101 protein-coding genes and 1 tRNA gene (2 of these 102 only partly in view) are annotated in these 115,343 nt (G+C 40.9%); 61 read left to right on the forward strand and 41 right to left on the reverse strand.

Annotation, left to right across the window (positions count from 1 at the left end; translation table 11 throughout):
- From PP181_RS06925 to PP181_RS06935, 3 genes are all read right to left on the reverse strand, one after another.
- Positions 1–1,479 carry the beginning of a DUF5107 domain-containing protein gene (locus tag PP181_RS06925; RefSeq protein ID WP_272636500.1) on the reverse strand. Its footprint begins 1,830 nt before the window's first position, so only the first 1,479 of its 3,309 coding nucleotides appear in the window; the start codon lies at positions 1,477–1,479; its stop codon lies beyond the left edge, outside the window.
- Between the two features lie 180 nt (positions 1,480–1,659).
- On the reverse strand, positions 1,660–3,060 hold the full coding sequence (locus PP181_RS06930) for a sugar porter family MFS transporter (RefSeq protein ID WP_272636501.1): 1,401 nt from the start codon (positions 3,058–3,060) through the stop codon (positions 1,660–1,662).
- A gap of 29 nt (positions 3,061–3,089) precedes the next feature.
- Positions 3,090–4,682, reverse strand: coding sequence for a sulfatase (locus tag PP181_RS06935; RefSeq protein ID WP_272636502.1), 1,593 nt, complete (start codon positions 4,680–4,682; stop codon positions 3,090–3,092).
- Between the two features lie 338 nt (positions 4,683–5,020).
- On the opposite strand from PP181_RS06935, the gene PP181_RS06940 reads away from it, so the two are divergent.
- The 8 genes from PP181_RS06940 to PP181_RS06975 all read left to right on the forward strand — a co-directional run bounded on the left by PP181_RS06940 (position 5,021) and on the right by PP181_RS06975 (position 21,318).
- Positions 5,021–5,905, forward strand: a complete 885-nt coding sequence (locus tag PP181_RS06940) for an AraC family transcriptional regulator (protein WP_272636504.1) — start codon at positions 5,021–5,023, stop codon at positions 5,903–5,905.
- A 256-nt stretch (positions 5,906–6,161) separates the two neighbouring features.
- Positions 6,162–9,251, forward strand: coding sequence for a SusC/RagA family TonB-linked outer membrane protein (locus PP181_RS06945; RefSeq protein ID WP_272636506.1), 3,090 nt, complete (start codon positions 6,162–6,164; stop codon positions 9,249–9,251).
- A 15-nt stretch (positions 9,252–9,266) separates the two neighbouring features.
- On the forward strand, positions 9,267–10,853 hold the full coding sequence (locus tag PP181_RS06950) for a RagB/SusD family nutrient uptake outer membrane protein (protein WP_272636507.1): 1,587 nt from the start codon (positions 9,267–9,269) through the stop codon (positions 10,851–10,853).
- A gap of 97 nt (positions 10,854–10,950) precedes the next feature.
- A complete protein-coding gene (locus PP181_RS06955; protein WP_272636508.1) occupies positions 10,951–14,502 on the forward strand; it encodes a VCBS repeat-containing protein in 3,552 nt (1,183 codons plus the stop codon).
- 209 nt (positions 14,503–14,711) lie between these two features.
- The gene (locus tag PP181_RS06960; RefSeq protein WP_272636510.1) at positions 14,712–17,453 is read left to right on the forward strand and encodes a PSD1 and planctomycete cytochrome C domain-containing protein; all 2,742 of its coding nucleotides are present in this window, start codon (positions 14,712–14,714) and stop codon (positions 17,451–17,453) included.
- A gap of 21 nt (positions 17,454–17,474) precedes the next feature.
- Positions 17,475–18,992 (forward strand): DUF1501 domain-containing protein, encoded by a 1,518-nt coding sequence (locus tag PP181_RS06965; RefSeq protein ID WP_272636511.1) that lies wholly within the window; start codon positions 17,475–17,477, stop codon positions 18,990–18,992.
- A 34-nt stretch (positions 18,993–19,026) separates the two neighbouring features.
- Positions 19,027–19,917 carry a sugar phosphate isomerase/epimerase family protein gene (locus PP181_RS06970; RefSeq protein WP_272636512.1) on the forward strand — a complete coding sequence of 297 codons (891 nt, stop codon included), beginning with the start codon at positions 19,027–19,029 and terminating at the stop codon, positions 19,915–19,917.
- Positions 19,918–19,923: 6 nt separating this feature from the next.
- Positions 19,924–21,318, forward strand: coding sequence for a c-type cytochrome domain-containing protein (locus tag PP181_RS06975; protein WP_272636513.1), 1,395 nt, complete (start codon positions 19,924–19,926; stop codon positions 21,316–21,318).
- A gap of 120 nt (positions 21,319–21,438) precedes the next feature.
- Here the strand turns inward: PP181_RS06975 and PP181_RS06980 are convergent, their stop codons facing one another.
- Positions 21,439–21,729, reverse strand: coding sequence for a hypothetical protein (locus tag PP181_RS06980; protein ID WP_272636515.1), 291 nt, complete (start codon positions 21,727–21,729; stop codon positions 21,439–21,441).
- 706 nt (positions 21,730–22,435) lie between these two features.
- Between PP181_RS06980 and PP181_RS06985 the strand changes: the two genes are divergently transcribed.
- The 5 genes from PP181_RS06985 to PP181_RS07005 all read left to right on the forward strand — a co-directional run bounded on the left by PP181_RS06985 (position 22,436) and on the right by PP181_RS07005 (position 26,869).
- Positions 22,436–22,816 (forward strand): hypothetical protein, encoded by a 381-nt coding sequence (locus PP181_RS06985; protein WP_272636516.1) that lies wholly within the window; start codon positions 22,436–22,438, stop codon positions 22,814–22,816.
- A 444-nt stretch (positions 22,817–23,260) separates the two neighbouring features.
- Positions 23,261–23,608, forward strand: a complete 348-nt coding sequence (locus tag PP181_RS06990) for a plasmid mobilization protein (protein ID WP_272636518.1) — start codon at positions 23,261–23,263, stop codon at positions 23,606–23,608.
- Positions 23,598–24,647 carry a relaxase/mobilization nuclease domain-containing protein gene (locus PP181_RS06995; RefSeq protein WP_272636519.1) on the forward strand — a complete coding sequence of 350 codons (1,050 nt, stop codon included), beginning with the start codon at positions 23,598–23,600 and terminating at the stop codon, positions 24,645–24,647. The genes PP181_RS06990 and PP181_RS06995 overlap by 11 nt, the downstream gene beginning before the upstream one ends.
- A 28-nt stretch (positions 24,648–24,675) precedes the next feature.
- Positions 24,676–24,942 (forward strand): hypothetical protein, encoded by a 267-nt coding sequence (locus PP181_RS07000; protein WP_272636520.1) that lies wholly within the window; start codon positions 24,676–24,678, stop codon positions 24,940–24,942.
- 322 nt (positions 24,943–25,264) lie between these two features.
- On the forward strand, positions 25,265–26,869 hold the full coding sequence (locus PP181_RS07005) for a recombinase family protein (protein WP_272636522.1): 1,605 nt from the start codon (positions 25,265–25,267) through the stop codon (positions 26,867–26,869).
- Here PP181_RS07005 and PP181_RS07010 read toward each other — a convergent pair.
- Positions 26,835–26,908: transfer RNA gene (locus PP181_RS07010), tRNA-Arg, on the reverse strand. The genes PP181_RS07005 and PP181_RS07010 overlap by 35 nt on opposite strands.
- 79 nt (positions 26,909–26,987) lie before the next feature.
- Between PP181_RS07010 and PP181_RS07015 the strand changes: the two genes are divergently transcribed.
- A complete protein-coding gene (locus PP181_RS07015) occupies positions 26,988–27,500 on the forward strand; it encodes an adenine phosphoribosyltransferase (RefSeq protein ID WP_154916854.1) in 513 nt (170 codons plus the stop codon).
- On the opposite strand, the gene PP181_RS07020 is transcribed toward PP181_RS07015, so the two are convergent.
- Positions 27,497–27,649, reverse strand: coding sequence for an SsrA-binding protein (locus PP181_RS07020; protein ID WP_154916853.1), 153 nt, complete (start codon positions 27,647–27,649; stop codon positions 27,497–27,499). The genes PP181_RS07015 and PP181_RS07020 overlap by 4 nt on opposite strands.
- Before the next feature lie 792 nt (positions 27,650–28,441).
- On the opposite strand from PP181_RS07020, the gene PP181_RS07025 reads away from it, so the two are divergent.
- From PP181_RS07025 to PP181_RS07035, 3 genes are read left to right on the forward strand one after another with little or no spacing between them, the layout of a single operon-like run.
- A complete protein-coding gene (locus PP181_RS07025; RefSeq protein ID WP_272636523.1) occupies positions 28,442–29,380 on the forward strand; it encodes a calcium/sodium antiporter in 939 nt (312 codons plus the stop codon).
- Between the two features lie 4 nt (positions 29,381–29,384).
- On the forward strand, positions 29,385–30,974 hold the full coding sequence (locus tag PP181_RS07030) for a carboxypeptidase-like regulatory domain-containing protein (protein ID WP_272636525.1): 1,590 nt from the start codon (positions 29,385–29,387) through the stop codon (positions 30,972–30,974).
- A 5-nt stretch (positions 30,975–30,979) separates the two neighbouring features.
- Entirely contained in the window at positions 30,980–32,599 is a 1,620-nt protein-coding gene (locus tag PP181_RS07035) for a carboxypeptidase-like regulatory domain-containing protein (RefSeq protein WP_272636526.1), read from the forward strand.
- Between the two features lie 53 nt (positions 32,600–32,652).
- On the opposite strand, the gene PP181_RS07040 is transcribed toward PP181_RS07035, so the two are convergent.
- Positions 32,653–33,669 (reverse strand): glutamine synthetase beta-grasp domain-containing protein, encoded by a 1,017-nt coding sequence (locus tag PP181_RS07040; protein ID WP_099545290.1) that lies wholly within the window; start codon positions 33,667–33,669, stop codon positions 32,653–32,655.
- Between the two features lie 191 nt (positions 33,670–33,860).
- Here PP181_RS07040 and PP181_RS07045 point away from each other — a divergent pair, with 191 nt between their 5' ends.
- The 6 genes from PP181_RS07045 (at position 33,861) to pyrF (ending at position 41,079) form a co-directional block, all read left to right on the forward strand.
- Positions 33,861–36,047 carry a glutamine synthetase III family protein gene (locus PP181_RS07045; RefSeq protein ID WP_272636528.1) on the forward strand — a complete coding sequence of 729 codons (2,187 nt, stop codon included), beginning with the start codon at positions 33,861–33,863 and terminating at the stop codon, positions 36,045–36,047.
- 94 nt (positions 36,048–36,141) lie between these two features.
- The gene (locus tag PP181_RS07050) at positions 36,142–37,320 is read left to right on the forward strand and encodes an AIR synthase related protein (protein ID WP_272636530.1); all 1,179 of its coding nucleotides are present in this window, start codon (positions 36,142–36,144) and stop codon (positions 37,318–37,320) included.
- Between the two features lie 48 nt (positions 37,321–37,368).
- The gene (locus tag PP181_RS07055; RefSeq protein WP_138257500.1) at positions 37,369–37,812 is read left to right on the forward strand and encodes a QcrA and Rieske domain-containing protein; all 444 of its coding nucleotides are present in this window, start codon (positions 37,369–37,371) and stop codon (positions 37,810–37,812) included.
- Between the two features lie 169 nt (positions 37,813–37,981).
- Positions 37,982–38,980, forward strand: coding sequence for an FAD:protein FMN transferase (locus PP181_RS07060; protein WP_272636532.1), 999 nt, complete (start codon positions 37,982–37,984; stop codon positions 38,978–38,980).
- A gap of 148 nt (positions 38,981–39,128) precedes the next feature.
- On the forward strand, positions 39,129–40,205 hold the full coding sequence (gene prfA / locus PP181_RS07065) for a peptide chain release factor 1 (protein ID WP_272636533.1): 1,077 nt from the start codon (positions 39,129–39,131) through the stop codon (positions 40,203–40,205).
- A gap of 46 nt (positions 40,206–40,251) precedes the next feature.
- Positions 40,252–41,079, forward strand: a complete 828-nt coding sequence (gene pyrF / locus PP181_RS07070) for an orotidine-5'-phosphate decarboxylase (RefSeq protein WP_272636535.1) — start codon at positions 40,252–40,254, stop codon at positions 41,077–41,079.
- Here the strand turns inward: pyrF and PP181_RS07075 are convergent.
- Entirely contained in the window at positions 41,076–41,270 is a 195-nt protein-coding gene (locus PP181_RS07075) for a hypothetical protein (RefSeq protein ID WP_138257503.1), read from the reverse strand. The two genes, pyrF and PP181_RS07075, sit on opposite strands and share 4 nt — an antisense overlap.
- Positions 41,271–41,498: 228 nt before the next feature.
- Here PP181_RS07075 and PP181_RS07080 point away from each other — a divergent pair, with 228 nt between their 5' ends.
- Positions 41,499–42,359 carry an alpha/beta hydrolase gene (locus PP181_RS07080; protein WP_272636536.1) on the forward strand — a complete coding sequence of 287 codons (861 nt, stop codon included), beginning with the start codon at positions 41,499–41,501 and terminating at the stop codon, positions 42,357–42,359.
- A gap of 468 nt (positions 42,360–42,827) precedes the next feature.
- Here the strand turns inward: PP181_RS07080 and PP181_RS07085 are convergent, their stop codons facing one another.
- The 8 genes from PP181_RS07085 to PP181_RS07120 form a co-directional block, all read right to left on the reverse strand.
- Positions 42,828–43,502, reverse strand: coding sequence for a DUF4197 domain-containing protein (locus PP181_RS07085; protein ID WP_430905204.1), 675 nt, complete (start codon positions 43,500–43,502; stop codon positions 42,828–42,830).
- A 476-nt stretch (positions 43,503–43,978) separates the two neighbouring features.
- On the reverse strand, positions 43,979–44,812 hold the full coding sequence (locus PP181_RS07090) for a hypothetical protein (RefSeq protein ID WP_272636538.1): 834 nt from the start codon (positions 44,810–44,812) through the stop codon (positions 43,979–43,981).
- 18 nt (positions 44,813–44,830) lie between these two features.
- Positions 44,831–46,138 carry a serine hydrolase domain-containing protein gene (locus tag PP181_RS07095; protein ID WP_272636539.1) on the reverse strand — a complete coding sequence of 436 codons (1,308 nt, stop codon included), beginning with the start codon at positions 46,136–46,138 and terminating at the stop codon, positions 44,831–44,833.
- A 58-nt stretch (positions 46,139–46,196) separates the two neighbouring features.
- On the reverse strand, positions 46,197–46,994 hold the full coding sequence (locus PP181_RS07100) for a helix-turn-helix transcriptional regulator (protein WP_272636540.1): 798 nt from the start codon (positions 46,992–46,994) through the stop codon (positions 46,197–46,199).
- A gap of 5 nt (positions 46,995–46,999) precedes the next feature.
- Positions 47,000–48,394, reverse strand: a complete 1,395-nt coding sequence (locus PP181_RS07105; RefSeq protein ID WP_272636542.1) for a S41 family peptidase — start codon at positions 48,392–48,394, stop codon at positions 47,000–47,002.
- Positions 48,395–48,451: 57 nt separating this feature from the next.
- Positions 48,452–49,582, reverse strand: a complete 1,131-nt coding sequence (locus PP181_RS07110) for a helix-turn-helix domain-containing protein (protein WP_272636544.1) — start codon at positions 49,580–49,582, stop codon at positions 48,452–48,454.
- An 802-nt stretch (positions 49,583–50,384) separates the two neighbouring features.
- Positions 50,385–51,230, reverse strand: coding sequence for a formyltetrahydrofolate deformylase (gene purU, locus PP181_RS07115; RefSeq protein ID WP_272636545.1), 846 nt, complete (start codon positions 51,228–51,230; stop codon positions 50,385–50,387).
- A gap of 101 nt (positions 51,231–51,331) precedes the next feature.
- Positions 51,332–51,721 (reverse strand): hypothetical protein, encoded by a 390-nt coding sequence (locus tag PP181_RS07120; RefSeq protein WP_154916842.1) that lies wholly within the window; start codon positions 51,719–51,721, stop codon positions 51,332–51,334.
- Between the two features lie 121 nt (positions 51,722–51,842).
- Here PP181_RS07120 and PP181_RS07125 point away from each other — a divergent pair, with 121 nt between their 5' ends.
- From PP181_RS07125 to PP181_RS07135, 3 genes are all read left to right on the forward strand, one after another.
- On the forward strand, positions 51,843–52,301 hold the full coding sequence (locus tag PP181_RS07125; RefSeq protein ID WP_272636546.1) for an Lrp/AsnC family transcriptional regulator: 459 nt from the start codon (positions 51,843–51,845) through the stop codon (positions 52,299–52,301).
- Between the two features lie 172 nt (positions 52,302–52,473).
- Complete coding sequence (locus PP181_RS07130) at positions 52,474–53,871, forward strand: alpha/beta hydrolase (RefSeq protein ID WP_272636547.1); 1,398 nt, start codon at positions 52,474–52,476, stop codon at positions 53,869–53,871.
- Between the two features lie 188 nt (positions 53,872–54,059).
- Positions 54,060–54,713: a DUF1684 domain-containing protein gene (locus tag PP181_RS07135; RefSeq protein ID WP_272636548.1), complete on the forward strand. Its 654-nt coding sequence runs from the start codon at positions 54,060–54,062 to the stop codon at positions 54,711–54,713.
- A 64-nt stretch (positions 54,714–54,777) separates the two neighbouring features.
- On the opposite strand, the gene PP181_RS07140 is transcribed toward PP181_RS07135, so the two are convergent.
- The 5 genes from PP181_RS07140 to PP181_RS07160 form a co-directional block, all read right to left on the reverse strand.
- A complete protein-coding gene (locus PP181_RS07140; RefSeq protein ID WP_272636550.1) occupies positions 54,778–55,824 on the reverse strand; it encodes an outer membrane beta-barrel protein in 1,047 nt (348 codons plus the stop codon).
- Between the two features lie 115 nt (positions 55,825–55,939).
- Positions 55,940–57,178, reverse strand: a complete 1,239-nt coding sequence (locus tag PP181_RS07145) for an ammonium transporter (RefSeq protein ID WP_138257512.1) — start codon at positions 57,176–57,178, stop codon at positions 55,940–55,942.
- A 27-nt stretch (positions 57,179–57,205) separates the two neighbouring features.
- Positions 57,206–57,544, reverse strand: coding sequence for a P-II family nitrogen regulator (locus PP181_RS07150; RefSeq protein ID WP_125220969.1), 339 nt, complete (start codon positions 57,542–57,544; stop codon positions 57,206–57,208).
- Positions 57,545–57,836: 292 nt separating this feature from the next.
- Positions 57,837–58,208, reverse strand: a complete 372-nt coding sequence (gene crcB / locus PP181_RS07155; protein ID WP_138257513.1) for a fluoride efflux transporter CrcB — start codon at positions 58,206–58,208, stop codon at positions 57,837–57,839.
- A gap of 224 nt (positions 58,209–58,432) precedes the next feature.
- Positions 58,433–58,612, reverse strand: coding sequence for a hypothetical protein (locus PP181_RS07160; protein WP_154916837.1), 180 nt, complete (start codon positions 58,610–58,612; stop codon positions 58,433–58,435).
- Positions 58,613–59,187: 575 nt separating this feature from the next.
- Between PP181_RS07160 and PP181_RS07170 the strand changes: the two genes are divergently transcribed.
- Positions 59,188–59,574 (forward strand): nucleoside triphosphate pyrophosphohydrolase family protein, encoded by a 387-nt coding sequence (locus tag PP181_RS07170; RefSeq protein WP_154916835.1) that lies wholly within the window; start codon positions 59,188–59,190, stop codon positions 59,572–59,574.
- A 25-nt stretch (positions 59,575–59,599) separates the two neighbouring features.
- Here the strand turns inward: PP181_RS07170 and PP181_RS07175 are convergent, their stop codons facing one another.
- A complete protein-coding gene (locus PP181_RS07175; protein WP_272636553.1) occupies positions 59,600–60,676 on the reverse strand; it encodes a branched-chain amino acid aminotransferase in 1,077 nt (358 codons plus the stop codon).
- Between the two features lie 108 nt (positions 60,677–60,784).
- Between PP181_RS07175 and PP181_RS07180 the strand changes: the two genes are divergently transcribed.
- The 10 genes from PP181_RS07180 to PP181_RS07225 all read left to right on the forward strand — a co-directional run bounded on the left by PP181_RS07180 (position 60,785) and on the right by PP181_RS07225 (position 70,664).
- Positions 60,785–61,267, forward strand: a complete 483-nt coding sequence (locus tag PP181_RS07180) for a DUF4920 domain-containing protein (protein WP_154916833.1) — start codon at positions 60,785–60,787, stop codon at positions 61,265–61,267.
- 2 nt (positions 61,268–61,269) lie between these two features.
- On the forward strand, positions 61,270–61,932 hold the full coding sequence (gene mnmD / locus PP181_RS07185; protein ID WP_272636554.1) for a tRNA (5-methylaminomethyl-2-thiouridine)(34)-methyltransferase MnmD: 663 nt from the start codon (positions 61,270–61,272) through the stop codon (positions 61,930–61,932).
- A gap of 103 nt (positions 61,933–62,035) precedes the next feature.
- Positions 62,036–62,998 (forward strand): TIGR01777 family oxidoreductase, encoded by a 963-nt coding sequence (locus PP181_RS07190; RefSeq protein ID WP_272636556.1) that lies wholly within the window; start codon positions 62,036–62,038, stop codon positions 62,996–62,998.
- Between the two features lie 139 nt (positions 62,999–63,137).
- Positions 63,138–63,710: a nucleotide exchange factor GrpE gene (locus tag PP181_RS07195; RefSeq protein WP_272636557.1), complete on the forward strand. Its 573-nt coding sequence runs from the start codon at positions 63,138–63,140 to the stop codon at positions 63,708–63,710.
- A 9-nt stretch (positions 63,711–63,719) separates the two neighbouring features.
- The gene (gene dnaJ / locus PP181_RS07200) at positions 63,720–64,838 is read left to right on the forward strand and encodes a molecular chaperone DnaJ (protein ID WP_272636559.1); all 1,119 of its coding nucleotides are present in this window, start codon (positions 63,720–63,722) and stop codon (positions 64,836–64,838) included.
- Between the two features lie 587 nt (positions 64,839–65,425).
- The gene (locus PP181_RS07205; RefSeq protein ID WP_154916828.1) at positions 65,426–66,358 is read left to right on the forward strand and encodes an ABC transporter ATP-binding protein; all 933 of its coding nucleotides are present in this window, start codon (positions 65,426–65,428) and stop codon (positions 66,356–66,358) included.
- Positions 66,351–67,688, forward strand: a complete 1,338-nt coding sequence (locus PP181_RS07210; RefSeq protein ID WP_272636562.1) for an ABC transporter permease — start codon at positions 66,351–66,353, stop codon at positions 67,686–67,688. Before PP181_RS07205 ends, PP181_RS07210 begins: the two co-directional genes overlap by 8 nt.
- 2 nt (positions 67,689–67,690) lie before the next feature.
- Positions 67,691–68,617, forward strand: a complete 927-nt coding sequence (locus PP181_RS07215; protein WP_272636563.1) for a mechanosensitive ion channel family protein — start codon at positions 67,691–67,693, stop codon at positions 68,615–68,617.
- A complete protein-coding gene (locus tag PP181_RS07220; RefSeq protein WP_272636565.1) occupies positions 68,614–69,489 on the forward strand; it encodes a DUF6268 family outer membrane beta-barrel protein in 876 nt (291 codons plus the stop codon). Before PP181_RS07215 ends, PP181_RS07220 begins: the two co-directional genes overlap by 4 nt.
- Positions 69,490–69,500: 11 nt before the next feature.
- A complete protein-coding gene (locus tag PP181_RS07225) occupies positions 69,501–70,664 on the forward strand; it encodes a sigma-54-dependent transcriptional regulator (RefSeq protein WP_154916824.1) in 1,164 nt (387 codons plus the stop codon).
- A gap of 160 nt (positions 70,665–70,824) precedes the next feature.
- On the opposite strand, the gene PP181_RS07230 is transcribed toward PP181_RS07225, so the two are convergent.
- Positions 70,825–71,523 (reverse strand): hypothetical protein, encoded by a 699-nt coding sequence (locus tag PP181_RS07230; RefSeq protein WP_154916823.1) that lies wholly within the window; start codon positions 71,521–71,523, stop codon positions 70,825–70,827.
- A 194-nt stretch (positions 71,524–71,717) separates the two neighbouring features.
- Here PP181_RS07230 and PP181_RS07235 point away from each other — a divergent pair, with 194 nt between their 5' ends.
- From PP181_RS07235 to PP181_RS07245, 3 genes are all read left to right on the forward strand, one after another.
- Positions 71,718–72,605, forward strand: coding sequence for a PPK2 family polyphosphate kinase (locus PP181_RS07235; protein ID WP_272636568.1), 888 nt, complete (start codon positions 71,718–71,720; stop codon positions 72,603–72,605).
- Positions 72,571–73,974, forward strand: coding sequence for a M28 family peptidase (locus PP181_RS07240; protein ID WP_272636570.1), 1,404 nt, complete (start codon positions 72,571–72,573; stop codon positions 73,972–73,974). The genes PP181_RS07235 and PP181_RS07240 overlap by 35 nt, the downstream gene beginning before the upstream one ends.
- Before the next feature lie 75 nt (positions 73,975–74,049).
- The gene (locus PP181_RS07245) at positions 74,050–74,982 is read left to right on the forward strand and encodes a peptidylprolyl isomerase (protein WP_154916820.1); all 933 of its coding nucleotides are present in this window, start codon (positions 74,050–74,052) and stop codon (positions 74,980–74,982) included.
- 461 nt (positions 74,983–75,443) lie between these two features.
- Here PP181_RS07245 and PP181_RS07250 read toward each other — a convergent pair whose 3' ends face one another.
- Complete coding sequence (locus PP181_RS07250) at positions 75,444–75,638, reverse strand: cold-shock protein (protein ID WP_138257532.1); 195 nt, start codon at positions 75,636–75,638, stop codon at positions 75,444–75,446.
- Positions 75,639–75,765: 127 nt separating this feature from the next.
- Positions 75,766–76,404, reverse strand: coding sequence for a peroxiredoxin (locus PP181_RS07255; protein WP_272636571.1), 639 nt, complete (start codon positions 76,402–76,404; stop codon positions 75,766–75,768).
- Positions 76,405–76,619: 215 nt separating this feature from the next.
- Between PP181_RS07255 and PP181_RS07260 the strand changes: the two genes are divergently transcribed.
- The gene (locus tag PP181_RS07260; protein WP_154916818.1) at positions 76,620–77,156 is read left to right on the forward strand and encodes a YfiT family bacillithiol transferase; all 537 of its coding nucleotides are present in this window, start codon (positions 76,620–76,622) and stop codon (positions 77,154–77,156) included.
- A gap of 1 nt (position 77,157) precedes the next feature.
- Here the strand turns inward: PP181_RS07260 and PP181_RS07265 are convergent, their stop codons facing one another.
- Both PP181_RS07265 and PP181_RS07270 read right to left on the reverse strand, forming a co-directional pair.
- A complete protein-coding gene (locus PP181_RS07265; protein WP_272636574.1) occupies positions 77,158–77,691 on the reverse strand; it encodes a GNAT family N-acetyltransferase in 534 nt (177 codons plus the stop codon).
- Between the two features lie 31 nt (positions 77,692–77,722).
- Positions 77,723–78,283: a thioredoxin family protein gene (locus tag PP181_RS07270; RefSeq protein ID WP_272636575.1), complete on the reverse strand. Its 561-nt coding sequence runs from the start codon at positions 78,281–78,283 to the stop codon at positions 77,723–77,725.
- A gap of 87 nt (positions 78,284–78,370) precedes the next feature.
- On the opposite strand from PP181_RS07270, the gene PP181_RS07275 reads away from it, so the two are divergent.
- From PP181_RS07275 to PP181_RS07285, 3 genes are all read left to right on the forward strand, one after another.
- Positions 78,371–78,673 (forward strand): phosphoribosylpyrophosphate synthetase, encoded by a 303-nt coding sequence (locus PP181_RS07275; RefSeq protein WP_272636577.1) that lies wholly within the window; start codon positions 78,371–78,373, stop codon positions 78,671–78,673.
- A 93-nt stretch (positions 78,674–78,766) separates the two neighbouring features.
- Positions 78,767–79,702, forward strand: coding sequence for a bile acid:sodium symporter family protein (locus PP181_RS07280; protein WP_272636578.1), 936 nt, complete (start codon positions 78,767–78,769; stop codon positions 79,700–79,702).
- The gene (locus tag PP181_RS07285) at positions 79,683–80,726 is read left to right on the forward strand and encodes a lysophospholipid acyltransferase family protein (protein WP_272636579.1); all 1,044 of its coding nucleotides are present in this window, start codon (positions 79,683–79,685) and stop codon (positions 80,724–80,726) included. Before PP181_RS07280 ends, PP181_RS07285 begins: the two co-directional genes overlap by 20 nt.
- A 72-nt stretch (positions 80,727–80,798) precedes the next feature.
- Here PP181_RS07285 and PP181_RS07290 read toward each other — a convergent pair whose 3' ends face one another.
- Positions 80,799–81,176 (reverse strand): PUR family DNA/RNA-binding protein, encoded by a 378-nt coding sequence (locus tag PP181_RS07290; protein WP_138257539.1) that lies wholly within the window; start codon positions 81,174–81,176, stop codon positions 80,799–80,801.
- Positions 81,177–81,243: 67 nt separating this feature from the next.
- Complete coding sequence (locus tag PP181_RS07295; protein WP_272636581.1) at positions 81,244–82,995, reverse strand: ABC transporter ATP-binding protein; 1,752 nt, start codon at positions 82,993–82,995, stop codon at positions 81,244–81,246.
- A gap of 243 nt (positions 82,996–83,238) precedes the next feature.
- Here PP181_RS07295 and nusB point away from each other — a divergent pair, with 243 nt between their 5' ends.
- From nusB to PP181_RS07315, 4 genes are all read left to right on the forward strand, one after another.
- Entirely contained in the window at positions 83,239–84,189 is a 951-nt protein-coding gene (gene nusB / locus PP181_RS07300; RefSeq protein ID WP_272636582.1) for a transcription antitermination factor NusB, read from the forward strand.
- Positions 84,190–84,232: 43 nt separating this feature from the next.
- Positions 84,233–84,703 carry a DUF1573 domain-containing protein gene (locus tag PP181_RS07305; RefSeq protein WP_138257542.1) on the forward strand — a complete coding sequence of 157 codons (471 nt, stop codon included), beginning with the start codon at positions 84,233–84,235 and terminating at the stop codon, positions 84,701–84,703.
- A 29-nt stretch (positions 84,704–84,732) separates the two neighbouring features.
- A complete protein-coding gene (yajC, locus tag PP181_RS07310) occupies positions 84,733–85,020 on the forward strand; it encodes a preprotein translocase subunit YajC (RefSeq protein WP_138257543.1) in 288 nt (95 codons plus the stop codon).
- 93 nt (positions 85,021–85,113) lie between these two features.
- On the forward strand, positions 85,114–86,463 hold the full coding sequence (locus PP181_RS07315) for a Gfo/Idh/MocA family protein (protein ID WP_272636583.1): 1,350 nt from the start codon (positions 85,114–85,116) through the stop codon (positions 86,461–86,463).
- A gap of 18 nt (positions 86,464–86,481) precedes the next feature.
- On the opposite strand, the gene PP181_RS07320 is transcribed toward PP181_RS07315, so the two are convergent.
- Complete coding sequence (locus PP181_RS07320) at positions 86,482–87,081, reverse strand: YdeI/OmpD-associated family protein (protein ID WP_272636584.1); 600 nt, start codon at positions 87,079–87,081, stop codon at positions 86,482–86,484.
- Between the two features lie 4 nt (positions 87,082–87,085).
- Positions 87,086–88,312 carry a peptidase T gene (pepT, locus tag PP181_RS07325; RefSeq protein ID WP_272636585.1) on the reverse strand — a complete coding sequence of 409 codons (1,227 nt, stop codon included), beginning with the start codon at positions 88,310–88,312 and terminating at the stop codon, positions 87,086–87,088.
- 69 nt (positions 88,313–88,381) lie between these two features.
- Between pepT and PP181_RS07330 the strand changes: the two genes are divergently transcribed.
- Both PP181_RS07330 and PP181_RS07335 read left to right on the forward strand, forming a co-directional pair.
- Positions 88,382–88,828 (forward strand): hypothetical protein, encoded by a 447-nt coding sequence (locus PP181_RS07330; protein ID WP_272636586.1) that lies wholly within the window; start codon positions 88,382–88,384, stop codon positions 88,826–88,828.
- A 77-nt stretch (positions 88,829–88,905) separates the two neighbouring features.
- Positions 88,906–89,946: a quinone-dependent dihydroorotate dehydrogenase gene (locus PP181_RS07335; protein WP_272636587.1), complete on the forward strand. Its 1,041-nt coding sequence runs from the start codon at positions 88,906–88,908 to the stop codon at positions 89,944–89,946.
- 6 nt (positions 89,947–89,952) lie between these two features.
- On the opposite strand, the gene PP181_RS07340 is transcribed toward PP181_RS07335, so the two are convergent.
- Complete coding sequence (locus tag PP181_RS07340; protein WP_154916806.1) at positions 89,953–90,375, reverse strand: Dabb family protein; 423 nt, start codon at positions 90,373–90,375, stop codon at positions 89,953–89,955.
- Positions 90,376–90,712: 337 nt separating this feature from the next.
- On the opposite strand from PP181_RS07340, the gene PP181_RS07345 reads away from it, so the two are divergent.
- Positions 90,713–91,333, forward strand: coding sequence for a LysE family translocator (locus PP181_RS07345; RefSeq protein WP_272636588.1), 621 nt, complete (start codon positions 90,713–90,715; stop codon positions 91,331–91,333).
- 53 nt (positions 91,334–91,386) lie between these two features.
- A complete protein-coding gene (locus PP181_RS07350) occupies positions 91,387–92,256 on the forward strand; it encodes a hydroxymethylglutaryl-CoA lyase (RefSeq protein ID WP_272636589.1) in 870 nt (289 codons plus the stop codon).
- A 28-nt stretch (positions 92,257–92,284) separates the two neighbouring features.
- Here the strand turns inward: PP181_RS07350 and PP181_RS07355 are convergent, their stop codons facing one another.
- The 5 genes from PP181_RS07355 to PP181_RS07375 all read right to left on the reverse strand — a co-directional run bounded on the left by PP181_RS07355 (position 92,285) and on the right by PP181_RS07375 (position 99,840).
- Entirely contained in the window at positions 92,285–94,507 is a 2,223-nt protein-coding gene (locus tag PP181_RS07355) for a TonB-dependent receptor family protein (RefSeq protein WP_272636590.1), read from the reverse strand.
- A gap of 201 nt (positions 94,508–94,708) precedes the next feature.
- Positions 94,709–96,907 carry a PepSY domain-containing protein gene (locus tag PP181_RS07360; RefSeq protein ID WP_272636591.1) on the reverse strand — a complete coding sequence of 733 codons (2,199 nt, stop codon included), beginning with the start codon at positions 96,905–96,907 and terminating at the stop codon, positions 94,709–94,711.
- A 9-nt stretch (positions 96,908–96,916) separates the two neighbouring features.
- Positions 96,917–97,402 carry a DUF2271 domain-containing protein gene (locus tag PP181_RS07365; protein ID WP_272636592.1) on the reverse strand — a complete coding sequence of 162 codons (486 nt, stop codon included), beginning with the start codon at positions 97,400–97,402 and terminating at the stop codon, positions 96,917–96,919.
- An 8-nt stretch (positions 97,403–97,410) separates the two neighbouring features.
- The gene (locus tag PP181_RS07370; protein WP_272636593.1) at positions 97,411–98,901 is read right to left on the reverse strand and encodes an ankyrin repeat domain-containing protein; all 1,491 of its coding nucleotides are present in this window, start codon (positions 98,899–98,901) and stop codon (positions 97,411–97,413) included.
- Between the two features lie 3 nt (positions 98,902–98,904).
- Positions 98,905–99,840, reverse strand: a complete 936-nt coding sequence (locus PP181_RS07375; RefSeq protein ID WP_154916799.1) for a DUF6607 family protein — start codon at positions 99,838–99,840, stop codon at positions 98,905–98,907.
- 99 nt (positions 99,841–99,939) lie between these two features.
- Between PP181_RS07375 and PP181_RS07380 the strand changes: the two genes are divergently transcribed.
- The 4 genes from PP181_RS07380 to PP181_RS07395 all read left to right on the forward strand — a co-directional run bounded on the left by PP181_RS07380 (position 99,940) and on the right by PP181_RS07395 (position 106,402).
- On the forward strand, positions 99,940–102,036 hold the full coding sequence (locus PP181_RS07380; RefSeq protein ID WP_272636594.1) for a TonB-dependent receptor plug domain-containing protein: 2,097 nt from the start codon (positions 99,940–99,942) through the stop codon (positions 102,034–102,036).
- A 12-nt stretch (positions 102,037–102,048) separates the two neighbouring features.
- Positions 102,049–102,924: an IPT/TIG domain-containing protein gene (locus PP181_RS07385; protein ID WP_246160784.1), complete on the forward strand. Its 876-nt coding sequence runs from the start codon at positions 102,049–102,051 to the stop codon at positions 102,922–102,924.
- A gap of 229 nt (positions 102,925–103,153) precedes the next feature.
- On the forward strand, positions 103,154–104,626 hold the full coding sequence (gene guaB / locus PP181_RS07390) for an IMP dehydrogenase (protein ID WP_154916797.1): 1,473 nt from the start codon (positions 103,154–103,156) through the stop codon (positions 104,624–104,626).
- Positions 104,627–104,722: 96 nt separating this feature from the next.
- A complete protein-coding gene (locus tag PP181_RS07395; RefSeq protein ID WP_154916796.1) occupies positions 104,723–106,402 on the forward strand; it encodes a BACON domain-containing protein in 1,680 nt (559 codons plus the stop codon).
- A 24-nt stretch (positions 106,403–106,426) separates the two neighbouring features.
- Here the strand turns inward: PP181_RS07395 and PP181_RS07400 are convergent, their stop codons facing one another.
- Positions 106,427–108,991, reverse strand: coding sequence for a M1 family metallopeptidase (locus tag PP181_RS07400; protein WP_272636595.1), 2,565 nt, complete (start codon positions 108,989–108,991; stop codon positions 106,427–106,429).
- A 112-nt stretch (positions 108,992–109,103) separates the two neighbouring features.
- Here PP181_RS07400 and PP181_RS07405 point away from each other — a divergent pair, with 112 nt between their 5' ends.
- Positions 109,104–110,240 (forward strand): DUF819 family protein, encoded by a 1,137-nt coding sequence (locus tag PP181_RS07405; RefSeq protein WP_154916794.1) that lies wholly within the window; start codon positions 109,104–109,106, stop codon positions 110,238–110,240.
- Positions 110,241–110,244: 4 nt separating this feature from the next.
- On the opposite strand, the gene PP181_RS07410 is transcribed toward PP181_RS07405, so the two are convergent.
- On the reverse strand, positions 110,245–110,778 hold the full coding sequence (locus PP181_RS07410; RefSeq protein ID WP_138257562.1) for a thioredoxin family protein: 534 nt from the start codon (positions 110,776–110,778) through the stop codon (positions 110,245–110,247).
- A 56-nt stretch (positions 110,779–110,834) separates the two neighbouring features.
- Positions 110,835–112,073 (reverse strand): diaminopimelate decarboxylase, encoded by a 1,239-nt coding sequence (gene lysA, locus PP181_RS07415; protein WP_272636596.1) that lies wholly within the window; start codon positions 112,071–112,073, stop codon positions 110,835–110,837.
- Positions 112,074–112,293: 220 nt separating this feature from the next.
- Here lysA and PP181_RS07420 point away from each other — a divergent pair, with 220 nt between their 5' ends.
- The 3 genes from PP181_RS07420 (at position 112,294) to PP181_RS07430 (ending at position 114,988) form a co-directional block, all read left to right on the forward strand.
- Complete coding sequence (locus tag PP181_RS07420) at positions 112,294–112,932, forward strand: LON peptidase substrate-binding domain-containing protein (RefSeq protein WP_272636597.1); 639 nt, start codon at positions 112,294–112,296, stop codon at positions 112,930–112,932.
- Between the two features lie 110 nt (positions 112,933–113,042).
- Positions 113,043–114,236: an ADP-forming succinate--CoA ligase subunit beta gene (gene sucC, locus PP181_RS07425; protein ID WP_272636598.1), complete on the forward strand. Its 1,194-nt coding sequence runs from the start codon at positions 113,043–113,045 to the stop codon at positions 114,234–114,236.
- 416 nt (positions 114,237–114,652) lie between these two features.
- Positions 114,653–114,988, forward strand: coding sequence for a hypothetical protein (locus PP181_RS07430; protein WP_138257566.1), 336 nt, complete (start codon positions 114,653–114,655; stop codon positions 114,986–114,988).
- Between the two features lie 37 nt (positions 114,989–115,025).
- Here PP181_RS07430 and PP181_RS07435 read toward each other — a convergent pair whose 3' ends face one another.
- Positions 115,026–115,343 carry the 3' portion of a DUF1456 family protein gene (locus tag PP181_RS07435; RefSeq protein ID WP_272636599.1) on the reverse strand. 45 nt of this gene lie beyond the right edge of the window, so 318 of the gene's 363 nt are visible here — the last part of the coding sequence; its start codon lies beyond the right edge, outside the window; the stop codon is at positions 115,026–115,028.

Genomic DNA, 115,343 nt, shown 5'->3' on the forward strand with positions numbered 1-115,343 from the left:
CATTGGAGACCTGCGTAAGGCCTCTTCGTAATAATCCAAAGGACTGAAGGTGGCATGCCTGTATTGTTCCAAATGTAATCCCCTTAAATACAAGCCTTCGATAGTATCAATATCTTTGGGGGCTTCTGCCGCTCTTGCGGGTTCGGGAATTTTATCGGATACATCCTTATCCGGTTCCCATGCCACTAACACTTTGCCTTCACTATCATTAACCGAAATATGTAAATTATCATAGTTGATTCCTGCAATATCAATCAACTTTTCATACCCAACTTCAGGCGATAGGTCCATTACCTCTTCGTGCAACACCTTACTGTTAGCGCTAAAAGTAATGACACAATTATCGTAAGTAGAAGTTACATATACCTTAACCTGGGCTTTTCCGTCTACTATTTCCAGGTTTACCAAAGCTTCTTTCGTCGCATTTTTTACGACCCCAACATTATAGTAGGGCATAAAATACTGTTTGAAACTCTTTTCCTCATACGGATGCATCCAAGAGAAATCTGGTTGGTTATCGGTATACACCCCACACATTAATTCAATATAAGGACCATTTTCATCAGTCAGGTTTCTGTCCCAAGCCCTGCCAAAATCTCCATTGCCCCAAGTCCACTGCTTTTTCCCGGGGGAAACATTATGATCAGCAACATGTAGCAAGCCTCCTTTGGAATCGTTTTCGTAACCTCCTACAAAATCGTATTTAGAGGTGATTGCCATATAACTTGTAGGTACCGGAATATTCTTATATCTGGAAATATCCGTTCCTGGCGAGTAATCTACTTTGTAGTATTCACCTTTTGCAATTGGAAATTCAGAAACATCACGTTTTCCATGGTCAAAAACCGCATTAACGTCTGGTGGAAAAACCGACTGATAGTGGTCGTTCACCGCAACGGCCGGATTTGCCCACCATAAAAAGGTTTGGGGATGTGGCGTTCTATTGTAAAGCTGCGCTTTAATTTCTAGATAAGCTTTATCTGGATACAGTGTGAAACCGGCCATGCCTTTTGTACGGAACATTCGCTCGACCTCGCTTACCCAAACGGTAACGCTTCCATCCTGGTTTTCTTCAATATAGAAATCCGTTGGTTCGTATGTGCTGGGTCGATGGTGCTGGGGCCAATTGAATTCAATACCTCCAGAGATCCATGGACCCGTAAGACCAACCAAAGCGGGTTTAATGACTTGGTTGTAATAGACAAAATGGCGCTCACGAATCTTATCATAGGCCATTTGTATCCTACCGCCCAAGGCTGGTAAGATCATCAATTTTATATAATCATTTTCTAAGAAGATGGCATCCCACTCCTTATCCACTTTTTGATCACTAATCTTTTCGATGACAGGGTGCGGATATACCACGCCGCTACTGGCCTGATATACGCGCTTTTCTAAAAAAACGGGGTATTTTTCCGGTTTTCCCACTTCGTATGTTGGTATTCTAACTTTCTCCGGCCAAGCCTTTACTATTTCCATAGTGGTTTAAATTGGTATTCTTACTATTTTGATTTTATGCCAAACTGCTGTAATCGTGTCATAAGAGTAGGTTGATCCCATATTCATTTGTGCTTTGAACTTTTTTTTCTAGGTCAAAAATCTGGTTCCATCCTAAAGAAAATAAAATACAGGTGGTTTGATATTTCGTGATCATTCGCATCAGTTGTCCTTGATAAATTCCATTTCTATTTCTTCCAAGGATTTCCCCTTGGTTTCAGGTAGTTTATTCCTTATGAACATGAATCCGGCGATACAAATTAGCCCATACACCCAAAAGGTGCCGGAAGCTCCAAGGGCTTCGTTGAGAACCGGGAAGGTGAAGGTCAAAACAAAGGAGGCTATCCAAAGTGAAAATGTTGCTATCGACATGGCAATACCCCTGATCCTATTAGGAAAAATTTCAGATAAAACCACCCAAGTGATCGGCGCCAATGACATTGCATAAATGGCTATCCCAGTAATGACGAGAACTAGTACTGGCCAACCTGTGAACTGAAAAAAGTATGCGCCACCCAATACAAGATAGACCACGCCCAACCCAAGGGATCCCAACAGCATGAGTTTTCTGCGTCCCCAACTATCTACGGTTCGCATGGCTACAAGGGTGAAAAGCAAGTTTACGCTACCTGTAATGACAATATTGAAAAGCATATCCCCCACGCTGTAACCGGCCGCCCTAAAAATTTCTTCGGCATAATTGAAAATTATGTTGATGCCGCACCATTGTTGAAAGATCGCCAATACGATCCCCATGATGAGAACGGGCCTTACCTTTGGGCTCTTTAGTTGTGATAGGTCCAATTTTGAAGAACTGTCTTCCTTCAAGGTCAGTTTGATGCTGCTCAACGCTTGTTCAGCATAGGACGCGCCACCAATTTTTCCCAGAACTTTTTTTGCAGTTTCCGTTTCATTGATTTTTACTAAGAATCGTGGACTTTTGGGCACCATGAACATGAGTCCAAAAAAAAGAATGGCGGGTAGGAGTTCTGCCCAGAACATCCAACGCCAGCCAGTCTGGCCGTTCCAAGAAGTCAGAATCTGGTCTGGGGCAAATCCATCAGGAATGGTATCGGCAATAAGAAAATTTGCTATTTGCGCGGCCAAAATACCGATTACCAGGGTAAGTTGGTTGATGGCTACAAATTGGCCCCGATACTTTGCTGGTGAAATTTCTGAAATGTACATAGGCGATAATGTAGAAGCCAAGCCAATGCCCAGGCCACCAATAAGCCTATAAGCGATGAACGGGGAAAAGCTATCCACATAACCAGTGCCAAATGCTGAAACTGTAAATAGTGCCGCAGCAAAAATCAAGGGTAATTTTCTACCTAGTCTATCGGCAACGAACCCAGAAATGACCGCTCCAAAAATACAACCTATCAAGGCACTGCTCATGGCCCAACCCTGTAAGGTGGGATTCGTACTAATCCCAAAATACAGCTCATAAAATGGTTTTGCACCGCCAATGACCACCCAATCATAGCCAAACAAAAAACCACCCATGGCAGAGACCAGGGCCAAAAAAAGTAGATACAGAAAATTGAATTTTGTGCTGGTCATTTTTTAATGAAAATCTGCTACCATTCATATTAGTCTTTGGTCACCTTACTGCCCCACCAGTCTTCGTTAGGTAAAAAATCCATTGAGAGAAATTCCATCCGTTGCTGTTCCAATTGGGGCAAGAGAATATCAATTCGATCTTGGTACTGTTTTTTCGCCAATTCAGCATCAAACAGACTGTCTTTCACTGGTAGGTTGGCATTTACCCTTTTTAGGTAGGATTGCAAAAGAGTATCCAGTCTGTTGACCACAGCTTTATTGATTGCACTTACATCGTTCCTTTCAGCAGTATCCGCTTCGAGGTCGTAAAGTTCTTTCTTCCCACTTTCATAATAATGAATCAATTTCCATTTGCCTTCCCTTACAATCGATGAAGGCTCCCCTCCTTGGTTGCCATAGTGGGGGTAATGCCAGAATAAGGGTCGTTCATCCAATGTTTTACCTTCCATTAAAGGTTTTAGGCTGGCTCCGTCAACATGTTGGTGTGGTTTTAAGGGTATGCCGGCAAAATCTAGGATTGTTGGATAAAAATCGGCACCCGTCACCGGATAGTCGATGATAACACCCTTTTTCAGACCTGGGACTTTGACAAAATAGGGTTCGCGAATACCGCCCTCCCATTGGTATCCTTTGCCACCCCTCATAGGGAGATTGGTAGTTGAAAAGGCATCTCCTGATGCTACCCCGCCATTGTCCGAAGTAAAAATAATTATAGTATTGTCATCTAGACCCAATTCTTGTAATTTGTTGAGCACAACACCTACTGCATCGTCCATTTGTTCAACTAGACCTGCATAAATAGGATTGTCTTGAACGGTTCTTATGGGCAATACTCGCTCCATTGTAAATCCTTTTTCCTCAATTCCTAGGGTTTCAGCCTTATTGCGATAATGACTCCACTTTTTCTGTGTTGTCTGTATGGGCCCATGAACGGCATAAAAGGAAAGGTAAGCCAAAAATGAGCTGTCCTTATTTTTTTCAATGAAATTGGCAGTTTCCTTTGCCAAGCGCATTGATAAGTTCTCTCCAGCTTCGTGGTTTTCCAAATTTGGATTGTCCCAAGGTGAGAAGTAGCCTCCCTTAGGGCTTCCAACATCCCAGCCACCCTTATTGATCTCAAATCCATGGTCTTCTGGCCAAGAGCCTTTCTCGCCCAAATGCCATTTACCAGCAAAGAAAGTTTTGTAACCATATGCCAATAATGCCTCTGCCAAAGTTGTATCATTTTTTGGCAAATCATGTTTATATGCCGCGGGCAATAATTTGTCGTTTCTGTTGTTGGTTCTCCAATCCTCTCCTGATTTTGCCCCAATCCAATCAGTAATGCCATGTGTTGCCGCAAATTGGCCTAACATGATACTTGCCCTAGATGGGCTACACACCCTACTGTTCGCATATCCTTGGGAAAAATAAGTGCCCTCTTTCGCAATTTTGTCGATGTTTGGTGTTTCATAGTAGTTGCTGCCTGTAAAGCTAAGGTCATGTATCCCAAAATCATCTGCTAATATGAAGACAATATTGGGTCTTTTATCAAGGTTCTTCTTTGCTTCGTCCTTACAGCCCAATAAGGCTGTAAGGCAAAGCAAACCAACAAACAACGTTTTTAATTTTCTAAGGATCATTTCTACTCTTTTAAATCATTATTATGAAAATACCCGGATTAGGCTTAGATAAAGTAGATACATTTAGTTTTCTTCAATAACCTTCGGATTTTTTCCTTTACCACTTTTTGACAGATGGTGTTTGTTCATTCTGTAATTACTTGTTTTGGGTAATTTTATCCATAGTCCACTTATCCAACCAAATGAATCATTTGAAAAGAATGAGAATTTTCATTTCATTACGATATTTTCCTTATAGAGTCAAAAATTTAATTATTTAGATACTTTATAGGTTTAATTTTGATTATTCAATATTATGAAGTTGATAGAATATAGATATGGACTTATGAATAAAAACAATGGATAATTCTACTGTTAAAGATGGCTTTTTAGGACAAAAAATGATTGTCTTGCCAGGTACGATAAAATTGGAGCTCTCAAAAAACCTTGTCTGTAAGTCTTTTTTTATTACTGATATTGGATTTTACCCAAATGCTTTAAATCACTATAGAGCAAGGAAAAAGGGTGTAAAGGAGTATATTTTTATTTACTGTGTTGAAGGAAAAGGGCGGATGAAAATTCAGGGTAAAAAGGTTGAGGTCATGCCTAATTCTTACCATCTTATACCAAGGGACACACCACATGAGTATGAGTCCGATCCAAAATCACCCTGGAGCATATATTGGATGCACTTTGGAGGGTCCTCAACTGATTGGTTGTACAAACGCTACACGGAATTTAATTCAGATAATGGGGTAGTGGCATTTGATAGTCAAAGAATTGATCTTTTCAACGAAATATATCAAATGTATGAAAGTGAGTACACCATACCCAAGTTGGAGCTTGCTAATATTACAGGATTTAAATTTATAAGTTCATTTATTTATGGAGGTCAGAGTTTTAATATTGATAACCAAGGTAAGACGAACATGGTAAATTCAGTAATAGAATTTTTAATGAACAATTTGGATCAAACATTTAAGTCTGAAGAAATCGCAGATCACTTTAATTGCTCCCCTTCGTATCTTTTTAACTTGTTCAAAAGGCGAACAGGTTACTCCTTAATACATTTCTTCAACTTGAAAAAGATGCAAAAGGCCTGTGAATACCTAAAATATACTGATTTGAGTATAAAGGAAATTAGCTATAAAACAGGGATTCAAGACCCCCTGTACTTTTCAAGGGCCTTTAAGAAGTATTTTGGTATTTCCCCAAAAGACTACAGGAACGAACAAAAAGAATAATTATAGGAAAAACTGAAAAACCCAAGTTAATGGGGAGTTGTTGTTGATTTTGTTTTTTTTGACCCAAAAGATTGACAAAACAAAATTAATGACTACTTAAATTATAAAATTCTTGGTATTTAAAGAAAAATCCATGTTTTAGTAAGAATTGTCCATTTATAGAAGTAGGGGAACTTCATAATATTGTTTGTTGCAGTTTAACTTATAATTATGTTATACTGAAGAAATCAATATGAAAACCAAATTAATCTACTCTATGAAGTTAAAATCATTAACAAGTTATCAAAAAACATGGAGCGTCTTTGTAGCGTTCTTTATCGGTGGAATTTCCCTAATGGCACAGACCACCGTTAGTGGAACGGTTACAGATGGAGAAACCGGCTCTCCACTTCCCGGCGCAAATGTTGTTGCGGGAACACAGGGTGTTATTACTGATTTTGATGGTAACTATCAGATAACCGTACCAGAAGATATCAATAGCCTTGAGTTTTCTTCTTTGGGCTTTGCTACAACATCAGTTGAAATTAATGGTAGGTCCACTATAAATGTAGTGCTGGATCCACAAAGTGAGGCGCTTGACGAGGTTGTTATTGTAGGATATGGTACTGTCAAGAAAAGTGACCTCACCGGCTCTGTTTCCTCCATTGATGGAGATTCTTTCAAAGAATTGCCGGTAACATCGGTAGACCAGGCCATACAGGCAAGGGCACCAGGTGTTCAGGTTACACAAACATCTTCGGCACCGGGTGGTGGTGTGTCGGTGAGAATACGTGGTTCAAACTCTATAAATAGTGGTAGTGAACCGTTATATGTGGTCGATGGTTTTCCAATTTACCCGGATAACGGTGCATACAGTGCTGGAGGAAATAGACAACCAACGAACATCTTGGCATCTATTAACCCTAACGATATCCAATCGATAGAGGTTTTGAAGGATGCCTCTGCAACATCTATCTATGGGTCTAGAGGTTCTAATGGGGTCGTTCTTATTACTACTAAAAGAGGTAAGGCGGGAAAGGCTAAAATTAGTTATGAAGGTTCCTATTCCACTCAAACCATTACGAATCCCATAGAAGTCTTGAATGGATCGGAATTTGCCACCTATCTTAATACTTTGGAGACTAGCCAAGGAGGTGCCCCAATTTATTCACAAGACGAGATCAATGCTTTTGGGAGAGGGACCAACTGGTTGGATGAAGTGACTAGAGTAGGATCGATTCAAAATCATCAATTGACTTTTTCCGGAGGTAACGAAAATAACAGATATGCAGTTACAGGAAATTACCATGATAATGCAGGGATCATTAAAATGACTGATTTTAAGAGATATGGAATACGCTTGAACTTGGATAATTCTGCATTGGATAATTTTTTAAACGTTAGTTCCAGTTGGTCTTATAACAGGACGGTATCCAATAATGCTCCAACCGATAGAGGTGGACCAGGAGGGATTATTATTACGGCTTTGGGATTAGACCCAACAGTTCCTGTTTTTAACGAGGATGGAACCTACGCGTTGGCCTCCTATGATGGAAGATTCTCGATAAATCCATTACAGGAACTTGAGTTTGCCACCGATCAGGATATAACGAATAGGGTTTTGGGGAATACCACATTCACCTTTAACATTACGGAGCATTTAAAGGCCAAAACAAGTATTGGTGCAGATATCCTCAATGTAAACAGGACAAGTTTTTTTCCTTCTGTAAATACAAGACTAGGTAGGGATAATGCAGGAGAGTTAACACTTGCAAATAGAAATTCAGGAAACATTTTAAATGAAAATTTATTGACCTATAACAACCAATTTGGCAAACACTTTGTTGATGCAGTGGTGGGTTATACATACCAGAAAGAGGTAAATAAATTTTTTAGTAGCACAACAAGGGGAATAACCGCAGCTTCCGTAGATCAAGCAACTTTACAAGGTGGACCTGATATTTTGACCCCTTTCTCAAATAGAAGGGAATGGTTGTTGGAATCCCTATTGGGAAGGGTAAACTATACATACGATAGTAGATACCTCGCAACGGTTACGTTTAGAAGGGATGGTTCATCCAGGTTTGGGACACAGAACAAATGGGCCAACTTCCCATCGGTTGCCTTAGGTTGGAACATCTCGAACGAAAATTTTTATAAGAACAGTGGGGTATCCGAAGTAATGAACAATCTTAAATTAAGAGGGAGCTTGGGTCTAACCGGAAACTCAGAAATACCCGTTTATAATTCTTTGGCCAATTTGAACGAGTTTAACTATGTTTTCGGTGATGGCCTGGTACTTGGTCTTGCAGACGGTAGATTGAGTAATTCCGATTTGAAATGGGAGTCAACTACCATGAGAAACGTTGGTCTGGATGCCTCGTTTTTTAACAATAGATTAAACCTTACCTTGGATTATTTCAACAACCAAACGGAAGATTTGTTGCTGTTCGTATCCATACCTAGTAGTCTTGGATTCCAGTCAATATTAAAAAATTCGGGTTCTCTTGAGAACCGTGGTTTTGAAATAGGTTTGGATGGCTATGTTATAAATGGAGAGGATTTTAAATGGAATGTGGCAGGAAATCTTTCCATTCTTCGCAATGAACTTACTGATTTGGGCAGTAGTACACCTTTTTTCTCTAGTACAACTAGTGGACATCTTGGAATCGACGGTAGTTGGGTGGAGGCCGGCAATCCCATTGGTGTTTGGAGAGGATTTGATTATATTGGAATATTCCAATCCGAAGAGGAAATTGCAAATAATCCCTCAAGATCTGGTGACAAGCCCGGATATCCACGTTATAGGGACGTAAATGGGGATGGGTCCATTACCCCTGATGATTATGTCATTATAGGTGATCCCAACCCGGATTTCACATGGGGTTTAAATTCAACGTTTACCTATAAAAGCTTTGATATGGGAATCTTTTTAAGAGGGGTCCAAGGATTTGAGATAAGAAATTTACAGGCTTCGGAATTGGGTGATGGGGTTCAAAAGATAAATCAGATAAAAACCATACTTTCAGATTCATGGACACCAACAAATACGGATGCTTCAAGACCCGTGATTGACGGTAATAGGGATTTCGCCAATTCTTACAGGGATTCTGATTATTTCATAGAGGATGGTTCCTTCATTAGACTGCAAAATGTTTCACTTGGATATACGCTTCCCAATTTTAATGATTTCATTAGCAAGGCTAGGATCTATGTGAGCGGACAAAATTTATTTACCATCACGGATTATTCGGGATTTGACCCTGAGGTTAACAATCGTGGGCAAAACAACTTGAACCGTGGAGATGATTACGATGCATACCCAAGGGCAAGAACATTGACCGTGGGCGTAAACTTGGAATTTTAACAATAAAAATTAATTATGAAAAAGCAAAAGAGAATTTTAATCAAGTTACTTCCGATACTTTTCATGGTTTTCGGATTGGTAGGATGTACAGATCTGGAAGAAAACCCTGATTTTACGACTCAGGAAAATTTCTTTGCCACTGCAGAACAGTTGGAATTGGGAGTGAATGCGGTATACGATGGGATTGGATATGGCAGGGACTGGTTCAATCATTATTATGATAGGTTCGTGTTTGAATGTCTCGTTGGATATCAAGTGGGTTGGGAAAAGGGTCCGCTGAACTTTCAGAACGGAAATGTTTCTCCAGACGACGAGTACATTGAGACCTATTGGAGAATTTCCTATGAAAATATAAATAGGGCAAATGCTATCATTCAAAAAGCGGATGAACTTAAAGAAAATGGCGTACCCAACGGTGCCTTAGTGGATAGGGTAAAGGCGGAAGCACAATTTTTAAGAGCCTTTTACTATTATAATTTAGTACGTTATTTCGATAATATACCCGTAACGACCACGAAAACGGAAAGCGACCAGGACTTACCTTCCAATGAGAATGGAAAGAGACTGGCTTTGGATTTAATTCAAGCGGATTTATCCGCAGCCATGAACATTCTACCTGAATCATACGATTCCAGCAATGTTGGTAGGGCTTCCTCTTGGGCGGCACAGGCGTTATTGATAAAGGCATATTTACAGGACGAAAAATGGACAGAGGCATACGCAATGGCAGATAGTTTTGTAAACAATAGCGGAATGGTACTGTTTGAAGACTTTGCGGACACCTTCTCGGTAGAAAGGGAAAATTCAGGGCCCCGAATTTTTGAAGCACAAGTTTCCGCTTCTGCCAATGCTGGGGAAAATCAGAATTATCACCAGCACTTTATTCCGGGAGATTTGCCAAACGATCTTGGTGGTGTAGGATGGCATTGGTTGAATTCTACTCAGAAATTTCGAGAGAAGTATGATCCGGCAGATAAGCGAATTGCGGGTACCTTTATTGATGAGTACCCAACCACTAGGGTTGGTCCAAATGCTGCTGGGGAAAGGCCCGTAGTTAAATGGAGTCCAAATGCTTCTTATAATCTTAGCCGTTTTGGGGGAATGGTATCTGCAGATGCTGATCCAGATAATCCTGATGAACTTATTTTTTCAAACGGTTGGTCTGCAAAATATACCCAATTGGGTATCTCCAATGCGAATTTGACTGAAAAAAATATAGTTTATTTACGATTGGCCGATGTTCTACTGGCACATTCAGAAGCAGCTAATGAAAGTGGTTCCGGTGACCCTTACTTTGGTGTTAACGAAGTAAGGCGAAGAGCCGGCTTGTCGCCACTGTCGGGCTTGAGCAAAGAACAGTTAAGGGATGCCATTGTAGAAGAAAGGGTGTTGGAGTTCGCCATGGAATGTGAAATATATCCAGAACTTAAAAGGAAAAGCACCTTTGGCGGAAGCCCGGACTATTTGGGGCAATATATTCAGGATTTTATAGATACCTATGGTGTAGATAGGACGCTGTCCCCTAAGGATTATGTGCTGCCAATACCGTTGAATGAAGTTTTGGGTAATCCCAATGTAACCCAGAATCCCCAATACGAATAAGGTTTGTTGAGTTAGTTTTATTTTCAAGTATGAAAACCTGTCCTTGGAGACGGGTTTTCATTTTTTAAATTGCATTGATTTATTATTAGGGGAGACCATGAAAGGAAAATACCCATACGGAAAAGTAGTTATGTATTGCATATTGTCTTTAATATCGGGCTGCGGTAGAACTACTGATACGGAAGAGTTAAAAAATACAGATTCTCTTTTTAAAATGGTTTCATCGGAAGTTTCCAACGTTTATTTTAACAATAAAATAGAGGAAAACGATCGGTTTAATATGGTAGACTTCTTTTATGTGTACAATGGAGGCGGGGTTGCCATAGGCGATTTAAACAACGATGGTTTGTCAGAACTTTATTTTACGGGCAATATGGTGTCCGATGCCCTCTATCTTAATCAAGGAGGACTTCGTTTCAAAAACGTTACCAGTGCCTTGGGTACTATGACTGAAGGTTGGTCTACCGGAGTGTCCATGGTTGACATTAACCATGACGGGCTTCTTGATATCTATGTTTGCAGATCCGGAAATTATAAGAAGGAAATGCGTAAAAACCTATTGTATATTAATCAAGGGAATCTAGTTTTTAAGGAACAGGCAGCACAATATAATCTTGATGATGATAGCTTTTCCACCCAGGCCGCCTTTTTTGATTACGATAGGGACGGGGATCTTGATATGTATCTTTTGAACCATACCAATGACATGCGAAACCCCAATAATATTGTGGCCTTGGTCAAGGATGGCAGTGGGCTTGCAAATGACCGGTTGTACAGGAACGATGAGGATCAGGGAGAGGGAATTAAATTTACCGATGTAACAACGCAGGCAGGTATTACTTTTGACGGTTTTGGTCTGGGCATAGGAATTGCAGATATCAATAGGGATGGCTGGGAAGATATATTTGTGACCAACGACTTTTTGGCCAACGACTATATTTATATCAATCAGCAAGATGGTACATTTAAGGAAATGTCCTCTACCTATTTGGGTCATGTTAGCCACTTCAGCATGGGCAACGATGTTGCCGATTTCAACAATGACGGACTTGTAGACCTTGTGACCGTTGACATGAGGCCCAGTTCCAATTATGGGGAGAAAAAGATGTCGGGAGCCCTTAATTTTGATTTGTTTGAAAAGTCCATGGAATATGGATATCTGCCCCAATATATGAGGAATACGCTCCAAGTGAATATGGGCGCAGGCAACGGCAATAGTTTTTCTGAAATAGGACAACTAGTTGGAATGGATGCCACAGATTGGAGCTGGGGTCCATTATTTGCGGATTTTGACAATGATGGATTTAAGGATCTATTTATTTCCAATGGGTATTTAAGGGACATTACTGATTTGGATTTTATCAATTATACCAGTTCACTTACGGATAACATAGCTCCAGACAGTCTTGATGTTGTATTGAAAAAAATGGCCCGTGAAATGCCTTCGATTAAGGTGCCAAACGTAATGCTGAAAAATACTGGAGATAAGGGGTTTATTAATACAACCCATGAATGGGGCCTTGAAATTCCATCCCTGTCCAATGGTGCCGCTTATGGCGATTTGGACAACGATGGCGATTTGGACCTTGTTATCAACAATATTAATGAAGAGGCAGCCATTTATGAGAACCGATCAAATGCTTTAACAAAAAATAACTTTCTACAAATTGAGCTGAATTTTGACAGTCTTAACACTTTAGGAATAGGAACCGAAGTTAAATTGTATCAGGGCGATAAACATCAGTTGTACAGACAATCCCCAACCAGAGGCTATCAATCATCTATGGATCACACCCTTCACGTTGGCCTTGGAAGAAGCAATAAAGTGGATAGTTTGTTGATAACATGGCCAAATGGAATAACAAAAAAGCTGATAGGGCCAAAAATTAATTCCACCGTAAGATTGGACCCAAGTGATGGGGTAGAGACCTCAATTTCAGGTTTTAGTGCCAATGAACAACTTTTTAAGGATGTATCTCCACGTTTGGGTGATAAAGCAAAGCATGGTGACGCCCTATATTATGATTTTAATCGCGAGTATCTATTGCCTCATAAACTCTCTGAACAGGGACCGGGTATCGCCGTTGGCGACGTAAACGGTGATGGATTTGAGGATTTTTTCATGGGTGGAGGTTATAACTATTCCGGTATGCTCTTTTATGGTTCGATATCTGGGGATTTTCAAATGCAGGAATTAGTTTCTAATGAAGAAGAAAAATACAACGAAGATACCGGAGTGCTGCTGTTTGATTTTGATACGGATGGGGATTTGGACCTCTACATTGCAAGTGGCAGTAATGAGTTTTATGAAAACTCCCAGTATTATCAAGACCGACTGTATATAAATGATGGCAAAGGCAATTTCCAATTGACGCAAGGGGTTCTGCCCCCTTTGAGAACGAGCAATTCTTGTGTAAGAGCTGCCGATTTTGACAACGACGGCGACTTGGACCTATTCGTTGGGGGCCGTTTAACACCTTTAAAATACCCCATACCATGCAATAGTTATTTATTGGAAAATATGGACGGTAAATTCATTGACGTGACCAATAAAAAAGCAACTTCCTTAAGAAAACAAGGAATGGTTAAGGATGCGCTTTGGACGGATTTTGATACGGACGGTGATCTTGATTTAATTGTGGTTGGGGAATTCATGGCCATTGAATTTTATGAAAATATAGAGGGGGGCTTACGGAGTGTATCGGACAAAACGGGACTGACCCATACGTCAGGTCTATGGAATAGTATTAAAGGAGGTGATTTTGACAATGATGGTGACGTGGACTATGTTTTAGGTAATCTCGGGTTAAACTCTCGTTACAAAGCATCAAAGGAAGAGCCTTTGGCCATATACGCCTTGGATTTGGATAAAAATGGTAGTATCGACCCGATTATGTCATTTTACAGGGATGGTAAGGAGTATCCGGTGCATACAAGGGACGATTTGTTAAAGCAGGTCCCAGCATTGAAAAAGAAGTTCCCGGATTATAAGAGCTATGCCAAGGCATCTATTGACGATGTGCTGACCCAGCAGGATAAAAGTAGTGCATATACATTAAGGGCGTTTAATTTGGCTTCTTCACTTCTGATAAATCTTGGGAATGGAAAATTCCAGTTAAAGGAATTACCCATAGAGGCGCAAATAGCACCCATATATGGGATGGCTATTGCCGATTATGATTTTGATGGAAATCTGGATATGGTACTTTCTGGCAATGACTATGGGACCGAAGTTTCCCTTGGTAGGTATGATGCCCTTAAAGGCGTTTTTTTAAAGGGTTTGGGGAATTCTGATTTTTCGGTCTTACCGCACGATAAAACAGGATTATGGATTGATGGGAATACTAGGGGTTTCGCATCTATCAACGCGAATGGAACACTTACGGAATTAATCGGTGTTAATAATGGCAATATGCGCTCCTTTCAGTTAATAGATAGGAAAGATAACGAGAACCTTTTAAAGATACCTTCAAAAGCATTGTATGCCAAAATATTTTTGGAAAATGGGAAGTCAAGAATTGTTGAGTTCTATCATGGTTCAGGTTACCTGTCCCAAACTACAAGGGATATCTTGTTGACTGGAAAAGAAACAAGAATCGTTGTTTATGGTTCGGGTGATATAATACTATTTGAAAAGTACTTTAAATAATTCAAATCCAATTGTGGGTCCATACTGAACTCCCAGGCACCACAAGTTTGTTTATTATGGTTTGGATATATGGCAAAGGAGTATCATCCATACATGCAGTTGATTTATCCATATTTTTTTTTGAATATTTTGGTAATATTATCCTTGGATATTGAAACAACTTTAAACGACAATTTTAGTGTCTTTTAGTAAATTAATCGGATTAAGACATGCATAATCAAAGTATATACAATAAAGGTGTAAGGGCGTTATTTTTGTGCATCCTTAGTGGTCTTTTGTATTCCTGTAATACTGCTTCCAATCAGGTTGATTTCAGCACGCAGATAAAACCCATCTTGAACACCAAGTGTATCACCTGTCATGGTGGGGTCAAGAAAAGTGGGGGTTTTAGCCTACTTTTTGAGGAAGAGGCCTTTGCCGCTACGGAATCCGGGAAACCTGCTATAATCCCCGGGGATGCCTCCGGCAGTGAATTTATCAAACGGTTGAAGGAAGATGATCCGGAACTTAGGATGCCCTATGAGAAACCAAGACTGACGGACGAGGAAATCGAACTACTTTCAAAATGGATAGACCAAGGTGCCAAATGGGGGGAGCACTGGGCGTACTCCTTACCAAAGGAAGTGGCTGTACCGCCAATTATGCAAAAAGCGGGTATGGTCGATGAAGGCGTGGACGGTTTTTTACAAAACGAGATCGACAACTTTGTGTTCGCCCGGTTGGAAAATGAAGGTATTTCACCAAATGTCCCTGCCGACGAACATGTCCTGATAAGAAGACTGGCCTTTGACATTACGGGCCTGCCACCATCGGAAAAACTATATACCGATTTTACCGATGGTAAACTCAGCTACGAAAATGTGGTGGACACTTTGTTGTCCCAAAAGACCTTTGGCGAAAAATGGGCCAGTTGGTGGCTGGACCTGGCCAGATATGCGGATACAAAGGGCTATGAAAAGGACAATGGAAGAACCATGTGGCGCTACAGGGATTGGGTCATAGACGCCTTCAACAAAGACATGCCCTATGATCAGTTTACCATTGAGCAGTTGGCAGGCGACCTATTGCCAGATCCTTCCGTGGACCAATTGATCGCCACGGCGTTTCACAGGAACACTATGAACAATGATGAGGGCGGTACGGACGACGAGGAGTTTCGAGTGGCCGCGGTAATGGACCGTGTGAACACTACCTATTCCGTTTGGCAAAGTACTACGATGGAGTGCGTACAATGTCACTCCCATCCCTATGACCCCTTCAAATTTGAGGAATATTATAAAAGTCTCGCCTTTTTTAACAATACACGGGACGAGGATACCCCGGACGAAAGTCCCAACATCCGCTTTTTTGATGAAGCACAATTAAGAAGCAGGGAGGAGGTCCTTTCTTGGATACAAGAGTACGGCAACCAACGAACGGCCCAAAAGTATGCCGACTTTCTACTTTTTAAGGAACCTAAATATTTGGCGCACAATGCCAAGAACTTTGTGAACGGGGAGCTTGCGGACACCAAATATCTCGCCCTTTGGAAAGATGGTTCCTGCGAATTGAAGAATATCCACACCAACGGGGCGTCCTTTATGTATATGGAATACAGTGCCCCGTTGAACGGTACTGTAATGACCGTACGGCAGAACGATGCCCAGGGCCAAATATTGGCCAGGTTCAAAATCGATAAAACGGAGGGTAGGTCTATCCGAAGGATAGCTTTCAAACCAATCGAAGGGCCGGTCGATCTATACATCGAGGCAACGAACGATAACATAAAGGAGCAGGTTTCCACCAGCTTCATAACCTGGTTCGCCTTTTTGGAAGATATACCTGGATCGAACAAGCCCGGTCATGATCAGGTGAACGAAACCTTTTTGGATTTGTTGAATGCCAAAACCGATAAACTGCCCATTATGGTTGAGAATAACGAACAAATGGCGAGGGCGACGCAAATCTTTGAGCGGGGCAGCTGGATGACCTTGGGCGATACGGTGCGACCGGGTACACCCAAATCCTTGAACCCGTTTTCAAAGGAATGGCCTGAGAACCGATTAGGGATGTCCAAATGGTTGGTCAGCAAGGAGAATCCCTTGACCGCCAGAACATTGGTAAACAGGGTATGGCATCAGATTTTTGGAAGGGGGATCGTTGCTTCCTTGGAGGACATGGGAACACAGTCGGACCCTCCTAGTCATCCGGCATTGCTGGATTGGCTGTCCTTACGTTTTATGAACGAACAGGAGTGGCAGATCAAATCGCTCGTCAAGGAAATCGTAATGTCCGGTACGTACAGACAGAGTTCCGTTGCGACACCGGAACGCTATCTGGAAGATCCCCATAACGAATTGTATGCCCGTGGCCCCAGGATACGCTTATCGGCAGAACAGATACGGGACCAGGCATTGGCGGTATCGGGCCTGTTGAGCGATAAGATGTACGGCCCAGGGGTCATGCCCCCACAACCCGACGGTGTCTGGCAGTCCGTTTATAGCAATGAAAGTTGGGTGGAAAGCAAAGGGGAGGACAGGTACAGAAGGGCCATTTATACCTATCTGAAAAGGACCAGCCCATATCCTTCCTTCATAACCTTTGATGCTGGAAGCAGGGAAGTATGCACAATTAGACGTACCGTGACCAATACGCCCCTTCAGGCTTTGGTCACCCTGAACGATCCGGTGTATTTGGAGACGGCCTATGAATTTGCCAAAATCATGGATAAGGAAAATGTGGAAGAAGGAATTGCATGGGGGTTTGAAAAGGCAACCTTCTCAAAAATCGACGAGGAAAAACTGTTGGTTTTAAAGGATTTATATGACAATGCCTTGAATGATTTTGAATCGGGAATGGAAACGGAAGTAAATTTTTTGGGTCTGAGCGAAAGACCCTCAAACAGAATAGCGGCCTTGACCGTAGTGGCCAATGCCATCATGAACTTGGACGAATTTTTGACCAAGGCATAATTAAAACACATTAGAAAGAATATGAAGCCCAACATCGATAGACTTATAGCGGAAAAGATTCAGAGGGAACTGGAGGTCAAGACAAGACGCCATTTCATCAAAAAATGCGCTACCGGTATGGGCGGTCTCGCCCTTGGTTCCATTTTTATGGGATGCGATCCCTTGGGCCTTACAAAAAAAGCATCGGGCGCAGTCTCCGGTTTCACCGAACGTGACCTGAATCCCTTGGCCACGTTGCCACCACCTTTCTCGCCCCGTGTGAAGAACGTTATTTATTTGCACATGGCCGGTGCCCCTTCCCAATTGGAGATGTTCGATTACAAACCGGAACTGGCCAAATTGAACAATCAAGAATGTCCCCAATCGCTTTTGGAGGGCAAGAAATTTGCATTCATCCGCGGTACCCCAAAATTATTGGGCCCACAGGCAACCTTTAAGCAGGAGGGCGAATCCGGGAATTGGGTGTCGGACAACTTGCCCCATTTTAAGAAGGTAGTTGACGAGGTCGCTTTCTTGAAGGCCGTACATACGGACCAGTTCAATCACGGTCCGGCGCAATTGTTCATGCATACCGGTAGTCCAAGGTTGGGTAGGCCCAGTATCGGTTCATGGGTCACCTATGGGCTTGGTTCGGAAAACCAGAACCTTCCGGGTTTTGTGGTGCTTACTTCGGGCGGAAAAGCACCAAGTGCCGGAAAAAGTGTTTGGGGAAGCGGCTTTTTGCCATCGGTATACCAAGGGGTGCAATGTCGGTCCAAAGGGGACCCGGTACTATATATAGAAGATCCTGATGGAATCACGCGTGACCTAAAAAAGAAGACCCTTCAGGCCATCAACGAGATCAATAAAAAGGAATACGCCAAATATGCCGACCCTGAAATTTTGGCCCGTATCAACCAATATGAAATGGCCTATAGGATGCAGATTGCCGTTCCGGAGGTCATGAACATAAACGACGAACCCCAGTATATCAAGGAAATGTACGGGGTGGAACCTGGTAAGGAATCCTTTGCGAACAATTGCCTTTTGGCCAGAAAACTAGTGGAAGACGGTGTACGCTTTGTACAGTTGTTCGATTGGGGTTGGGACGCCCATGGCACGGACCCAAGTACCGCCGTGGATTTGGGACTGAAGAACAAATGCAGGGAAATAGACAGGCCGATGAGCGCCTTGTTGTTGGACCTGAAACAACGAGGTTTGTTGGAGGACACCTTGGTCGTTTGGGGCGGTGAATTTGGGAGGACGCCGATGCAGGAAAATAGGGAAGGAAAGACGATGGGCTTTAAGGGCAGGGACCATCATGGCGACGCCTTTACCATGTGGATGGCAGGTGGCGGAATCAAAAAAGGGGCGTCGCACGGGCAGACCGATGCAATTGGATTCTCAGGTGTGGACGGCAGGGTATCGGTGCACGATGTGCATGCCACTATTTTGCACCTATTGGGCTTCGACCACGAACAATTTACATTTGATTTTCAGGGAAGGCCCTTCCGGTTAACGGATGTGGAGGGCGAGGTAATCCATCAAATCCTGGCCTAATAATGAAAATTTCGGAATCAATAAATCAGACTTTATGAACGCTTCATGTTACAGGGCCATCATTTTTGCGATAGTATTGCTGCTTAGTATGGACGTAATGGCCCAAGTTGAAAAAAAGGTACTTTTCTTCCAGACCGATTGGGGCCGGACCGATACCATGGATGCATTCTGTGAAAGAACAAAAGCGGCAGGTTATGACGGAATCGAGGTTTGGCTGCCCACTACGGAAAAGGAACAAAAGGAGCTTATGGAAGCACTCAGTATACATGGGCTGCTGGTAGGTTTCCTGAACGGAACCAATAAGTCCCTGCCATTTGAAGAAAGCCTAAAGGCATATGAAAATCATCTTGAAAAATTGGTCGCTTTGTCCCCTATGTACATCAATTGCCATACTGGGAGCGACTTTTTTTCATTTGAACAGAACAAGGCCTTTATTGAGTTAGCGAATAAAATTTCCAAGAAGCACGATATTCCAATTTACCATGAAACCCACCGGGGTCGATTCAGTTTTAACCTGCCCGATACCCAAAAATATCTTTCCCAAATCCTTGAACTAAAATTGAACCTGGATATCAGCCACTGGATGGTCGTACATGAGTCGTTGTTGGAAAACAACGGGGAGGATTTAAAGGAGGTGATATCACGTTCAGGTCACCTGCACGCTAGGGTGGGCCATGCCGAAGGACCGCAGGTCAACGACCCCAGGGCACCCGAATGGAAATTGGCCGTGGAAAGACATTTGGATATTTGGGAGCAAGTAATCCGTAATCATTGGGAAACGCACGATTCGTTTACGCTTACAACGGAGTTTGGGCCTCCAAACTATATGCCCACCTTGCCTTATACAAAAATACCTGTGTCCGATCAATGGCAGGCGAATTTATATATGATGGAAATAATCAAGGAGCGATTGGGGCTTCGGTAGATAAGAATGGATATATTAAAACAACTTCTAGGAAGGCTACATCCGCTCATAGTACACCTGCCAATCGGTTTCATCATTCTTGGCCTACTTCTTCAAGTCTATGACCGTAAACGTAAGCAATTGGGAAAAGTCATTGCCACCATCTATTTATGGGCCGGTTTTGCCGCTGTGATAGCCTGCCTTAGCGGGTATTTACAATATCAGGGCGAAGGCTTTTCGTATGAATCGGTTGCATGGCACCTCTGGTCCGGTATCGTAACTGCTCTGTTCTGTTTTATCATGTGGCTACGACTTGGGGAAATTTCGTTGGTCAAGCGTTTGTTAAACATCCCTACGGCCGCATTCTCCGGACTTATTTTTATCCTGATTTCCTTTACCGGACATCAGGGCGGTAACATAACCCATGGCGAGGATTATTTGGTAGAACCATTGCCCAATTCCCTAAAAGCTGCCCTTGGGTACGAAGTTTTAGAGGAAAAGGAAATTGTACTATCCGAAGAGGATTGGCAAAATGCCGTACTCTATACCGATGTTGTACAACCCATTTTGAACAACAATTGCGTGAGTTGCCATAACCCCAAAAAGGCAAAGGGCGATCTGCTTTTGAATACGCGGGAGGGCATTGAGACAAGTGGCGAAAATGCCCCTGTAGTAATGGCCAACCAACCAGAACGCAGCGATCTTTACCATAGGATGCAACTGCCAAAGGAAGACGATAAGCATATGCCCCCAGATGGAAAAAGACAACCGACGAAGGAAGAGGTGGCTTTGATCGGCGCTTGGATAGAACATGGCATGTCATTTGACGGGACCATTGGGGAAATAGGTTTGGAAAAATCCTTATTTGCATCATTTTTTCCCAAAATGATGGAAACGGATTATCCCGATAAGGAGATAATTGCCGCAGCAAAGGATAGTATCGCAAAGGTCAAAGAAATGGGACTTCATGTAGAGCCTATAAGTGAAACTACCAATTATTTGAAAGTGTCAGCGTTGAACTTACCAACCTTTGGCGATTCCCATTTTGAATTTCTTTCGCCCATTAAGGAGCAGATCGCAATTCTGGATTTGGGGGGCACCCAAATTTCGGATGCCATTTTCAAAAATCTTTTCGCTCTCCCTAACCTTACGGTTTTGAAAATGGACAATACTTCGATAACAGGAGATCAAATAGGGCTTTTGGCTTCCTTGCAACACCTTAAAAGCCTAAATATATCCAACACAAGCTTTAAGGAAGAACATTTGTCCGAACTGGGAAATTTCGGGCAATTGAAAAAAGTGTTTTTGTTCAATACCGTGGCGGACAAAACCGGCACGCATACCCTTGGTGAAGGAAAGATTATTTTGGAGTATGGCAATTATACCTTGCCACCTATAGCTTCGGATAGTATAGTTTATTAATAATGTTTAGACTGATTTGTTCAGTCTGAATGTGAAGGTGGGATTCATTTAGTTTAAAATCCTTTTTAAAGATTTCTTTATACTATTTTGTATTATTTAAATCTCAACCAATGTCTCACCTTACTTGAAACCTTCCCTAATTTCCATGATATGCGAAGAGATGTCGCATTTATTCCTGCCCAGACCATATAGCTCTATGTTATTATCGGATAGATTGTCCTCTAAAAGGTTTTTTCGTTTTTTTACCAGTCCCGGCTCAAAGCTAATTTGCATGTGTCGGGGCATATGACGATAGAAAGTTCCGAAAACGCTTGATTGTCTTTTGCCCTTTCCATAACATTTGATGAAATATTTGTACAAATGACCATTCATCTCTACCTTAAGGGCCTTCTTGATTAAATTTTTCAACATCGGGGCAAAGGCCCAGTTAAACTGGAAAATGTATTGGCATGACATGCACTGGTCAAGTAGCTTTTTCTCGAATTTTGTTTATTCATCTTTTTCGGTAGACCAGTCTGAATAAAATTTATGCTTAAATCTATTTCAAACAGAGCTCGGTTTACAGCCTCCAAACAAATGATTAATTTTCTTCATTGATTGATTTAGAATCATATTGTTTACACCTTTGGGAAGTTGGTAAGTTGCCCCTCCCAAGGTCGAGGGCAATCACCAACCTCCTCGGTTGGTATGCAAGAGCTTGTTTTTCGGGCTTTAGAGCCCTTTAAGCCAAGCACTTGCGAGTTGCATTTTTATTTCAAAGAGAATACCATCATATGCTCATATGCTCATATGACCATATGAACATTGCTATATATGATTATTTGAATTTGGTATTGATTATAGCGATATATGATTGAATAGTGCTATCACAATAGCTATATGGCAATAGTCATATTCGACGGCCGCTCTTCCTTTAGGTTCCAGAAAACGATAGCTTTAAAAGATTTGATTTCGTTTTTTTCCTCTCCCTTCCCACAAATGTCGTAGCACCATTTTTCATCTAAGGCCCAAAGCAGGGCTTTGGGTCTTTGTGGTCAGGGGAAGAAAGAGACGTTTGATAACTACCTTCGATTATTCTGGATATCGAAAATAAATGTTCTTAACTTTAAGTCAAAAAATGGACGAGAACCTCTTTTTGACACGGAGAGTAATGGACTTCCGACGGGCCTTTCCCCAGCTGATTGCCCAGTGGGAGCGGCAAATAGGAAACGGTAACCTTCATCCCGACCTTCATTTTTGTTTGGTCCTGCTGGATGATTTTCCATGGCTGAGCGCGTATTTACGTTCGTTGGATTATCGCATCGATTTTGCCCTGAACGCCTTTATCGTCCATTCCGATTTACGGAAAGATTTTGTCGATGCGGCGGGATATGACCGGTCCCTTGCCTTGGAATGGGCCAACCATGAACTTCGATTAATGTATGCGGCCCTGGACCATTCCGACACCGTAAAGCAAAATCCGAAGGCCAAGGTGTATTTTGATATTTGTGCAACCTAGCCCGGGTATTGGCCAACCATGAAATAAAGTTGATACAGAGATTCCCAATCGATTCGGGAGGTGATTGCAGAAAACTATAAAGTGAAGGTTTATCGCGGTGTATTTAATGGCTTATACTTAGATGATTTTCCAGGTATTATGGCAATATATTGGTTTGGTTATCAAATGATTCTATCCCCAATCTTTTCGAGTCGAAAATTCCAAAAGCATATATAGCCTACAGATGCTTCCCATTCCCGGGAAATCCCTTTACGAATTTTTTCTTAGCAATCTGCATTTGGTGTACATGATTTCGTGTACAGCACTCCCATTTTTATTTTCCGATCATCGATAGTTTAGCCAAAAATGAATCGGAGGTCACGAAGCAAGTTGTGTTTTTGCTAACAAAAACCCTACGCACTTCGTTTGAAGGTTGCCTTGTGATGCTCACAAAAAATATAAAAAATGGGAAGGCCAAAAAAGGAACTGACGTCGTTGAAACTGATACAGGTCAACATCAGGATGACCGTTGACGACTATATCAAGGTTTCCGATAATGCCAGGACCATTGGGCTATCGATTGCCGAATATATCCGAAGAAAGGCCACTCAAAAGTCCCTTCCAAAGAAAAAGGTAAGTCCAACCGACCGAAGGCTTTTTGTTGAACTGAGCAGGGTAGGCAACAACCTGAACCAGTTGGCCAAGTACGTAAACTCCGGTATCCGCGATCCGTACAACATTCATAAACAGTTGGAGGAAGTTAAAGCACTATTGCAATTCCTTAAATCAAATATTACGGGCAATGATAGGTAAGATAACCATAGGGAAGGATTTTTACGGTGTCTTGGCCTACAATGAAAAGAAGGTGGACGAAGGGGTGGGGTATATCATCGATTCCAATATCGAACATTCCACGCCGGTCAATATGACCCAGGAATTCAATCTGGTCAGGGAACTGCGCCCGGGACTAGGAAATGCGGTACTCCATGTTTCCCTGAACCTGCCGCATTCGGACAGTTTGAGCGATAAGGACTTTGCTTCCATTGGGAATGACTATCTAGGGAAAATGGGTTTTGACAACAACCAGTTCATTATGTACCGGCACACGGACACGCAACATGAACACATCCATATCATTGCCAACAGGGTAAGGTATTCCGGCAGACTAACAAGCGATAGCAACATCAAAAGAAGAAGCCGTGAGATACTCAACGAACTGGAAAGGAAATACGGGCTTACCCAAATCTCAGGTAACAAGAGCGCTAAAAAACCACTTACCCAAAATGAAATAGAGAAGACCCTAAGAACGGGAGATTTACCTTTAAAACTTGTCCTTCAGGACAAAATCGGTTCGGCGGTTTCAAGTGCGAAGGATACCACGGAATTTATCAAATTACTTGAACGGCAACATATATCCCCAAGATTCAATGTAAGCAAGACCACGGGAAGGGTCTCGGGCATATCGTTCAGGTATCGGGGAGTGGTGTATAAGGGCAGTACGCTAGGTAAAAAATTCTCATGGAACAGTATAACCAAACACATCGATTATGAGCAAGACAGAGACCGTAGAACTGTACTATCGGCTAATGAAAAAGAACGAGGAACTCATCCTACTGGTGAAAGAGACCATGGAACGTCAATCGGGCCTAAACCAAGAAATAATGGAAGTACAGAAGGCACTGAAAATACTGCTGAACAATCAAAAGATTATCTGGAACAAATTAAGGGAACTGGAGTAGTCGAACCTTTGGTACAAGCTACGGATTGGAACCCATTCAGATTGGAACTTCTAGACGGTAACAACAGGAAAAAGTCCAAAAGAAAGAAGAAAAGAGGGGGCCTAGGTCTATAGGATAAACCATAAAACTGAAAACATGAAAATGAAAGATAAGCTACATTTTGCTGGATTGTCCTTAGCCGAAATCCAAGTCTTGGAAATGATACGTAACAAAAGGTTCCTGTCCATCAAACTAATCATTAAAAACGGGGAAGTTGATGTTATCGAGGGATTGGAGAGGATACATACGGGAGAACGCATCATAGACCTTTTAAAGCAACATGATTTTCAAAATCTGGAAATCAAACAAAGTAATGGTAGGATTGTCTGCGTGAACAGAGTTTTTAGAAAAAAGGTAGGTCGTTCTTAAAGACTAAGGGTTGTTGACCAATGATTGATAAGTATGGGATAAAATAGTGTTCCCGCAAGGGATTCACAAGATTAAAAAAGGTAAATTAAAGCCTGCTTTTACAAATACGGAAGTAACCTTCAAGACACAGGAGCTGCCGAGATGTATAGGTAATGTCAAATTCAGTATTTGGACCAAAGCGGAAAAAAGGAACATGCAATAGTACATGGCTCAAAACTTTTAACGGTTTTGAGGAATATTCGGAGGAAGAAGCGGAAAGAATTTTGGAACAGCTCGGGGAACTCGCCAACATAGTTTGCCGCCATGTACAAAAAACGGGCATATGAATTTAGAGGTATTCGGTCAATTCGCGAAAAAGGAAAAGGGAAGGGTCATTGGAAAGAACCAAACGGCCGTGATATACACCCGCGTGTCCAGTAAGGAGCAATTCGACAACAATGCCAGTCTCACTACCCAATTGAAATATTGCCAGGAATACGCACTCAGAAAGGAATTGGAGGTATTGGAATATTTTGGGGGAACCTACGAATCCGCCAAGAGCGATGAGCGTAGGGAATTCCAAAGGATGCTCAATTACGTCAAAAGAAGAAAGAACATCGGTTATATCATTGTCTATTCCTACGACAGGTTCTCAAGAACGGGGGCGAACGGTGCCTATATCAGCGAGCAGCTGAAAAAGCAAGGGGTCGCCGTAATATCGGCCACACAGGAAATCGATGTGACCACAAGTGCGGGCAATTTCCAGGAAAACCTGTACCATATGTTCTCCCACTTTGACAACCAAGTGCGAAGGGACAAATCCATTACCGGAATGCGGGAAAAGTTACGAAGGGGCCATTGGACCGGAGCCTACCCGTTTGGATACACCAATACGAATCCCGGTAAAGGAAAGACCCCAAATTTCGTGATCACGGGGGAAGGAAAGCTTTTAAAACAGGCCTTTTTATGGAAGGCCAACCAAAATATGTCCCATGTCGAGATTGCAAAACGCCTGAAGGAAAAGGGCTTGGATATTCATGCAAAAAAATTGACCGACCTTTTTAGGAACCCTTTCTACTGCGGACTTATTGTCAATAGCCTGATTCCGGGAGAGGTAGTCCCGGGAAAACACGAGGCCCTGATTTCGAAAGAGGTTTTTTTGAAGATACACAATCTGTTACATACTGGGGATACGCCCAAAAAATATTCATATGATGACGAAAACCTACCTCTGAAACAGTTCGTCAGGTCTTCGGTTTGCGGCACACCATACACCGGTTTTATAGTGCGGAAAAAGGGTCTTTACTATTACAAGAACCGACGAAAAGGAAGTAGGGAGAACAGGAGCGCCAAAAAGCTACATCAGGAGTTCCTGAACGTTCTGGGTGAATATACGATTGCGGATAAAAAGTACATCGAACCCCTGACCGAAATCATTCACGATACCCTGCTGGACAAAAACCAGGAAGCTTTGGAAGACCAAAAAAGGTTGTCCAAAGAACTGGATCAGGTAAAGGAGCGAATAGGTACATTGGAAAGAAGGTTCGTTCTGTTGAACGAGATTACCAAGTCCCAATATGATCTTTTCATGCCCGAACTGAAGGCCGAAAAAAGGGAACTAGAAATGAAATTGGAGAACAGCGGTATAAATAGTTCAAACCTCAAAAAGTCGGTAAAACTGGCACTTGGTTATGCCTGTAACCTTCCTAAATTGTGGGAGTCAGGTGATTTGGAAACCAAAAGGGCCTTACAATATATGGTCTTCCCGGATGGGATTGGGTATGACTTCAAAAACAAGGCAGTTCAAACTATTAGGGTCAATGAGATTTTCGGAGCAATCTCCTCATTTTCAAGAGATTCAAGGGAAATAAAAAACGGGAATTTCCACTCGTTTAGTGAAAAATCCCGTTTAGTGACCTCGACAGGATTCAAACCTGTAACCTTCTGAGCCGTAATCAGATGCGCTATTCAGTTGCGCCACGAGGCCATATTTCACTTTTCCCTAAAGCGGGGTGCAAATATATTTCTTTTTACATTTACCACAAAATTAAGACCCTTTATAATATATGGATTTCAAAAGTTATATAAGAGATGTGCCAGATTTCCCAAAACCAGGAATCATCTTTAAAGATATAACTCCCTTATTACAGAGTCATTGGGCTTTAAGTAGTGCTGCTGATAGTCTTATTAAGGACTTGAAAAAGGAGGATATAGACAAAGTTGTTGGTATGGAAAGTAGGGGGTTTATTTTTGGACCTATGCTAGCGGAGCGATTGGAATCCGGATTTGTACCTATTAGGAAACCGGGGAAATTACCTTATAAAACCTTGAGCGAATCATATAATTTGGAGTATGGTACAGATACCTTGGAGATTCATGTGGACGGTATAACCAAAGGGGATAGGGTTTTAATTCATGATGACGTTTTGGCGACAGGTGGAACCGCTTTGGCAACTACCAAATTGGTCGAAAAATTGGGAGGTATCATCGTACAATGTAATTTTTTGATTGAACTCTCTTTTCTAAACGGAAGGGAAAAAATCAAACCTTTTAAGGTAAAATCCTTGATAACCTACTAATCCAAAGCGCGGGTAGTAACATAGTATCTCCAACCAATAACGGCCAGTTGGAATTTACTGGCTTTGGATAAATCCAATTGTTTTTCTGAATATGAGGGCAATATAGCCTTATTCATCTTTGCCAAAAATTTAAAAAAACTTTTTTTCAAAACAATGGTTTTATCAAAAATACAAAAATTGGTTACATTCTAATTTGACCTTCATTTATATTGTGTTAGTAATTACTATCCTTTCTCAAAATCTATGTTATACTCCATTTATGTAAAATTATAACCGGGCCCGGCATTTTAATTGGTTTCTACAGATTTTCTCAAAGATTGTGGATGAAAATACTTATTATGATGAATAGTATGAGCTTAAATAAATTAATCATTTTTAAAAGTTTTAGGTTATACCATTGTTGATTATAATCGATTATTCGAATAATATATAATGGAGTTTCGCTTCCATCCAAGTAATTTTAGTTAAATCGATATATTTGAATACAAGTATGTAAGTGAAATAATGTGATATGTTGTAATATTTGGAATCAATCCTACATTGATGTGATAAAATGTAATAACTAAGGGTCTTTTATCTTACATTTTATAATTTTTACAGGGATTAAATGGGAGGTTTCCAAAAGTTGTAGGGGCATTTCATAAAAATTTCTTCGGTTTTCTCCGATTTCATTTTTTTTACAAATGAAGAATGGCTTAATTGAGAAGAAACTTTTCTTTTTTAGGAAGGTTTGTTAAGGTGCAAGCAAATCATTAAAAGTTCGATTTGCTATGCTTATCTCAAATGCCCGATGTTCGTAGTGATTTTCATTCACTAACTACCATTTATGGTATTTTCATGCAATGGGAATTTATCTCCTCCATTTTATCTCCGATCGGGTATTAAAAACTATTGCCTTGAAATCTTGTGGCTTCAATTATATTTGTGTGTAAACGTGTTATATGCAAAATGTACTTTTTGTTTTAATAGGACTTGTGTTGTTGATTGCCGGCGGGAGTTGGTTGTTGAAGTCGGCCGTCGCCATTTCGTTGCGGTTGAGCATACCCAAAATTGTCATAGGCATGACCGTGGTGTCCTTTGCTACATCGGCGCCTGAGCTTATCGTAAGTATAAAGGCGGCCTTGGATGGCTTTCCGGACTTGGCCCTGGGAAACGTGGTGGGATCAAATATCGCCAATCTCGGTTTGGTGTTGGCGGTGACGGTCATTTTGGGAAGTATAGATGTGCGAAAAAGTTTTTATACGACGGACTGGCCTGTAATGATGCTTGCTTCAGTACTGTTTTTCGGCTTTATCTATTTTGATGGCAACTTGAGCAGGGTAGAAGGAATAATTATGGTCTCTTTTCTATTCTTTTTTCTGGTATACCTCCTTCGTTTCCAAAAAACGGCCGTTGTGGATGAAATGCCCGAAGACGATATACCCTTGCCTTTATATAAAACCGTGCTGTTTCTGGGTCTGGGCGGTGTTGCGCTTTGGGGAGGGTCCGAGTTGCTCATAAAGGGTGCCGTTGGACTAGCATCTTCTTTTGGGGTAAGTGACAGGGTCATTGGTATTACTGTTGTCTCCGTAGGGACGAGTATTCCGGAGTTGGCGGCCTCCGTCATCGCGGTATTGAAAAAGGAAAAGGCCATTTCCGTGGGTAATTTGATAGGTTCCAATATTTTTAATCTATTGGCGGTTTTGGGTATCACGGCGATAGTCTCGCCTATTTATGTGGTGGATACCGGTCTTTTGGAGAACGATATCTTTTGGATGCTGGGAATATCCTTCGTTATACTTCCGTTGGTGTTTTTTCCAAAAGGACTGCGATTGGGATGGCGGGATGGTTTAATCCTTTTAGGAATTTACGTATCTTTTGTGTACGTAACGATAACCTGATTCTATGCATTGCAACCGATGGCCCATCCTTTTCTTTCTTCTTATGGCCTCGGTCTGTTGGGCCCAGGAAGCGGGTTTTGTCAGGGGCACGGTTTTGGATGGAGAAACCAAGGAACCGGTGGTTTTTGCCACCGTTCGTATTTTGGGAAAGGCCAAAGGGGTCATTACGAACATGGATGGTAGTTTTCGTTTGCCTTTGGAATTTAGGGAGGCTGGGGAGTCCATTGCGATTACTTCCATGGGCTATACTAAAAAAGAGTATGGATTGCAGCAATTGTCACCCAGTGACATCAACATTATTTATTTGGAAGCTGGGGTATTGGAACTTTCAGAAGCTGTAGTCAAAGCAAAGGGAAAGCGTTTCAGAAACCTAAATGCCAAACAAATCGTTCAAAAGGCCATTGATGCCATACCCAACAATTATCCTGCTACTTCCTTTTCATTAGTAGGATATTACCGTGACTACCAGTATAAAGATAGTACCTATCTAAATTTAAATGAAGGCATTTTCGAGGTCTTCGACCAAGGTTTCGATCAATTAGATGATTCAAATACAGAATCCTTGATATACCAATGGTCCACAAATACCGACTTTCCCCAAGATTCATCGGCAAGACAATCATATAATTACAAGTCTTTGAGCAAGGTAATAGAAAAGGCTCGCTTGGATGCCCATGGAGGAAACGAATTTAGAATCCTTAGGATTCATGACGCAATTCGTAATTTCAACGTGGGGTCCTATGATTTCATAGGAACGATGAAAACCGATTTCACGAAAAACCATTACTTTCTAAGAGGGGCCGATACTACCAAGGACGGTAACGAACTGTACACCATAAAATTCCGGATTTTTTTCCCCAATTACAGGGCAAACGGTACGATTTATATTTCAAAATTCGATTTTGCCATCCATAGATTGGAATACACCATGTACGATGAAAAAAAGAAGGGTGATGATAAAAAGCGCAACAAGCATGGCCATTTCCAAAAACCCATATTTGATATTACTACGGAGTATAATAGTCAAGATGGCAATATGTACTTAAACTATATTTCTTTCCATAATACCTTTATTTTGAATGTGCCGCCCGTGTTTCGGGTGGACGATTATGCTGTTGATTTTGATGAGCAATGCTTTACGGTAGAATATAATACTCGGCCCCTAGAGGAATTAGCTATGGATCTGAAAAATTACGATGTTGAATTTAAAAACAGAAGAGTAAAAATCAGAACTATCAAAAGACTTAAGAATAAAATCTATTTGATTCCTGCACTTATTGATGAGAAAAAATATGAGATATTCGGTGAAATTTTAGATGCAGTAAAAAAGGAAAAGGACCTGAATGAACTTGTGAGCATAAAGGTCTCCAATGTGAGAGATACCTTGGGTAATCTCGTGAATAAATGGACGGCTCCAGAATATGAGCAATACCGTGAGTTTTTTGTCCAAGAGGTAAAACCGGATAACAGGGCCCCTTTTGATGGTTTATTTATGGACAAAGCCGTGCCTTTGTTTGGGGAACAGCCCATGGATGAACCAGCAAATGGTGAGTACTATTGGATGAATACGCCGCTAAAGAAATCTATAAATTAATTGCTATGATACGAACATACAAATTGGTTTTATTGGTCTTTTCTCTGCTTTATGGAATCACCAATGCCGTTGGCCAAGATGTGGGTTATATTATAGGACAGTTGGTAGATACTGAAAAAAATGAGGCCATCCCTTTTGCTACGATTAGAATCAGGGATAAAGCCGTGGGTGTCATTAGCAATGTTGATGGTACTTTTAAAGTACCCCTTGAATTTAAGGAGATTGGTGAGGTTCTTGAGATATCCTGTCTTGGTTACCAAACCCTCCTTGTTGAGCTAAGTACTTTAATGGAAAATGAGGTAAACATTGTTCCACTCAAGCCCAGTGCCTTTGAGCTTCAGGAAGCGGTGGTGTCAGCGGAGATAAAAAAGTTGAGTGCAAAACAGATTGTAAAAATTGCGATAAATAGTATTTCCCAAAACTATCCACAAAATGCTTTTGGTCTTGTGGGGTATTACCGCGATTATCAGGTTAAGGACAAAAACTATATAAATCTTAGCGAAGCACTCATTAAGGTCAATGACAAGGGTTTTGACGTTCACGATAACTTTGGAAATAGTTATCAGTTGTTGTCTTTTGGCCTAAATACAGATTTTGTAGTAGATTCCTTTGCCAAACAGCCTTACGATTATGAAAGACAAAATAAAATTGTACCAAGTGCCAAAATGGTCAACGATGGTGGCAATGAATTCATAACCTTGAGCATTCATGACGCCATAAGGAATTACGGTTTAGAGTCATTCTCCTTCATAAATGATTTACGGACAGACTTTGTGGAAAGCCACAATTTCAGGCTGCAGCGAACTACCAATTATAAATCACAACAGATTTATGAGATAATATTTAGTTTTAGGAATAATGATTATAGGGCAGAGGGCACCATCCATATAAATAAAGATGATTATGCCATACACAAGCTCAACTACTATCTATACAAACGAAAAAAACCTGGGGATAGGAGTAGCGCCGTGAACGCCGATGAGCGTTTCTCAGATGGTTTCAACAAGATGAACGGGGAACTTTTGTATCATATCCAATCAGAATATGCCCGTGGCCAGGCCAATAAAATGTTCCTGAGCTATATTTCTTTCTATAATAAAGTTTTGGTGCAAAGGCCGGCGGAATTCAAATCCAAATTCGTTATAAATTTAGAAGATAAGTCCTTTAAGATTCAAGTAAATAAAGTACCGGCAGAGTTGGATAAAATAAGAACACGGGATTTTAAAGTTAGTTATAGGAAAGATGCTGTACCGATTAAGGAATTCTGGTTTCAGGAAGACGAGCGCACTTTTATTGTTTGTCCCCATGTTGGTTACGAGCGGGCAGAACAGTTGTTTAAAGGATTGTTTTTGGAAAGGGATAATTTGCAGGTCGCTGATGTAAAATATAGTTATAGGGATATTAAGGACAGCTTGGGCAATAAACTCGACGAGCGAAAATGGGAATACATTCACCAGTATAGGGAGTTCTTTGTGCAGGAAGCCACTCTGGGCCATCAGTTGATTTCTGAAAATGAAGAAATGGCAAAAAATTTGCCTTTGGATAGTCCAAAACAACCCGTCTTAAGAGATTACTTGGAAGGGAACTACTGGATGAACACGCCGCTTCCCACCATCCAAAACTAAAAAAGCCTCGAAAAATTCGAGGCCTTTCTTATCAACAATTAATTTTTACTTTTTTAAACTTTCGCAGACTTCACGGTCTTAACGATTCTTCCTGCAATTTTGTATGGGTCACCGTTTGAAGCCGGACGTCTGTCTTCCAACCATCCTTTCCAACCACTTTCCACGGTTGCAATAGGAATACGGATCGAAGCCCCACGGTCAGAGATTCCATAACTGAAATCGTTGATGGAAGCAGTTTCATGCTTACCGGTCAAACGCTGGTCGTTGAACTCGCCATACACCTCGATATGCTCCTTAACCACAGGTCTAAAGGCCTCACATATTTTCTCGTACACTTCTTTTGAACCGGCAGTTCTCAATGTAGTATTGGAGAAGTTGGCGTGCATACCAGAACCGTTCCAGTCCATGTCCTTGCCCAATGGTTTTGGGTGGTATTCAATGTAATATCCGTAGGATTCGGTAAGACGGTCTAATAAATATCGGGCAACCCAAAGCTCGTCACCTGCTTTTTTGGCTCCCTTGGCAAACAATTGGAATTCCCATTGTCCACACGCAACCTCTTGGTTGATACCTTCAAAGTTGATACCGGCCGCGATACAAAGATCGGCATGCTCCTCAACAATATCCCTTCCATGTGTGTTCTTTCCACCTACGGAGCAATAGTATAGACCTTGGGGTGCGGGATAACCACCTATTGGAAAGCCCAATGGTAGTTGTGTGTGGGTGTCCATAATAAAATATTCCTGCTCAAAACCAAACCAGAAGTCGTTATCATCATCATCTATAGTGGCCCTACCGTTTGACTCATGAGGGGTACCGTCAGCATTTAGAACTTCCGTCATTACCAACCAACCATCTTTTCTTGCCGGGTCCGGAAACAAGGCTACGGGTTTTAACAAACAATCCGAAGATCCTCCTTCTGCCTGTCTCGTGGAACTACCATCAAAGGACCACATTGGACAGTCTTCCAATTTTCCGCCAAATTTGTTGACCACCTTGGTCTTGCTTCTCATGTTTTGAGTTGGGTAGTATCCATCCAACCAAATGTATTCTAATTTAATCTTGCTCATAATTATTGGTAGTTATATTACAATTTAAAAAGACGACCAAAAATATGTTTTTTTCAGGTATCTAGGTATTTTTTGGGGGTTAAATCTCCAAGATTTCAATAAATAATATGATACCCCTAATTTTTATCGGGTATTTTGTCAAATAAATATTTTTTGCACTTAAATTTGTCGAATTAATAATTTACTATAACATGTCCATACCCAGATTTGAAGCCATTGTCCAGAGCCTAAAAAGAGAGGCCATTACCGTAGAGGAAAAAGGAAGACGTTCCGATATTTTTGGTTTGAGTGTTTTCAATGAGGCCAAAATGCTTCAATATTTGACCAAGGATGCCTATGAGAGCTTGAAGGATGCCATTGTTACGGGTTCCAAAATTGACCGTAAGATTGCAGACCAGGTTGCAGAGGCCATTAAAGGTTGGGCTATTACCATGGGTGCTACCCATTATACCCATTGGTTTCAGCCTTTGACCGGGGCAACAGCTGAAAAACACGATGCATTTTTCGATCTAACGTTGGACGGTAGGGCCTTGGAGAAGTTCGGTGGCGGACAATTGGTGCAACAGGAGCCCGATGCGTCCAGCTTTCCAAGTGGTGGTATACGCAATACTTTTGAAGCAAGGGGATATACAGCATGGGACCCTACATCTCCTGCATTCATATACGGAACTACGCTATGTATACCCACCATTTTTGTTTCTTATACTGGCGAGGCCTTGGATAATAAAGCGCCCTTGTTAAGGGCATTGAGCGCTGTAGATGAAGCGGCGACCAACGTGGCAAAATATTTTGATAAAAACGTCACAAAAGTGAACGCTACCTTAGGATGGGAGCAGGAGTACTTTTTAATTGATAAGGCATTGGCACATTCTAGGCCGGACATAATCATTACCGGCCGAACCCTAATGGGAGTATCGGCGGCCAAGGGCCAACAGTTGGACGATCACTATTTTGGGGTGATTCCACGTAGGGTGCTGGGTTTTATGAGCGATCTGGAAAAAGAGTGCACCAAATTAGGGATTCCTGTGAAGACCAGGCACAACGAAGTTGCCCCAAACCAGTTTGAATTGGCCCCTGTTTTTGAGGAGGCCAATTTGGCCGTGGACCATAACCTATTGCTGATGGATGTTATGGATAAAATTGCGGACAGACATCATTTGAAAGTATTGTTCCATGAAAAGCCTTTTGCAGGTGTAAATGGTTCCGGAAAGCACAACAACTGGTCTTTGGCCACGGATACGGGCGTGAATTTGTTGAGTCCGGGTTCCACGCCCATGAAGAACCTACAGTTTCTTACCTTTTTTGTGAATACCATAAAGGCGGTGGATACCTATGAGGAAGTCTTGAGGTCTTCCATTGCATCGGCGAGCAACGACCATCGTTTGGGTGCCAACGAGGCCCCGCCGGCTATTTTTTCAATTTTTATCGGGAAACAATTGAGCAACGTTCTGGACGAACTGGAAGGGGTTTCCCAAGGAAAACTATCTCCGGAGGAGAAAACGGAACTTAAACTGAATGTTGTTGGCAAGATTCCTGAAATTCTTTTGGACAATACGGACCGTAACCGTACCTCGCCATTTGCTTTTACCGGGAACAAGTTTGAAATGAGGGGTGTGGGTTCCAAAACGAACTGCGCCAAGCCAATGACGGTTTTGAACACCATAGTGGCCAAACAGCTCAAGGATTTTAAAAAGGAGGTGGATATTCTTTTGGAGAAGAAGGGGCTTAAAAAGGACGAGGCCATCTTCAATGTATTGCGCGAGTATATCAAGACATGTAAAAGAATTCGCTTTGATGGTGATGGATACAGCAAGGATTGGGAGAACGAGGCAAAAAAGCGAAAATTAAGCAACAATAAAAATACGCCGGATGCCCTCCGTGTACTTGCCTCCAAGAGTACGGTTGATTTGTTCAAGTCGATGAAGGTCATGAGCGAAGTGGAACTAGGGGCAAGAATGGAGGTGGAACTGGAGACCTATGTGATGCACCTTCAGATCGAGGGACATGTGTACAGGGATATGGTATACAATTCGGTGATACCATCGGCCATCGCCTATCAGAATAAATTGATTACCAATGTATCCGGATTAAAGGAAATCTATGGCGCTGCCCACAAGGCATTTACGGAAGCCCAGCTTTCCATGATCGAAGAAATAGGGCAACACATTTCCGCTTTGAAAAAGGCAACGGATACTTTGACCGATACTCAGAATAAGGCCGATAAAATAAAGGATACCGCGAAAATGGCGGAGGCGTACTGCAATGATGTAAAACCCTATTTTGATAGCATCCGAAGCCATGCCGATCAATTGGAAAAGTTGATCGAGGACCAACTATGGCCACTGACCAAGTATAGCGAGCTATTGTTTATTAAATAATCCTGAAGCTACGGGTTCAAAAAGGCGGATATGAAATTTTATGGAGGTTGATTTTAAATTCAATTCCCCTATTTTTGCCACAAATAAAATCAAGATGTCCTCATCCCACAGTGAAAGATACAACCAGCGCGGGGTCTCCGCTTCCAAGGAAGACGTTCATAATGCCATTAAAAACATCGATAAGGGCCTGTTTCCAAAGGCCTTTTGCAAAATTGTACCCGACTATCTGACCGGCGATGAAGACTACTGTTTGGTAATGCATGCGGACGGTGCGGGAACAAAGTCTTCCTTGGCCTATATGTATTGGAAGGAGACCGGGGATATTTCCGTCTGGAAGGGTATTGCGCAGGATGCGCTCATCATGAACATTGATGATTTAATATGTGTTGGTGCTACGGACAATATCATGCTTTCTTCCACAATTGGAAGGAACAAGAATAAGATTCCCGGTGAGGTCATATCGGCCATCATTAACGGCTCCGAAGAACTGATTCGCGAATTGGAAGCTTTTGGTATCACCATCAAATCAACCGGCGGTGAAACAGCGGATGTTGGTGATCTGGTGCGGACCATCATAGTGGATTCCACTGTAACTGCTAGATTAAAAAGGGACCATGTCATTGACAATGCCAATATTCAGGAAGGGGATGTAATCGTTGGTTTGGCATCCTTTGGTCAGGCTACGTATGAAAAGGAATACAACGGGGGTATGGGCAGCAATGGACTGACTTCGGCAAGGCACGATGTTTTTGCCAAATACCTTTCCGAAAAATATCCGGAAAGTTATGATAACGAAGTTCCCGAATCTTTGGTGTACTCAGGAAAGGCAAAACTCACTGACAGTGTTGAAGGGTCCCCATTGGATGCAGGGAAATTGGTTTTGTCACCTACAAGAACCTATGCGCCCATCGTGAAGAAAATTTTGTCCAGGTATGGTAAAAAGGAGATTCACGGAATGGTCCATTGCAGTGGCGGTGCCCAAACAAAAATCCTTCATTTTATAGATAATCTACACATTATCAAGGACAATCTTTTTGATATTCCGCCTTTGTTCAAATTGATTCAGGAGCAGTCCGGCACGGATTGGAAGGAAATGTATCAGGTGTTCAATTGTGGGCACCGTTTGGAAATATATACCGATGAAACAACGGCGAATGACCTGATTTCCATTGCCCAAAGTTTTAATGTGGATGCCCAAATCGTCGGAAGGGTAGCCGCATCTCAGACCAAGAAATTGACCATAAAAAGTCAATTTGGAATCTTCGAGTATTAAGGCATACGAATAGCCCGATACGATCGTTTGTATTATAAATATCAGGCTATGCAAAGAAAGGAGTTTTTAAAAAGTTTGGGTGCCGGAGCGGCATTCGCCATAACGTTTCCCTGCTTGGGGAGCTGTTCCAAGGATAACGGCGAAAACGGAAATATCGTTGAAGAGCCTACCAACGTGGATTTTACCATCGATTTAGACGCTCCCGAAGCTGCCAATCTAGCTACCAATGGAGGGTTTATCCTCAAGAATTTGGTGGTCATTGCCAGAAATTTACAGGGCGAACTGGTCGCTGCAAGTCAGGTGTGTAGCCATGAAGGGTATGATGAGGTACGGTTTATCAACCAAAACGGCGGAATATTCTATTGTGACGTTCATGGATCTCAATTTGCCCAGGATGGCAGTAATTTAAATGCAGGAAACGGTAGGGCCACAAGACCCCTAAAGGTTTATCAAACATCACTTGATGGTACTATTTTAAGGGTATTCGAGTAATACACTGTTTGTCCCAATTCTTACAGCCATTGAATTCAGCTCCCCCAATACTGCCAATAGTAGTAAAGTTCCCCTACAATCGTTTTTCAAACGAAAGCCGAGTAACAAAAATTTGTCCGAATTTTTGGAAAATCACCGCGCAATTTAGTCGAACTAAACACGCGAAAAAATGAGGTTCCAAGTAATCATTCTATCCTTTTTCGTTTTTTGCTCCTTGTATGGCCAGGAAAAGAAATTTATTACGGTGAAACAGACCGTGACTTTAATGGGAGGCCCTTTCGAGATTACGGTAGTTTCCACGAATGAGGATTTAGGTTATATTAATATACAGGAGGCAATTGGTGAAATAGCACGTATAGAGAAGCTCATCTCTTCGTGGGACGAGAACTCGGAAACACATGCAATCAATAAAAATGCAGGTATCAAACCAGTAAAAGTGAGCTTAGAGCTCTTTAAGCTGATAGAACGTTGCAAACAAATCTCCGATATAACAGATGGTGCTTTTGACATTTCCTTTGCCGCTTTGGACAATCTTTGGGATTTTCAAGGGCCAATGTCGGCTAAGCCAACGCATATAGAAATAAGTAAAGGGCTTTCAAAGGTCAATTATAGGGACATTAGTCTTGATGAAAATAATTTAACAGTGTTCCTTACAAAGCCAGGCATGAAGATTTCGTTTGGGGCCATTGGAAAGGGATATGCCGTTGACAGGGCAAAGGACTTGCTGGTATCAAAAAAGGTTATCGCAGGGATGATAAATGCCTCTGGAGATCTTACAACATGGGGCACTAAGGCCAGTGGGGAAAAATGGATGTTAGGGGTTGCAAATCCCAATAATAGGACCAAGGTATTTTCGTGGCTGCCCATTGTGGAATCTTCCGTGGCTACCTCCGGAAACAAGGAGAGATACGTACTAATAAATAATGAAAAATATAAGGATATCCTAGATCCAAGAACCGGTTACCCTATTAGTGACCAAATACAAAGTGTTTCAATTTTTTCCAAAAATGCTGAACTTTGCGATGCCCTGGCCACAGCCATTATGGTTATGGGCACCAATGCTGGACTTGCCTTAGTAAACCAATTAGGGGATACAGAGGTAATCATTGTAGACTCAGAAAACAAAATGCATAAAAGTACTGGATTGATTCTCAATCAAATTCCGTGAATTGCAGTTTTCGAAAAACGCATTTTAAGACACTTTTTTCTTCTTTAAAACTATGTAATGGTCAGATTTTAATACTTGGGCCGATGTGTAATTCCTCCAATGCGGTACATAAAATTATTGTAATTTCGCAGTACAAGTGTAGTTGATAATGATAGACAAACTAAATATTGTAAAACAGCGTTTTGACGAGGTTTCGGACCTGATTATTCAGCCCGATATAATTGCAGACCAAGACCGGTACGTAAAACTTACAAAAGAATACAAAGATCTTAAGCAGCTAATGGCCAAAAGAGATCAGTATATGGAATTTACCAATAATATTTCCGAAGCGGAGGAAATCATCGCCGATGGTTCCGATGAAGAAATGCTGGAAATGGCAAAGATGCAATTGGAAGAGGCCAAAAGCAGTCTTCCTGCACTTGAGGACGAAATTAAGCTCATGTTGATACCCAAAGATCCTGAGGATGCCAAAGATGTTGTGATGGAAATTAGGGCGGGAACAGGTGGCGACGAAGCCAGTATTTTTGCCGGTGACCTCTTTAGAATGTATACAAAATATTGCGAAAATAAGGGTTGGAAAACGAATGTCATCGATTTGAGCGAAGGGACCAGCGGAGGCTATAAGGAAATCCAATTTGAGATAACCGGTGAGGATGTCTACGGAACCTTAAAGTTTGAAGCAGGCGTCCACCGGGTGCAAAGGGTGCCGCAAACAGAAACCCAAGGTAGGGTACATACCAGTGCCGCAACCGTAATGGTTTTGCCGGAGGCTGAGGATTTTGATGTGCAAATAGACCCTAAGGACGTACGAATAGATTATTTCTGTTCTTCGGGACCTGGAGGACAGTCCGTAAATACGACCTATTCCGCAGTACGGCTGACGCATATTCCAACGGGACTGGTGGCGCAATGTCAAGATCAAAAATCGCAACACAAGAATAAGGACAAAGCTTTTAGGGTTTTGCGTTCTAGATTATACGATCTGGAATTGGCCAAAAAACAGGAAGAGGATGCCGCTAAAAGAAATTCCCAGGTAAGTAGTGGAGACCGGTCAGCTAAGATACGGACCTATAATTATCCACAAGGGAGGGTTACAGACCATAGGATAGGTCTTACCTTATATGATTTATCCAATATCATAGATGGGGATATCCAGCGGATAATTGATGAATTGAGTCTTGTTGAAAATACCGAGAAACTGAAAGTGGCATCGGAGATTTTTTAAATATCGGGGTATTTTGGCCCTATTTATTGAAAAGTAGTTTGATTTTATGACCACCCAAGATTTGGTACAACAAATCCGTATGAAAAAGACCTTTCTGTGTATTGGACTTGATACGGACCTAGAGAAAATCCCGCCCCATTTATTGCAGGAAGAAGACCCCATTTTTGAATTCAACAAGGCCATTATTGATGCTACGAATCATCTATGCGTGGCCTACAAGCCTAATATTGCATTTTATGAAGCTTATGGTATAAAAGGATGGAAGTCCTTGCAGCGAACCATTGATTATTTGAACGAGCGGTATCCGGAGCAGTTTACCATAGCAGATGCAAAACGAGGGGACATTGGAAATACTTCGGCAAGATATGCAAATGCTTTTTTTGAGGATTTAAATTTCGACTCCATTACGATTGCCCCGTACATGGGCAAAGATTCCGTGGAGCCTTTTTTAAGTTTTGAAAATAAGCACACTATATTACTGGCATTGACCTCCAATGTTGGGGCCTTCGATTTTCAAACAAAAAAAATAAATGGCATTGAGCTTTACAAGGAAGTGCTAAAAACTTCCAAGACATACAAAGGAGCCCATAATTTGATGTATGTGGTTGGGGCGACCAAGTCGGAATATTTGACGGAAATCCGTGAAATAATCCCCAATAACTTTTTGTTGGTCCCAGGGGTAGGTGCCCAGGGGGGAAGTCTTGAGGAGGTCTGTGAACATGGAATCACTCCAGACATTGGACTATTGGTCAACTCCTCCAGGGGAATCATATATGCTTCCACAGGAACCGATTTTGCCAAAGCCGCCGCAAATAAGGCAAGTGATTTACAAGTTCAAATGCAAAAAGAATTGGAGTCCAGAAACTTACTTTAAATAAGATTCTCCAGGGACTTTTGGATTTTTTCGGCCCTCAATTCAAAAAATTCGCTCAACTTGGTATTGGAATATCTCATTTTAGAGGCTTTCTCAATGAAGTTTTGGTATTGATATTCCAACAATGTAATAACGTTTGGTTTTGCCGCGATCGGGGTTACAGTTCCCACTTTACAATATTGCTTTTCCATAGTAGTAAATTTGTTCTTTCAAATATACGCGCACAATCGTCATTTGGATGTTACCTCTCTATGTGAAACAACTAATAATTGGGTAATTTGTCTTTTTTTTAACATTGACCATGTTAAAAATTCAAAAAATCCTAGAGTTTTAGCGTTAATTGTAAGATTGAAAGGTTTCAATTACGAAAGAATAATTACATTGTGGGTCTTTTCCTAAAACTGGATAAAACTAACCAATTGTTACATTACAAATCATACAGGAACGCCAGCTCATTGCCTTGGGTAACCTTCATAGATGGAGCAGGAGGGATCTTCCAGGTATGGGACAAACAACTTCCCGAATTTAAACTTCATTATAACGTATTAATAATCGAATTAAAGGAAAAGAATGGCCTTTCCCATTCCTTGGATGAATTGGATTTAGATGCCATATCCAATGGCATTCTTCGCGTATTGGAGGATAACAATATTGCCAAATCCCATTTCATTGGCCTTTCCCTTGGTACTGTATTTGTCAACTATTTTTCTTGGAAATATCCTAAAAGTGTGGATTCCATGATATTGGCGGGGGCCATTACCAAGATAAATAGACGACTTCGTTTTTTATTCAAGGTAAGGAGTGCGCTCAAGTCCGTATTTTCTTCAACTGCCCAATTTGGGATTTTCTCTTATTATCTTTTGCCAAACAGGAACCATAGGGAAACTAGATTATTTATAATACAACAGACCACGGCATGGAAGGAAGAAGAGTTTTTGAAATGGTCAGAATTTACACGGAAGCTAAACCCAGTGTTGAATTATCTATATTCCGATAAAACGGAAATACCCTCCTTATTTATTATGGGCGAAGAGGATAAGGTTTTCCTTCCTTCGGTAAAAAGAATAGCATCCAACAAATCCGATGCCTTGCTCTTTATCATTCAGGACTGTGGGCATATTGTAAATATGGAACAGGCGATGCTTTTTAATAGAATGGTCATTGGGTATTTGACCGGGTTGGAGCAGACCTCTCAAAATGGGAAGCTAGGTATAGAAGGCAGAATTGGCTTAATGCCTACAACGAAGGAAACCGTTGAAAAACAATCGCATTTATTATAAAGGTATTAAGTCTATAAAATCATCATAGGTCTTAATTTCTAGGTCATTGTACTAAATGGAGTGGTTTATATTTTTCAAATTGGCTAAAAAATTCCAGAATTGCCCTTCCTCCGCATCATCTATACACTCTCTTAAGAAAGCCCACAGGGTTTCCCGTTCGAGCGGCACTGTCCTATTCTCGCTTCTTAGCCCCGCTATGAAGCTCAAAAAAGCCTTTATCTAGGCAGATGTTTTCGATACCCGCCAACGTACCACAAGTAGGCAGGTTCGCTTGTATCCAAAAAATTAAACCATTTTAAATTAAAAAACCGGTGCTCCCACCGGTTTTTAACTAACTAACTCAAAAAATACTAACTCAAAAATTTGAAAAAATAAGAATTATCTATAGCGGTGAAAACACCTATAATAAACTGATTTATAAAAATTTAACGTAGAATAGTTTGATTTATTGTTTCCGCCGTAAAAAAATTAATCCTGCAAGGCGAAAACCCTGCGGAGTAAATCGGTAGTTCTTGAAGCCACATTGGTTCTTATTTCCTTCTCTTCCAAAGCAATCATGGTAAAAACCCCATCCAACGCTTCTTGGGTGACATAATCCGTCAAATCGGGATTTACATCATTTGTCAAGGGAATAGCGTTGTACCTGTTTATAAGATTGCTCCAAATCTGGTCCGCGCCTACTTTTTGAAAAGAAGATTGGATGACCGGGTTGAACTTATCATACAGGGCTGTTCTAGTCCGCTGCGTCAAGTAGGTTGTGGCGGCATTGTCATCGCTCAACAAGATGGTTTTGGCATCGTTAATTGTTATGCCTTTTACGGCATCTACGAAAATGGGAGTGGCCTCGGAAACAGCGTCTTCGGCCGCCCGGTTCAATACCCTGAGTCCTTCATCGGCCAAGTTTCCCAGGCCAATATCCCGCAGTGTTTTGTCCACTTTATGGAGCTCTTCCGGCAATAAAATCTTGACCAGCTCATTTTTAAAAAATCCGTCCGTCTTGGTTAGTTTGCTTACTTGTTCCGAAATTCCTTTTTCAAGTGCGGCTTTAAGACCATTTGCAATCTCAGCGTTCCCCAGTGTGGTGCCGGAAGGCAATTGATTTACCACTTGTTGCAATTCATTGCAGGAAACCGTGATGAACAACAAGGCAATTATTCCAATTTTCTTATTAATAATCAGTATTTAATGTGATTTAAAATGTTTACGAGAAAATAACGGTTTTATTGTTGAAGGCAGGTGTTATGTACTATAATATTTATGTTTATAGTATTTTAGCTAAGAAGAATTTGGGTATTAGTTCAAACAATTATAAAAAACTGACAAAAGAGTTAAATTGGATAAACCTATTGTAATCTCATACTTAGTACATGTAGCTAAATTACTTAAAAATTAATCTTTTTAAGGTTTAATACTTTTAACCAGTACGGTTTTAAGCTAAGCTTACAAAAGCATCGGACTTAAAATAATTTTTCCATTAAAATCAGTCCGATAATTTTGTCAACGTAAGTTTTTTCGTCAATCAAATAATCAATTTTTTCACAAGTCAAATCAGTCTTTTTTTGACTGCAACTTAAAAGACCAATTATGGCGATTAATACTATTTTTTTTTCGATTTGTCTTTATTTTTGCCAATGTTCAGACAACTCGAGATGTGTTCGACTGCCATCAATATTTGTATAATTGAGTTTTACAAAGCCATAGTTTGCGTTGAAATATGTGGTAAGGTGAGTTGTACCTAAACTACTTTCGGCTGTTGATTCTATTACCAAACACACTAATTCTCCAAAATTGGTTTGAAGTTTTACTTTATTTGTGATTTCATAATGATAATTGTTTTCAATATTTCCTTCCCAGATTTTCCAGCGGTGGTCTGCCCATTGGCTGCCAATTTTAAGTTTCCAATTCCATTGGGTTCCAATCTCATAAGGTGCTTTGATATAAGGAAATGGGTTTAGTTCTAAGATACTAAAGTAGTGTTCTCGTGGAGGGTGAACCCAAATATTTGCTTCATTTTCGATTACACCAGACATCGTAAACGGAATACCAGGAATTAATTTATAGGCAATTGCGGTTTGATTATAATCGGGAATAAACTGCGCCATTGGATTGCCGTTCATGACTTGAATAATCAAAGACTTCACCACTAGTGAATCTTCAGCTTCTGAACTTACAAATTCCCAGCCTTCTCTATTATCATCAATTTTAAAATATTTTTTTTCCCCAGTGGTCGTAAGATGTTCAAAATCATATTTAAATGAAATACCCACTTTATAAATCATGTTGTTTTTGTTGTACTTATTTATATCAACTTGCGTTGAATCAAATTTTTCAACTAAAATGCCATCATCATCAGAGACTAAATCATAATCTATTTTTGATTTATCTACTTTAGAGTTACAACTTATGATTGTATACGCTGCTAGAACTACTGCCATTGATTTCAAAAACTTCATGTATTGTATTTAGATATGTTATCTATTTTCGGATGTCACATTTGCTCCTCTCCATTGCACCCCCTGAAAGTCAATCAACATATCAAAAGTGCCTTTTTCATTTTCAACAAATTCAATCGATTCTTTTTTGGTTGGGTCTGAGAAAAAAACTGTTTTTGTCTCAGGTACAATGACCCCATTATTTTTTCCCTTTTGGTACACATAAAGACTGTCATTCTCGAACTTGATGTCAAGTAAAATATGTCCCGCATCAACTAAATCGTAAGTGCCTTGGTACTTTTTCAAAATTTTAGCTGATAACTCTATCGATTTTCGATTGACGGCTTCTGGCATAACCACTTCTTTCTCTTCTAAAATAAGTCTGGTGTCTATTATGATTTGCTCAAAGGGAATTTGGTCATAGTTACTTAAGAAAATCATGGTGTAATCTTTGTTGTAATTACGTTCTACATAAGCACGCTTTCCACGTGTGCCACCCGCATGTGCGATTATGCCCTCGTGTATTAAATCCTGATAAATAGTATTGTCTAAACTTGACAAAAGTTTATCTAAATCCTCAGCCGTTGAAAATAAATTTCCCATTTTCATTTCATCCTCAGGATAAGTACATTCACAGACGATTTCATCGTTTTTATCAAAATGCCCATAGGCGTACTGATGTTTTCTGTCTTTTCCATCATAAAAATTACTACCGGAATTTGACATTCCTAAGGGCTTAAAAAAATGTTGATAGATGTAAGCCTCAAAACTGGCATCGGTAACTTTGCCTATGATAAAGTATAATAATTGAAAGCCAACATTGGAGTAAAGTTCCTGTTCTCCGGGCTCAAATTCTAAATTGGATTTCGAAGCTAAAGCAATGACTTCGTCTGGATTTAATTCGATGTAAGGCTTTTCTGAATCTTCAAAAGAGCGTGGCAAACCAGAAGTGTTGTTAATCAGGTGATTGATGGAAATTTTATTGGCATTGGGGAAATCCGGTAAAAACCGACTCAACTTATCTTCTTTGGATAATTGGTCTTCAGCCTCTAGTTGAATGACACTAAGTTTAGCAAATAATTTGGCAATGGACCTTAAATCGAATTGACTGTTTTCATCTACAAAAAGCGTTGAAGATATATCAGATTGCATGTTGTAGGCTTTCTTTAAGACAATATCATCTCCTTTTTTGAGTAAGACCACACCATTAAAATTTCCTAAGTCTGTCAGTTTTGTAAAATAGATATCTGCAGTATTTTCACAATATGTTGATGAGACTTTAGGATCTCCCTGTCCGAAGACCGCCATAAAACTGAAAGAGATTAATAGAATTGGTATTATTTTCATTTTATTTTTTTCAACAAAACAAAAAGTTATAGATATCAATTAATTGTAAAAATGGAAACTAGTGGTGTCTAAGTATAAATTCAGGTAAATTTTCAAAGTAATAACTCGGAGTAATACCACATACTTTTTTAAAATCATTAATAAAATGGGCCTGGTCAAAATAGCCGTATTCATAAGCAAGTTCTGTAAGGCTTTGTTCTTCAGATTTAGACTTTTGTTTCACCAGTGACAATATTTTAACTGACGTAATAAATGTCTTTAAACTGCACATGACTTCTTCTTTAAAAATCTTATTGATGTACTGTCTAGTTTTTTTAAAATGAGTACTGATGTCATTTACCTTAACTATTCCATTATTGTTGTAGATAAATTCACAAATCGATTTTACAGTTTCCACTTTTGGTGATAACGCTACATCTAAGTTTGTAAAATATCTGTTTACCGCTTTCAGGGAATTTTCAATTTTATCTTTTTGCTCTATTTCATTTAAGACAGGGTTCAATTCTGAAAAACGGTCTTCCAAATTCACAATGCCACTTTGCTTTAGATGACCAAAAAAGAAATTATTCATCCAAGGCTGAAATTTGATGGTAAAAAAGTTCAGTTCGTCTTTATATTTCAAAACATAAGGAGGTGTCAAGCCTAAAATTGTAAATAAATGACATTCAATATTATCGACGGTTTGCTTATCACCATAAATCAATTTAGCTTTAGCCTGTTTGTAATAAATAATATCATGGCAACAATCATCTACGATAGGGATAAGCTTAGTTTCGCCAAAAGCATAGAATGAAGACAAGTAATATTCCCTGATAACGTCTTTTAAATTTAAGTGTGGTTTAAATGAGGCTATCATTAGTTTTAAATTCTATTCAATAATTTCTCTAAAATCTCGTCTTTATCATCCAATAAATGGTCTTTGATTTCAATTTCCGGCATAAGACCTTTCCCAGTGTCTATACCATTTACCCGTTCTATTTTACCTTTAGAAACCTCAACTTTAATACCTGTTTTAGGTAAATTATAACTGTAAATCGATGCATATAAATTCGGGAATTCTGCAGTTTCTTCTCCAACAACTGTTCCCCAACCATAATCTTTTATTTGTGAAGCCGTGACTGTAGACTGGGAATAGGATTGTCGATTCACTAACACATAAACCTTGCCCTTAAATCGTTTTGAACTTGGTTGTGGTCTATAGTTGTCAAATTCATAATCATAGATTTCTCCATCTTTATGGCTTAAAACAGACTGCCAATAAGCTTGAATCGTATCTTGATGTTTACGGGTATGATCTTTTAAAGCTTTACTGGTTTTTAACTGAAAGCGTGATGCCCACTTAAATGGCTTATCAGCAATATACGACACCAAATAGTCACCAAAAGCATCGTCACCACCGGAATGGTTCCTTAAGTCTACTATTAGATTTTCGGAATTCTTGTTCTTTATTTCAATAAACGAAGAATCTATAAAGTGTTTAAAAAGTTCTAAATCTCCACCAAAATCGCCAGGCCGTATATATGCAGTTGCCTTTTTTAAAAAGGATAAATGCCGGTCGTGTTTTAAGATATCGTCTCGCTTCATTTCAAAATCTTCAATAGTGTTAATTGGTTTGAGGGTATATTTTAGACGTTGGCCATCGACTAAAATTTCTACTTCATAGCTTTGTTGTTCTCCATAAGCCAACCAATAAAAACGAGGTAAACTCAAATTTTCTAATTGCGCGTGTTTAAAATACAAACGTTCAGCAGAAATTTGAGGATAGACCTTTTCAAACACCTTTTTAATATGTTTACCATTTATACTCAACAGTTCTGAACCTGTCGTAATATTTGTATTAGAGGACCAATTTTTTCTTACCAGAGCATTACCATCTTCAATAGCAACTTCAAGTGGAAACAAGGTTCCACCATTTTGAGCATAGGTAATATATTCAGGAATCGGAAAAGGGACTCGGGTATGCCCGTTATTTACAGCTGATACTACCTGCTGAAATATTTTTTTTGCATCCAAAGAGGTAAAACTGTCTTTTTTGATGTTTTGTCTGACTTTATGATAATTCCTATTAAATGCCTCATTTGTGGTATAAGCGTATAAATTGAAATGAGTTTCTTTTAGAGATTTTTTTAAATAAGCCAGGTCTGATAAAATCTGTGCTTTTGAAAACTGCTGAGCTAATACTGATTGACTGATGGTCAAAACAACCAAAACCAGATTTTTTCTATAACACACCTTTCGTATAAAATAAAAACTCATTTCCAATAATTTTTGGCAAATATACAGCTCAATAGGCCTTGAATCGACCGACTGCTTCTATCTGGACGTATTTTTTATAGACTTAAGGTATTGACTAGGTGTGAGTTGTGTTATTTTCTTAAAGACATGGTTAAAAGTGGACTTGGAATTAAATCCGCACTCGTAGGCGTGACCTAAAAGCGAGTATTGATGACGTTCAGAGGATTTCAGTCGGTGTTTAAAGTCTTCAATCCGGTATGAATTTATCAAATCATAAAAGTTTTGTTGGCAGTTCTGGTTAATTTTAGCAGATAGTTCTTTGGGTTTCATGTCTAATAATTCAGCCAGCATAGAAAGGTTTAATTCAGGATCGAGATAGGGTTTTTTTGTTTTCATTAAAGTTTTTAACCTGGTTAAAAACGCTTCATCCTTATCAATATGCTTATGTTTTGTCTCTTTCGTTTCTGGTTTTAGTAGAACCACTTCCCTTTCTTTTTGAATATAACCTCTAAATCCTAACCAACAGGTAATGATAGAAAGCAAAACAAAATTTGGAAGAAAGTAGTATTCTCTGTACAACTTGTCAAAAACAAAGCGGTCTATCTCCGTCAAAATTTGCCAGTATATAAAGAAACCCGCAAAAATTATAATTGGCGTTTGTAACCACTTATGAGAAAGGTTTTCAATTTTGGAGTAATATGCTTTGAGCTGGTCTTTGTATTTTAACAAGATGCTAAATGAAATAAAACTATACATCAAAATAGAAATCAATCCTAACCATTGCTCCGTGAGGTACACATAAGAGTACAAGGGCATTTCCTGTTCATATAAGCCATCTGCACCAATTCTGTAAATTGATGTTCGGAAAAAAATAAATTCCAGAACTAACGGGACAAAATGAATAAAATGTTTTTTCTGAAATTTGAACTTCGGCTGAGTAATGCATTTGGTATAGAAATATAAACACGGGCCAATGCCAAAAAGCATTTCCATTTGAATGTACCTGAAAACATGAAGCAAATCATAATCTTTCAGTACGTTTACAACAACTATATTTAAGGGAATTAACGCATAAAAAAGGACCAGTATAGCTAAAAATATGTTGGCTAAACGTCTTGGTTTTTTAGACAATATGAGTGCACTAAAGAGCATCGCCTGAAGGCTAAATACTGCAATGATGGTAAATAAAACTGGACTAGATGAAATCAACTCTTGTATATTTTCGGAATAAAATATACAAATATATTATCAGGGTGAATTAAGTCTAATTTTTTCAAACCATAGAATAGAATGAGGCCTATCATATGTGAATCTATTTGTGTTATTTCTGTTCATTATTATTACCTGAGGTTAACAATCCCTAAAATATACCCTTAAAAATTCAATAATAAAGTGATTGGTGCAGCAAGTCACTTAATTCTATACCAATGAACATAATTATAATTTTATGGGAACTCATGGTCATGGCATCATATGACCTTAGCTATATAGCTATATTCAATTCATTAATGCAATAATACCCTGACGTTGTATTGGGATCTAGCCATTCTTATTTATCCTTTCGCTTTTTTCTGATTAGTGTAATTTTGATAGAAGTCGACAAATTATATAGACGCGTGTTTATGTCTGTTTTTGATTAGTGTAAGAAGTCTTTTTGCAATTTCCTCTGTGTTACCTTAGTATACTTTTTGTACTTCAGTCATTAGTGCCGTAATGGAGTTGTTTAATTGCTTCTCGAGGGAATGCTATTTATTAGAATCCCACCGAGTTTTTTACTGTAATCCTGGACTCTGAATAGTGAACATCGGTTTGGGATGTTTTATTTTCCGCCTGATTAAGTGCGCCCCGCTTTTCCTTTAAAATAAGAAGGGTAGCAATTGAAGTTCATTTGAGAATAAGTTCGAAATTAGTCCGAAACTATTTTCAAAATAAACAAAAATAAGACTATGTAAAAAATTAGATACTTGAAAAACAGCAAGTTATCCCCCGTAGTTCCTACAAAGAAGGTATTTTACGAGAAAATAACGGTTTTATTGCTGTACACCATCGTTTTTCTTAGCACATGCAGTTTAACGGCCCTGGATAGCACAATTTTTTCCAAATCCCGCCCTTTGCTAATAAAGTCCGATATGGAATGCATATGCGAAACCGGGGCAACGTCCTGCTCTATAATGGGACCCGCATCAAGTTCTTCGGTCACGTAATGGCTGGTTGCCCCAATTATTTTCACGCCCCTTTCAAAGGCCGCATGGTACGGCTTGGCACCGGCAAAAGCCGGCAAAAAGGAGTGATGTATATTTATAATTTTATCCGGATACAAATTGATCAATTTCGGGCTAACAATTTGCATATATCTGGCCAATACAATAAAGTCCACTTGATATTTTCTGAGCAGTTCAACTTGTTTATTTTCTGATGCATCCCGGTTTTCTTTGCTTAAGGGCACATGATAGTAGGGTATATCAAATTGGTCCGCTACATACTTTAAATCGGGATGATTGCTAAGGATGAAAGGGATTTCCACCGGAAGTTCCCCGGAGTGAAACCTACTCAAAAGGTCATAGAGACAGTGATTGTACTTGGATACAAAAAGAGCCATTTTGGGCTTTTTGCTATCGGTATGGAGACTCCATTGCATTTTATACCTATGGGCTAACTGGCTCTCGAGGTTTTTTTGGAGTACGGCCAAATCTACCGTCTCAAAATCACTCTCCAATCGCATGAAAAAAACATTTGCCGTTTTATCCACATGTTGATCCAAATAAACGATATTCCCCTTGTGAGCATGAATAAATCCGGTAACCGAGCTAATGATTCCCTTTTGGTCTGGGCAATTGATTAAAATAATGATTTTCAAAACAAAAGATTTAAAAATCAAAAATACGCCATTCAACTAAAGCAAAACTACCAAAAGCAAGTTTCGTTTATACGGTATGTAGATCGATTATGTGATTTTCCCTATCTATGGGATACCTTCCACTTCCTGTAATATTTTCGAAAGCTCTTAAGTTCGGAGCGAAGAAGGTTGATATATTCCGTTTCCTTGACCCCATCCTTTTCCAATCCCAAACAATAGGAATTGATGTTTCTGATCATAATGTTAATAAAGGAAAGATTTTGCAAGCGTTCAGAGGTTGATCTTGAAGATTCCACCAAGGCAATTTTTTGAGGGATTAAAATGGCATCCGTGAGAATGGAATTTGCAATAATATCCCTAAGGCTGTTGCTTTCATACAGCCTCAAAAGGTCTTTGTTGAAGGATACGTAGGAGGCAATTTCCCTGCTCATTCTGCAGAGCTCCAAGGCCTTTCTGTAAACCGGAATGTTTTTAAGATTTTTATGGGACATTTCAAGTACATTAAACTTAAACTATTATAAAATTACTACAGGTATATCTTTTGCCTCTTTTGTATTTAAAGCAAATTTTTTATATTACTTTATATTCGAAATTATATTTGTTAAAAAATTTATGGACATAAAGATTGATAAACTTAATTGGAAAATTCTGGAAAAGCTACAGGCAAATGCTAGGGAATCCTTTGCGAATATTGGCAGATCTATAGGTTTAACGGCACCCGCGGTTGGGGAGCGCGTCAAAAAAATGGAAGATTTGGGGATTATCACAGGGTATCATGCCAAGGTTTCCCATTCCCATACGGGCCATCAATTGAAAGCTATTATTACGTTAAGGGCCTTTATGGGCAAACTAAAGCCTTTTTTGGCAATTGTGGACTCCTTTGACGAAGTAGTCAACTGTTATAGAATTACGGGAAATGAAAATATTGTCATGGAGGTTGTTCTAAAGGACCAGTTTCATTTGGAAAAATTTATTGATAAATTGATACAATATGGTGAAACACGAACGAATATTGTTCTTTCCCAAGTAATATCGAATGCTCCTATGAATCCTGTCAGGAAATTGGAATAAGTAGATCGTATATCAAGTTAAAAAACATTAGAAGCACATTTTAAACATTAAATTTTGGCTAGATTTTTGTTGTAGATTTAAATATGAAATGAGCCATAGCAAGTCTTGATACCCACTAAGATAGTTTTTGGTGAATTGCATCTGACCTATAAACAACAATAGAAATAAACAGATGAAAAAAATACTACCTCTAATTTTATTGGTACTACCATTGACCATTTTTTCGCAGGAAGTTAAAATCGCCAAAGGAACCATCAACGATAGTTTAACTATTAAGGGAGAACCCAACGAATACTTTTCCCTGTACCTGCCTACAAATTTTAGCATGACACGTGCATGGCCCGTTCTCTTTCTTTTTGATATGAAAGGTGAAACTAGGAATACAATGGCCATGTTTACAAATGCAGCTGAAAGGGAAGGTTACATTCTTGCGGGTTCCAACAATTTAAAGGATTCCCTGAGTCTCTCCCAAAATGTGTTAATCGCGAACCGAATGATCAACACCATATATGAAATGCTTCCGGTCCATAAAGAGCGAATATATGTAGGAGGTATAGGGGATGGAGGTAGGTTTGCCACATTGATGCCAACGTTTATTAAAGATATTAAGGGCGTTCTTTCATGTGGGGCCGCAATTGCGAATACGGAGGTTCTTACTCGCAAAAATACTTTTTACTTTATTGGTATTGCTGGCAGATCTGACTATAATTATAGGGAACTATTGGAAAGTAAAGTGATATTGGACAACCTTAAATTTCCCAATTTATTGCTATTTTTTGAAGGAGAACACCAATGGGCTCCTATTGATGAAAGTGCCTTTGCACTTAGGTCATTTACCTTATCAGAAATGGCAAAAGGGACTATACCCAGAAACGATAGTTTGATTAACGATTATTTTGAAAGTTCCTTAATTAGGGCGAATGAACTTCTTTCAAATGATAAGCCCCTTTTGGCGGAAAACGTATTGGATAACGCCATACAGGTCTATAATCCTTTTGGGGATTTGGACTCTCTAAAAACATCCAAAAAGGTACTTAGAAGGAGTAAAACCTATAGAAGCAAAAAGCGTAACCAAGGGAATTTCTTTTTAAAGGAAACACTCACCAAGGAAGATTATGGCTATTATTTGGAGGAGGATGTTTTGACCTACAATTATAATAATTTGGGTTGGTGGAACTTTCAAATGTCGGAATTGGATAAAATGGATAAAAGCGGTAACGAATTTGAGAGACGTATGGCAAGTAGGCTTCGCGGCTTTTTAAATGCATTGATTTCGGATAACATCAACATCATAGCCACGGATAAACAAGTTGATTTGGAGGCACTGAACTTTCTCTACCAGCTAAAAACCATTACAGAACCAAAGAATCCTGAAAATTATCTAAAGGTCATTTCCTATAGTGCACTCGTTGAGGACTACGGTACAGGACTTTTTTATTTGGAGGAACTATTGAAAACCGGTTATGACAACAATGAGGAACTATACGGACTCGAGAATACCGCCCTCTTTAGAATTAGTCCTGAATTCAATGCCGTTGTCGCCAAATATTTAAAGGATGCCCGTTACTGACCTGTTGAAAAAAACTAAGAAATATTGGGATGAAGATGGGTATTATGCCGAACCGTTTAGTTTTCATTCTATAGGATTTCCGCTTCGGCTTTTAAACATTGAAGTTGTCCTGTAGTTCTTACCCCTTAAATCCATGCATGGTATAGTACGTTAAAAATCATGTGGTATTTTTGTATAAAAATAGAACGATGTATCGATTCACAGTTTTTAGTCTTTTGGCCATTTTTGTTGTGGTAGGATGCAAGGAAGCAAAGAAATATCACGATGAGAAGCCAAATTTGGTCGCTAAGGCGCCTACGGATAAGATTGCCGATATCTTGGCCCACCAACTAAAGTTGAATGAAGAATTCAGAGATCCTGAGGAGTCGCCGTTACCTGATAGGTTCCGAAAAGATTTCAATGGACTTGATTTTTTCGCACCGGATACCAATTATGTAATCGAGGCCGATTTTATTAGGATAACGGATGCCGTTCCCTTTTTGATGCCTACCACCACAGATAGAAAATCGGAGGAAGTGGTATACGGGAAAGTTAGGTTTATCCTCGATGGAAGAAATTTTGAATTGGAGGTCTACCAGAATCCAGAACTTATTAAAGAGAAAGGCTACGAAGATTACCTTTTTCTACCCTTTACGGATCTAACCAATGGGGAGGAGACGTATGGTGGGGGGCGTTACATGGATTTGAGGATTCCAAACGGAAATAGGATAACGATCGACTTTAATAAAGCCTATAATCCCTATTGTGTTTACAATAAAAAATATTCCTGTCCTTTGGTTCCTGCGGTAAATCATTTGGATACAAGAATATTGGCGGGTGTTAAAGATTTTGATAAAAAATAAAACCCGGTGTATTCACCGGGTTTCTCAACTTAAACAAAAATCAATTAGTCCTTAATTTTTTGGCTTAGAATGAGTAGATAGCTGCAATGGCAAAAGAGGATAAGCTGTTAGTTGTACCTCCATTGCTATCGAAGAAAGGTTCGTTATCCTTACCAAAACTATCCAAACGAATTTCTGGTTTAATTATTAAATTTTCTTTGCTATAACTTCCGGTTAAGGTAAGGGCTGTAACAGGAACATCATCAAAACCTTCTTGGGTATATGCAAAATATTCACCTCGTAAGCCTATGGCAAAACTATCCGAGGTAGTAAGTTGTGGATAAATAGCGGCTCCATAGAACCCGCTATTTGTTTGTGAATTGTCATTATATGCAGCATTGATTCCAAAGAAAAAGTTATCGGAAAGATCAAAACCTCCGGTATAGTCAATTTCAAAACCAAGACCTCCAGCTACATCACTACCACCATCGTAATAAAGATTTATATACTGACCATAAATACCTAATTGACCTCCTACGGCATAAACACCTGAAGCACTTATATCATTGGTATCCCAAGGATTGGTAATGGCAAGCATTAAACTTACATCATCCGAAAAGGCGAAATCAGCCTTAGCACCAAGGTGTGAAAAGGGACCGTTTGAGAACAAGTATGACACACTATAATTGAAGTTTGCCGCAGGAGCAATAACTTCATAACCTACCCAAGTATTGAAACGACCAATGGTTAAGGTAGTTTTATCAGAAACATTCCAATAAGCATAAGCTTGGTTTATGATTCCATTTAAAACATCATTATTGAAAGTGGCCTCTGTACCTCTAGGTCCAAAAACCAAGTCCACGACGACACCTGTTTTTCCCATGTCATAGGTCCCAATTAAATTGGCCATTCCCAAAGCAAATCCAGTTTGGTTCGCAAAAGATGTTGGTGTAGCGGTGGTTGCATCACCACCATCTTTAAAAGTAGTTCTGTAATATGCATCAATAGAACCGCTCAAAGTGAATTTTGAACCACTTTCCTCTTCCTGTGCCGTTAAGGTAACTGCTGAAAACAGCGCCAATGTTGACAAAAAGATATTTTTTACGAATTTTGTATTTATAATCTGTTTCATATGTTTAAATTTTCAATCCCTCTGGGATTATTTTTTAAGTGATTACTTGTAAATAAATGTGAAAAGGTTATGTAACGGAGCGTTTGGCAGAACGCTCCGTTTTTAGTTCAAATTATTAGTGTTGGTTCATTCTAAAGTCGGCATAAGCATCCATTCCATGCTCATGGATATCCAGACCTTCCAATTCTTCATCCCTTGAAACCCTAAGGCCAAGTGTAGTTTTAAGCACTCCAAGAATGATACCTGCAGATACTACACAGAAGGCTCCTATGATCAATACGCCATATAATTGTGTCAATAACTGATCGATTCCTGCCTTGCTTCCAAAAATACCCACGGCCAAGGTTCCCCAAATACCACAGATCAAGTGTACTGCAATAGCGCCAACGGGGTCATCCAATTTTAATTTATCGATCAGGGCAACACCAAAAACGATTAGGATTCCGGCAAGTACCCCAATGATTACGGCCTCGTTGGGCGACATTAAATCGGCACCGGCCGTAATGCCTACCAAACCGCCTAGAATACCATTAAGGAACATGGTAAGGTCCAAGTTTTTGTAGAGGATGGTTGAAGTAATCATGGCGCCAAAACCACCGGCAGCGGCAGCCAAACTTGTGGTTACCAAAACCAAGGAAGTCAATTCAGGGTCTGCTGAAAGTACGGATCCACCGTTGAAACCAAACCATCCTAACCAAAGGATCAATACACCCGCTGTTGCCATTGGTATGTTGTGACCTGGAATTGCGTTCGGTTTGCCATCCTTGCCAAATTTTCCTATTCGTGCACCCAATAGGGTAACCGCTACCAAGGCTGCCCATCCACCTACGGAATGGACCAAAGTAGATCCTGCAAAGTCATAGAATCCCCAGGAATCCAAGAATCCGCCACCCCATTTCCAAGCACCTACGATGGGGTAAACCAAACCTACATAAACAATCGTAAAAATCATGAAGGAACCAATTTTGATACGTTCGGCAACGGCTCCGGATACGATTGTAGCAGCTGTGGCAGCAAACATGCCTTGAAAAAGAAAATCCGTCCACCAAGTGTAACCACCATCCGCATAATCAGGGGTCATACCACCTTCCGGGGCGGCAATTCCAAATCCTGCGAATTTTAGGAATCCTGCATCCCCATCCTCAAAACCGGGATACATTAAATTAAAACCAAAGGCATAATACAAGAGCAACCCTCCGGTGATGATAAATATGTTTTTGAATAAAATATTGATTGTGTTTTTTTGTCTGGTTAGACCTATTTCCAAAAAGGCAAAACCTGTATGCATGAAGAACACCAATGCGGTGGCCAACATCATCCATACGTTATTCGCTGTAAATAATCCTGCGTCCATTTTTTTAAGTTTTAGTTAGTTGTTTTTTTAGTTGATACCCGCTTGACCGCTTTCCTTTGTCCTGATTCTGTAGGCTTCGATGACATCGGAGACAAAGATTTTACCATCCCCAACATTGCCTGAGTAAGCTGTTTCCAATATAGTGTTCACTGTTTTTTGCGCAAATTCATCGGATACTACAATGGTTAGATATCTCCTTTGTATATCTGTGGTGCTATAGGAAATACCACGATATACATGCCCTTGTTTTTCATTACCAACTCCCGTTACATCCCAGTAACTAAAGAAATTGACCTCAATTTGATGTAAAGCCTCTTTGACTTCATCAAACTTGGATTTTCTGATAATTGCCTCGATTTTTTTCATTGTACTGATTGTTTTAGATGGACCAAATGTATGTTAAAATTATTAACACCCTATATTTTGAAGGGGTAATGGTCCTATTTTTATGTTTATAATAAATAACCCCCCTAAAAATTATAGGTATATATATTTGCGAGGTGATATTTTGTCAATTTGCCCGTCAAAATTTGCTGTGGATAGGTGTAAATTGAAAATAATGCAGAAAATCAGCTCTTTTTGACTTGAATTGTTTGAAAAACAATTAAAATGTCAAAAAAATGTTGAGATTTTAGAATAATTGGGGATACCGTTACAATTATAACAGTTTGCAGACATAAAGGCCTGCCGCTACGGCTAGTATACCTATTAGTATGCTCAAGGCTAGATAGGCCGACATATAAAAAATGGAATGTTCCTTTAACAGTATATGGCTTTCGAGGGCAAAGGTGGAAAATGTTGTAAAGCCACCACAAAAGCCGGTCGCCAATAATAACATATGACTTTCGGAAAGGAAATTGTTCTTTACGGATATGCCAATCAGTATACCTATTATAAAGCAACCGAGAATATTCACTAAAAAGGTCCCTAGGTAAAAATTGGGATAATATACATTTAAGGATTTGGAAATTATATAGCGAAGAAAGCTACCAAAACCACCGCCTAGAAATATCAGTAAAAACTGTTTCATGCAGTTAAAAATAATGCAAAAGTTGGAAAATAAAGCATTTTCTTGCCTGATGTGCTTGAATTACCAAGACGAATCCCTACATGAAAATCAAAGTAATACGGTTTGGTTCAAATGACCTATCAGTATTGCCTGACTTTGTTAAAGAAAGGGTGATTCGACAATGAAAATCTTGATTGGAGTCAAAAATATGAATGTTTCATTGTTCATACCTACAAAAAATAAAACTAAACCGCTTTTTTGTAGTTGGAAGTAATTAGGTCAATTGGATAGATTACGGATTGGTTGTCTTCTGAAACCATTCTTGTAGGTCTTTTCGACTTTTTACTTGCATTTTGCAAGCTGGCTATGACCATGGCCACATTGAGTCCTATAAGTACCACCAAAATTGTAAAGAATGTCATCATAATGTTTGCCCCTTATAGATGAATAACGCAAAATTACGTTATTTGGTATATAAAACGTGAAAATCAGGGCTTTTGTTGTCAAAACGTTAATTTTTGTGGTGTACGTAAAATTTACGTTAATTCTTAAGTAAATACTTAATACAGAAAAGTATAATTATGAATATTATAAAGAATATTCCCACCCATTTTACACCTTTGTAATTTTTTTGATGCAGTTTTAGGTCCTTCTTGTACATCAGTATGATAATTATAAAGAATGTAACTGCAAAAAGAGCTGCAAATACAATTTGTCCCGTGCTAAACATAATTTCTATTTTTAGGCAAAACTAAAGTAAAACTCAAGAACTCTGATCAGTGGCCATTAAACTTGGTGAAAATGTTTTCGGGTGATAAACCCAATAAATGGAAAACCTTTGAATTTGATAAATTTGGGCAGATTCTCCTAAAATAAAATATCGACCGATGGAACATCCGTGACCGTTTTCTGGAACACATCGGAATAGTTACAAGGATCTTCCATGCCAGTACTGATAAAAGCCGAAGTTTGATGGTTGAAAAACAATTAAAATAAACACATGAAAAGTAAGATCAACGCCGTACAATTGTTCCATGAGTCTTTTGGACTGGGTGTCTCTCAAGAAATGCGTGCCAATTTGGGCCAAACAAAAAACCAACTCCGTTTCAACTTAATGGACGAGGAGAATAAGGAATATTTGGAAGCCGCCACAAACAATGACCTTGTCGAGGTGGCCGATGCCCTTGGGGACATGCTGTATATTCTTTGCGGAACCATTTTGGAACATGGAATGCAGCACAAGATTGAGGAGGTATTTAACGAAATCCAGCGCAGTAACATGAGCAAGCTGGGGGAGGACGGTAAACCTATTTACCGGGAAGACGGTAAGGTGCTAAAAGGTCCCAACTATTTTAAACCGGACATCGCCTCAATTCTGGACAAATAAAAAAGGGCTTTTGAGCCCTTTTTTGTTAGATGTTGACTTTGTAGCGCCATCCATATTTGTCTTCGGATTTATTGTACTGTATGTCCGTAATCAATTTTTTCAATTTGGTGGCATAACTGTTTTCCAGTTCCGGAAGGTCATAATCCGTTCCTTTGTAGCCAAAGGCGGCAATGGGTGAAATTACGGCGGCCGTACCCGCCCCGAACATTTCCTTCAAGGAGCCGTCCTTGGCGGCATTGACCACTTCGGTAACGGTAATTTTCCGTACTTCGGTGGGAATATTGTTATCCTTAGCAATTTCCAAAATACTTTTTCTGGTGATGCCGTCCAAGATTCTATCGCTCGTTGGCCCCGTTATCAAGGTGTCGTTAATGCGAACAAAAATGTTCATGGCTCCGGCCTCCTCAATAAACTCGTGTTCCGTATCGTCCGTCCAAATAACCTGATTGTACCCTTTTTCAATGGCCAATTGGGTAGGGTAGAACTGTCCCGCGTAATTTCCTCCGGCCTTGGCAAATCCCACGCCACCATTGGCGGAACGTGAATAGGTCTGTTCTATCAATACCTTAACTTTTCCGGAAAAGTACGATCCCGAGGGAGCGCAGGCAATGATGAATTTATATTCATCCGCAGGAGAGGCATGAAACCCGTTACCCGATGCGAACATAAATGGCCTTATATAAAGGGACGAACCTTCCTGGGTTGGAATGAAGTCGCTATCCAGCTGTAACAAAGTGGTCAGGCCTTCCATGAAAATATCTTCGGGCAATTCTGGTATGGCAAGCCGTTTCGCCGAAATGTTAAGCCGTTTTTGGTTCTCCAAGGGTCTAAAAAGAAATATATCGCCCTTGTCATCCTTATAGGCTTTCATACCTTCAAAAATTGCCTGTCCATAGTGGAACACCTTTGCCGAGGGGTCCAATGCAATGGATTGATAGGGCATGATTTTAGGTGCCTGCCAAGCTCCGTTCCTGTAATCACATACCAACATATGATCCGTGTATACGGACCCGAACTTTAAATTGTCAAAATCGACTTGGTCTATTTTAGAGATCTTTGCCTTCTCAATACTAATAGTTACGTTTTTAGTTTCTACGCTCATTCCAAAATATGCTTTAGTAGGTTAAAATTAATCAAATATCCGCATGGCAACTTCTTTTTTAGCCTAAAAATGAGCAGTTTTGCAGCAGGATATTAATTTTTAAACATTATGAAAGGTTTTAACATTTTGCTTGTGTTTTTATTGATGGGTTTTTGCGTCTTTGCTCAGGAAAAAACATCAAAATCAGATAAGGCGAACGTTTTTGGGGCGTGGGTCGATGAAACGAACGTGGGAACCTCCAATGAAATGATGTCGCTTTATAACGGGTTAAGTGCCAATGATACGCTGACTACCAAGTTTGTGGGGAAGGTAAAGGAAGTGTGCCAGGCAAAGGGTTGTTGGATGAAGGTTGAGCTTTCCAATGGGAACGAGGCCATGGTACGATTTAAGGATTATGGTTTTTTTGTGCCAAGGCATATCGCCGGAAAGAATGTTGTAGTCGATGGACTTGCGTTTGTAGAAGAAATGAGCGTGGAAGACCAAAAACACTATGCAAAGGATGCCGGTGCCAACGAAGAGGAACTCTCCAAGATTACTACGCCCAAAAAAACCTATGGATTTGAGGCCAGTGGTGTACTTATCAAAAACTAGTATTGGAAAGGGAAATTGTTGTAACGGGCGATGGTTCAAAGACCATCCAAATAAAGGATTGGAACGAACAGTATCATTCCAAGCATGGGGCCATACAGGAGGCGTATCATGTCTTTATAAAGAACGGTCTGGAATTATTTGAAAACCAAGGGCTTTCAATTTTGGAAATAGGCTTCGGGACGGGACTCAATGCTTTTATCACGCTCCTTGAAGCTCCCAATAGAGAACTAAGGGTGCGTTATACGGGAGTGGAGGCCTATCCTGTTTTGAAAACCGAAATCGGTCAATTGAATTATGTAGAGGAGCTGGCGGCAATGGAAAACAGGGAGGAATTTGAAAAATTGCACAGTTGTACTTGGGAAGAGAACACTTTTATAACGCCTAATTTTTCGCTGCTGAAATCCCAAAAGGATTTTAAGGAAATCCAAAATTCCGCAGAATTCGATTTGATCTATTTTGATGCCTTTGGGGCTCGGGTTCAACCAGAACTTTGGACAGTGGAAATTTTTCAAAAAATGTTCAGAGCCCTTAAAAATAAGGGTGTACTAGTAACCTATGCTGCAAAAGGCAGCGTTAGACGAGCCATGCAGGAAGTAGGTTTTCAGGTGGAGCGTCTTCCAGGACCTCCGGGAAAAAGGGAAATGCTTAGGGCGAGAAAGTTGTGATTAGGAGAGGTCGTACAGTTAATTTGTCTTAAAAACCAACCTTCTTTGTTAAATCGAAATTAAAGCGACCATCGGCCTTTGGGGAAAACAATATCTTTGAAATATGAAGGTATTAATAACAGGAGCGACAGGATTGGTTGGAACGGAATTGGTATCTCAATGTCATGCCAAAGGTTATGATGTACACTACTTGACCACAAGCAAGGACAAAATGGAATCTGCTTCCAACCTGAAAGGTTTTTATTGGAATCCCGGCAACGGTGAAATCGATATTCGATGTTTTAACGGCGTATCGGCCATCATTAATTTGGCCGGTGCGAGCATTTCTAAAAGATGGACTCCTAGTTACAAAAAAATAATTCTCAACAGCCGGATAGATTCCCTTGCCACGCTGTACAAGGCACTCGAAAAACTTCCGGATCATAGCATATCCGCGTTGATAACGGCTTCTGCCATAGGTATTTATCCAAATTCACTCTCCAATTATTATGAGGAAAGCGAGCCTCTAGTAGACGATAGTTTTCTTGGGGAAGTCGTAGCTGCCTGGGAAGAAAAGGCCAATGAATTTAAAAATCTAGGCTTGCTGGTTTCTAAGGTCAGGATAGGTTTGGTGTTGTCAGTTAAAGGGGGCGCCTTGCCCCAAATGGCGAAACCGGTCAAATATTATGTGGGTGCTGCCTTTGGTACCGGACAACAATGGCAATCTTGGATTCACCTATCGGACTTGGGAAGAATTTTTCTCTTTGTCATGGAAACTGAATTGGAAGGAACTTTTAATGGGGTATCACCAAATCCGGTTACGAACACTCGATTGGTAAAGGAGATTGCCCAAGTTTTGAATCGGCCTTTGTTTTTACCCAACATACCTGAATTTGTGATGAAGGCCATGCTTGGCGAGATGAGTTATATTCTTTTTGCGAGTCAACGGGTGAGTAGTAAAAAAATAGAGGAAGAAGGGTTTATTTTCGAATATCAGAATATATGTTCCGCATTGGAAAATATCAATGGGGAAAAGGAGTCCAACTCCAAGATATCCAATGATATATCCAAAGAATATGCGTCATAAACGGCATACTGCAACCATACATAAAATTCAAATCCGCTTTTGGCGGATTTTTTTATAAAGTTTGGTGACATTTTGACATTTTTAAAGATTTGGCAGTACTTTTGCCGACTCAAATCCAGAGATTAAACAAGAATTGAACATGAGCAAGAAAAATAAGACCGAACATATAGAAGACGATCAGCCCCAAGAGCAAGTGCTGGAGCAAGAAATGGAAAATAAGGAGGTTCAGTCAGAGGAAGTATCCGAAGAGACAGTGGAAATGACCGAAGAAGATCGTCTAAAAGATGAACTGGGAAAGGAAAAGGACAAGTTTTTGAGGCTTTTTGCTGAATTCGAGAATTATAAGAGAAGAACTTCAAAAGAACGAATGGAGCTCTTTAAAACGGCAGGACAGGAAGTAATCGTTTCACTTTTGCCTGTGATGGATGATTTTGACAGGGCCTTGAAGGAGCTTTCAAAATCTGAAGATACGGAAATGTTCAAGGGCGTGGAACTTATAAAGGTAAAGTTCAGGGAAACCTTGAAATCCAAAGGTCTGCAGGAAGTTGAAGTTGCCGTGGGCGATACTTTTGATGCAGAAATTCATGAGGCCATTACCCAAATACCGGCACCTGAAGAGGCCATGAAGGGAAAAATCATCGATGTTATTGAAAAAGGCTTTAAGCTGGGCGATAGAATTATACGGCATCCAAAAGTTGTTGTTGGAAACTAATTGAATAGTATGAAGGAAGATTATTATGATATACTTGGTGTGAGCAAAAGTGCCTCCGCTGCTGAAATTAAAAAGGCGTACCGGAAAAAGGCACTGCAATACCATCCTGATAAAAATCCTGGGGATGCCAAGGCGGAGGAAATGTTCAAGAAGTCGGCCGAAGCCTATGAGGTATTGAGCGACCCCAATAAAAAGGCTAAATACGACCAATTTGGTCACGCGGCCTTTGAAGGCGGTGGCTTTGGAGGTGGCGGTATGAACATGGACGACATCTTCAGCCAATTTGGGGATATTTTTGGCAGTGCCTTTGGTGGTGGCGGCTTTAGCGGCTTTAGCGGTTTTGGTGGTGGTGGCCAGCGAAGGGTGAAAGGCAGCAACCTACGTATACGGGTTAAGCTTACCTTGGAGGAAGTAGCAAATGGTGTAGAGAAGAAAGTCAAGGTCAGAAGAAAGGTACAAGCTGAAGGCGTCACCTATAAAACATGTTCAACCTGTAATGGTCGCGGACAGGTCACAAAAATCCAAAATACCATATTGGGAAGGATGCAGACGGCCGCTACCTGCAGTACCTGTGGTGGAAGTGGACAGATTTTGGATGGAAAACTAGGAGATGCGGATGCACAGGGATTGAAAATATCTGAAGAGACCGTATCCATTAATATTCCGGCCGGTGTGGAAGAAGGAATGCAATTAAAGGTTCCGGGGAAAGGAAATGACGCACCAGGAAACGGTATTCCCGGGGATTTGTTAGTGGCCATAGAAACACAGGAGCACGAGACCTTGAAGCGCGAAGGCGATAATCTGCATTACGACCTTTACATTAGTATAGTCGATGCCATTTTGGGTACTTCCAAGGAAATAGATGCCGTTGGCGGTAAAGTACGGATTAAATTGGAACCTGGAATACAGTCCGGAAAAATCCTAAGATTGCGTGGAAAGGGTATCTCCAGTCTTAACGGTTATGGTAGTGGGGACCTTTTGGTACACGTGAACGTTTGGACCCCAAAAGAATTGAATAAGGAGCAGCGGGAGTTCTTTGAACGTATGCAGGGCAATGAGAACTTTGAACCGAAACCAGAGAAATCGGACAAGTCGTTCTTTGAAAAAGTCAAGGATATGTTCTCTTAATCGTCAAAATATTTGCTGTTTAAATAAAAAACGTATGCTTGAAACAATATTGGGAGACCAATATTAATTTTCTTTTTCATAGCAATTTTTTTCCCATCCTTGATTCTATTGAGGGTGGGTTTTGTTTTTAGGGCTATTTGAAGTGCTGGTTACAGAAAATTTTCAGAAATACAAGTAGGGGAAAATGACTGGACATAGTCTAGAGAACAATTGTGAGATATAGACTAATGGTCATTGTGCAAGCCATCCAAAAAGATAAAATCAATGAATATTTTTTAAAAGGAAAACATGATTTGGCATGGAAGAACATTTGATTTTTTAACCCGGAATATGCAATAGGAAATCGTCGTGAAGGTAAAAAGCGCAATAAAATAAAGTGGTCTGGAAATTTTGGCATAGCACCGCTATGGTGAAATTGAAAATAAAGCGTAGTGTTTTATTTTGAAGTGATTTTTAGCTGTAACAGCTTTTCTAAGGTATAATCTGGGTTTAATAGATATAAACAATGCAGCCCCAATACTAGTATTAAAAATCCATCATTTGGTACCACATGAAAACAATTCAATATCTTTGAACAAATTGCTTGCATGAATCATATTTTGGTCGCAAATAAGGTCTCCAAAAGGTATGGCGACCATACTGCTTTGCAAAATGTTTCCATAGAAATTCCCAAAAACAGTATTTATGGCCTGCTGGGTCCCAATGGGGCAGGCAAGACTACCTTGATACGCATTATCAATCAGATAACCTATCCAGACCAGGGTGAGGTATTATTTGAGGGAGAACCATTAAGAAGCGAACATATTGCCCAAATAGGATATTTGCCGGAGGAGCGTGGGCTCTATAAGAGCATGAAAGTAGGGGAGCAGGCGCTGTATTTGGCCCAGCTAAAAGGGTTGTCCAAAAACGACGCAAAACAGCGGTTAAAATATTGGTTTGACAGGCTGGATATTGGCAACTGGTGGAACAAGAAAATCCAGGAACTTTCCAAAGGAATGGCACAAAAGATACAGTTTATAGTAACCGTACTCCATGAGCCCAAACTATTGATTTTTGATGAACCCTTTAGCGGATTCGACCCCATAAACGCCAATATTATAAAGGACGAAATCCTTCAGTTGAAGGAAAACGGGACATCGATTATTTTTTCCACCCATAGAATGGAATCCGTTGAGGAACTATGTGAACATATTGCGCTGATCCATAGATCAGAGAAAATTTTGGACGGTAAATTATCCGATATCAAACAGGCGTTCAAAAAGAATATTTTCAAAGTGGCAGTCGATACAAATGCTCCATATGGATTATTGGACCAATTGAAAAATAGTTTTACCATATTGGATTCGGCTACCTCGCAAGGGCAACTGGATTTTTCGGTACAACTGGTAAACGGAACCTCCAATGAGTTGTTGAATTTTTTAGGAACACAGGGTACCATAAAAAGTTTCACGGAAACGATTCCGTCCGCTAACGAGATATTCATTAGAACCGTAGCAAAACAAGGTGTTATAGATGAGTAAGCTTTCATTGATAATAAAAAGGGAATACTTCGCAAAGGTTAGGAACAAGTCCTTTGTGATCATGACGTTCCTGAGCCCTTTTTTAATGGTGGGAATGATTGTACTTATCGCATATCTTACAAAGCTCAATGACAACGAAAAAAGAATAATCGCGGTACTGAACGAAAGCGATTTTTTTGCCAATGAGTTTATAACCTCGGAAAGTACATCCTTTGTAAAGTTTAGGGATATCACTTTGCAGGAGGCAAAGGACTCCACCTTGAACATGGGGTATTATGGATTGGTGTATCTGCCTAATGAATCCGACCTGGAAAAAGTGAGCCAGCGTTCGTTTTTTTACAGTAAGGATGCACCTAGCACCAACACCCTAGAGCGATTGGAGCGTATTTTCAAGGAGCGCCTCAAACAGGAAAGACTAAGGGAATTTGGTATTTCGGCCAGTGAATATGCGGAAATGGACAGTACGTATGAACTGAACATCTCAACCTTTGATGGGGAACACAACCTAAAGGGGATCAACGAGATAAAGGCTATAATAGGTGGGGGTTTTGGTTATTTGATTATGATGTTCATTATAATCTACGGTGGCTTTGTTATGCGCAGTGTCATAGAGGAGAAGACGAGTCGGATTATTGAGGTTATCATTTCTTCGGTAAAACCATTTCAGTTGATGCTCGGCAAAATTATTGGGACCTCTTTGGCGGGTATAACACAATTTGGTATTTGGATTGTATCAGGGGGTGTTTTGTTGATAGTGTCCATGGCCATATTTAATATTGACCCGGCCGATCTTTCCAGTGGCGGGTCTGGACCTGGAATGGGCGCTGCCCAAAATCCCATCATGGCCTCCGCAGATTCTGATATGATATTATACGCCCAAGAGATTATGGACATACCCTGGGTTCTTTTGGTCTTCTTTTTTCTGATTTATTTTATTTTGGGTTATTTGATCTATAGTTCCATTTATGCGGCCATAGGAGCCGCGGTGGACAATGAAACCGATACCCAACAGTTTATTTTTCCAATAATCCTGCCTTTGATGTTGGCTATTTATGTCGGCTTCTTTTCGGTTTTTAGTAATCCTCATGGACCCATTGCCGTTGGTTTTTCGTTATTTCCGCTGACTTCGCCCATAGTCATGTTAATGCGGCTGCCGGGAGGCATCGGGGAAGGAGGGGTTCCCATTTGGCAGTTGGTATCGTCCATTTTGATATTAATATTTACCTTTATTGGTATCGTTTGGCTGGCCGCCAAAATATACAGGGTAGGAATCCTTATGTACGGAAAAAAGCCCAGTTATAAAGAATTGCTTAAATGGCTTAAATATTGATAATGGCCCAAGAGGAAAAAGAAAAAATTAAGGAGATTATTGAAGAGGATATCTGGGGTTCCATAAAGGAATTTCTGGACCTTGGGTTTCATTATACCTCCGGGGATAAATCAATTCACGTTACTGTTGGTCTACTGCTATTGTTGACAGTAGCATTTTTGGTTACCAGTTTTGTATTGCAATGGGTCCGTAAGTTTTTCACCAGAAAAATGGAGACCGATGATAAGCTGAAGTTTATCAGTATTTTCAAATTTATAAAGTATGTCGTTTATATCGTGGTGATATTGTTTACCATGAGCGCCGCAGGAATAGACATTACCATACTTATAACAGCCTCTGCAGCCTTGTTTGTTGGTTTGGGACTTGCTTTGCAAGAACTCTTTCAGGATATCATTGGGGGAATTTTTATTATTGTGGATAAATCGCTTAGGGTAGGTGATATTATAGAGGTGGATGGAAAAGTAGGTAAGGTTTTTGAGATAAAACTGCGAACCACTAGGGCCATTACAAGGGACGATAAAATCATCATCATTCCCAACCACCATTTTATTAGTGATATCGTTTTCAACTATACCCAAAACCACAAGACGACAAGGGAAAGTGTAAAAGTTGGCGTTGCCTACGGTAGCGATGTCCAATTGGTCACTAGTATTTTGGAGGGCCTGGTAAAGGAGCAAAGAGGTGTACTTAAAAGTCCAAAACCCTTCGTTATTTTTGAGGATTTTGGGGATTCAGCCTTGCTTTTTTCCCTTAACTTTTTCATCAGCGATAGTTTTTCAGATCCACGGACAAAAAGTGAATTGCGCTACAAAATAGATGCGGCATTTAGAAAGAATAACGTGACCATACCCTTTCCTCAAAGGGATGTACATATTTTTCAGCAAACCCCTTTTCAACATAGTAATGTCCAACCAGATAGTAAGGAATGATGGGCAAAAATAAGTGGGCCCTATTTTTAGGAATCATGGTACATTTGACATTTTGGAGTCAGACACCAGATGTATTTCGGGCGGAGTATATGCTAATGCCGGAGAACAGCGGCGGTGTGGAGACGGCCAGGGTCAAATTATTGGCGAACGTTCCAATTCCGGTACGAAATAAAAAGGATTTTATCGTTTTGGGAAGCGAGTACAATCGGTATAATTTTGAAGTGCCGGACACCCTATTTCCAAATGCCGGGGACTTAAGAAAACTACATGTCTTTGATTTGAATTTCGCCTATGTCTACAAAGTATCGGAAGAATGGCGCATGGTTGGTGTGGTCACCCCCAGGTGGTCCTCCAATTTTGTGGAAGAGCTGCAGGAGGACGATTTCAACATAAACTATACGGTAGGGGCCTATCAGGATAAAAAAAATATAGAAAAACCGTTCCGTTTGGTTTTGGGGGTTTCCTATAATTCCAACTCGCCAGTGCAGATACCTTTGCCTGTATTATATTATGAGAAACGTTTTCACCCCAGTTGGTCCTATGTTTTGGGAGTGCCAAAAACGGGTATGAAATATTTTACGCCCAAGGGCCATTTTTTTCAGACAGAACTGTTCGTTGATGGCTATTATGTGAATATCCAGAACAATATTCTGTTATCAAATAATATTTTGTCTACGGACGTTTCCTATACAGCACTATTATTGACATTGGGTTACCAGTATAAGATAACCAAGGATATGTCCGTTTACTTGGTTGGAGGGTATTCACTTTTTCAAAATGGAGCCCTTAGGGATAGCGATAGAAAGGATATTTTTACGCTGAACGATGATGCCGGATTGTATTTTAGGACCGGATTTAGAATAGGAATTTAAAAATTAGTAGTATGTCAAGGATTTTAGTGATTGAAGATGAAGCGGCCATTAGAAGGGTATTGGTAAAAATACTCTCCGAAGAAAGTGATAGTTATATGGTAGAGGAGGCCGAAGACGGTTTAAAAGGATTGGAAACCATTAAAAACAATGACTACGACCTAGTACTTTGCGACATTAAGATGCCAAAAATGGACGGTGTTGAAGTCCTGGAGGCCGCCCGAAAAATAAAACCAGAAATTCCATTTATAATGATTTCCGGTCATGGGGATTTGGATACGGCCGTGAATACGATGCGCCTAGGGGCCTTCGATTATATTTCAAAACCCCCCGATTTAAACAGATTGTTGACCACCGTTAGAAATGCCTTGGATAGAAAGGATTTGGTTGCCGAAAATAAGATTCTAAAGAAAAAAGTCAGCAAAAACTATGAGATGGTAGGGGAGAGCCAAGAGATTTCCGCTATTAAGGAAATAATAGAAAAAGTGGCCCCGACCGATGCACGCGTGCTTATTACCGGCTCCAATGGAACGGGCAAGGAACTTGTGGCACACTGGCTACACGAAAAAAGTAGCAGGAGCAAGGCGCCGTTTATTGAGGTGAACTGTGCCGCTATCCCATCTGAATTGATAGAGAGCGAACTTTTTGGCCATGTTAAAGGGGCATTTACCTCTGCCGTAAAGGATCGGGCGGGGAAATTCGAGGCTGCGAACAAAGGAACCATATTTCTTGATGAAATTGGGGACATGAGCCTTTCCGCACAGGCAAAGGTTCTTAGGGTCTTGCAGGAAAATAAGATTTCTAGGGTAGGAACGGATAAGGATATCAAAGTGGACGTAAGGGTCCTGGCGGCCACCAACAAAAATCTACAAAAGGAAATTGAGGAAGGAAAGTTTCGGGAGGACCTTTACCACAGGCTAGCGGTTATTTTAATCAAAGTGCCTAGCCTAAATGATAGAAGGGAGGATATTCCCTTGTTGATTGAGCATTTTTCTCAAAAAATTACGGACGAGCAAGGTATGTCGCCCAAGACTTTTTCCAAAAAAGCCATCGAACTTCTAAAGGCCTATGATTGGACCGGAAATATCCGTGAACTACGGAACGTTGTAGAAAGGCTAATTATTCTGGGGGGTGCCGAAGTTTCGGAAGAAGATGTGAAACTTTTTGCCAGTAAATAATCCAACTAGTTCGAATCACGGATTACGCTACTTTTTGTGTTCGGTTTTTTAGTGTTTGGAGCTCCTATATTGCCAATATTAAGTATCTTATTGGGTTGTTTTCACATAAATTTAGGTTTCACAGCAGTGCGAAATCCAAGTTTTTAGGTAATGGAAGGTTTTACCTTCCATAGCAATCGCGAAGCTTCTCCAAAGCATTTACAGTAATTTCCTTAGTTCTAAGGTAATAGTACTTTTTACCTTCGGTCAGGTTTTCCATCAATAACTGGTTTTCACATTGCTCGATGATGTTTTGCGCAAAACTACTGGCCTCCTTGCAGTTGACCGTTTCCACTACAGTATTAATCGATTTTCGGTATTTTTCCAGGGACTGGTCAATTTCCTTATAAATAGGACTAATGGACTGTTCCGTATCTGCATTGATCTGGTTGTCCTGAGAATTTTGGGATTGTGTCTTTGCCAAGGTTTCCCGCTTTTGTTCTATATGGTACTCATGTTCTGAAAGGGCATTCAATCCTTTCATGATGCTCTCTAAAGACACTAATAGTAGATCCTTGGCTTTGAACAGTTCTTCTTGTTTTGTTGCCAGTTTTAGGTTTTCAACACCTTTCGCCAAATCTTTTTGGGCGTGTTCGCAACCACAGTTGGATAGTTTTTTATCGGTTTTTTGAATGGCACTTATGGCCTTATAAACATGGTACTTTACAAGATTTATATCTGAGATTTCCAATGCCTTTTCCGTTTGCGTTTTGGCAAATTCGATATTGGCTCCGGCATACTCACATTCCCTAAGATTACCAAAGGAATTAAAGGAAATAAAGCATACTACAAGTATGAGGATTGTGTAGGTTTTGTTCATTCGATTAAGTTTGGTCGTAAAATTTGGGACTTTTACAAAGTTAAAGGTACATCGGGAGGCTGTCAAAAGCATTATTTTTTCGATAGGAGAGCTAAGTTGTTCGTTCAATAGTCCATTGGTTCAGTTTTTAGGTAGAACAGGCATTTTTTTTAAAACCGATTCCCACTTCACCGATTAATATTCTATATTTCGGCATGGATTATATAAATACTGAAAAATACAGGGTACATGAAAGTATCCAAATTTCAAAAGTTCCCAGTTTTGAGGACTTTGGAAAAACCGATAAGCAATTAAAAAAAGATCTTAGTAAGGTCAGGAGGGAATTGGGCGAATTTCAGGACATCCTTTATGCCCATAACAAATATAGTGTCCTTATTTGTCTTCAAGGAATGGACACCGCTGGAAAGGATAGTTTGGTAAGGGAAGTGTTCAAGGATTTCAATGTAAGGGGCGTACAGGTACATAGTTTTAAGGTTCCCACAGAATTGGAGTTGGATCATAATTATTTATGGCGACATTATTTGGTATTGCCGGCCAAAGGAAAATTCGGGGTATTCAATAGGACACATTATGAAAATGTACTTGTTACCAGGGTCCATCCGGAATATATACTCAATGAACGTATTCCTGGTATCCACAATGTTGATGATATCGACCAAAAGTTTTGGGACAAAAGGTTTGAGCAGATTAATAATTTTGAACGCCATCTACACGAAAACGGCACAATCATCTTCAAGTTCTTTTTACACCTCTCCAAAGAGGAACAGCGTCAGCGATTGTTGCGAAGATTGGCACTTAGAGAGAAACATTGGAAGTTTTCCCCGGGGGACCTTAAGGAACGTAAATTATGGGACAAGTACCAATTTTGTTACGAAGAGGCCATAAACAATACCACTAAAGAGCACGCACCTTGGTATACGATACCTGCGGACAGCAAAAAGGCCGCTAGGGTGATCGTAGCCAGTATTTTGCTGGAAAGGTTAAAAAAATACAAAGATATCAAGGAGCCCACACTGGAAGCTGAAATAATGGCTAATTTAGACGATTATGAAAACCAACTTCGCAGTGAAAGGAACAATTAAGTTAGGTGTTCTTTGCCTATTTTTTGTACAGATTGGATGGTCACAAAATTCGGACCAACAACAATTAAAAAACATCTACGATGCCGCTTTGACCAAGGGGAAATCCTACGATTGGCTGAATTATCTTTCCAATCAAATCGGTGGGCGGCTGTCCGGTTCCATCCAGGCCCAACAGGCTGTCAATTATACAAAGCAAGAACTGGATTCAATGGGATTGGACAGGGTTTGGTTACAGCCTGTCATGGTGCCAAAATGGGTGCGGGGAATACCGGAGTTCGCCTATTTTGAAACGTCTCCGGGGGTTACAACGAACGTTCCCCTTACCGCACTGGGCGGATCGGTGGCAACTCCGCCAAGTGGCGTTAAGTCGGAAATTGTTGAAGTAAAGGGCCTTGAAGAATTGGCGGTTTTGGGAGCGTCTAAGATCAAAGGCAAGATTGTTTTTTATAATCGTCCCATGGATCCCACATTGATAAACACCTTCGCAGCGTATTCCGGGTGTGTGGACCAACGCTATGCGGGCGCCTTGGAAGCAGCTAAATATGGGGCAATAGGTATTATAGTCAGATCCATGAACCTTAGATTGGATGATTACCCTCATACAGGCTCCATGAGCTATGGCGATTTGCCTGAGGACAAAAGAATACCAGCGGCCGCCATTAGTACGAATGCGGCCGAATTGTTGAGCGCCACGTTACAATTGGACCCCAAGACCAAATTTTTCTTCAAACAGAACTGTAAACTGTTCCCAGATGTGGAGTCCTACAATGTCATAGGTGAAATAAAAGGAAGCACCCATCCGGATGAAATTATTGTGGTAGGGGGACATTTGGATTCTTGGGATTTGGGCGACGGTTCGCACGACGACGGCGCCGGTTGCGTACAAAGCATGGAAGTTCTTCAGCTATTTAAGCAGATAGGGTATAAACCAAAACGGACAATCCGTGTCGTGCTGTTCATGAACGAGGAAAATGGCCTACGTGGAGGAAACGAATATGCAAAGGTAGCGATGGAAAAGAACGAAAATCACATTTTTGGTTTGGAGAGCGATGCCGGAGGATTTACCCCAAGGGGCTTTTCCTTTGATGGTCCCGACTCCAGTTTTGAAAAAATCATGGGCTGGAAGGACCTCTTTGAGCCCTATTTGGTCCATTTGTTTGAAAAGGGCGGAAGCGGGGCGGATATTGGCCCCTTGAAAAATGAACGAATAACACTTGCAGGCCTTAGACCCGATTCCCAACGATATTTCGATTACCACCACGCGGAAAACGATACGTTTGAACAAGTCAACAAACGGGAACTGGAGCTTGGTGCCGCCACCATGGCAAGTTTGGTTTATCTCGTTGATACCCATGGTCTCAATCCCTAATGGAAAGTTGGATTAGGGACCTAGGCTCCAATATATACTTTTAACTACCTTTGCACCTCATTAAAAACTAGTAAAATGGAAGACGGATTATACGCAAAATTCAATACCACAAAAGGTGAAATATTGGTAAAGTTGACCTATGACAAAACACCAGGTACCGTAGGGAATTTTGTAGCCTTGGCCGAAGGTAAGAAGAAAAACAAGGTGAAAGATTTGGGCGAACCTTACTATGATGGTTTAAAATTCCATAGGGTAATCCCAGATTTTATGATTCAGGGTGGGTGCCCTTTGGGAACCGGAACCGGTGATGCCGGATATAAGTTCGATGACGAGTTCCATCCAGAATTGAAACATAGTGGCCCAGGAGTACTTTCCATGGCCAATGCCGGACCCGGCACCAATGGCAGCCAATTCTTTATAACACATGTTCCAACGCCGTGGTTGGATGGCAAACATACCGTTTTTGGTTATGTTGCCAGTGGACAGGAAGTAGTGGATGCCATTTCACAAGGGGATACCATGGATTCCGTGGAGATTGTAAGAGTAGGAGAAAAGGCAAAGGCATGGAATGCCGTGGAGGCATTTGAAAAATTTGAAACTACAAAAGTGGAGCGTCTGGCAGCTGCAAAAGCCGCCCAAAAGGCTGCATTGGACAAAATTGCCGCTGGCTTTGATGAAACCGACTCCGGTTTGAGGTACAAGTTGATACAAAATGGAGACGGGCCAAAGGCTGAAAAAGGGAAGAAGGTATCCGTACATTATGAAGGGGCTTTGGTAGACGGGCAAGTGTTCGATTCATCGTACAAGAGAAATTCGCCCATAGATTTTCAATTGGGAGTAGGTCAGGTAATCCCAGGTTGGGATGAAGGTATCGGCTTACTGCGTGTTGGTGACAAGGCTCGTTTTGTTATACCATCGGACTTGGCCTATGGAAGTGCCGGTGCAGGGGGGGTCATACCTCCGGATGCAACCTTGATTTTTGATGTGGAGTTGATGAAGGTCGGATAAATTAAAAATCGGACTAAAAACAAAAAACACCTCGGAACCTCCGGGGTGTTCTTATTTTGTCCTTAGATAATTTGATATCAGCAAAATAGCATTGATCAATATTAAAAGAAATATTATTGCCAGAAATGTTTTCATTTAAAATTAGGGGTCAAAAGTTCAACAAATAGTATTCATTATCAATTGAATAACAATTTGCGATTTCAAAACCCTACGTAAAAATCAGGGAATTTTAATTTTTTTTCCTTCGCAGGCTAGTTGCCAACATGGCAATATTTACAAAAATCAAAACGAGAAGAACTCCAAGAAAAGTATTCATAGGTCAGTTTTTAAAGTGGGGAAACTGAGATGCTTTATCTATAGACTCAAAAATGTAGAATGGTTGCGTGTTTATATCAAAAAAAAATAAAAGCCCGAACAAATGGTTCGGGCTTTTTAGAACTATAAAAAAGATAATTTGTAACCTAGTCAATAACTTTCACATTAACGGCATTCAATCCTTTTTTACCTTGTTGTAGTTCAAATTCTACAACATCACCTTCACGAACTTCATCGATTAAGCCAGAAATGTGTACAAAATGATCTGTGTTTGAACCATCTTCAGTGATGAAACCATAACCTTTGGAATCGTTGAAGAATTTTACTGTTCCTTTACTCATAATAGAAAAATTAATTTAATTAAAGCGCGAAGATAGCGTTTAATTATTTATCAGATAGCTTTTTACCAAGTTATCTTATCATTATCTTTTTTTAACTTCTAAGTCAAGGTCACATAATTTAGGATAATTATGTCGTTGGGTCTGGAGTCATCCTTAGGTAGGGTTTGATTTCTTCCACCCCTTTGGCGAACATTCCTTTGGCCTCTTCGGTAGGAATTGCCGGACTCACCACCACGTCATTCCCATGTTCCCAATTGGCAGGTGTTGCTACTTTATGGTAGGCTGTAAGTTGTAAAGAGTCGATGACTCGCAACAATTCATAAAAATTTCTTCCCGTTGATGCCGGATAGGTCAAGGTAAGTTTAACGGTCTTGTCCGGAGCTATAATAAATACGGACCGTACTGTAAGATTATTGTCGGCATTAGGGTGTATCATATCATAGAGTGTTGAAACTTTTTTGTCCTCGTCCGCTATAATCGGAAAATTGACCGTTGTATTTTGAACCTCATTGATATCCTTTATCCACTCGTTATGGGAAGCGGCCCCATCCACACTTAACGCTAGCATTTTTACGTTGCGTTTATCGAACTCAGGTTTAAAATTTGCTGCAGTACCCAATTCAGTGGTACATACAGGTGTAAAATCTGCAGGATGTGAAAAAAGGATTCCCCAACTATCCCCTAAATAGTCATAAAGGTTTATAGTTCCCATGGAACTATCTGCTGTAAAATCAGGTGCTTTGTCACCTAAACGTATTGCTGCCATTTTATATCATTTTTAATTACTCTATAAAATTACTAGATTAATAATGGTTGAGTAGGGATTTATGGTTAAAACTCTATTAAATTTTTGTTGTACGAGATAGATGGAAAATTTACTGCCTCCTTTTACAAAGAAGGCGTGGGAAGGGCGTTCAAATCAGAACTACATTTTTTGAGAATTTTTATTTGGTCTGCGTTTATGTTTTCTACATTTATGTCATGGAAAACTTAGAAGAACTGCGCTATCCCATAGGACATTTTACTTGTCCTGAAACCATTTCCAAGGAACTTAGGGATTCTTGGATCAAGGAACTGGAAATTCTACCCCAAAAGCTCCGGGCCTTGGTGATTCCCTTACATGAGGAGCAGTTGGATACGTCCTATAGGCCCCAAGGGTGGACAGTAAGACAATTGGTCCATCATATCGCCGATAGCCATCACCATAGCTACACCCGATTTAAATGGGCGCTATCCGAAGACGCACCTTTAATAAAGGCCTACGAAGAAAAATCCTGGAGCAATCTGTTCGATGCCAAAACAGCTCCGGTATCACTTTCCCTGAGCTATTTGGACGCCTTGCACGCCAAACTGGTTTATCTCTTAAAAGGATTGGATGAAGCCCAATACGAGAGTTTTTACCTTCATCCTGATGGCAACGTAAAAGTCACCGTTGCCCAGAATATCGGAAAGTATGCCTGGCATGGAAACCATCATTTAGCCCATATCCAGAATTTGATAGTTAGAAAGGGATGGTAATTTAGATACCTTTCATTAAAACGTACATGGGTTTTTCCTCTTCAATCACATTCTCAAAGGGTACTTGGCTATTGGAGACAATGGTGAAATTATTGGCAAGGTAAAACGAAAGTGCTGGGCCTTTTTGCATGGATTCCAGGAATATGGCTTTTTTAGAAAGTTTTTTGGCGATTCCAACGATAAATTGAATGCATTTAGCGCCTATACCTTTGCCCGAATACTCCTTAAGAATATAGATTTTATCCAAATAAAGCGCATCGGATTCTATATAGGTCATCATTTTTTTATCAAAGGTAATTTTTAAAATACCTACATAAGTGTCTTCCAACTGAATCAGGTATAATTGGGTATTCGTATCCAATTCCTCTTTGTCCAACACCTGTTTGGTGAAACTATATTGAATATAGGTCGATGTGTCCCCGTTTGGCCATAAATGTCGGTAATGTTGGTTATAGGCCCGCGTACCTATTTGTATATACGTTTGGTAGAGATTAGGGACCAGCTCAACAAACTTTAGGCTATCTGTTATGTGCATACGAATTTAAATGAAACACAAAATTGGACAATCAGTTCACCTTCCATTTAATGTTACATCCAATACTGGGTTTTTGAAGTTCGTCCACTTTGGTTCCGTTAATGACAGCATCCATAGCATTGGATAAGTCTTTTCCAGTAAGAGGAACGCCATTCTCTGGCCTGGAATCGTCCAATTGTCCTCTATATACCAGTGATAAATCCTGGTCGAACAAATAAAAGTCGGGTGTACAGGCAGCGTCAAAGGATTTGGCGACATCTTGGGTTTCATCGTACAAATAGGGAAAAGGATAGCCTTCTTCCTTGGCCTTTACCGTCATAAGTTCCGGCGCATCCTGCGGATAATTTTTTATATCATTACTTGAAATGGCGATAAACCCAATTCCTTTTCTTTGATAGTCTTTGGCAAGCTCTGTTATTTTTGGATTTACATGGATTACAAAGGGACAATGGTTACAGATGAACATGATTACGGTTCCTTTTTCACCTTTCAGTTGTTCAAGACTTTTCGTTTCTCCCGATACGGTATCCAAAAGACTAAATTCAGGGGCTTTTGTGCCTAATTCCAACATATTACTTGGTGTTCTGGCCATGACAAACTTTTTTTCAAAGTTATAAAATCTTAAAATGTTGCGAATGGCATAATCTATTGGTAACTTATAGAAACTTAAAATCAGCACATGGAAAAATCATATATATCACTATCAGAAGCCATAAATGACTTAAAAAAGGAGGGGTATACGGAGGACTTTAATCTTTGCGATGCCGGTATAGAGAATAAGGCAAAAAAGAGAATCCACACGGCTGTGGACCTCAATGTTGTCAAATACTATAGATTTGAGGGTGAGACCAATCCAGACGATAGCACCATTCTTTATGTTATAGAAACCAGCAACGGAGGAAAAGGACTCTTGGTAGATGCCTATGGCGTTTATGCGGGAAATGTTTCTAGGGAAATGATAGAAAAGCTCAGGATTCAATAGATATATCCTTAAAAAGGGAAATCTAGCTTTTTAACGCTATTTTAGTATATTGCTGTCTTGTCCGCTAAGCGGATTGATTTTAATCTTTATTACTTGACAGAAGCTACCCTGGATAGTGTCCAAATAAATTTCGATAATGAGGCCCTTTGGCTCATGAACATTGTGTTGGCCTTGGTGATGTTTGGGATTGCCCTTGAAATATCGTTAAAGGACTTTAGACAATTATGGGTGAATCCCAAGCCTGTATTCGTAGGGGTTGCAAGTCAGTTCCTTCTTTTGCCAATAATTACGTTTTTATTGGTTTTCCTTTTAAAACCGTACCCAAGTGTGGCTTTGGGCATGTTTATGGTCGCGGCTTGCCCAGGAGGTAATATTTCCAACTACATTACCCATTTGGGAGGCGGTAATACGGCATTATCGGTTTGTCTTACGGCCATCGCTACGCTATTGGCCATAATCATGACACCTCTCAATTTGGAATTTTGGGGTTCTTTATATGGACCTACTTCTTCCATACTCAATTCCGTGGCGATAGCACCTTTTGAAATGGTCAAACTGGTGGCCTTGTTATTGGGTATTCCCTTACTCCTTGGTATGGGTCTGAATCATTGGAAACCGCTCCTTGCGTTACGAATGGCCAAATTTTTTAAGGTATTTTCCCTTGTGTTCTTTATTTTTTTGGTCTTCTTGGCCTTGTTCAATAATATTGATGTCTTTTTAGAGTATGTTCTTTACATTTTTTGGCTTGTGCTGCTCCACAATTTACTGGCTTTTATGGGAGGATATGGCATTGCGAAGGCCTTTAATTTGGACACTCAAAATACAAGGTCTATTACTATCGAAACCGGAATTCAGAATTCAGGGCTTGGATTACTGTTGATATTCACTTTTTTTGAAGGTTTGGGCGGGATGGCTATTTTAGCGGCTTTTTGGGGAATTTGGCATATGGTTTCCGGTTTGCTCCTGGCCACTTTCTGGAACATGAGACCCATAAAAGATAAAAACTTGCATGAAGAACCTTCTTTATAATTTGGTAAAGGTCTATATAAAAACCGGCCTTCATTCATATCATAAAAAAATAGTAGTTTTTGGTCTTGAAAATGTACCCTTGGACAAACCGGTCATGTTTCTGCCCAATCATCAAAGTGCCCTTATGGATGTTTTGTTGATTGCGGTGGACTGTAATCGGAAACCCTATTTTTTGACTCGTGCGGATGTATTTGGAAAGCCCTTGTTGAATAAAATATTCAAGTTCTTTCAAATGATTCCTGTGTACCGAATCCGTGACGGCAGGAGTTCCCTGAGTAAAAACAATGAAGTCTTTGACAAATGTTCCCAAATTTTGGGGCAGGGAAAGGCACTGGTAATGTTCCCGGAAGCAAACCATAACCTTAAAAGAAGGGTTCGGCCCCTGAGCAAGGGATTTACAAGAATTGTTTTTAGGGCCTTACAACAGCATCCGGAAATCGATTTGCAGATTGTTCCCGTGGGTCTGAATTATTTGGATGCGACCGGTTTTCCGGATTCCGTAGCGGTTTATTATGGAACGTCCATTAGCGCCAGGTCATTATTCGAAGAAGCGGATATCCAGAGATCCGAAAAAAGGACAAAATCCGCCGTTTCAAATGCCCTAAAAAAACTTACCACACATATTGCATCCGAAGAGGATTATGATACGATTCTGGAATATTTGGCAAGCAAAAAAATATCCTTTTTGAGGCCCAGGAAGGTCAATCAAGAAGTTTCAAAATTTGAATTAACAGTAATACCAAGCGGTCAAACTTCAATTTCGAAACAAAGGCTCAATATCTTCAAGGTGCTAATTGCCCTTATTAATTTCCCTATGTGGCTTTTATGGAAATTCATTGTAAAACCTAAGGTATGGGAGGCCGAGTTTACCGGTACTTTGCGTTACGCAACGGCGCAAGTGGGCTTTACGGTCTATTTCCTAGTTTTATTTTTGGTTATTTCCTTTTTGGTGAATGTAAAACTTGGTCTTTTGATCGTAGGAGGAATTTTTTTACTGAACAGGATACTGGTTAAGTTCGCTTAAATGTTTTTGGAAAACGACCTAAAATAAATACGACCCTTAACAAGGGTCGTATTTATTTTTCTGAAGAAGTGTTTAAATGTCGTCAAAACTTACATCCGTAAAACTGCCACTTGAACTTGAATCGTTGGCAGTACTTGTTTCCTCGTCCTCCTTCTTAAAATCCTTTTGATGTCTTTCAGAGATAACCTCCTGTCCCTTTTCATCGATGATAAAATCCATCATTTCCTCGACATTTTCCTTAAAGGCTTCAAAATCTTCTTTGTACAGGTAAATCTTGTGTTTCTTGTAGTGGAAGGAACCATCGTCATGTGTAAATTTCTTACTTTCCGTAATCGTTAGATAATAGTCGCCGGCTTTCGTGCTTCGTACATCAAAAAAGTACGTTCTTCTACCTGCTCTTAAAACTTTAGAGTGAATTTCCTCTTGATCCATTAAATCTCTTTCGCTCATTTCCTAATTATATTCTATGGTTAGTCTACCAAAAATGGAAAAAAAATAGTTATTCGGCAACAAAATTTTAGTTTTCTTTATTCGATAGCTGGTTCTTATAAAGCTCTTGGTAATAGCCATGTACCGCGTTTAATTCGTCATGCGTTCCTTCTTGAACCAGCCTGCCATCATCCAAGACCAAGATTTTATCGGCGTTCTTTGCAGATGAAACCCTGTGACTTACAATTAGGGTAGTCTTTTCCTTGGAAACTTTTTTCAGGTTGGTGAGGATTTCTTCCTCCGTTTCAGTATCCACGGCCGAAAGGCAATCATCGAACAAATAAATCTTTGGGTTTTTCAATAGGGCCCTTGCTATGGAAACCCGTTGCTTTTGGCCACCGCTCAAAGTGATTCCCCGTTCCCCCAAAACTGTATCATATTTTTTGGAAAACCCCATGATGTTCTCATGTACGACCGCCTCCTTTGCAATGGAAATGATTTCCTCGTCCGTTGCGTCCACTCTTCCGAATTTGATGTTGTTCTTGATGCTATCGGAAAACAAAAAGGCATCTTGGGGAACGGCACCGATCGCCTGTCTTAAACTGGTAGTGTCATAGACTTGAATAGGCTTCCCGTCTATTTGTATTTCCCCGGATGAGACATCGTATAATCGGGCTACCAAATCCAAAATTGTAGATTTTCCGGAGCCTGTTTTACCTAAAATTGCAATGGTTTCTCCTGGATTTATAGTAAAAGATACTTGCTTCAAGGCATTGATTTCGGTATCCTCGTACGTAAAACTGACATCCTTGAACTCTATTTTGCCTGCAACATTTTTGAGTTCCAGACTTCCATTTTTCAATTCGGATTTTTGGTTCAAAAACTCGTTGATTCTTTTCTGACTGGCTTCGGCAGTTTGCACAATGGATGTAAGCCATCCCACGATGGCCACTGGCCACGTAAGCATATTGACGTAAAGAATGAATTCAGCAATAAGTCCTACACCAATTTTCCCGTTCAAATACTGTACACCACCTATATATATAACAAGAATATTGCTTATGCCAATTAGCAGAATCATTAGCGGAAAGAACCATGCGTTGACACGTGCCAAGCTCATACTTTTGTCCTTGCCCTCGTTAGCCAGGACCTTTAATTCTTGATTGGTCTGTGGCTCCAAGGTATAGGCCTTTATGACGGAAACCCCTGAAAACGTCTCTTGGGTAAATGTGGAGAGGCTGGATAGATATTGCTGAACAATGGTGCTCCTTTTGTGAATTACCTTACTGATTTTATAAATAAGTACGGACAATATGGGTAGCGGTAGTAGTGTGTAGGCCGCCAGGGTAGGTGCCTTAATGAACATGAGTGGTACCAGGCATACGAACAGCGTTAGCGTCTGAATACCATACATGATAGCGGGTCCTGCATACATGCGAACCTGATTTACATCTTCGCTGATACGGTTCATCAAATCACCGGTCCTGTTCTTTTTATAAAAGTTGAGGCTTAGCTTTTGGTAATGGTCAAAAATCTCATTTTTAAGGTCAAATTCTATATAGCGGGATACGTTGATGATGGTTTGCCGCATTAAAAATGTGAAAAAACCAGACAACAAAGCTGCACCCACAATTATTAAAATATACTCCAAAAGCAAGGAGGTGGCCTCCGTTTTGGGAAGTTCAGCGTCCAAAAACTGCTCTACCACGGTAATTATCTTGTTCACATAGGATGGCATCACCAATTGAAATACCCTTGCGATGATGGTTATAAGAATCCCCACGAAGAGTTTAAGCCAGTATTTTTTAAAGTATTTGTTGAGGTGCCTAAGTTCCTTCATGAAGTGTTTGGGTCGTAGTTTTAAGTTTTCAAAGATAGGTTTTTTGACCACGATTCAACTGTTATATAATTCCTAAGTTGGGCTAGTATTTAATTAAAGGGCATCCCAATTGACAGAATCTAGGTATTGCATTGGAATTTAGGAAAAGGAAAGTTGTAAAATTAGCTTCAAATGGTTTGGTTGCGACTTAAATAGATCCGTACTTTTGCCCAGAAATTATTCATCAATACAAAAGTTCTTTACATGCTTACAAGAAGGCATATTAGAGTAAAAGTGATGCAGTGTATTTACGCCCTTATCCAATCCAAGGATGATTCACTTCAAAAACAGGAGAAATTTTTAGCGGTAAGCATAGAGAATACCTACACACTTTATCTGCTTTGGCTAAGTCTTTTAATCGAGATTCAACAAAAAGCTTCGGAACAATTGAACCTCTCCTCAAAAAAGTATCTTTCCGATGAAACAGATAATAAGTTTCCCAACAAGTCAAAGTTCGTAAACAACGGATTGCTGCTTCAGATCAAGGATAACGCCTTGGTCAAAGAGGAGCTTTCCAACAGGAAATTGGACAATTGGTACTTGAACGAGGAATATGTTAGGCTTATTTATAAATCCATCATTGAGAGCGAAATCTATAAGGAATACATGGCAAAACCGAATGGAAGCTATGAACAGGACAAAGACTTTATAATTTCCTTATTCAAGGAGGTGGTCGCACCCAACGACAAGATTTACGATTATTTTGAGGACAATAAACTAACTTGGGTTGACGATTTGCCCATTGTAAATACCTTCTTGGTGAAACAATTTAAAAAGGTAAAACCTAACCAAAACCCTAAATTCTTTCTTCCCAAACTGTTAAAGGATCAGGAGGATATGGACTTTGCCAATAAATTGCTGAAAAAAACGTTGTTGAAAAACGAGGTGTTGGAAAAGGAAATCGAGGGCAAGACCCCAAACTGGGATAAAGACCGTATTGCAGATGTCGATTCGATATTATTGAAGATGGCCATTTGCGAACTGCTCAATTTTCCTTCCATACCGGAGCGTGTCACCATAAATGAATATTTGGAAATAGCGAAGGAATATTCCACTCCAAAAAGTAGCATTTTCATCAATGGTATTTTGGACAAGCTTGTTAAGGAATATAAAAAGGAAGGAAAGCTTAATAAAATGGGCCGTGGCCTGTTATAAAAAAATATTTTCTAATTTTGTTTCAATCTAAAAAAAATCAATAATGAAAAAAGTAGTTTTTGCCGCAGGCGTAGTTGCAATGTTCGCATTCACTTCATGTAAGGAAAATGCTTCCAGTAAAATTAAATCCGATAATGTGGCCGAAGCCGCTGTTAGGGACGAGGCCGCCAAGGCAGTTCCGGTGATGACTTTTGAAAAGGCCGAACATGATTTTGGTACCATTGAACAAGGAACGCCTCAGGAGACTTCCTTTAAATTCACCAATACAGGTAACGCCCCCCTAATCATTACTGATGCAAAGAGTAGCTGCGGCTGTACAGTGCCAAACCCACCAAAAGATCCAATTGCACCGGGAGAGTCCAGTGAATTGGTCGTCAAGTTCAACGGATCAGGACAAAACCAAGTAACAAAAACCATTACGGTTACTGCAAATACTGAAAAAGGTTCTGAACTTTTAAGGATAAAGGCTTTTGTGAATCCAAAAGGGGCCGCTCCGCTTGGACCAGTAAAATAAATTGGATTACATAAATTAAGAATATTTATATGGGTGATATTGGACAGTTTCTTCCAATGATTTTGATTTTTGTGGTAGCTTATTTTTTCATGATAAGACCACAAATGAAGAGACAAAAGGACGAGAAGAAATTTGCTGCGGAGTTAAAACGTGGAGATAGGGTAATTACAAAGAGCGGATTGCACGGTAAGGTCGTTGAATTGAACGATAAGGATTTTTCCTGCATTTTGGAAACAATGGCCGGAAAGCTTAAATTCGACAGGTCTGCCATTTCTATGGAAATGAGCAAAAAGCTAAATGCTCCCGAAAAGAAATAACCTTACCTCATGAATAAATTGAAAAGCACCAAAGAAAAATTGGTGCTTTTTTTTGTTTAAAATTCCTATATTCAAGCAACAAAATTAAAGGACATGTTTGGTAATAGAAGAGAATTTATTAAAAAGAGTACAGCAGGTTTGCTCGTATCAGGAGCTACATTTATGTTTCCCATGGAGCTTTTGGCGGCCATGAGAAAGAAAGTTGGTCCCAATGACACCGTAAATGTGGGGCTCATAGGTTGCAATGGTATGGGGTTTTCGGACCTTTCGTCGTTTCTTAAAATGAGCGACACCAATGTTATTGGTCTATGCGATGTAGATGAAGCCGTATTGCAAAAGCGTACTGCCGATTTGGAAAAGGCCGGTATCAAAAAGCCCAAATGGTACAAGGACTATAGAAAACTGTTGGAAAATAAGGATATTGATGTGGTAATTATTGGAACGCCGGACCATTGGCATTGTTTGCAATTGACCGATGCATTACAGGCAGGTAAGGATGTTTACTGTGAAAAGCCCATTGCCAATTCCGTTCAGGAGGCGAATATCATGTTAAACTATGTTGGGGCCAGCGATCGCATGGTACAAATAGGGCAATGGCAGCGTAGCCAGCCCCATTTTGTGGATGCCATTGATTTTGTGCATTCCGGTAAATTAGGCGAAATCAGGTTGGCAAAGGCCTGGGCCTATCAAGGTTGGATGAAACCCGTGCCCATTGTACCGGATGGTACCGCTCCTGCAGGGGTTGACTATGATATGTGGTTGGGGCCCGCCACCCAAAGGCCCTTCAATCCAAATCGTTTCCACTTCAATTTTAGATGGTTCTGGGATTACGCAGGTGGCCTTATGACGGACTGGGGCGTACACCTGATCGATTATGCCTTGTACGGAATGAAGGCCAGCACACCTAAGTCCGTAATGGCTTTGGGAGGGAAGTTTGCCTATCCGGATGATGCCTCTGAAACTCCCGATACCCTACAAACAGTTTATGAGTACGATGGATTCTCGATTTTATGGGAACATGCCACAGGGATAGATGGAGGTAACTATGGAAGGAACCACGGAATCGCATTTATTGGAAACAATGGGACTTTGGTATTGGACAGGCAAGGTTGGGAAGTGATTCCCGAAACGGAGTTCCAAGGTTGGGGCAAGGATGGTATTCCTAAAATGGAAGCCATGAAGTTCGATAATGGCGGTCAAAGCGGGTTGGACCTACATACCCAAAACTTTATAGAGGCCGTAAAGAGTAGGGATGCTTCCAAGCTAACTGCACCGATCAAGGTAGGCTATGATGCCGCTTTGGTGTCTCACATGGGTAACGCGGCCTTTAAAACAGGTAACCGAATTTATTGGGACGATGCATCCGGTAAGTTCAAGAACGAGGAAGCGAATCAATACTTGATGGCCAACTACCAAAATGGCTGGAAACTGCCCATGGTCTAACTGCTTCATGGTAAATGGTTAACGGTATTGGTCGTTGAGACCCTTACCGACTGAAATCATAGGAATAATTTTGGCCAATCTGGAAATTTTCGTCTTTTCCATTTTGGCCTCATTTATATACAAAGCATAATCCCGCTGTTTTGCCTGTGAAAGGGCGTCAAAGGCTTTTTTTGCTTCGCGGTTTTTGTTCAGCTCCTTTTGAAGTAATTCCGGTAAAATGAGTTCGGCGGTTTGTTTCTTTTTTATGGGTGTTATCTCAATTCCTTTTTTCTGATTTGCAATAGCTGCGTCAATATATTCTTTAATCTTTTCGGCATCTATTTCGTCCGCACTATTAAATTTCCAATGGCGCATAGCTTTGGTCTTGCCTTCTTGTACATTCTCCAGAACATTATAGGGGTCTTTGAGGAGACCGCCATTAAAGAACCAAAGGGCAAAGTGATTTTTAAATTTCCCAATGGCCACTACATTCTTGTTATCCAAGGTGTAGGTAGGAAAACTCCATTTGTAGGTTTCTTCCAATCCCGATTCCAAAATTAGGCTCCTTAATCGTAAAACGGGCGAATTAAAAATATGTTCCTCTGAAAAGAATACATCCAGTTTTTCTGATATTTCCATGATCTCAGCTTTTGGTAGCTGTAAGTTCGCAAATTTTAACGATTACGGCCACGGCCTTCTCCATACTTTCCACCGGAACATACTCGTACTTGCCGTGAAAATTATGTCCCCCGGCAAAAATGTTGGGGCAAGGTAGGCCCATAAAGCTCAGTTGGGAACCATCCGTACCGCCACGGATCGGTTTAATAATTGGCGTTATACCAACGGATTCCATGGCCTCCTTGGCAATTTCAACAATATGAAAAACGGGTTCTATTTTTTCCTTCATATTGAAATATTGGTCCTTTATTTCCAAAGCAACGGCATCTTTATGGACGGCATTGAGTTGTGAAACGATATCCTGCAGAAGTTGTTTTCTTTCCTCAAAACGGGGTTTGGAATGATCCCGAATGATCAATTGGATCTCCGCATGTTCAATTTCACCCTGCACGTGGTGCACATGAAAAAATCCTTCCCTGCCCGAAGTTTTTTCGGGAACCTCCGCTTCGGGTAGCATGGAGATGATTTTATTGGCGATGAGCAATGCATTGACCATTTTGTACTTGGCATAGCCGGGATGGACACTTTTTCCCGCGACACTGATTTTTGCACTTGCGGCGTTAAAGTTTTCGTATTCCAGTTCCCCTATTTGGCTCCCGTCCATGGTGTAGGCCCAGTCGGCACCAAATTTTTCCACTTCAAAATAATGGGCGCCCCGGCCAATTTCCTCATCGGGCGTAAACCCAACTTTTATCGTTCCATGTTTTATCTCCGGATGGTTGATAAGATATTCCATGGCCGTTATGATTTCGGTGATTCCCGCCTTGTCATCGGCACCAAGCAGCGTAGTTCCATCGGTAGTGATGAGCGTCTGTCCTTTGTATTGTAGTAAATCATCAAAATAATCCGGGGATAGAACAATGCCCTTTTCAGGATTCAGCACAATATCTTTACCATCATACTCCTTGATGATCTGTGGGTTTACATGTGTCCCTGAAAAATCAGGCGAAGTGTCAAAATGGGATATAAAGCCAATGATGGGTATCTCGTAATCCAGGTTGCTGGGAAGTGTCGCCATGATGTAGGCCCTTTCATCGATGTATACATCGGTCATCCCAATTTCCTTTAATTCACTTACAAGTTTGTGTGCCAGATCCCATTGTTTTTGGGTGCTTGGAGTGGATTTGGAGTTTGGGTCGCTTTGGGTGTCTATCTTCACATAATCCAAAAAACGTGACATTACGTCTTTCATATCTTCGGTTTTTATCCAAAAATAGCTTTTATATTGTATTTTCGTCATCCGTTAATAATCTATGTTTCCATGCGGTTTCTAGCTTTTAAGACCTTTCTTTTGGTTCTGATTTCCTTTTCGGTTAGGTCCCAGGCAGATTGTCTTCTGGGGGTGGGAATCACTGAAAACGATTCGCTCGCGGATATTTTCCAGATGAACGATGTTCAAAAACAGGAGCTTTTGAATCTATCGGCCGAGTTGAAATATAGAAATGAGATATTGAACGTTCAGCTTGAAAATGTTTATAATAGGCACCCACAAAATACGGTGGAGGAATTGAATCAATTGGCTTTAAAGTACCTCAATGTCATGGATTCCATGCAGTCGGTTCAGTCCATGATAGACAAAAAGTTACTCGCATTATTGAATCCGAAACAGTACCAATTATATTTGGATCTTTGTCATGAAGCCTCCCGTTCCCCTTTTGTGATAACACCAAAAGTGTATTCCGATAGCATTCCCCCAAAACAGAAATAGGCAGGGTTGAATTTTAAGGGGATGACATCAGGACTATAAAGTTCGCACTTTGTATTTTTGCAAAAATCCAACCCAAGATGTATAAATCGGTAATACGGCCAATCCTGTTTTTATTCGACCCTGAAAAGGTCCATCATTTTAGCTTTGCGTTGATCAAAATCATTTCAAAAGTGGGATTATTAGGGCTACTGAAACCAATCTTCACCTTGGAGGACGAACGATTGGAGCGCGAGGTTTTCGGCCTTAAATTTAAAAATCCGGTTGGTCTGGCCGCAGGATTTGACAAGAACGCCGTCCTTTACAATGAACTTTCGGATTTTGGTTTCGGGTTTGTGGAAATAGGGACGTTGACACCAAAACCGCAGGACGGAAACCCTAAAAAGCGGTTATTTCGCTTGAAGGCAGATAGTGCCATCATCAACAGGATGGGCTTTAACAATGAGGGTGTTTTTGAGGCGGTGGAGCGATTGAAAAACGAGCATAGGGTCTTGATCGGGGGTAACATCGGTAAAAACAAGGTCACACCCAACGACGAGGCCATTAAGGATTACATGATTTGTTTTGATGCCCTATTTGATTATGTGGATTATTTTGTGGTGAATGTAAGCTCACCAAATACCCCGGGCTTACGGGAACTTCAGGATAAGGAACCCTTGACAAGGCTTTTAAGGGAATTGGAAGTGACCAACAAGAAGATGGCTACCGATAGGTCCGTTAAACGTAGACCAATTTTATTGAAAATCGCTCCGGACCTTACCAACAACCAACTCTTGGATATCATCGATATTGTGGCCGATACCAAAATAGATGGGGTAATCGCCACCAATACGACGGTCGAGCGAAAAAACCTCAAATCCCACGGACTGCTCTTGGAAGAGGCCGGTGGCCTTAGCGGTAAGCCCTTGAAGGATAAAAGTACCGAGGTCATCCGGTTTTTAGCGGAACGTAGTAACAAAGCCTTCCCAATTATTGGGGTAGGGGGCATCCACGCACCACAGGACGCCTTGGAAAAACTACGTGCGGGGGCCGACTTGGTCCAATTGTGGACCGGATTTATTTATGAGGGACCCATCTTGGTCAAGAAAATAAACCAAGCGATCCTAGCGGAAGAGGTTTAGAAGACTTTAGTTGGAAGTCCAATAATCCATCACGTGCACATCGTCCAAATGCGGGCCTAGGACGGCCCCAAAGGCCTTATGATCAGGATGTGGTAGATAAATGGCCCTATCCTCCTCGCTTTTAAAGGACAAAAAGAACACATGGGTGAAACCTTTGTCCAAACCTTCCGGACTATTGTTTATGCCCCATTCGTATCCCGCAATTTGGGGTATCTTGGAAGGCAGGGCATGGAAGGCATCTTCTACTTTTTTAATATTCTCGGCAGAAGTTCCATCCTTGAATTTAAAAAGTACCACATGTCTAAGGATGCTGTCGTTGGCCTGTACCATAGTGTTTTCCGTAATTGTGTTTGTATTGTTGTTGTTGAAGCTGTAGCTGAAAAAGGCTATAACTACAAGTGTTACTAAAGATAGTATTGATTTTTTCATTTATTATTCTTGAGGTTGATGAATCTGTATTTGAGCATTTGTTTAACTACTGATTTGGATTTTCAATAAATTTCTCTCGATGAAGGTTTTATTGAATCCAAATTTTGAACAAGATATAAAAAATCGGTTAGGGTATCATATCATTTCCAATTTAAGAAGGTGTCAATTTACTTGTTCATTTTCCCTTTGCCATCAATGTGAAAATAGCAAAGAGCCCGGGCTATTTACAATCTTCACGGCTTCAGCAAAAAAAAAGCAAAAGCATAAATTTTGGCACACTCCTAAACCAGAACTGGTATTATTTGTATTTTTCAACGATGGAGAAAAAAGGGAAAATTTGAATTATTCCGTACTGATTGCTTTTTCATTGGCGACGGCCGCACTTGCCATCTCACCGGGACCCGATAATATTTTTGTCCTGATCCAAAGTATGGTCAACGGTAAAAAGTACGGTCTGGCCACCGTGGCCGGACTGATGACGGGTTGCTTGGTGCATACCACGTTGTTGGCTTTTGGTGTTTCCGCGGTCATTAAGGATAACCCAAACGTGTTTTACGGCATAAAGGTTTTTGGGGCCTTATACTTGCTTTACCTAGCTTTTAAGGTGTTTAGGAGCAATAGTGATATTTCATTGAATAACAACGGAAGCAAAAAGAAAGGTCTGTTTTCCTTATTCGAACAAGGTTTTATTATGAATGTTTTGAACCCAAAGGTCACCATATTTTTCCTTGCCTTTTTTCCAGGTTTTCTTTTTTCCGATGATATCAGTACCGTAGTCCAGTTTTATATACTCGGTTTTCTTTTCATTTTCGTGTCCTCCTTGGTGTTTGGTGGCATTGCGTTTTTATCCGGTAGTATAGGAACCTTGGTTCAGAAGAATGAGGTTATTGGCGTGGTATTAAAATGGCTGCAAATAGTAGTTTTTGTTGGCTTGGCAGTTTATTTGTTGCTGGGTTAAGTCTTTGAGATGTTTGTAGGTATTCTTCATCATTCAATTTGTATTTTTACAATATGTCCAACACCAAGGTAAAGCTAATAGAATGCCCAAGGGATGCCATGCAAGGTATCAAGACTTTCATTCCTACGGATGAGAAGGTGCGCTATCTGCAGTCTTTATTGGGCTGTGGTTTTGATACGTTGGACTTCGGAAGTTTTGTCTCACCAAAGGCGATACCCCAAATGGTGGATACGGCCGAGGTATTGTCCAAATTGGACCTCTCAAGGACCAAGAGCAAATTATTGGCGATCATTGCCAATGTCCGGGGGGCGGAGGATGCTGTAAAGCATACTGAAATCGATTATTTGGGATTTCCCTTTTCCATATCGGAGAACTTTCAGATGCGGAACACGCATAAGACCATTGCCCAATCGGTAGAAACGCTCCAGGAGATTTTTAATATTGCCGATGCCGCCAACAAAGAGGTGGTCACCTACATTTCTATGGGTTTTGGAAATCCGTACGGGGATCCATGGAATGTGGAAATCGTAGGGGAATGGACGGAAAAATTGGCCTCCATGGGTGCCAGGATCCTCTCCCTTTCCGATACCGTGGGAACTTCGGATCCAAAGAATATCGAATACCTGTTCTCCAATTTAATACCCAAATATCCGCTCATAGAGTTTGGGGCACACCTGCACACTACCCCCACTAAATGGCATGAAAAGGTGGATGCCGCCTACAAGGCCGGCTGTCGTAGGTTTGACGGGGCCGTACAGGGTTTCGGCGGTTGTCCCATGGCCAAGGACGAGCTAACCGGTAATATGCCTACCGAAAAATTGTTATCCTACTTGACGGCGCAAAAAGCGGAGACCAACGTAAACTGGATGGTATTTGAGGCCGCTTACAACAAGGCAACGGAGCTATTTGGTAAATACCACTAGCATAAAATGCTCGGTTTCATCCATCAATTTAGTACCGTAGTTCCAGACCACCAAAAACGCCAAATGGCATACCGGGTCTTAGGCCGGCAGGTACACGGGCTACCGCATACCTTTCATCCAAAAGGTTCATTGCATTGGCAGTTATCGTGATATGATCGTTGTAGCGAAATTTAGTTCCCAAATCCAAAACTATGTTGGAATCGACCTTCTCATTGGCGGGAATGGAACCCGTTCCCGCTTTGGTCCTGAACGCTCCGTTAAAACGTCCGTTTAGATGGACTTCAAATTTTTTATACTCGATACTGGCAGCGGCATTTAATTGGTGTTTTGATAAATAGGGCAATTCATCCCCTTTGCTTACCGTACCCCAGATATCGTTTTCACTACCAAAACTATTCTGGAATTCCGTGTCCGTAAAGGTATACCCCAAAGTAATGGGTATGGAGATATTTGTATTGGATGACGACAGATCGTAGTTTAATAGTACTTCAATGCCTTGAACAATAACTTCTCCCGCATTGAATTGGTCCAAGGAACCTGTACCGCCGGTTGCTGCGAGATCACTTCCCAAAAGATTGCTATAGTCATTGTAAAAACCGACCAACTCCCCAGAGAGGCCTGAGTACGTAAAACGTGTACCCAATTCATAATTCACACTTTCCTCCGGTTTTTCCCCAACCTGATTGCTTGGAGGGGAAAATCCTTTGTGAATACCCCCAAAAAGGGATACATTATCAAAATTATAATTGAATCCGATGCCTGGTATAAAAACATCTACTTTATTTTCCCGTGTGGAAATGTTTGTACCTGAACGTTCCGGATCGCTACTCCCGTAATCTGTTCTTCCCAATTGAATATTTTCATATCGAATACCGGGGGTAAGTGTTAGGTTCTTGTATTTTAGCTTGTAAAGTGTATAGGTGGAAAAAGCACGCGCATCACTAATTCTATTTGCGTCCGTTCCTGCCAAACGATTGGTAACGAGTTCCATAATGCCATTGGTTATCCCGTAATCATCCACCCATTGAAATCGGTCTTCATCATCATAGTGGTAACGCATTCCCAACTCGAAATCGTGCACCGAACTAGAGGTACTCCAACGGTGGTTCAGTTTTGTTTGAATACCCGTGGATAGATATTCCCTATTGTTGGCTTTGACGGCAATGACATCATTATTCGTGGTATTTGAGTTTCCACTAATGACATCATAATATGCCTGTAGGTCGACCGGGTTTTCAATAATATTGGCGATACTTTGTCGCTCACCATTTACCGTTACATTATCTACTTTGTACCAGTTTCGGTTGAAATCATTGAGGTAGGCGGTAGTAGTAAGTGAGGTATTTTTGCCCAATCCAAGTACGTGGGTCAACATAAACTGAAGGTGCTCCGTATTCATTTCATCCCTTTGTGAGCCCGCGTACCGTCTAAAAGGGTTTAGGGAAAAGTCGGTCTCAGTAAGTCCCAAATATGTTTCGTTGGAATCTTCATTGGAATATTGGAACTTCAATTCAACGGATTGCGGAACTTTGGCATCGGCATTGGAATTGACCCTAAATTTTGCGACCAGGTCATTTTTATCAAAGCCCGTATTCTCTCCATTGTCCAAATCTTTGAAACCATTGGAATTATAGTTCAGGTATTCAATGGCATATCCAAAGTTTTTTTTCGTATCCCCTACCTGGGTATGGATTCGGCCACTGTTGAAGCTTCCAAAGCTCGAATTTAAAAAGATGCCAAAACTGTCCGGCACCTCCGTGGAAATCATATTTAATGCCCCTCCGGTAGTGTATGGGCCATATTGCACCTGACTACTACCTTTGAGTATCTCTACGGCCTGCATGCGGCCTATGGTGGGGAAATAATATGCCGAGGGAGCGCTATACGGAGCAGGTGCAATGAGAACACCATCTTCCATGAGTGTGATTTTAGAACTTCGCTCAGGAGAGGTACCCCTTAGACTGATGTTGGGTCTAAGGCCAAATCCATCCTCCTCGTAAACGTTTACTCCCGGTACCCCTCGAAGTGTTCGATTGATATCGGTATAATTGAATTTCTTGATTTCCTTGGGAGAAATGTAAAAAGCCGATCCTGTTCTATTCTTTGCCTCGAATTTACTACCTAAAATGGCATTGGCTTTTAGGGTAACCTCGTTCAAATGGATGGAATCCATAGTTGTAGTCTGTGTTGGCTGTTGCCCTTTCAAGAATATACTTAGTAAGAGAATGGGGATAGCGATGCACTTTTTCATTTTAATTAGACTTATTCAAAATAATTTGGGCAAATGTATTGGGTTCTATTCTATTTGCAAAACTTATTTAGAACAAATAAAAATAAATTTGACTTCTATTCCTTGAATGATTTACCAAAGGCTTTTGGGGTTTACCGGGAACAACTTGCCAATCCATCAATATGGTTTTTTTTAAGGAAGTGAGCCTATGCGACGTAGTATTTAATAACAATCCATTTTCAATTGCCCCTTGGCTTCAAAATCGCATAGGGACGTAGCGAGGTGTTCCAAGGTACTTTTTTCAAGAATTTCCAGTACATCTTTCTGCATACGTAATGCCCCACAAATCATGACGACCGCACCGTTTTTTAGGCTTTTGGAAATGAATTGGGAATCTCGTTTCACAAGGTCCTGGACATACGTATTGGAACCTTCGGTACGTGACAGGGCCACTTCTAGGGTCTTTAGTTTTCCGGCACTTTTGAGATGCTCCAAATAGGGGGTGTAGATTTCTAGGGAGGTTTCGTATCGGCCACCCCAATACATGTGAATCGGAATTTTCCTATTGTTTTCCGCAATGATTCCCAAAAAGGGGGCAATACCCGTACCATTAGAAATACAGATAATCTCCTTCGCCTTTTTTGGAAAATGGAAATGGGGATTTGCTTTAATGCCAGCTTTAAGGTTTTCCAAGGGTTTTAGAGAATCTAGGTAATTTGAAACGATACCAAATTCGTGTTTCTTGATGCTCAGTAGCATTTCCTGGCCTAGTTTGGCAATGGAAAACCACCTGGGGATTCCATCCTCCGTGGGTCTGTATTCCAACAAATCCCCAGATTGGAACTTGGCATTGCCTTTTGCTTTGAGTCGGATTAAAAAGGTATCGTCCCTATTGGGTTCGATTTTGGATACCACTTCAAATTCATGCAGTTTTGGAATTTTATTTTTGATGCCCATTGCCGGAAGTTCCAAATGCTCCCCAGTCGCTTTGCTCCATTGTATGGCCCATTCCCTAAAGGCATCATAGAATTGATTGTCGATTTTATAAAGGGGAATCGTTTGCTCAAAACCGGATGTTGCAGCCAGTCCTTTTTCAACATCGATGGCGTATTTGCAATAGTTGGGATAGAGGGTGGAGCCAAAACCGATGACAGCATATTTCAACGGATATGGCTGTTGTACGGTCTCCAATAAATCCATAAACTTTCGGGCATTGGTGGGAGGGTCCCCTTCCCCGTAGGTCGCCGTCAGGATAATTAGATGTTCCGCTTTTTTAAATATTTTATACTCATTGAGCTGACAAACAAGCACTTCCTTCCCCAATTTGTTCAATGCTTTTTCAAGTAATTTGGCGAAGCCGAAAGTCGTCCCGGTTTCGGAGCCTACCAAAATGACATGCGAACAAACATCGGCATTTTTATGGTCAAATTTTACCGAGTTTTGGATGCGTTTACGCCACATCACAAAACCCGAGTAGATAAAAAACAGTAGGGAGGCACTGGCCAGTAATAACACCAAAGACCATAGCATAGAACCTTGTCCCGTGTGCAAGGTCAGGCTTAGTTTGCTTGCCAAGAATGTGAACGGATATGGTTTTTCGCTTAAAATTTCGCCCGTATATTGGTGGATATAGATTTCCTTGTCATTGAGTGCAACCTCAAAATAATCCTCGGGAAAAGGGGTGAAGGGAAAATTTACGTTTCGTACATCGGCCAAGGAAATTGTTTTGAAAATGTCCAATTCTTGGGGCCTTACCGATTCGTCCGCGTCTAAATCGGGATTAACCCTTTCATGAACAACGAGCGTGCTGGGAAGCAAGGAGAATTTTTCAGCGGATAGAAATGCTCCTGTCGCGGCCAAAATGAGAATCGGAACCAGAAACCATCGACCCAAAATGACATGGTATCGCAATTCAAAATAATCCTTGTGGACCTTGGAAAATAATTTTGAAATGCCTCCCTGTCTTTTTATGATAAGTACCACGCCCGTTATTGCAATAAGACAAAGTAAAAAAGAAACCAGGCCCACGAAAAATCGACCTACGCTTTTTAAAAAGAGGGAGCGGTGCAGGTTCGTCGTAAATTGAAAAATAGGATGTTGCGGGGACGGTTCGCCCAGATACTCACCAGTTTTGGGATGGATGTATAGCCGTTTTCCTTCGCCATCGTTGGTAAGTACATCGGCAAGGACAAAATCGTTTGCATCCACTTCAATGCTCATAACCTCCTCGTACTCCGCTTGAAGTGAACCTAGAGTTTCGGCCAGGGTCACTTCCGATAACGCTACGGGATTATAGGGTTTCAAGACTCCCTGTATAGGCTCAAAAGCCAATATAATCCCAGTTATGGATGCCAAAATCAAAAAAAGGCCCGTGGATAGGGCCAAAAGTAAGTGACTATACCTCCAAATAGAGATGGTCATACACGTATTTTATTGTTGAATCATTCGTACATATCGGATAAAGCCCTTGCCTTCCTTTTTGGCCGATAGATTTTCCGTGGTAAGGTCAAACTCCAGATCGTCCTTATAATATTCCTGGTCCTCTACGGCGGATTCAAATCGGATTTTGTATCCAGCGTCGATTTTATCCGTCGGGATGTTCAAAACGGTCATTTTGCGTTGCCCGCCCGTAACGGTCTCACCCACTATAGCATCGAGGTTAGGCCGTCTGATACCATAAATTTGCTTCCACCATTCTTCCAGGTCACGGTACCATTCATTATCATCGCCCTGAACGTACAAGGTTTCTTGATACTTGCCATTACCGTCCAAAATGGACACCACGATGTAGGCTCCTTCGCCTACGTAATTGGTGAGCTGGATCATACATTTATAGGAGGTGGTTTCAGTAGCTTTGCCAAAGGCCAGTAGGGCTAAACTGACGATAGTCATTATCGGGATAAAAAACTTTTTCATTCTTTAAATTATATTTTTAAAAAATCCAACGCTACGTTGTGCTTTTGTAACAATTCGTTTTCGTTCGCCAGATCGTAGACCGTTTCTTCAAATTCGGTTTTTGCACTCACGTCCGCCCCCATGGAAATCAGATACTTTAACATGTCTTCGTTATCGGATGACATTGCGGCAAAGTGAAGTGCAGTGATTCCATCCTCATTTTTTTGATTGACATCGATTTCCAAATCCTCCAATCGCTTTAAGAGTGCCAAGTTGTTGGCCTTGGCCGCAAGATGTAAGAGCGTGTTACCATGGCCCTGCTTTTCGGTCATAGTTAGTCCGGCTTCTTGAAGTAGGTTCCACTTTTTTTCAAACGGGGCGGTATTTTGGGGGTTGTAATTTTGAATCAGGTAATAGACAAGAGAATTCCCGTCGGTATCCAATGCGCTTGCGTCTGCACCACGTTCCAATAGGAAATCGACCACCTCGGCACTATTCCTTTCCACAGCCATCATTAGCGCATTTCTACCTTTGTCATTGGTTAAATCCATATCCTCCACATGTTTTGCCAAAAGCTCAACAACCTCAAGGACGTTTCCGGATGCAGCGATCATAAATGGGGTTTGGCCTTCCTTGTCCTTCAAATTTGTTGAAACCCCCGATGCTATAAAATGTTCGAACAAGGGAAGGTCCTTATTCCTTCCTGAAATTATATGCAGCAGGTTTTTGCCTTCTTTGTTTACAAGTTGGTTGGAAAGACCAAGACCTCCCAAATATTCAAAGACCTCCTTGCCGTTTTGATTCCTACGTGTTCCTCTGGCAGCCATAAAGAGGGCATTCTCTCCATCAGTAGTTACTTTTTTATAATCCAGTCTATTTTCTGCCAAGGTCTTTAGCAGGGCGATATTCCCGCCACGGGAGGCATACTGGAAGACCCCGTTACCAGTATCGTCCGCACTGTTTAGCGGTAGCCCTTTATCCATAAAATATTGGAGCAACTCAAAAGTATCAGCTCCAGAGGATGCCAGTAACAAAGCGTTTGCACCGTTGTGGGTGGTCGCTTTTACGTCCGCTCCATTTTCAAGAAGGGCATCAAAAATTTGGGTATCCGTTACTCCAGAATTAGCAGCAAAGTTGATTACGGAATAGCCATGGGCGTCCACTGCCGCGGCATCAGAACCCTGGTCGAGTAGGTATTTGACCAATTCCAGGTTTCCTGCGTACGCGGCCCAGTGCAGGTAAATTCTGCCATCATGGGTCAATTTAGCAACACCGTTACCTTCTTTGGCGATGATATGTGCCATGGTTTTGGTATTTACCTTTTGTAAAATGGCGTAGGTGGGACCATCAAAATAGGCGGCGTTACGCTCCGTAATGTCGTGTCCTTCCTGTATCGTAGCCTCAACCTCTTGTATGGAAGGATTATTGTTCCAATATTCCCTTTTCAAAAAAGGGTTTTCCTGTGCTGCCAAACCCAAACAAAATGCTGCCGTGAAGATGGCACTTAAAATGTTCTTCATGACTTATTTGCTTTTAAGGGCTACTTTGGAATTTTCTTCTACGACGAAGGAATCTATGACCGCTCCAATTTTATCGGCACTTGAAACTTCATCTTCGAACAAGTGCTTGTAAAGTACCTTGTTGTCCACCTTTTCCTTTAACACCAAATCGGTTTCTTTTGCGAACACCTCGTCCCATTTGTCACGGACCATGGCCCATTTGCCATCATTCGCGATCCACCAATCGGCCGCAGCTTTACAGCGTGCATCTGGAACCTTTACATAGGTATTGTAGCCTTTTTCCTTGGCCAAGATGAAATCGGCCTCTCCATCCTTACGGACTATTTTGGAATTGTCTTGATCGTGCACCCATCCATCGGAGGTAATTTCATGTCGGTTACCGCGCATGGTGAGGTTGTAATCGCCCCGGGTCGTGTATTCCCTTCTGGGCAATGGGGCAGGTGTTGTGTTTTCCCAATAACTGGTTCCATCCACATGCACCCAAGAGGCACTCCCTTCATACCTTGGACTGTCGTCTACCTGATAGACTTTTTGTGTCCACTGTCCCGCGACTTCATTTTTAGGTTTTTGGGTGTAGTTCCATTCGTTATCACCATTGTATAAATAGAAATCCGTGTTTTCATACAACCAATCCTGTCTCCAGTGTTTTACGATCATGGGTTCTGCTGGATTGCCTACCTGTAGAATATGCTGAATTACGATCTTGTCGTCTTCATCAGTTACCAATTGGGCCCATTCCAGACCTTTATCCACCTTTGTCTTGGAAGGTTTGTACAAGGAATCCTGACTGTAATTAAAGGTTTCGGCAAAGTTGAAGGTTACTTCAAAACAGCCGCACATCTCCTTTATGGATTCTTGGTCCTTCTCCTTTTTGGTCTGGGCAAAAACGCTCGCTCCCACCAGAACGAACATTACGGTAAACAACTGTACTCTTTTCATTTTTTATAGATGTTAAAGTTTAGGATTCGTTGATTTTTTTATTCAGTTTATTTAGACTGATTTAAAATAATAATTATTTTTGAGCCAAATTTATACAGAATGAGTCTAAATAAAAATAATTTAACGTTAATTTTTTTCACGCTTTACCTAACATTCACCATAGGACAGGTGGAAGAAAGAAGAGACTCCATTCTGACACAAGATTTGGAGGAGGTAGTAGTCACAGCTACCAGAACGGTTAGACAATTATCCTCACTGCCCTTGCCGGTAACCTTGATTCCTAAAACCCAATTGGAGCAAACAGGGGTTACTCGGTTAGACGAGATTTTGAACGAACAAACGGGAATCATCATGACTCCCGATGCCACCGTTGGCGGGGGCGAAGGAGTACAAATACAAGGAATTGCCTCGGATTACGTATTGGTTTTGATCGATGGTGTTCCCGTAGTGGGGCGCAGTTCTGGCAATTTGGATCTGAGTCGGTTTGCCATTGGCAACATCAAGCAGATCGAGGTGGTCAAAGGCCCCTCTAGTAGTCTCTTTGGTTCCGAAGCCCTTGGGGGCGTCATCAATATTATTACTGAAAAGCCTTCATCAGAGAACATCAGCGGACAGCTAAGCCATCGCATGGCCACGTTCAACCATCATAACAGTAATTTTAGCATCAACCAACGTAAGGAGGACCTTGGTTATTCCTTTTTTGTGGATAGGCTCAGCACGGATGGTTATGACCTAGCCTCCGGTGATGTAGGGCAGACGGTAAATCCTTTTGACAACTATACGTTGAGCGGCCGCCTTTTCTACGATGCATCGGAAAAACTTGATTTCTTCGTCTCTGGCCGATTCTTTCATCAGGACTTTGACATAGCCCCCAGTACCAGCATGGAACAGGATTTAAACCTATTGGTACGGGCTAATCACGACCCTTCTTCCAAAACGAATCTACAATATGAACTTTACTATACCAATTATATAACCGATGAGGAATCGTTGGATATTTTGACCGATGAGGTGCTTTTGGCGAACGACTTCAATCAGAAACTGTTCCGTCCAGAGGTAAGGTTTAACCAAAAATTTGGGGAAAACACCTTTACACTGGGCGTAGGGGGCAATTTGGAAACCTTACAGCGAAACCTTTTCGCCAATAACGTTTCCTTTTTTTCGCAATATGTCTTTTCCCAGTATGATTTTACGCCTTTGGAAGGCCTAAATGTGATTGCGGGCATTCGGTTTGACAATCACAGCGAATACAATTCCCAACTGAGCCCTAAACTTTCGGCGCGGTATGAAATATCGCCAAGCCTTGCCGTCAAAGGTTCCGTGGGCAGCGGTTTCAAGGCCCCGGATTTTAGGCAGTTGTACCTCGATTTTACCAATGCATCGGGTGGGGGGTACTCTGTTTTTGGCAAGGAAGTGGAAGCACAGGGCATTCAGCGATTGCAGGAAAATGGTGAGATTGCCAATTTGGCCGTAAACCCTGCCCAATTGGGTCAACGGCTCAATGCGGAAAGTTCCATTGGATATAATTTGGGCATGACCCTAAAATCGGGAAAATTAACGACCGAGGTCAACCTGTTCCGCAACGATTTCACGAATCTTATCGACACCCAAATCCTTGCCTCCAAGACCAACGGTCAGAACGTTTTTGGCTATATCAATCGGGAACGGGTGTACACGCAGGGACTTGAAACCGATATTAAATTCAACGGCATTAAAAACCTGAGTCTTTCCGGTGGATATCAACTACTATTCGCCTATGATAAGGACCAGGAAGATGCCTTAGTACAAGGGAACGTTTTTGCGCGCGACCCGGAAACCCTACAGACCGTGCGTTTGGAGCGAAGCCAGTACTTTGGTCTGGAAAACCGTTCCCGCCACACCTTTAATTTCAAGGTATTTTATGAAATCCCAAAATGGGATGCCAATGCCAATTTAAGGGTCGTTTATAGGAGCAAGTTCGGACTTACCGATAGAAACGGGAACGACCTTCTGGACGATTTTGACAACAGTTTTGTGGACGGGTATTCCTTGGTGAACCTATCCTTGGGAAAAACCCTCTTCAAGCATTACCAGCTACAGTTGGGAGCCAACAATCTTTTGGACTTTAAGGGGAGCAACCCCCTCGCTTTACAGGATAACGAGGTTCTGATAAATCCTGGTATTCAATTATTCACTCGATTAAACATTACATTTTAAATTTAGATTTTTATGAAAACAACGTTAAAACTTTTTACCTTTCTAATGGTGGTTTTTTCCTTTTTGGCCTGTAGCGATGATGATGGCGACGCGGTATCGGAATTTACGGTAACCACTATTTCACCAGAATCCGGCACCGTGGGTACCGAAATTAGAATTACCGGAACCGATTTTCCATCGGACGCTTCCAATATTTCAGTTTCATTCAATGGAATTCCGGCCACTGTTACTTCGGTCTCCACTACCGAAATTGTAACTACGGTTCCATCCGGGGCAACTTCCGGACAGATTGAAATATCGGCGAACGGGTTCAGAAAAACATCGGCAGCCACCTTTACGGTCCTATCCAATCTGGTTTCGGACACCGTGTCTAATTTAGAAGCCCCACAAACAGGGGGGCAGGGACAACCCATAGGAGGCCCATTTACAAAATTTAGTTTTGAGACCGGGGCCGTTACGGACAGTGAAACGGATTGGGACATTGCCTTTCGAGGTACGACCATAGCGGTGAATGGCGGTACGGCTACGGGTACCAATGAGGAGCCTACGAGGAACGGCAATGGTGGGGCAACGGTACAAAATGGGATTTTTTCCGATATCACAAGTGCCGATGGACTCTCCTTTGATCAGGATGCGGCAGGTTCCTTTGCCGTACCTGCGGGAAGCGGCGAAGGATGGTACAATTACAATCCGGCCACCTTTACGGTGACCCCTATTCCGGGCAGGATTTTGGTATTTAGGACCCATGATGGGAAATTTGCCAAGGTCGAGATTATAAGTTATTATAGGGACGCACCTGCGGAGCCGGATGCATTTTTAAATGAATCCAGGGTTTATACCTTCAATTATGTGTACAATCCCAACGAGGGCGAAACAGCGCTGGAATAAAATAGGTTGATAGGATTCCTTATGACCGAGTAATTCTCCTTGAATTGCTCGGTTTTTTTATGTCGGTTACATTAATTTGACTTAAAAAATAGGAATGAATGAACGCTTTTTTTAGGATTTTCAAGATTAGGGTACCTTTCGTAGCTACTTTGATTGAATACCCCTTTCTATCGAATGAATTATCCCAATTAAAAAGCGTATATTTGCACGCAATTAAATCCTTAATTGCATGGAAGCCCACCTTAATAAAATTCTTGGAGAAGGCCTTACGTATGACGACGTACTTTTGGTACCTGCGTATTCAGAAGTACTGCCCCGCGAAGTAAATATCCAATCCAAGTTCACCCGAAATATAACCATCAATGTCCCCATAATTTCTGCGGCGATGGATACCGTGACCGAATCCCGCATGGCAATTGCAATCGCGCAAGAAGGCGGCATAGGGGTGCTTCACAAAAACATGACGATAGAGCAGCAGGCCCTTAAAGTGAGGAAGGTCAAAAGGGCGGAAAGTGGAATGATCTTGGATCCCGTGACCATGCCGTTGCATTCCACGGTCAAGGATGCCAAGGCCAATATGAAGGAACACAGTATTGGCGGAATTCCCATTGTGGATGATGAAGGCAAGCTGATTGGAATCGTAACAAATAGGGATTTACGATTCGAAAAGAATAATGACCGACCCATTTCGGAGGTAATGACCTCGGAGAACTTGGTCACCGCGGGGGAAGGAACTTCCCTATCCGAAGCTGAGGACATCTTACAGGAGCACAAAATTGAAAAACTTCCGGTCGTAGACAAGAACAACAAATTAATCGGTCTCATCACCTTTAGGGACATCACCAAACTTACCCAAAAGCCCATTGCCAACAAGGACCAGTATGGCCGTTTGCGCGTTGCTGCGGCTTTGGGGGTGACCATGGATGCCGTGGATCGCGCGGAGGCCTTGGTGAATGCCGGAGTGGATGCCGTTGTTATCGATACCGCCCACGGACATACGAAAGGCGTGGTTACCATACTAAAGGAAGTCAAAAAGAAATTTCCGGATCTGGATGTGATCGTGGGGAATATTGCCACGGGCGAAGCTGCAAAATATTTGGTGGATGCTGGTGCCGATGCCGTCAAAGTCGGGATTGGTCCTGGCTCTATTTGTACCACGAGGGTCGTGGCCGGAGTAGGATTTCCACAATTCTCGGCCGTGTTGGAGGTCGCTGCAGCCATTAAAGGTTCCGGGGTTCCCGTTATTGCAGATGGCGGTATTCGTTACACAGGCGATATTCCCAAGGCTATTGCCGCAGGTGCGGACACTGTTATGTTAGGTTCGCTTTTGGCTGGAACGAAGGAGTCCCCCGGGGAAACCATTATCTACGAAGGCCGAAAATTCAAAAGTTATAGGGGCATGGGCTCCGTGGAAGCCATGAAGCAAGGTAGCAAGGACCGTTACTTTCAGGATGTGGAGGACGATATCAAAAAATTGGTTCCTGAGGGCATTGTGGGTAGGGTTCCCTATAAAGGTGACTTGTTCGAAAGCATCCATCAATTTGTTGGCGGGCTTAGGGCCGGGATGGGCTACTGTGGGGCCAAGGACATCGCGACATTAAAGGAGACAGGTCGATTCGTAAAGATTACAGCGAGCGGAATCAACGAGAGCCATCCACATGATGTGACCATTACCAAGGAATCTCCTAATTATAGTAGGTAGATTATTTGGATTATTATAGAAGATTATCTTTAGAGGTAGCTGCTCAAAATATTCTTCCTTATTCCTCGTTTGATTGATAAATTAGTATAAAACTATATGGGAAAAAGTAAGCCCTTTTTTGCAATTAAATTTCTTTGTGGAATATTCTTTCTCCTATCGTGTTCTAATGAAAATGATTCAGATATAGGCAAAGATTTACAGTTGATAGTTTCTCCGAACAATTTGGAGTTGTTACAAGGTGAATCAGGTACCATTTTTATTTCTTCCCAACCTGAAGGAAGACTCGAGTGGCGAATAGGTAGTAAGCCAAACTGGATTTCTTTTTCTCCTTCCAGTGGTATTTTGGACGGTACGATTGATGAAATTTTGGTTACCACGGAGGTTTCCGGTTTAAACGTTGGTTGGAACACTGGTTCGGTAGAAATAATTTCAAGTTCGGCTGGTAAAAAGTTGATGGATGTATCGGTATTTATAGAAACTCCTCAAATTTCTCAAATGGCCATATCAAAGAGCATTCTGGAATTTGATTATCAAGAAGATTCAACCGAGTTTTACATTAAAAATTCAGGTGGTTTGGACTTTAATTGGACCATTAATAATCAAAATGATTATTTAACAGTTTCTCCAGACTCAGGTTTTTTGGCTATAGGTGATTCTATTTTGGTAACCTCAACTGTTGATAGAACCGAGTTAGAAACGAATATCTATGAATATTCTTTAAATATTGGAAATAATCAACAGAACGCTTTGGAGCTGCCTGTCAATATAAAGGCCTATAAAGAGGAAAAATGGATATTGGATAATGGTCAAATTGTGGATGCTGAATATGATCGAAATTATGACAAAATAATTGCGGTTTCAGAATTTCCAAACCAAATTCTTAATATTAATCCAGTTTCTCAGGGAATTCAATCATTGGATTTGAACTTACCGCCTACCAGCGTATCTATTAGTCAAGATGGTAATTTAGCCGTAGTTGGTCATGATGGATATATTTCCTATATAAATTTATCATCTATGGAATTGATTCAAATGTACAGCGTCACAACGGACGTATTTGATATTGTTTTGGGACCAAACAATTGGGCATATGCCTTTCCACGTGTAGATCAGCATGAACGTATTAGGTGTATTGATTTGTCCACTGGAAATGAGACACAAAACACAGGAAATACCATTTATGCGGGGACTAGGGCCAAGTTGCATCCTAGCGGCAGTTATATTTATGGCGCAGATAATGGTCTTTCCCCGTCCGATTTTGAAAAGTATGACATTTCTGGAGGGACTGCACATTATCTTTACGATTCTCCATATCACGGTGATTTTGAATTTAGCGGAAATATTTGGATATCTGAATCTGGGGATAAATTATTTTCTAGGGCCAGGAATGTATTTAACGCTTCAGAGAATCAAACGAATGATATGACATATAGCGGAAAATTATTAGGTGAGCAAGGAAAACGTATTTCGACTATGGATTCCCATGCAGAAGCAAATGTAATATATACTATCGTAGACGAAGGGTTATGGGATTGGGATTATAAACCTGGAGGTGTTGTTAAAAAATACACCGAAGATTTTTACAACTTCCAAGGCGAAATAGAGTTGCCAAAGTTTTTAGGAACGGATACGAATGGCAATTTTTCCCTTTTCTCGTCTCACGGGTATTTTGGCTTTTTTAATTCCGCAGGTTCCCAGTTTTACGTAATAGTTAAGGCCGACGAGGAGAACAACTCGGCAGTTAGATGGGGTATTTCCACTATAACTGTTGATTAATGTCAACTGATATCCTATTTTAGTTTATTGGATTATCCTTTTGTTTAGAAGTTGAACCCTTCGAAGGTCATCGGCGGCTTGCCATAACTTGTTTTTAAGGGAGGGGTTTAGTTCCGGATTATCCTTCAAATATTCCTGCATGATTTCGTAGGCTTCGTTTGAGGTATGATTACCTATGGTGCTGCTCAACCAGCGTTTTGGAAAGAAAATATCGCCTGTTTGTTGTATTTCATCCAAAAGGTTTAGACTGGGCCTAAGATGTTTCAAGGCAAATTCTTGGTGGAGGGGATGATTAATATTATTCAATGCCGATGCTGTCCAAACTTCCTTTGAACGGTTCTTTTCAAGTTTCATGGATTCCATAAAGTCGCTTTTTACCGATGCATCCTGTGAAACGGAAGGTAGCAGGAAGTTGAAGCGTTCCAATTTGTCCGGATTGTCAAGGGCGTTTTTAGCCGTTTGCAAAATTTCCTGTGATTCAGGATGTTGATAGAGTGCTAGGTCCAAGGCCATTTCGGTAAAGTCATCCTTGTTCAGTCGAAGATTGGATATTTCGATTTTTTTGGACCAAATATCGTACAACTGTTGGAAGGAAGCTCCTGTGTAAGCCACCGACTGGAAGGTCGAGAACAAGGTCTTTTTCTTGTTAGGGGTAAGGTCCTTTTGCAATTGGGACCACAAATTATCCGTTATTTTGGATTGCTCCAAGCGACGTTCCTCTTCCGATAGGTATTTCCAGAACAGGTTTCTCAAATACCCCGATAACAAATTCGCTAACAATTCATTCCCTTCCAGATACAATCGGTTTTCATAAAAATGGAGTAGCTCCAAAGGTTTTGTAGTTCCATTTAATGCATTTTCATAGGCGTTTATGTACAAGGAACCTCTAGCGACTTCATCACCCATCATAGCTATGGTCTCAAAAGCTTTCGGATGTATTGGAAATACGCCATATCCCATACCATCGGAATTATAAAGGACTGCGAGTGGTTTCTGAAGTCCAAAGGCCTCGGTGATTTCCAGTTTGTCTCCGGTAAATTCCACCGGAATTCTTAGGATGGAATCGGGATAGACCAAGGAAATCTCAAAAATCTGGGGCCAAATTTGGTCCGAAGCATCTTCGGCCATTTGTATCAATTCCAAAGAGGAAATCTTGCCGACCTCCGTATATGTTATACTATCCTTGAAAATGGGCCTACCGGAACTATTTACCCAGACCTCGCTCCAAGAAAGGAGGTCTATATCCGTACGGTTATCCAAAATCTTCACGAGGTCGTTCCAATTCGCATTCGAATTTTGATAGGTTTTTATGTATTCCTGAATACCTTTTTGAAAGTTTTCCTTACCCAAGACCGCTTCCAACTGTCGCATCATAATGGGCGCCTTGTTATAGATGATACTGCCATAAAGCGAACCCGCATTGTTGAGGTTTTTCAATTCTTGCCTGATTGGATTCGTACCTTTTGTACGGTCTTCACCGTATGCACTTGGGTAATGGCCCACCATAAATGCCAATTCATGGTTTATGGAAGGAAACGCGGGATTTACGATTTTATCCGCCATGAAGTTGGCAAAAACTTCCTTCATCCAAACATCATTGAACCAGTCCATGGTTACCAAATCCCCAAACCACATATGGGAAGTTTCATGGGCAATCAGTTTGGCCCTGCCCAGTTTTCTGTTTTCCGTAGCGCTGCCATCCAAAAAAAGGGAACTTTCCTTGTATTGAATGGCCCCCACATGTTCCATACCGCCGTATTGAAAGCCTGGAATCGTGGCAAAATCGAGTTTTTGAAAGGGGAAGGGAAAATCGGTATAGGATTCGAGAAACACTTTGGAACTGTGGTGCAACTGGAAAATGGAATCGATACTATAACTGATTTTTTCTTCATCGGTTTCCCGATATAACATTTTCATAGGAAAATTGGCTATGGCCATTTCTTCGGATTTAAACTTTCCCGCCACGAAGGAAAAAAGATACGTGCTCATTTTGTCCGACTCCCCAAACCGATGTTCCGTACATCCGTTTTTGGTGAACTGGTCAATTTCTGGAGCGGCACAGAGTACTTTCCAGTTTTCAGGGGCGGTAATTGTCAGCGAGTAGGTAGCTTTTAAATTAGGCTGGTCAAAGCAGGGAAAAAGCGTTCGTGCCCGATCTGGTACCAGAAGGGTGTATAGATAGTCTTCATTTCTGTTTAGTGAAAGTTCACCGGCTAAAAAATCGATTTCCAAGGAGTTTTTCCCCTTTACCAAATTGGACTTTGGAATTCTGATGTGCTCGTTTTGGTGCTGGATTTCAATGGGTCTTCCATTGACCACGATTTTTTTTAAATGATCTGGATGCTCCTTAAAATCCAAATAGAAATCCTTACTGCCCAGAAGTTCAAATGTCAGTGTTTCACTGGCGAATATGGGTTTTTCCAAGGAATCCGGTATGTGAAAATGGAGTTTATACTGTATGTTTTTGAAGGTCTCGGACCGTTCTTGAGCCAATTCCAAAGACACCCCTGGTTCAGCTTGTATAGGGTTGCTGCCATTCGGTTTGCAAGAAACTATTAGTATGATACCAAGTAGGAAGGTGTAACGCATAAATTGATTTTGAGATAGAAAAGTAGCGATTAAAATTCCATGGTACAAGTCATCTTTGGTTCGGTTTCAGATGTTGGGAATATACCACGAACTTTTTAGTATCTTGTGCAAAATGAACTTCACCAACCAACCCCTTTTCGTATTCGCCGTACTTTGTCTAATGGTTTGGCTATCGGTCAGGGCGGCCAAGACCTCTTGGGGCAAACCATTGGGAGGAGCCCTTTTGGTTATATTGTTTACCGCAGTTTGTGCCAACCTCCAAATAATTCCTTCCGCATCCAACAGTATACCTTTATATGATGCAGTATTTACCTACTTGGCCCCGATTTCCATTTTCTACCTTCTTCTAGGAGCAAATATTAGGGCCATTAAAAAAGCAGGTGTACCCATGTTGCTATTGTTTTTATTCGGTTCTTTGGCAACGGTGGCAGGTATTCTTCTTGCCTGGGTCATTGTTGGTCCCCAAGGCGTGTTGGGCCCGGAAGCCAAAGTTTTGGCGGGGATGCTAACGGGTACCTACACGGGAGGGAGTGTCAATTTTAATGCGGTGGCCCTTATATATGGTTTTCAGGAAAATGGGTTGTTATATGCGGGTACCATTGCCGTGGACAATGTGATAACGGCACTATGGATCATGGCGACCATTGCCCTTCCGCACGTGCTAAGAAGGTTTATAGCGGATCGGCGCATACTGGAAAAGGAACCCTTGAAGGAGCAGCAGGGTACCACGGAACCACTGACATTAGAAGAGTTAAGCCTTATCGTTTTTTTGGGTGTGGGGGCCTATCTACTCTCGGATGTTTTACACACATTAATACCTAGGATACCCAGTATTCTCATCATTTCAACCTTGGGGATTGTAATGGCCCAATTTCCTTTCGTCGAAAAAATAAAAGGAGCCCAAACCCTTGGTCTATATACCGTATATCTATTTCTAGCCGTTATAGGTGCTTATTGTGAAATTGATGCCGTGGTTCAACTTAAGGAAGTAGGATTAATCCTTTTCTCCTTTACCGTGTTGGCCGTTTTCTTACATGGTGTCATTATTGTGCTTCTTGGTGGTCTTTTTTTAAGGGATTGGGATATGGTGGCCATAGCAAGTCAGGCAAATGTTGGAGGTGGAGCTTCTGCGATTGCCTTAGCGGAGACCTTTGGGCGCCAAGAACTTGTGCTTCCGGCAATATTGGTTGGGACTTTGGGAAATGCCTTGGGAACCTATTTGGGTTTTTTGGTCACAGCAATACTGTAGCAACTTATTTTCCCGCTTCAGCGTAGGTTTTCCAATCCTTTTCCTTATAAATATCCTCACCAAAGTATCGGGCGATATTTAGGAAAGGTTCCGGTTTTTGGTAGCCGGGTACTGGTGAAAGCATATTGAATTTTTCATCAAGGAATATGGTGGTAGGATAGCTTAATCTTCCCTGCATTAGGGCTGCTGCAAGCTCATGGTAGCCTTTTCTACCCGATGGCACAAACTTATAGGTTTTTCCCTTGAATTCTATAGGCTCCGCACCTTCGCCGTCAAGCTTGACCATGTAGAAGTTTTCCGTCATGTAGGCGGCCACTTCCGGGTTTTGGAATGTATCCTTATCCATTTTTTTGCACCATCCGCACCAATCGGTGTAGACATCGACAAATACTTTTTTTGGATTTTTATCCGTAGCTGCCAATTCTGCGGCTTCGTTCCAAGAAAGCCATTTCACCTCTTGGGCCTGCGACCCAGCAGAAATCAATAAAAACGCGACTAAAAATAGATTTTTGATATGTAAGGAAACGCTAGAGTTCATACTTGTTATGGAGTTAGTCCAACAATTATACCAAAGCTAACGTTTTTTTTGGGTCTTTATTTCACTTTCTCAGGTTGCTTTACCGCAAATAAGTCCTTTACATCTACCTGATTCTTAATTAAATCGTCAAAGGTCTCACGTTCCCGTATCAAAATCGCCTGACCTTTGTGCCATAAAACTTCCGGCGGTCTAAACCTGGAATTGTAATTGCTGGCCATGGTAAAGCAATAGGCTCCCGCATTCTTGAAACACAGAATATCCCCTTCTGATATCTCATTGATTCTTCTGTTGCTAGCAAAAGTGTCCGTTTCGCAGATGTAGCCCACCACCGAATAATAGCGCTCCCTTCCCTCCGGATTGGAAATGTTTTCAATGGAATGGGTAGCCCCATAGAGCATGGGCCTGATCAAGTGATTGAAGCCCGTATCCACACTGGCAAAAACGGTAGAGGTAGTTTGTTTTACAACGTTCACTTTGGCCAAAAAGAATCCGGCTTCACTTACGAGGAATTTTCCGGGCTCGAAGGCCAGGGTAAGGTCTTTGCCATATTCTTTGCAGAATTCATTGAATCTTGAACCCAACTTTTTTCCCAGTTCCTCAACGTTCGTCTCAATATCGCCTTCTTTATAGGGAACCTTGAATCCACTTCCAAAATCGATAAAATCCAAATTTTTAAAGTTTTTGGCGGTTTCAAAAAGGATTTCCGAAGCGTAGAGGAATACATCGATGTCCAAAATATCGCTTCCGGTATGCATGTGTATTCCGTTGATATTCATTTTAGTAAGCTCCACAATTCGCAATAAATGCGGTATTTGATGTATGCTTATACCGAATTTGGAATCGATATGGCCTACGGATATTTTCGAGTTTCCTCCAGCCATTACATGCGGATTTATCCGGATACAAACCGGAATGTCCGGATGCTTGCTACCAAACTGTTCCAAGATGGAAAGGTTGTCAATGTTGATCCGAACGCCCAATTTGGCCGCCTCCTCAATTTCTTCCAAAGAGACGCCGTTGGGGGTGAAAATGATGGACTCTGGTTTAAAACCTGCCAATAGACCCAGTTGTACTTCCTGAATGGATACGGTATCCAGGCCACTTCCCAAACTGTTCATCAATTTTAAAATGGTGATATTGGATAGAGCCTTGGCAGCGTAATTCAACTTCAATTTCTTTACGGTACCAAAGGCTTTGGTAAGCCTATTGAACTGGGAGGTTATTTTTTCGGAGTCATAAACGTAGACGGGGTCTCCGTACGTTTTGGCGATTTTCAGTAAATCCACATTGTTCATAGCGATATATTTTTGACAAAGCTAGTAGTAACAAAGGATTCCCACAAATATTTAGCCTGTAAAATAGAATAATACAACAAAATGTGTCAAATGTAACAGTAAAATCCATCTTTTGCTTGTATGCTATATACAAGCTTTGTAATTTAGAAAGAAATTCAGTTTTTCATAAAGTATCAATGGGTTAATAAACTGCATTGATAATCACATCATTTATATTTTAATGAAACTACCTCTTTTTCCTTTAAAATCCGTTTTCTTTCCCGGCGAAACTGTGCCCTTGCATATTTTTGAGCCCAGGTACAAACAGCTGATCCAGGATTGTAGGGAAGAGGCCATTACCTTTGGAATACCGGTTTTCCATAACAATCGATTGGAGTACGGGACGGAGGTGCAACTGGTAGAAGTGGTCAACACTTATGAAGGAGGGGAGATGGATGTTGTATGTGTGGCCAGACAAGTATTTAAGGTCGTTCTATTTGAGCCGCAAATGGGGGAGAAGCTATACCCTGGCGGACTTGTGGAATTATTGGAGCATGATTATATCTGTCCGGCCAGTTATAAGGCAGAGGTGGTGAAAAAGATTCGGGAACTTTATGCGATTATGGAACTTCCAAACACACCGATTGACCTGGCCAAGTACAATAGTTTTGTGTTGGCACATAAAATAGGGCTTTCCTATGAACAAGAATACCAGTTATTAAAAATATCCAAGGAACAGGAGCGACTGGAATTTATTTATAACCATCTGGTGACAACGATCAATGTGCTATCCCAAGTGGAAAGAACCCGGAAAATTATTGAATTGAACGGCCATTTTAAGAATTTTGACCCCTTGGATTTCAAAAATATTGAAAGTTAATGTGGACAAGTTTGAACGAATTGGCAGGACCTTATTCATTTAATCAAGTTTAATTTTCAATAATTACCCTGTCTTTCCTATTTTTGCCCAACAAATAAAACTACCCTAATATGAACCTTCACGAATATCAAGGAAAAGAGATATTATCAAGTTTTGGCGTTCGCATACAAAGAGGAATCGTAGCGCATAGTGCCAAGGAAGCGGTTGACGCGGCCAAACAATTGACAGCGGAAACGGGAACCGGATGGCATGTGGTCAAAGCGCAGGTTCACGCCGGTGGTCGCGGAAAAGGTGGTGGCGTTAAATTGGCCAAAAATTTGAAGGAGGTCGAGGAGCTTGCAGGACAAATTATAGGTATGAACCTGGTCACTCCTCAAACTTCCGCCGAGGGTAAAAAAGTACATCAGGTTTTGGTGGCCGAGGATGTTTACTATCCCGGTGATAGTGAAACCAGTGAATTTTATATGTCGGTCTTATTAAACAGGAGTACAGGCAGAAATATGATCATGTATTCTACCGAAGGCGGTATGGATATAGAAGAAGTGGCCGAAAAGACACCGCATTTGATTTTTACCGAGGAGATCGACCCAGCAACGGGACTTCTTGGTTTCCAAGCGAGAAAAATAGCCTTCAATTTGGGCCTATCAGGAACCGCATTTAAGGAAATGACCAAATTTGTTTCGGCCTTGTACAAGGCCTATGTACAGAGCGATTCCAGTATGTTCGAAATCAACCCTGTTTTGAAAACATCCGATGATAAGATTATGGCGGTGGATGCTAAGGTTTCCATTGATGACAACGCGCTTTATCGCAGAAAGCAATATGCCGAAATGAGGGATTTGCGGGAAGAAAATCCAATCGAGGTCGAAGCAAGGGCCGTAGGTCTAAACTACGTGGATTTGGATGGAAACGTGGGATGTATGGTAAATGGTGCCGGTTTGGCAATGGCTACCATGGATTTGATCAAAATGGCCGGAGGTGAGCCTGCAAACTTCTTGGATGTTGGCGGTACCGCCGATGCCAAAAGGGTGGAAGAAGCTTTTAGGATTATTCTAAAGGATCCCAACGTAAAGGCAATCCTTATCAATATTTTTGGAGGAATCGTGCGTTGTGACAGGGTCGCCCAAGGTGTAGTAGATGCCTATAAGAATATGGGCGATAGTATCAAGGTTCCCATTATCGTGCGTTTGCAAGGGACCAATGCGGAGTTGGCCAAGGAGATTATTGACAATTCTGGATTAGCGGTCCATTCCGCGGTACAGTTCAAGGAAGCTGCCGATAAAGTGGAGGAAGTATTGAAATAAGTATTCCTAAAGAATATTTTTTATAGAAAGGCAATGTTACCGTAACATTGCCTTTTTTTTATTGTTAACGCGAATTTGCCGCAAATTTTGCACAACATTTATTGAAAGGTTGACAATAATCGAAACCTTTTTTAACTCCCTTAAGGGAATCCCATGCATGTGGAAATGCCTATTTTAAATTTAGGTTCATCGCCGGCTTACTCATTTGAAGATTTGGTTAAGACTTGTCAGTAACCGTCACAGCAAACCTTTTCAATGTAACTTTGACTTGCTATTAGAAGCGATGATTTTGATTAAAAAAATGTTAAAACGATGTTCTGTTGTAACATTCTCATTTTTGAGGCGTCTTTTTAGTAAATCATCATCAATCAATTATTAATCAACTTTCAGAAATGGAAGTCAAAAAACAACAAGTCATGAGAAAATTAAGTTTAGTTTTTGTAGCAGCTTTGCTATTAGCAACAGGAAATGTTTTAGCCAACGATGCAACAGGTGTTGAACCTGAAAAGAGTCTTTCCAATCAAATTACCAAAATGTTGGAAAACAATTCCTTTACTGAAATGGAGTCCGACCTTACTGCACAAGTACGGTTCACCTTGAACAGTGCAGGGGAAATCGTTGTGTTATCCGTGGATACGGAATCCGTAAATTTGGAGCGATTTGTGAAGGGAAGGTTGAACTACCAAAAAGTGGACGTTTCGAATGTGGAGGAAGGTAAGCTTTATACCGTGCCTGTGAGGATTGCCTCTTAACAATTTAGAAATCAAACAAAAAATCCTGATGCCAGCATCAGGATTTTTTTTTGTTCTTGTATTTTCCGTGACTTAAGTTGGTATCCACGTTTTTCAATTGTTGTTTTTTAAAACTTTTGGTTTTGTCGAAATTCTTGGTGGGTTCCTTGTCCAAGAGAACTTCACCTGGATTTTTAGGATTTTCCCGGGTCCCTCTCAGGTATATGACAAGTCCGTTCAGGAAATTACGAAGTATTTGATCACCACATTCCATATAGTTTGGGTGGTCCTCCTTTCTAAAAAAAGCACCCAATTCACTTTTTGAAATCTTAAAGTCGACCAGGGTCAGGATTTCCACAATTTCGTCATCCCGAAG

This window comes from Maribacter sp. PR66 (assembly GCF_028464205.1).
Classification (GTDB): domain Bacteria; phylum Bacteroidota; class Bacteroidia; order Flavobacteriales; family Flavobacteriaceae; genus Maribacter; species Maribacter flavus.

Excerpts from the sequence above, each read along its gene's own strand:
- PP181_RS06930 (WP_272636501.1), bottom strand. The coding sequence starts at position 3,060 with ATGACCAGCACAAAATTCAATTTTCTGTATCTACTTTTTTTGGCCCTG.
- PP181_RS06935 (WP_272636502.1), bottom strand. The coding sequence starts at position 4,682 with ATGATCCTTAGAAAATTAAAAACGTTGTTTGTTGGTTTGCTTTGCCTT.
- PP181_RS06940 (WP_272636504.1), top strand. The coding sequence starts at position 5,021 with ATGGATAATTCTACTGTTAAAGATGGCTTTTTAGGACAAAAAATGATT.
- PP181_RS06945 (WP_272636506.1), top strand. The coding sequence starts at position 6,162 with ATGAAGTTAAAATCATTAACAAGTTATCAAAAAACATGGAGCGTCTTT.
- PP181_RS06950 (WP_272636507.1), top strand. The coding sequence starts at position 9,267 with ATGAAAAAGCAAAAGAGAATTTTAATCAAGTTACTTCCGATACTTTTC.
- PP181_RS06955 (WP_272636508.1), top strand. The coding sequence starts at position 10,951 with ATGAAAGGAAAATACCCATACGGAAAAGTAGTTATGTATTGCATATTG.
- PP181_RS06960 (WP_272636510.1), top strand. The coding sequence starts at position 14,712 with ATGCATAATCAAAGTATATACAATAAAGGTGTAAGGGCGTTATTTTTG.
- PP181_RS06965 (WP_272636511.1), top strand. The coding sequence starts at position 17,475 with ATGAAGCCCAACATCGATAGACTTATAGCGGAAAAGATTCAGAGGGAA.
- PP181_RS06970 (WP_272636512.1), top strand. The coding sequence starts at position 19,027 with ATGAACGCTTCATGTTACAGGGCCATCATTTTTGCGATAGTATTGCTG.
- PP181_RS06975 (WP_272636513.1), top strand. The coding sequence starts at position 19,924 with ATGGATATATTAAAACAACTTCTAGGAAGGCTACATCCGCTCATAGTA.
- PP181_RS06980 (WP_272636515.1), bottom strand. The coding sequence starts at position 21,729 with ATGTTGAAAAATTTAATCAAGAAGGCCCTTAAGGTAGAGATGAATGGT.
- PP181_RS06985 (WP_272636516.1), top strand. The coding sequence starts at position 22,436 with ATGGACGAGAACCTCTTTTTGACACGGAGAGTAATGGACTTCCGACGG.
- PP181_RS06990 (WP_272636518.1), top strand. The coding sequence starts at position 23,261 with ATGGGAAGGCCAAAAAAGGAACTGACGTCGTTGAAACTGATACAGGTC.
- PP181_RS06995 (WP_272636519.1), top strand. The coding sequence starts at position 23,598 with ATGATAGGTAAGATAACCATAGGGAAGGATTTTTACGGTGTCTTGGCC.
- PP181_RS07000 (WP_272636520.1), top strand. The coding sequence starts at position 24,676 with ATGAAAGATAAGCTACATTTTGCTGGATTGTCCTTAGCCGAAATCCAA.
- PP181_RS07005 (WP_272636522.1), top strand. The coding sequence starts at position 25,265 with ATGAATTTAGAGGTATTCGGTCAATTCGCGAAAAAGGAAAAGGGAAGG.
- PP181_RS07015 (WP_154916854.1), top strand. The coding sequence starts at position 26,988 with ATGGATTTCAAAAGTTATATAAGAGATGTGCCAGATTTCCCAAAACCA.
- PP181_RS07025 (WP_272636523.1), top strand. The coding sequence starts at position 28,442 with ATGCAAAATGTACTTTTTGTTTTAATAGGACTTGTGTTGTTGATTGCC.
- PP181_RS07030 (WP_272636525.1), top strand. The coding sequence starts at position 29,385 with ATGCATTGCAACCGATGGCCCATCCTTTTCTTTCTTCTTATGGCCTCG.
- PP181_RS07035 (WP_272636526.1), top strand. The coding sequence starts at position 30,980 with ATGATACGAACATACAAATTGGTTTTATTGGTCTTTTCTCTGCTTTAT.
- PP181_RS07040 (WP_099545290.1), bottom strand. The coding sequence starts at position 33,669 with ATGAGCAAGATTAAATTAGAATACATTTGGTTGGATGGATACTACCCA.
- PP181_RS07045 (WP_272636528.1), top strand. The coding sequence starts at position 33,861 with ATGTCCATACCCAGATTTGAAGCCATTGTCCAGAGCCTAAAAAGAGAG.
- PP181_RS07050 (WP_272636530.1), top strand. The coding sequence starts at position 36,142 with ATGTCCTCATCCCACAGTGAAAGATACAACCAGCGCGGGGTCTCCGCT.
- PP181_RS07055 (WP_138257500.1), top strand. The coding sequence starts at position 37,369 with ATGCAAAGAAAGGAGTTTTTAAAAAGTTTGGGTGCCGGAGCGGCATTC.
- PP181_RS07060 (WP_272636532.1), top strand. The coding sequence starts at position 37,982 with ATGAGGTTCCAAGTAATCATTCTATCCTTTTTCGTTTTTTGCTCCTTG.
- prfA (WP_272636533.1), top strand. The coding sequence starts at position 39,129 with ATGATAGACAAACTAAATATTGTAAAACAGCGTTTTGACGAGGTTTCG.
- pyrF (WP_272636535.1), top strand. The coding sequence starts at position 40,252 with ATGACCACCCAAGATTTGGTACAACAAATCCGTATGAAAAAGACCTTT.
- PP181_RS07075 (WP_138257503.1), bottom strand. The coding sequence starts at position 41,270 with ATGGAAAAGCAATATTGTAAAGTGGGAACTGTAACCCCGATCGCGGCA.
- PP181_RS07090 (WP_272636538.1), bottom strand. The coding sequence starts at position 44,812 with ATGAAGTTTTTGAAATCAATGGCAGTAGTTCTAGCAGCGTATACAATC.
- PP181_RS07095 (WP_272636539.1), bottom strand. The coding sequence starts at position 46,138 with ATGAAAATAATACCAATTCTATTAATCTCTTTCAGTTTTATGGCGGTC.
- PP181_RS07100 (WP_272636540.1), bottom strand. The coding sequence starts at position 46,994 with ATGATAGCCTCATTTAAACCACACTTAAATTTAAAAGACGTTATCAGG.
- PP181_RS07105 (WP_272636542.1), bottom strand. The coding sequence starts at position 48,394 with ATGAGTTTTTATTTTATACGAAAGGTGTGTTATAGAAAAAATCTGGTT.
- PP181_RS07120 (WP_154916842.1), bottom strand. The coding sequence starts at position 51,721 with ATGTCCCATAAAAATCTTAAAAACATTCCGGTTTACAGAAAGGCCTTG.
- PP181_RS07125 (WP_272636546.1), top strand. The coding sequence starts at position 51,843 with ATGGACATAAAGATTGATAAACTTAATTGGAAAATTCTGGAAAAGCTA.
- PP181_RS07130 (WP_272636547.1), top strand. The coding sequence starts at position 52,474 with ATGAAAAAAATACTACCTCTAATTTTATTGGTACTACCATTGACCATT.
- PP181_RS07135 (WP_272636548.1), top strand. The coding sequence starts at position 54,060 with ATGTATCGATTCACAGTTTTTAGTCTTTTGGCCATTTTTGTTGTGGTA.
- PP181_RS07140 (WP_272636550.1), bottom strand. The coding sequence starts at position 55,824 with ATGAAACAGATTATAAATACAAAATTCGTAAAAAATATCTTTTTGTCA.
- PP181_RS07145 (WP_138257512.1), bottom strand. The coding sequence starts at position 57,178 with ATGGACGCAGGATTATTTACAGCGAATAACGTATGGATGATGTTGGCC.
- PP181_RS07150 (WP_125220969.1), bottom strand. The coding sequence starts at position 57,544 with ATGAAAAAAATCGAGGCAATTATCAGAAAATCCAAGTTTGATGAAGTC.
- crcB (WP_138257513.1), bottom strand. The coding sequence starts at position 58,208 with ATGAAACAGTTTTTACTGATATTTCTAGGCGGTGGTTTTGGTAGCTTT.
- PP181_RS07160 (WP_154916837.1), bottom strand. The coding sequence starts at position 58,612 with ATGATGACATTCTTTACAATTTTGGTGGTACTTATAGGACTCAATGTG.
- PP181_RS07170 (WP_154916835.1), top strand. The coding sequence starts at position 59,188 with ATGAAAAGTAAGATCAACGCCGTACAATTGTTCCATGAGTCTTTTGGA.
- PP181_RS07175 (WP_272636553.1), bottom strand. The coding sequence starts at position 60,676 with ATGAGCGTAGAAACTAAAAACGTAACTATTAGTATTGAGAAGGCAAAG.
- PP181_RS07180 (WP_154916833.1), top strand. The coding sequence starts at position 60,785 with ATGAAAGGTTTTAACATTTTGCTTGTGTTTTTATTGATGGGTTTTTGC.
- PP181_RS07190 (WP_272636556.1), top strand. The coding sequence starts at position 62,036 with ATGAAGGTATTAATAACAGGAGCGACAGGATTGGTTGGAACGGAATTG.
- PP181_RS07195 (WP_272636557.1), top strand. The coding sequence starts at position 63,138 with ATGAGCAAGAAAAATAAGACCGAACATATAGAAGACGATCAGCCCCAA.
- dnaJ (WP_272636559.1), top strand. The coding sequence starts at position 63,720 with ATGAAGGAAGATTATTATGATATACTTGGTGTGAGCAAAAGTGCCTCC.
- PP181_RS07205 (WP_154916828.1), top strand. The coding sequence starts at position 65,426 with ATGAATCATATTTTGGTCGCAAATAAGGTCTCCAAAAGGTATGGCGAC.
- PP181_RS07210 (WP_272636562.1), top strand. The coding sequence starts at position 66,351 with ATGAGTAAGCTTTCATTGATAATAAAAAGGGAATACTTCGCAAAGGTT.
- PP181_RS07215 (WP_272636563.1), top strand. The coding sequence starts at position 67,691 with ATGGCCCAAGAGGAAAAAGAAAAAATTAAGGAGATTATTGAAGAGGAT.
- PP181_RS07220 (WP_272636565.1), top strand. The coding sequence starts at position 68,614 with ATGATGGGCAAAAATAAGTGGGCCCTATTTTTAGGAATCATGGTACAT.
- PP181_RS07225 (WP_154916824.1), top strand. The coding sequence starts at position 69,501 with ATGTCAAGGATTTTAGTGATTGAAGATGAAGCGGCCATTAGAAGGGTA.
- PP181_RS07230 (WP_154916823.1), bottom strand. The coding sequence starts at position 71,523 with ATGAACAAAACCTACACAATCCTCATACTTGTAGTATGCTTTATTTCC.
- PP181_RS07235 (WP_272636568.1), top strand. The coding sequence starts at position 71,718 with ATGGATTATATAAATACTGAAAAATACAGGGTACATGAAAGTATCCAA.
- PP181_RS07240 (WP_272636570.1), top strand. The coding sequence starts at position 72,571 with ATGAAAACCAACTTCGCAGTGAAAGGAACAATTAAGTTAGGTGTTCTT.
- PP181_RS07245 (WP_154916820.1), top strand. The coding sequence starts at position 74,050 with ATGGAAGACGGATTATACGCAAAATTCAATACCACAAAAGGTGAAATA.
- PP181_RS07250 (WP_138257532.1), bottom strand. The coding sequence starts at position 75,638 with ATGAGTAAAGGAACAGTAAAATTCTTCAACGATTCCAAAGGTTATGGT.
- PP181_RS07255 (WP_272636571.1), bottom strand. The coding sequence starts at position 76,404 with ATGGCAGCAATACGTTTAGGTGACAAAGCACCTGATTTTACAGCAGAT.
- PP181_RS07260 (WP_154916818.1), top strand. The coding sequence starts at position 76,620 with ATGGAAAACTTAGAAGAACTGCGCTATCCCATAGGACATTTTACTTGT.
- PP181_RS07265 (WP_272636574.1), bottom strand. The coding sequence starts at position 77,691 with ATGCACATAACAGATAGCCTAAAGTTTGTTGAGCTGGTCCCTAATCTC.
- PP181_RS07270 (WP_272636575.1), bottom strand. The coding sequence starts at position 78,283 with ATGGCCAGAACACCAAGTAATATGTTGGAATTAGGCACAAAAGCCCCT.
- PP181_RS07275 (WP_272636577.1), top strand. The coding sequence starts at position 78,371 with ATGGAAAAATCATATATATCACTATCAGAAGCCATAAATGACTTAAAA.
- PP181_RS07285 (WP_272636579.1), top strand. The coding sequence starts at position 79,683 with ATGAAGAACCTTCTTTATAATTTGGTAAAGGTCTATATAAAAACCGGC.
- PP181_RS07290 (WP_138257539.1), bottom strand. The coding sequence starts at position 81,176 with ATGAGCGAAAGAGATTTAATGGATCAAGAGGAAATTCACTCTAAAGTT.
- PP181_RS07295 (WP_272636581.1), bottom strand. The coding sequence starts at position 82,995 with ATGAAGGAACTTAGGCACCTCAACAAATACTTTAAAAAATACTGGCTT.
- nusB (WP_272636582.1), top strand. The coding sequence starts at position 83,239 with ATGCTTACAAGAAGGCATATTAGAGTAAAAGTGATGCAGTGTATTTAC.
- PP181_RS07305 (WP_138257542.1), top strand. The coding sequence starts at position 84,233 with ATGAAAAAAGTAGTTTTTGCCGCAGGCGTAGTTGCAATGTTCGCATTC.
- yajC (WP_138257543.1), top strand. The coding sequence starts at position 84,733 with ATGGGTGATATTGGACAGTTTCTTCCAATGATTTTGATTTTTGTGGTA.
- PP181_RS07315 (WP_272636583.1), top strand. The coding sequence starts at position 85,114 with ATGTTTGGTAATAGAAGAGAATTTATTAAAAAGAGTACAGCAGGTTTG.
- PP181_RS07320 (WP_272636584.1), bottom strand. The coding sequence starts at position 87,081 with ATGGAAATATCAGAAAAACTGGATGTATTCTTTTCAGAGGAACATATT.
- pepT (WP_272636585.1), bottom strand. The coding sequence starts at position 88,312 with ATGAAAGACGTAATGTCACGTTTTTTGGATTATGTGAAGATAGACACC.
- PP181_RS07330 (WP_272636586.1), top strand. The coding sequence starts at position 88,382 with ATGCGGTTTCTAGCTTTTAAGACCTTTCTTTTGGTTCTGATTTCCTTT.
- PP181_RS07335 (WP_272636587.1), top strand. The coding sequence starts at position 88,906 with ATGTATAAATCGGTAATACGGCCAATCCTGTTTTTATTCGACCCTGAA.
- PP181_RS07340 (WP_154916806.1), bottom strand. The coding sequence starts at position 90,375 with ATGAAAAAATCAATACTATCTTTAGTAACACTTGTAGTTATAGCCTTT.
- PP181_RS07350 (WP_272636589.1), top strand. The coding sequence starts at position 91,387 with ATGTCCAACACCAAGGTAAAGCTAATAGAATGCCCAAGGGATGCCATG.
- PP181_RS07355 (WP_272636590.1), bottom strand. The coding sequence starts at position 94,507 with ATGAAAAAGTGCATCGCTATCCCCATTCTCTTACTAAGTATATTCTTG.
- PP181_RS07360 (WP_272636591.1), bottom strand. The coding sequence starts at position 96,907 with ATGACCATCTCTATTTGGAGGTATAGTCACTTACTTTTGGCCCTATCC.
- PP181_RS07365 (WP_272636592.1), bottom strand. The coding sequence starts at position 97,402 with ATGAAAAAGTTTTTTATCCCGATAATGACTATCGTCAGTTTAGCCCTA.
- PP181_RS07370 (WP_272636593.1), bottom strand. The coding sequence starts at position 98,901 with ATGAAGAACATTTTAAGTGCCATCTTCACGGCAGCATTTTGTTTGGGT.
- PP181_RS07375 (WP_154916799.1), bottom strand. The coding sequence starts at position 99,840 with ATGAAAAGAGTACAGTTGTTTACCGTAATGTTCGTTCTGGTGGGAGCG.
- PP181_RS07380 (WP_272636594.1), top strand. The coding sequence starts at position 99,940 with ATGAGTCTAAATAAAAATAATTTAACGTTAATTTTTTTCACGCTTTAC.
- PP181_RS07385 (WP_246160784.1), top strand. The coding sequence starts at position 102,049 with ATGAAAACAACGTTAAAACTTTTTACCTTTCTAATGGTGGTTTTTTCC.
- guaB (WP_154916797.1), top strand. The coding sequence starts at position 103,154 with ATGGAAGCCCACCTTAATAAAATTCTTGGAGAAGGCCTTACGTATGAC.
- PP181_RS07395 (WP_154916796.1), top strand. The coding sequence starts at position 104,723 with ATGGGAAAAAGTAAGCCCTTTTTTGCAATTAAATTTCTTTGTGGAATA.
- PP181_RS07400 (WP_272636595.1), bottom strand. The coding sequence starts at position 108,991 with ATGCGTTACACCTTCCTACTTGGTATCATACTAATAGTTTCTTGCAAA.
- PP181_RS07405 (WP_154916794.1), top strand. The coding sequence starts at position 109,104 with ATGAACTTCACCAACCAACCCCTTTTCGTATTCGCCGTACTTTGTCTA.
- PP181_RS07410 (WP_138257562.1), bottom strand. The coding sequence starts at position 110,778 with ATGAACTCTAGCGTTTCCTTACATATCAAAAATCTATTTTTAGTCGCG.
- lysA (WP_272636596.1), bottom strand. The coding sequence starts at position 112,073 with ATGAACAATGTGGATTTACTGAAAATCGCCAAAACGTACGGAGACCCC.
- PP181_RS07420 (WP_272636597.1), top strand. The coding sequence starts at position 112,294 with ATGAAACTACCTCTTTTTCCTTTAAAATCCGTTTTCTTTCCCGGCGAA.
- sucC (WP_272636598.1), top strand. The coding sequence starts at position 113,043 with ATGAACCTTCACGAATATCAAGGAAAAGAGATATTATCAAGTTTTGGC.
- PP181_RS07430 (WP_138257566.1), top strand. The coding sequence starts at position 114,653 with ATGAGAAAATTAAGTTTAGTTTTTGTAGCAGCTTTGCTATTAGCAACA.